Raw genomic sequence first — 115,343 nt, forward strand, 5'->3', positions numbered from 1 at the left:
TAACGCCATAAACATAATAAATGTTTTGACTAGGGGTTTTATAGGAGATGGAGGAAGATCTATGGAAGGTAATGAATTACAAAGAGGGCTGAGCTCTCGTCAGATCCAAATGATTGCACTAGGAGGCACTATAGGTGTCGGATTATTTATGGGAGCTTCAAGTACGATAGCTTGGACGGGGCCGTCAGTTATATTTGCGTATTTAGTAGCGGGTCTATTTTTATTTTTAATTATGCGCGCAATGGGTGAAATGGTGTATTTATATCCAACAACGGGTTCGTTTGCAAATTATGCAACCGATTATCTTCATCCAGTCGCAGGATATATAACGGCTTGGGCAAATATATTCCAATGGATTGTCGTTGGGATGGCCGAAGTTATAGCTGTTGGAGAATACATGAAATATTGGTGGCCAGAGTTACCATCATGGATTCCGGGGATTTTCGTGATTCTTATTTTAACAGCTGCAAACGCTGTATCTGTTAAAGCATTTGGAGAGTTTGAATTCTGGTTTGCAATGATCAAAATTGTCACAATTATCTTAATGATTGTAGCAGGATTTGGATTGATTTTCTTCGGATTAGGGAACGGAGGAAATCCAATAGGACTGAGTAATTTAACAGAACATGGCGGTTTTATGCCAAATGGTTGGCTAGGGTTTTTCTTTGCATTGTCCATTGTTATTGGTTCTTATCAAGGGGTTGAATTGATAGGGATTACAGCTGGGGAAACTAAAAACCCGCAACACAATATTAAAAAGGCAGTAAACGGCGTTATCTGGCGTATTCTTATTTTCTATATTGGTGCGATTTTCGTTATTGTAACAGTTTATCCATGGGATGGTCTACAAGAATTAGGTAGCCCATTCGTAGCTACTTTTGCGAAAGTTGGGATTACAATTGCAGCAGGTTTAATTAACTTTGTTGTGATTACAGCAGCGATGTCTGGTTGTAATTCAGGTATCTTTAGCTCAAGTCGAATGATTTATACGCTTGCACAAAACGGGCAGTTACCTAAGATTTTTACAAAAGTCATGAAAAATGGTGTACCATTCTACACAGTATTGGCAGTTTCAACCGGTATTTTTATAGGTGTTATTTTAAACATCGTATTACCTATGATTATCGAAGGATCAGAAAGTATTTTCGTATATGTGTATAGTGCTTCAATTTTACCAGGGATGATTCCGTGGTTTATGATTTTATTCAGTCACATTCAGTTTAGACGTAAGTTCCCTGAAAAAGTGGAAGGACACCCATTTAAAATGCCGCTTGCACCATTCACAAACTATATGACAATTCTATTTTTAATCATTGTATTATTAGGAATGTTAATTAATGGCGAGACGCGCGTTTCAGTAATTATTGGATTTTTATTCTTAGGATTTATGGGCGTATTTTTCTTTATGCGTGGTTACCACAAACGAAACAAAGAAGATTTAAAATTATAAAACACCTAAAAAACAGCGAGCAGTCTAATCAGATTGTTCGCTGCTTTTTTATTAAAATAATGATCAATGAGGAAGTTGAATCATCGTGTTTTGATTGCGTAAAGAGAGAGTTGATGTTGCGCTATCATAATAACATCAATATAGCCTTGATTCACTAAAGATTGGTTACCAAAATCTACGCGAATTAAAGGAGAACGCATGAGATTGTCTAAGCAATCATAATAGGCATTGTAGGCAGGAAAAGGTATAGTCGATAAAGTATCTGGATTTGGGAGATCTTTATAAAAAATAGAGACTTGTGTTTGAAGTTTGTCTAAATATGTCTCACTTTCAGCCTTATCAATGCGGTAGTGAAGGTCAAAGGCAGTAGCGTATTGAAGTAATTCATTTAAATGTTTGACGGCTTGAGTCTGAGTAGGAAATTTGTGCTGATTCATTGTTGTCATCCTTTCAGTAAATATAATATATTATATTATAGCACAGATTTTCAAATGGAATTCATCACTTTAGCCATGAATATGGAATCGTTTTAGTCTGATAATGCTATTGCGAAAACAACTATAGAAAGGAATCGAATGAAAATGACGCAATACAGATGGAAAGATATCGCATGGAGAGATTTATGGTTAATCCCCATTTTTATTATCTCTCAACTCATATTAGGAATGTTAGTACCTGTGATTTACTTTTTTATGACAGGATCAATTGAGGTGTTTACTGATGAAGGTTTAGTGTTTAATGATACGATAACCTATCTTATCGAAATCGTTAGCCTTGTGAGTTATATCATTGTAGTGATTAGTTTTTGGTTATTACACTTCAAATCAATGAAACAGCGCTTTAAATTAGGTATACAAGGGATAAAAGATTATTGGAAATGGATTGTAGTTGCTTATTTGATTGCTATGGCCGCTAGTCAAGCATACGGATGGATTAAAGAATTTTTACCTGAGAAGTTCCAGTATGGGACTCCACAAAATGAAATGTTAGTCAGTGAAATGATTCATAATTTAGCATTATTACCAGTAAGCTTTTTATTTATTGCCGTATTTGCACCAATAGTTGAAGAAATCATTTTTAGACATATTTTGATTGGGGAATTAGGGAAAAAGCTGAACTTTAAAGTAATGGCTGTGATTTCTGTAATAATATTTGCGGCATTTCATGTTACGAATGCGAGTTCACCTTTTGAGATTGTGGACTATCTTATTATCGCGATACCACTTGTGTGGCTCTATCTTAAAAGTAACCGTAATCTTGGTGTTACAATTGGATTTCACATCTTAAATAACTTTTTAGCGTTTGTGCTGGAGTTACTCTTATAAATGAGTCAAAATATATAATGTATTATGAAAAGAAAAGACAGTGACCAAAGGGGTTCCGCGTTTGGTTACTGTCTTTTCATATGTCATAAACTTGATTCCGCAAAACTACTTTTTTAAGTAGTGCGTAAAATTATCCAATGTAATATCAGTTGTGTTAATAGATTTATGAAATGAATAAGAGATATCTTCTATTGATGCAATATCAATATAACTTGTAAAGCCGCCACCAATGTGGAATACGACAGCTTGCCAGTGGTTATTTTCACAAATGATGCCTATAAATACAATATTTGCAAATGTAGTTTGGCCATTATTTAATTGGTAGTCAATGCCCATTACTTTTCGTTCTTGACAATAAATGAATATATCTTCAAAGAATTTCGGCAGTGTGGGAGTCGTATTAGGTTGAATTTTAATATAATCGTTTTGCTGTTTTAATCGACGCTTTAATGTAGAACTAGGTTGACGCGATAGCTTAAGTTGAATGGCTTTCAGTTCTTCTTGATACGGGAGAGCTGAAAGGGATTGTCGCTCTTTCAAGATAAGATAGAGTGCTTGTGCTTCATGTTCAGATAAATCTAAATGAATCCTTTGGTTATCCGGTTGTAGTTCGTAACCGCCATTTTTGCCAGTGTGTGCTAAAATTCTTATCCCTTTATTTTCAAGCTCTTGGATATCACGCAATATTGTCCGTTTCGATACGTTAAGTTCATCTGAAAGTTCATGTGCTGTCAAATAATGATGCGCTTGAAGCATTTCGATTAACTTGCATTGACGTGTTTCTTTTTTCATAATTATCCACCTCAATATACAAGGAATATATAATTATTATAGCATATAGGCATAGTAAACATTGTATGATAACAGTTTGAGGATATGTATGCTCTATCAAAAGCGAGATATTTAGATGTTAATTGTCAGTATTATTTTAAAAGAAAAATCAAAAACTTTTAAGAAAGCGTTTACAAATAGAGAAAGTATGTGCTACAATGAATTTAGTTGCTAGAGGGGGATGGTACAATATCTATTCAAATGAGGGGTAGCTATCATTTTGGTAGTAATGTTTGGATCATGATCAGTTGTACTAGTTCTAGTTTTAACATCTTCAATATTTATGACTTACTTTCCTTTCTATACCGGTTGACTTTAGGTCAGCCGGTTTTTGTTTGGAATTTAGATTGTTGGCTTATGGGCTAATAGGTATAATGAAGTTAAGACTAAGTAAAGAGGTGAATAAGATGATATCAGAAGAGCAGTTACATACTATAGATAATCATATTCATGACTGGCTGAAAGGTTTAGATGAGTTAATGCCTTCACTGATTTCAGACTTAAAGACTGATACTAAAAGTAGTCGTTTTGATCTTGTCACTAATGTAGATGAAACGATAGAAGCGCGCTTTGAAACATTTCTTAAAACCCATTACCCAGATCATCAATTATACGGTGAAGAGTTTCACCATCAAACGGATACATTAAAAACTGGACACACATGGGTAATTGACCCAATTGATGGAACTGCAAACCTTGTGAAGCAACTGAATGACTTTTGCGTCATTTTAGGCTATTTTATTGATGGTCAGCCTGTGCTTTCATACATTTATGATTATGCGCGACAACATATTTATAAAGCGGTGCGCGGTTATGGTGCATTTGTCAATGGAGTGAAAATTGAACCAGCTGTATCTAAGCCGCTCAAGGATATGATTGTGTCTTTTAATAATAAAGTAATGAATGATCAAACGATTCATGCATTATTAGATCAATCATTTGGATATCGTCTAATTGGAGCATGTGGTTTAGACTCAATACGTGTCATTACTGGTCAATTTGGCGCGCATATCCATACCAATGCTAAACCATGGGATATTGGTGCACAATTTTTGTTTGCACATGAGCTTGGTTTGAAAATGACGAACTTTAAACGAGAAGGGATTGATTTTACTCAAGGAGGTCCCTTTATTATAAGTAATCCAGGATGCTATGACGAAATTTTAGATATTTTAAACAGTGATGGCGGATATCAAAAAGTGTAACTTGCGTCTAAAGACTGATTGAATCTATTAAAAATAGTAATACAATGAGTGTAATGTAAGTGGGGCCAATAGGTCATTAAAAAGAGTGTTAACTGATACAGCATAAGATTTACACGTGTTGGTATAGGGACGTTCAAGTAGAGCCTATATTTATTAATGAAGTCATCGATGTTCCATACTATTGGCTAGTAGTTACTTATAAAGACGAAGCGAATGCGTTATTTAAGCTTTATCTGAAACAGAACGGAGTGAAATATTTGGAATACAAAAGAATAAAGAAGCGTAGAAATCCGATTATGAAAGCTTTATTATGGATTGTCGGTATTTTATTTGTATTAGCGATAATTGCAGTTGCATATTTAGCTTTTAAAATATTTGCAGTAGGTGGTGCTATTCATAACCCTCTAAATCGTGAGCACTCTGAATTAAGATCGGGTCAAGTTGATTTAAATAAAGGAGAGCCGTTTTCAATTGCGTTATTCGGTATTGATTCCGATGCTAAGCGTCAAAGTGAAGGTGGCGGTGAACGAAGTGACACGATTATGTTACTATCAGTCAATCCTAAAAATAAAACAACTGAAATGATTAGTATTCCACGTGATACGCAAGCTGAAATAGTGGGACGTGGAACGACTGAAAAAATTAATCATGCCTATGCGTATGGCGGCCCTGAAATGGCAGTGAAGTCACTTGAAAAGTTGATGGATGTGCCCGTGGATCATTATGCTACAGTTGATATGGACGGACTAAAACAAACGATAGATACAGTTGGTGGTATCGACGTAGTCAGTAATGCAACGTTTACGGTTGATGGTCATCAATATACGCAAGGTCAACAGTCACATTTAGACGGCGAACAAGCAATGGCATTTATACGAAGTCGTAAAGAAGAAGGGGCAGGTGGCGATTTTGGTCGACAAGAGCGCCAACAACTCGTATTACAAGGTCTTGCTAATAAATTGACGAGTGTGTCCTCACTAACTAATTTTAATGCACTGATGAATCAATTAGGGGATAATGTCACAACAGATTTATCGTTAGGAGAGCTGAATACAGTACGTAGTCAGTATAAAGATGCCAATGATAATGTGCATCGTCACACGTTAGACGGTTCTGGTGGTATTCAAGAGGATGGACTGTACTACTTCATCCCAGACGAAGGTTATAAACAACAGTTAATTCAGATATACAAAGATAATCTTGAAATCTAAAAACGCATCATATGAAAATTCAATAGTAACAGCTATCAAAAAATAAGATTGCAAGTCAGTGTCACAACTCTTAGTAGAGTGAGTGGCACTTTTTTTGACTCTCAGTCAAATTGGACTGGTCGCATTAAATTAAGGTGTTATGCAATAATGGATTGCTTAACGCCTTTTTCGTTGTGTGATCATAAAGTCTTGAACATTAATGGCTCTTTTAATACGACATAAATCAGTAAAATTGAGTTGGTAAAACATACTTTATAACTTAGGGGTGTGAATAAATATAGCAAATTTGATTGATTCCTAAGCCGAGACTTCTGAGGCATCTTGCCGTAACCGAAAATCCATTTTAAGATTGGGTAAGTTCAATCTTAAAATGAGTTGAGGTGAGGCGCCAGAAAAGCGAGGCTTTATGGAACAATCAAATAAATGAAATTATTTATACACCAGTACGATTTACTATAGACCCCTTTTTTTGATAAAGTCATATTATTCTATCTCAGTGTGCACCATACAGTAGCCAAATCAATGACAAGATGAGTCCTCTGTAAAAATGATGTGATAAAGCAGATGAAAAGTTTGAAAATTTAAAGAAATTGCATACTTTTAATCAGAAATCATGTATGATATTTCACAAGGAGGGATAAATAATGGAATGGTTAAAACTCATAGGTATTATCATTATCATTTTAGGCTTTTATTTTAAATGGGATACGATCGGAACGGTGCTTATTGCAGCAGTAGTGACTGGGCTTGTATCCAATTTGAACCTTGTAGAGATACTTGAAACATTAGGAAAGGCATTTGTAGATAGTCGCATGGTTTCACTCTTTATATTAACGTTACCCATGGTGGGGTTAATTGAACGTTTTGGACTTAAAACACAGGCAACCCGACTTATCAATAAAATACAAGGAATCACATCTGGGAGTATTATGTCGCTCTATTTATTAATTCGTGAGTTAGCGGGTCTCGCTTCAATTCGCATAGGGGGTCATCCACAATTTGTCAGACCATTAATGAATCCGATGGTCCAAGCGGCTGCAAAAGCGAAATACAAACAAAAGTTAGACGCTAAAGATGAAGAAAAACTAAAAGCACATATCTCAGCAATGGAAAATTACGGGAACTTTTTTGGACAAAACTTATTTGTTGGCGCATCAGGTGTGTTATTGATTGTATCAACATTTGAATCATTGAATATGAATGTGACTGCTGTTCAGATTGCTTTATTTTCTGCACCAATAGCCATCATTACATTAGTGATAGGTGTGATTCGAAATGTGATATTTGATCGTAAGTTAGCGCGTAAATACGGTGTGAAAGAAGGTCGAAACAATGAGTGAGACAACCATTAATCAAATTTTAGAAGTATTTTACATATTGATTGGATTACAATTTTTTTATACTGCTTATCGTGTTTTAAAGTTTAAACAAAATGATAAGCGTGTAGGAACTGCATTGTTTTGGATGATTCTTGGTTTGATGTTCATCGTCGGACCGTATATCCCTAACTGGTTGAATGGCGTGTGTGTGCTGGCGATGGGATTATTGACGATTACCAAAAATGTTAAATTAGGAAAAGTATTAGAGGTAGATAAACAAACAGAAGAAGAAGGGGCTTCAAAGTACGGTGCAAAGCTTTTTATCCCCGCGGTAGTTTTAGCGGTAGCAGCCGTTATCATATCAACTTGGACACCTTTTGGAGGTGCGATAGGTATTGGAGCATCGTCTATTATTGCTTTAATTGCAGCATATATTGTTTTAAAACCAAAACCTAAAGTAGGGCTCTATGATAGTGATCGTCTCGTACAACAAATAGGCACAGTAGGGATATTACCACAATTTTTAGCAGCACTTGGAATATTATTTACTGTGAGTGGTGTCGGTGAAACGATATCAAAAGGGATTTCAGGTTTCTTACCTGAGGGCAACGCTTTAATCGGTTCAGCAGCTTATGTTTTAGGAATGGTCCTTTTCACAATGTTAATGGGTAATGCATTCGCAGCGTTTACAGTCATTACGGTGAGTATAGGTGTCCCATTTGTCATTGCAATTGGTGGAGACCCTGCTATTGCAGGTGCACTAGCCATGACGGGTGGATTTTGTGGTACATTATTGACACCTATGGCTGCAAATTTTAACGCATTGCCTGCAGCGCTATTGGAAATGAAAGATGAACTAGGTGTAATTAAAGCGCAAATCCCAATGGCATTGATGCTTATTATAGCTCATATTTTATTAATGTATGTATTAGCTTTTTAGTTTGAGGAGGTATTCAAATGAATATTTTAGTGACAGGTTTTGATCCGTTTGGAGGAGAGTCAGTGAACCCAGCACTTGAAGCGGTTAAACAATTACCATCAAATATTGGTGAACATCAAATTGATACGTTAGAGATTCCTACTGTATTTCATCAAAGTATCGAAGTGATTAAAATGCAATTAGCTCAAAAATACTATGATATCGTGATAGCAGTTGGTCAAGCAGGTGGACGTTCTGAAATAACACCTGAACGGGTGGCTATTAATATAGACGATGCACGTATTGCTGATAATCAAGGGCAACAACCTATTGATCAACCCATTCAACTAGAAGGAGCACCTGCGTATTTCACTCGATTACCTGTTAAGAGAATGGTAGAAGAGATGAAAAAGAATGGTATACCTGCTAGTTTATCTAATAGTGCGGGTACATTTGTATGCAATCATATTATGTATCAACTTGCTTACTTAGCAGATACAATCTATCCGACACTCAAAACAGGTTTTATACATGTTCCGTTTGCACCTGATCAAGTTGTCGATAAACCAGGAAAGCCGTCAATGTCTATTCCATTAATGACAAAAGGTTTAGAGATTGCGATTCAAACATGTATCGATCACGATACAGATATTCATGCAGCGCTAGGTACAACACACTAAATTGATAAGACTTATCACTCAGAAAAGTGGAAATTATTTTATGAAGAACTGTTAACTTATGAGGACCATATCAAAAGTTGATGGTTCTTTTTTTGATATGGTGCTTAATGTATAGATAGAGTCATCTCATTTTGAAAGTGAATCATTTAAGTTGGAAATATATTACAATATGATAATTTAGTTTCATAGGTTAACATTTTGTGTAAAAGAGTATAGAATGAAGATAACTAAGAATGCGGGGGCATCCTTAGGCATATAGAGATTATAGGGGGGATATTTATGCAGGAACATCTTGTAGTAACGTTAGATGGTAAAGATTACCTTGTTGAACCCGGCAAAAATTTATTGGCGTTTATTAAAGAGCAAAATACATTTGTACCTTCCATTTGTTATAACGATTCATTAGGCCCAATCCAAACGTGCGACACATGTGCCGTTGAAATTGACGGTCAAATTGCACGTGCTTGTGGTACAACGATCAATCGTTCAATGGTTGTCAATACTGAAGGTCAATCTGTCGAAACTTCGCAAAAAGAGGCTTTAGATCGTATATTAGAAAAGCATCAACTTTATTGTACGGTATGTGACTATAATAACGGTAATTGTGAAATTCACAATACAATGGATCAATGGGGACTTGAACATCAAACATATGAATATAAACCAAAACCTTATGACGTTGATTTTGGTCCGTTTTATCGTTATGATCCAAATCAATGTATCTTATGTGGACGATGTGTTGAAGTGTGTCAGGACGTTCAAGTCAATGAAACGTTGTCAATTGATTGGAGTCGTGAACACCCACGTGTGATTTGGGACAATGACGTATCTATTAATGACTCTTCATGTGTAGGGTGTGGACAATGTGCAACAGTTTGTCCATGTAATGCAATGATGGAAAACAACATGGTAGGTAATGCTGGATATATGACAGACATTGAACCAGGTTCTCTTGCATCAATGATTGATTTAACGAAAAAAGCTGAAACAGGATATGGCCCATTATTTGCTGTCTCAGATTCTGAAGCTGCAATGCGTGAAGAACGTATCAAAAAAACAAAAACGGTCTGTACATATTGCGGTGTGGGTTGTAGCTTTGAAGTCTGGACAAAAGATCGAGAAATATTAAAGGTTCAACCTTCTCATGATTCACCAGCGAATAAAATTTCATCATGTGTCAAAGGGAAATTCGGTTGGGATTATGTTAATTCTGAAGAACGTCTAACGAAGCCGTTGATTCGCCGTAATGGTCAATTTGAAGAAGTTGAATGGGATGAAGCAATTCCGTATGTAGCAAAACGTATGCAAGAGATTAAAGATCAATATGGCCCGAAAGCATTAACATTCATTTCGTCATCAAAAGCAACAAATGAAGAATCGTATTTAATGCAAAAATTAGCGCGCCAAGTTATTGGAACAAATAATATTGATAACTGCTCACGTTATTGTCAAGCACCAGCGACAAAAGGCTTATTCAGAACAGTTGGACATGGCGGAGACTCTGGTTCTATTGAGGATATCGGAAATGCAGAAATGGTGATTACGATTGGAACAAATACTGCAGAAGCGCATCCTGTTATTGCATCACGTATTAAACGCTCACATAAATTATTTGGTCAAAAATTGCATGTATTCGATATCCGTAAACATGAAATGGCTGATCGTGCAGATGTGTTTTACCAACCACTACCTGGTACGGATTTAGTATGGCTTTCGGCTGTGACGAAATATATCATCGACAAAGGATGGCATGCCAAATCATTTATTGATCAATGGGTGGATCATTTTGATGAATATTACCAATCACTTGAGCCTTATACAATGGAATTTGCTGAAGAGACGACAGGTATTCCGAAAGAACGCTTAATCCAATTAGCTAAAGAAATTGTCAGTGTCAATACTGTAGCAATTTGCTGGGCAATGGGAGTGACTCAGCAAGAGACAGGCTCTGATACAAGTACGGCAATCTCTAACTTATTACTTGCTACAGGAAACTATATGAAACCAGGAGCAGGATCATATCCATTACGTGGTCATAATAACGTTCAAGGCTGTTCGGATTTTGGTAGTATGCCTGATAAACTACCAGGATATTTAGGTGTACAAGATGATGAAGCTCGTGGTTGGTATGAAGAAGCATGGGGTGTTCAAATCCCTAAAGAACCAGGATATGACAATCATCAAATGATGGATCACATCCACGCTGGCGATGTGCATAGTATGTTTATTTTAGGTGAAGATACAGGGATAGTCGATTCAAATATAAACTATGTGCAAGCAGCATTAGAAAAAGTGGACTTCTTAGTTGTACAAGACGAATTTTTAACATTTACAGCGGAGTTTGCAGATGTAGTCTTACCGGCAAGTCCGTCTTTAGAGAAGGATGGCACTTTCACTAATACTGAACGTCGATTCCAGCGATTATATCAGGTATTAGAACCACTTGGCGACTCAAAACCAGACTGGCAAATCACTCAAATGATTGCTAAAGAAATGGGATATGACTGGGGCTATACACATCCATCAGAAATCATGGATGAAGCCGCTGATTTAACACCAATGTTTGCAGGTGTAAGGTATCATCGTTTGGAAGGGTATAATAGTCTACAATGGCCTGTCGATGCGGATGGAACGGATTCGCCATTATTATTTACAGAAGCATTTAACTTTGACAATGGAAAAGCGAAGTTTTATGCATTAGATTTTAATAACTTCTATAAAACAAATGAAGAGTATGACTTACATGTGAATAATGGACGTGTGCTCGAGCATTTCCATGAAGGGAATATGACGTACAAAGTGCCAGGGCTTCAATATAAAATGCCAACAGCTTTTGTGGAGATATCACCAGAACTTGCAAAAGAGCGCGGTATTCACGAAGGGGCAGCAGTGAAGTTAACTTCTGAAACAGGTGAAGCAACAGCACACGTACACATTACAGATCGAGTTAAAGGGAAGCAAATTTATCTTCCATTGAATGATAATAGTGAAGCTGCTGTAAACTATTTGACTAGTAGTGTAACGGATCCAGCTACGCATACTCCGGCATATAAATCAACATGTTGCCGTATGGAAGTACTCAGCAAACGTGGTAAATCACCACTCAATCCAACGAACTTCCGTAATCAAACACGCAATCCACAATATAGTGTAGAAGTTGAGAAAAAATGGGCAAGACGTGATTATGTCTTTCCAGGGGATCAGGTGATGAAATAATGGCTGAACGAATTTCTAAAATCAAAAAAATAGAAAAGACAGATGCACAGCTCAAAGCAGAAAGTCTCGATGAAGTCACAAGTGCAATTGCGGAAAATAAAGACAGCATTTTAAAAGCAATCGATTTAATTGGTATATTAGATGAAGCTAAAATACTTGATGCATTAAAAGGTGCGGTAAAACAACGGGGTGTCATAACAGAAAAAATCGTAACTGAACTCAATAAAGACCAATACTCAGGCATCTTGCATAATATGGGTCAAATGTTATTTTTATTAGGTTCACTTGATACAGACGAATTAAGCGTGTTATTGAACAAAGTTAATAAAGGACTTCGTGTAGCCAATCAGGCCAACCCTAATGCACGCTCGTCAGTTTCAGGATTGGTCAAAGTCTTAAAAGATGATGAAATCAATCAAAGTTTAACGTACTTCTTGAATATATTAAAAGGAATGTCACGTTAAAGCAGAATTTGAATAAACATAAGAGTAGGTATTCTAGTGAGAGAACTCACGGCAATACCTACTCTTTTTTTGGTGATTATCATTACTCAATTCAAACCTTTTGCTTTATATGATTGAGTTATGTAGAGGGATATTCAATAGTAGTTGAAGTGACATAGTGGATATAGGTGTCACCATACATGATTCATGATAGAATAATACAGGTATAAGGTGGGTGAAAAAATGAATCAAGCACAAATGAAAAAAGTTAAAACATTAGGGATTATATCTAATATCTTATTAGTTCTAGGTCTTATATTTTTATTTATTATCCCTATAGTAGCTTTATTATGTTTTATAGTTACGCTTAGTTTGAGTCTCGTTTTATTTAACATGATATTTAAAGGTAAACGGTTCATTCGAATCATTGTAAATATTTCATATGTCATTGTACTTATCTTAATTATTACAGTGATATATGGCTTAAGATAACCATATGAAGAGGAGTTTTAAATAAGATGCAATGGATTAAAGAAAAACCTATGCGTACGATAGTTATCCTTATAATAGTCATCTTTTTTGTCTTATTTATTGTTAATGAAACAGGACTATTTAAAAATGATATATCTTATACATTTGACGAAGCATTAGACAAACAAACGAGTGGAGACGCTCTGCATACAAAGTCAAATGAAGGTCACTTTGTTGAAGCATCAAAAGAAGACGTCTCTGAGGCGATGAAAGTTAAAAGAACAGACTCTGATTTGATGTATATGGATATATCAGAGCCTGTCCATATGTCTGTTGACGAAGTGAATGAGATGCTAAAAGGTAAAGGCATACTCGAAGGACATGGGCAAGATTTTCTTGATGCACAAGATCAATATCATGTCAATGTGGTTTACCTTGTTAGTCATGCGAGCCTCGAAACAGGAGATGGACGATCAGAGCTTGCGAAAGGAATCACGCAAGGGAAAGCACGTTTTTATAATTTTTTTGGCATAGGTGCATTTGATCGTGATGCACTAGAAACAGGATCAAGTTTTGCAAAACAAGCGAAATGGACGACACCTGAAAAGGCCATTGAAGGTGGCGCAAAGTTTATACGCAATCACTATTTTGAAAATGGCCAAATTACATTGTATCAAATGCGTTGGAATCCTAAAGAGCCAGCGACGCATCAATATGCTAGTGATGTGGATTGGGCTTCAAAAATTTCAGAGCGCATGTCCATATATTATGATCGATACGGTATTAAACAAGACGATATACGAAAGCAATTTTATAGATAAGATAAGAGTCATCAATCAAGCATAGTAAGTTGGTATTGGATTAAATGAGGTGAATAGAATGAAAATCGGTATTGTAGGTGCAGGAATAGGCGGATTAACCGCGGCTATCATGTTAGCAGAACAAGGGCACCGGATTGAGATATTCGATAAAGCTGATGCACTGCGTGAGGTCGGTGCAGGGATAGGCATTGGAGAAAATGTACTCAAAAAGTTAGGGCAGCATGATTTAGCAAAAGGTATTAAAAATGCAGGTCAAATTTTAGAAAAAATGCGTGTGTTTGATGAATATGGTGAGTCACTCACTGAAATGAAACTTTCTCAAAAATCAACCAATGTTGCGCTTTTACGTCAAGCATTACTTGATATTTTAGTAAGTTACATCCCCGCTGGAATCATTCATCTTCAACATGAAGTTATCAAAGCTGAAGTTCAAAATGACCATGTTTTATTACACTTTCATCATCAAGATTCCAAATCTTTTGACCTTGTGGTAGGTGCTGATGGTATCCATTCAAAAGTACGACAAGTTATCAACCCGAAATCAAAAGTGAAATATCAAGGATATACTTGTTTTAGAGGTGTTGTAGAAGGAATAGATGATTTATCTCAAATTGCTGATGAATACTGGGGCAAAAAAGGCCGATTTGGGATTGTGAGCTTGTTAAACGGTCAAGCATATTGGTTTGCAACGATGAATGCTAAAGAAAAAGATGCACAGTTCAGCGGATTTAATAAACCATACTTGCAAGCTTATTTTAACCATTATCCAGAGCCAGTTAGAAAAATATTAGACCTTCAACCAGAAACAGGAATTTTACATCATGATATTTATGATCTGAAACCATTAAACACATTTGTTTATCAGAATCGCATCGTTTTAATTGGAGATGCTGCACACGCAACAACACCGAATATGGGTCAAGGTGCTGGACAAGCGATGGAAGATGCTATTGTATTAGCAAATGTATTGCAAAAATATGAGAGTGTGGCAGAAGCATTGAAACGTTATGATCGTTTGCGTGTCAAACATACCGCAAAAGTCATTAAACGCTCTCGTAAAATAGGGAAGATAGCGCAAAAAGAGCATCGTCTCAGCATTCAATTACGTAATAGGGTGTTAAAACGTTTACCGAAATGGTTGGTCGCATTACAAACTTCATTTTTGTTCAAATCGAAAAGTGAATAATCTTGATGTAATGCCAAAAAGGATGAGGTTGAGACATAAATCTCGAAGTTTTCTTATAATAAGATGATTCATTCAATGATACGAAAGTGTCTTTTTTAAAGTATTTTAATGTAAAATGACATGTATATCACGTCGTATTGTTGGCGAGACGCATGAGGGAATAGGATGAGCGTCGAGACCGGGGCGCAACCCATTCCCCTAGGAAATGCGAGCCAAACAATACGAATGATTGATAAAAGAAAAGCGTAGAGGCGATTCAATCATGAATCATCTCTACGCTTGTATTTTGGGATTGATGTCCCGGCTCTTTTTTATGCATTAGTTGACAATATAGTCAGGTTGCTCGTCATTTGCTTTTTTGATGAGGTTGGTAGCAACAATATCAGCCATCATATCACGTGCTTCAAATGTTGCGTTACCAATATGAGGTGTGATAACAACGTTGTCTAATGATTTTAACCCTTCTGTAATTTCAGGCTCAAATTCATATACATCGAGTGCTGCTCCCTCAATTGTCTTGTTCTTTAAGGCTTCAAGTAAAGCTTTTTCATGAACAATAGGGCCACGAGATGCATTGACTAAATAAGCAGTCGGTTTCATTAACTCTAATTGTGGTGTGTCAATCATATGTTTCATATCCGGATTGTATGCTGCATTCAATGTGACAAAATCAGCTTCTTTTAATAGTGTATCAAGATCCACGTATTTCGCACCGATTTCTTTTTCTTTCTCTTCTTTGCGATGTGGTCCAGTATAAAGAATGTCCATGTCAAAAGCTTTTGCTCTTTTTGCAACTGCACTACCAATTTCACCAAGGCCTACGATACCGATTGTTTTTCCAGAAACTTCACGGCCTCGGAAAAATAAAGGAGCCCATCCATCAAAGCCTTCATGACGCATCAATTGGTCGCCTTCAGGTATGCGACGTGCAACAGCAAGTAAAATAGCGATAGTTAACTCTGCTGTCGCATTAGTTGAAGCTTTGGGTGTATTAGAAACATCAATACCTTTTGAACGTGCATAGTCGATATCAACATTATTAAAGCCAGCACCATAGTTAGCGATAAATTTGAGGTTTTCACCACTATCAATCACTTCTTGATCGACATTCGTAGATAATAGGCTAACAAGACCAAAAGCATCTTTGATTGAATTTTTAAGTGTGTCTTTATCGATAATGCCTTGACCGTCATACATGTCAACTTCAAAATGTTCTTTTAATTTTTTTAAACCTGTTTCAGGAATAGGACCTGCTACAAATACTTTTTTCATTGTTACACTCCCACCTTTCATTTTTAGTATATGAAAACCTTTTCTAAAAAACAAGGATGCAAGCTTAAGCTATTAATTTCAGACCAATTGCTGAAACAATAATCAAAAAGATAAAGAATAGTCGTGAAAAATGTTTCGATTCATGATATGCAATCATTCCGAGTAAAGTTCCTCCGACTGTACCTATCCCAGTCCAAACAGCATAAGCGGTTCCCATCGAGATTTCCTGCATAGATAGTGATAAGAATAGCAAACTTAAAGCAAATGTCACTGCTAATAGTACGATATAACGCTTTTGAATTTTGAGTGCATATTGATTGAGCCAAAACACACCGAGCACTTCAAATGACCCTGCTAATAATAACGACAACCAAGCCATTAGGATACACCTTCTTCCTTGGATGTCAGTTTTAATCCAATGACACCTATTAATAATGTCAATATAAAGATGATTTTTAATACACTTGCAGGTTCATTAAAGAATAGCATGCCGACAATGACAGTGCCTAAAGTGCCAATGCCAACAAATACAGCATAGACTGTGCCAACGGGTAAATGCTTCGAAGCAGATAACATCATCCAAAAACTAAAAATAATGCAAAGTAATGTGAAGCACCATTCATACAGATGTGTAGAATGTGTAATACCAATGACCCAAAAGACTTCAACAATACCTGCAGTGAAAACTTTTAACCATTGCATAGTGAAACAATGCCTCCTTTATCAAAAAAATGTAATGGTACTAGTATAAAACGAAAATGCTTATTTATAAACAAAAGATGATGCAATTGTTCTATATTTTGAGTCAAAAAAGAAGGGGCTAGCACATAAATATCTCGAAGTTTTCTTATAACGAGATGATTCATTCAATGATACGAAAGTGTCTTTTTTTAAAGTAAAATTACATGTATATCACGTCGTATTGTTGACGAGACGCCTGAGGGAATAGGATGAGCGTCGAGTAAAAGAATAGCGTAGAGGTGATTCAATCATGAATCATCTCTACGCTATTATTGTGGGATTGATGTCCTAACTTCTTTCAGTCATATTTAAATAGATTACTATTTTAAGTGGATGTAGTTGTATGAGCTTGCTTCAGCACTAGAAATAGTACGCTCATTGACACTGAAAGGGCCACCGTTATAGTTCATTTCAGAAACAGTTACTGAACCATCATCATTAACTGATTCAACATATGCTACGTGACCGAAAGGCCCCATGTCAGTTTGTAATATGGAACCAGCTTCAGGTGTTGTGTTCACTGTATATCCAGCAGCAGAAGCAGCGTCATCCCAATTATTAGCATTGCCCCATGTTGATCCGATTTTGCCACCTACTTTGTCATAAACGTACCATGTACATTGACCTGCTGTATATAAGTTACCTGCATGTATTGTTCCAGTGGATTGAGTAGAAGTCGTTGTTGTTGATGTGTAATTTTGATTTGAGTATGTTTGACTATTTTGAGATTGGTATGAATAGTCAGTATTTCCATTTGTATTTGTATTGTAATTATATTGATATGAATAGTTATATTGACCTTCTGCTGCATCAGCTTGGTGATGATCTAACCCTAATGAAGCAGCACCAAGACCTGCAGATACTGTAGTAACTGTAGCGATTTTTTTTAACATAAATAAGTCCTCCTATAGCATTAAAAAAATATTTAAACTTTCACAGTATGAAAGGTATTTGTGTTCATGTCTCTTTAACGACAAGAACAACAATATCAGAAATAAATGCCTTTGTGTGCAATGTTACGCTTTTGTAATAGAAATAAAAAAGCCATCTGACATATTGTAATCATATGACAGATAGCTTAATTGTATAGAGGTATTGATATAATCGGATTGAATAATAAATAAAAATAGATATCTTATTTGAAGTTGTTACATGAATTGTAATATAAAGTATTTACTTAAAAATTAAACATTAACGGAAAAAGCGAATAGATAAAGGAGGAAGGTAAACTTCACCTTTATAAGCTTTTACAAGACCAATAATATGAAAAACAATTGATAATATTAGTAGAATAGGCGTGGTTATTATTCCGACTAAAGCAAATATAAGTACTGACGAAATAGATACCCAAATAAAGTAAGATATATAAAAGTTTAAATAATTTTTACCTGTTATATCAATAAAAGGTGATTCGTCTCTTTTTAAAAGCCAAATAATGATAGGTGCGATAAGTGAAGTAAAAAATGATGTTACATAAATAAGTGTGGCCATATTTTTATCTTCAATTGTTGGGCCGTACTGTTGGTGTGTTTGATGATCATGCACGTGATTGACTTCTTCAGTCTTCATGCGATACTAACCTCCATTAAAATATAAAAGTAACTTAATTTTATTTAATCAAAGTTGTTAATAACTTTCAAGATAAAGCATTATTTTTTTACAGTTAGGGTAGACATAAAAAAACAAAGAATAAGGGTAAAAATACTGTTTTCAATTGATGATTGTTTTGTTAATATCTTCATGAGTCACAAATATAAATAGTAAGCAGAAAGAAGGGTTATAAATGAAAATTGCAGTTGTTGGATCTGGGAATGGTGCTGTTACAGCAGCGATAGACATGGTGGATCAAGGGCATGACGTGAAACTTTATTGCAGAAATCAATCTATAGACAAATTTGATAAAGCACTTGAGCTTGGGGGATTTCATTATATTAATGAAGGTCAAGAAAGCTTTGTCAACTTCACTAACATAAGCGATAGTATGGAAGAAGTGATTAAAGATGCTGAAATCATTATGCTTGTCATCCCTTCTTCATTTATTGAATACTATGCGGAATTGATGTCTTCTTATATTAATGAAGATCAAATTATTTTCTTTAATATGGCAGCTGCAATGGGGTCTGCACGTTTTATTAAAGTACTTAACGAATATAAAATTGCAACACGTCCTACTTTTGCAGAGGCAAATACTTTAACGTATGGGACACGTGTGGACTTTGCATCAGCAACAGTAGATTTATCTTTAAAAGTACGCAAAGTTTATTTTTCGACATTTGAAGAGAAAGATTTAATACCAGCATTTGATAAAGTAGAGCAAATTTATCCTTATATTGTTAAAGAGGAAAGCTTATGGCGTACCAATCTTGAAAATGGTAATCCTGAAGTACATCCAGGCCCAACGTTATTAAATGTAGGTCGCATTGACTATAGTCAAGATTTTGCACTATATAAAGAAGGAATCACAAAGCATACGGTTCGACTGCTACATGCTGTTGAAATGGAGCGTTTATCTTTAGGACGTAAATTAGGATTCGAGCTTGAAACAGCAAAAGAAGCACGTATTGAACGAGGCTATTTGGAAAGAGAAATGGAAGACGAGCCATTAAATAAAATTTTTAATCACAGTCCTGTATTTTCACGAATACCTGGACCTAATAAAGTAAACAATCGTTACCTAACTGAAGATATTGCATATGGATTAGTACTTTGGTCAAGCTTAGGTAGAGAGATTGGCGTGCCAACACCAAATATTGATGCCATTATTATGATTGCATCTACTATACTTGAGCGAGACTTCTTTAATGAAGGATTAACGATTGATTATTTAGGGCGTGAAAATGTCGGCCTTATTTCGTATTAAAGTGACTTGAGTCATAGGAAGCATCACTAAAAGGGGAGAGTGTTGTGTATGAAAAGAAAACCGACATTATTTGAGTCAATTTCGACAATTGTCGTAATGATGTGCGTCGTATGTATTGGATTTATTGTTTTGGAAATTCCAATTCAACCGCTACTTATTATATCAGCAGCATATGCATCATTTATTGCATGGCGTGTCGGATTAAGATGGAAAGATTTAGAAGAAGGTATCACAGATCGATTATCAACAGCAATGCCTGCCATTTTTATCATTTTAACTGTGGGTATTATTGTTGGATCTTGGATGTATTCAGGTACAGTACCAGCATTGATTTATTATGGTTTAAAATTTTTAAGTCCTAGCTATTTTTTAGTTTCGGCATTTATAATCGCTGCGATTTGTTCGGTGGCAACAGGGACAGCTTGGGGCTCTGCATCAACTGCAGGTATTGCATTAATGGCCATTGGTCTACAAATGGATATACCAGCAGGCATGGCAGCAGGTGCTATTATTTCAGGAGCAGTATTTGGAGATAAGATGTCGCCACTCTCTGATACGACAAATCTTGCTGCATTAGTCACACGTGTCAATATTTTTAGCCATATTAGGCATATGGTTTTAACAACTGTGCCTGCTTCTATCGTGGCACTCGTTGTGTGGCATTTTGCATCGCGTCAATTTGGTGCGAATGTGAGTACTCAAAATATTGATACAATGCTAAAAGATATTGAAGCGATGTATCAATTAGGTTTTTTCGTTTGGATACCCATGATTGTCATAGTGGGGTGTTTATTGATGAGAGTATCGACAGTGCCTGCGATGTTAGCCTCTAGTGTATCAGCCATATTAGTGGGATGGCTCAATAATGGCTTTCAACTAAAAGATGGGTTTATCGCAACTTTTAAAGGATTTCACCCTGATATGATTACGAGAAATATTGACGGCATTTCAGATAAAGCCTTATCTCTTATCGAACAAGGCGGTATGATGAGTATGACCCAAATTATTATTACAATATTTTGTGGCTATGCATTTGCTGGTATTGTTGAAAAAGCAGGCTGTTTAGATGTACTTTTACATCGTATTTCTAAAAATATTAATTCACGTGGACAATTAATTTTAGCGACTGTCATTGGTGGATTAATTATGGTTCTTGCTGCTGGTGTAGCATCAGTGGTCATCATTATGGTAGGTATCTTACTTATGGAAATGTATGACAAGATGAATTTAGATCGTGTGAATTTGTCAAGAACGTTAGAAGACTCAGGTACGATGGTCATTCCGCTTATTCCATGGGGGACATCGGGGATCTATTATACACAACAACTTGGCGTTGGAGTTGGTGAGTTTTTCATTTGGGCAATACCGTGTTATTTATGCTTAATCATTGCTATCTTTTATGGGTTTACAGGTATAGGCATTAAAGAAAAATCACCTTCATCAGAACAGAATTAACACTAAAAGTGAATACATGTGAATAGAAAGATTTACAATGTAAAAAAGAAAATGTTTAACTTATATATATACGGCTATATATATAACATAAATGTGGTGATACCGACTATGAGTTCTAAGTGTTTGTAGCGGTGCACTTAAATGATTCGGTTTTCATCAATTTATCATCACCAATGATAAAAATATTAAAAGTACTCCTTAGTTAAGGGTGCATTAGTGCTGTTTGTATTTTGTAGCGAGAATACTTAATAGCACTATTGCGCCTTGCTTTGTGGAATTTTTCGAATAAATGTAATGAATCAAAAACAAATTCGCATTCAGTTTGTACTTTGGTTCTATAGTAAATCGGACTGGTGTATAAATAATTTCATTTATTTGATTGTTCCATAAAGCCTCGCTTTTCTAGGCGCCTCAGAAGTCTCGGCTTAGGAATCAATCAAATTAGCTATATTTATTCACACCCCTAAGTTATAAAGTATGTTTTACCAACTCAATTTTACTGATTTATGTCGTATTAAAAGAGGCATTAATGTTCAAAACTTTATGATCACACAACGAAAAAGGCGTTAAGCAATCCATTATTGCATAACGCCTTAATTTAATGCGACCAGTCCAATTTGACCGAGAGCCTGTACTTTCTAAGACTTTTGAGACTGTGCGAGTAACATAAAAAACGAGTTGACTCAAAAATCAACTCGTTTTTTATGTTTATATGATTTCAAGAAATTAGTGAATAAAGTTATAGCTAGCAGCTTGTCCTGCTGAAATTGTACGTGAAGTTACAACGCCTGGTCCGTGACCGTAGTTCATTTCTGAAACTGTTACTGAACCATCGCCATTAACTGACTCAACGTAAGCAACGTGACCAAATGCGCCTTGTGTCGTTTGCATAATAGCACCAGCAGCTGGTTTGTTATTTACAGTATATCCTGAGCTAGCAGCAGCGTTTGCCCAATTGTTTGCATTGCCCCAAGTAGAGCCAATTCTACCACCAACACGGTCGAATACGTAATATGTACATTGACCTACAGTATATAAATTCACACCACTTGTACCGTTAGAAATTGAACGATAACCAGATGAAGTAGTTGTTGAAGTTGTATATTGTGGCGCAGATGTTCTAGGTGCTGCAGTATAAGAACTTGATGTCGTTGTAGTTGTGTAATTAGAATAACTAGAATAATTATAGTTTGAAGGTTGAGTTGTTGTATAACTTGATGGAGTTGAATAGTTAGTACCAGTATAGTAATTGCTTGTGCTACCACCATTGAATTGATCTGGAGACCAGTTACCTTGCCACTCGAAGTGGTAGTTACCAAATCGGTCAATTGTGTAAGTATAGCTATAAGATGTTGGATCTTGAGGGTTGTATCCAGTGTTTTCAGCAGCGTCCGCGTCATGACCTTGTGATAATGTTAAAGCAGCTAATCCAGCTGTAGCGAGTGAAGTTGTAGCGATGATTTTCTTCATAATTAAAAGTCCTCCTGAAAATAGATATTATTATATTTTAGTGTATTCAATGTGAAATAATAAAACTTGACTTGCATTTTTTAGTTTGTTTTTAACAACGAGTATTACTTTATCAAAAAGGTATCGTGTTGTATAGTGCTTTTTTGATTTGTAATGTTTAAGGGATTTAGATGACATTTTTGTTTCAAAGCTCGCTTTTGTAGAAATGTTGAATTTATCGCAATAGTTTCGTCTACAGGATATAAAGTGATGTAAATATTATTAAGTTTTGTTACAAAAATGTAATATTCATGAAAAGATTGAGAATTATTTTAAAGTCGTATTCTGAGAATGTTTAATAGGATTTTGGGGTAAAGGGGTATAATAGAATAAATATGATTCAGTTAGGAGAATGAGCATGATATTAGATAAAGTCAATCCTGATGATTTATTCCCAACAGAAAAACAAGGGCCTTCTGTATTGGGTATCATCGAATATGAAGTACAGGGACAAAGTGAATTCAAAGGAGCGTATGTTGCTACGAATGAACGATTAATTATGAATGTGGATATGAACGGACAATTTTATTACCGTAATATTCCTTATAATGAGATAAGTCATATTAAATATGAAGACAATCAAATATTAATGGGGTTTGAAGTAGGTCAAGTCGCAATGAAAGAGATTGAAAAAGGGGACATTGCGTCGTTTATTTCATATGTAGAAGCACAAATTCAATCATCATTTAAGCAATAGAAAGGTAAATTTACTAAAGCGATTATATGAATAGATATACTTTGAATTGTTGATATAGATGCAATGAGCTATCGTATTGACAACTCGGTAAAACGGAATTATAATATCGATATAAAATTTATACTTCAGAGAAAGAGGTGACAGTATGAAGGTTGAAATAGGATTAACTTCATTTGCTGATAACCATGAGATTCACACGCAAGACGGAGAGTTTCCAGCTATACCAAGTGATGAACGTATACGAAATATTGTTGAGGAAATCAAGTTAGCTGATGAGGTTGGATTGGATATTTACGGTTTAGGTGAGCACCATCGACCAGATTATGCTGTGTCTAGTCCAGCAACAGTACTTGCAGCAGCAGCGACACAAACTAAAAACATCAAATTATCGTCTGCAGTGACAGTATTATCTTCAGATGATCCGATACGTGTCTATCAACAATTTGCTACACTGGATGCACTTTCAAATGGAAGAGCAGAAATTATGGCTGGACGTGGCTCATTTATCGAGTCGTTTCCTTTATTTGGATACAATTTAAACGACTATGAACAACTATATGATGAAAAATTAGAATTATTAATGAAGATTAACAAGAATACGATTGTTAATTGGGAAGGTAGTTTAACGCCGAATATTGATGGTCGTGGCGTCTATCCTAGAGCTGTTCAAAAAGAATTACCTATTTGGCTTGCAACAGGTGGAACACCTGAATCATCATTAAAAGCAGGTTCATTAGGCTTACCTATCACGTATGCTATTATTGGTGGGGATCCAAAACGTTTTTCACGTAATGTAGCAATGTATCGAGCAGTCGCTGAGTCAAATGGCTATAAAGCTGAAGATTTAAAGGTAGCTTCACACTCTTGGGGATATGTTGCTGAAACAGATGAACAAGCACAACGCGAATATTTCCCATCAGCAAAAGCGCATCATAATATTATCGCTAAAGAACGAGGATGGCCTCCATTTACAGTTGAACATTTCCAACGTGAAGTCGGTCCTTCAGGTGCAATGTATGTGGGCAGTCCAGAAACTGTAGCGCAAAAAATAATTGATACAGTTGAAGCACTTGGTCTCAATCGATTTATGTTACATTTACCAGTTGGCTCTATGCCACATGAAGATGTCATGAATTCGATTAAACTCTTTGGTGAGCGGGTAAAACCAATAGTAGATGAATATTTTAAAAATAAATAATTTGAGGAGAGAACAGAAATGATTTTAAGTTATGTCACAAATTTAAAGGTTGCAAAAGAATTATTCAATGCAGCTAAACCAAAATTACAAAACTCACAAAATATGAAAGATGCTTTTGAAAGTTTTGACTTGCCTAAAGAGCTAGTGCCAGTGATTGGTGCAGCTGAAGCAGCAGCATCTCTATTCATGGTATTAAGTATTTTTAACAAACGTTTTGCACAAATCGCATCAGTGTTAACTTTAGGTATCATGATTGGTGCTATTTCAAGCCACCTTAAAGCAGGTCATGGTAAAAAAGGTGCTCAACATGCCATTGATGTCTTTACATTGGCTGGTTTAAGCTTAGCTGATACATTTACAACTAAAAAATAATTTAACAAGTACGTATGTAAGGAATTGGGATATAAATATCTCAGTAATTGAAAAACTTCGAGGTTTTCGTAAGAAATTACGAAAAATCTCGAAGTTTTTTCTTTAATTCAATGATACGAAAGGGTCTTTTTTAAAGTATTTTAATGTAAAATTACATGTATATCACGTCGTATTGTTGGCGAGACGCCTGAGAGAATAGGATGAGCGTCGAGACCGCGGCTCGACACATCTTTTAGGAAATGCGAGGCAAACAATACGCTTTTATTTTGGGATTTAAGTCCTATCCTTTTTTCTTTGTTTATGAGGATTAAATAGAAGATTATTTTTAATTGTCATCATAAAAATAAAATATTACATATAACAATATTTTGCCTGTCATTTAAGAAGATTTTAGTGAAATTAATAGATATCTAATTAATGAAGACAATATAATTACAGAGATAAAAAGTTATCTAAAATTTTATGTGAAAAGTATTTGAAATATAAAGGAATACAGTTTAAAATATGGTTAAAAATAAATTTAATTTCCAAGTTAATATAGTTGAGCGCTGAATAATAGTTTGAACTAGTCGTCTTGGATATGCAACATAGGGGTGTAATTATGGAAAAGTATATGATCAAAAACATGAAAGAATTTATTACAATCAGCTATACAACTAAAGCATTATATGCCAAAGTCAAAAAAGATTATGGATTAACTTATGAAGAATTGTTTATTTTGAATTTTATTCACGAACATCGACTATCATGCTATAACGTGAAAGATATTATAAGTGCATCTAGTTTTAAGCCGTATTATATCACTAAAGCAGTTCAAAAATTGAAAGACTTTAATTATTTATCAAAGCGACGTAATGAAAAAGACGAAAGAACAGTGATTATCGAAGTGTCAGATGAACAATACCAAAAAATCGATCAATTATTTTCTGAAATTGAAGCATTATTTTGATTCGCTCTTTTAAGGCAATGGCTTTATATGTTCCAGCTCCAAGACAACATTTATAAACGAGAGAGATACCGAAATGAGATGATGATGTTTCGGTATTTTTATATTAAAATATAGCGTTAGCATTCAACGGACTTCATAACTCCAAACGTTAGGTTTCTATACGGAAATATATTATAATTTTGAGTGAAGAACTAAGAAATTATGAACTTTGGGGGAATCATTATGAAATCCGCACTTATTCAATCCGATATCCAGCATACATGGGTTGAAAAACTCGAGCGTCAGCGTCATTTATTTGAATCTCATGCTGAATATAATGATCAAAATGCACGCTTTCCTTATGAAAATATTCAATGGTTAGTTGACTCGGGCTATACAAAGCTGACATTACCTAAGTCATTTGGTGGTGAAGGGGCAACTGTTGAGGATATGGTCGTATTGCAAAGTCTATTAGGTTCTATGGATGGAGCTACTGCCTTGTCAATAGGATGGCACGTCAGTTTAGTAGGAGAATTATTTCAAAAAAGAAACTGGCCGAAAGAGATATTGAATGAATTCGCAACTGATGTCCAAAATGGGGCATTAGTCAATAGAGCAGTGAGTGAAGCTGAAACAGGCAGTCCAACAAGAGGAGGACGACCGAGTACACATGCAAAATTAGAAGGAGATTTTTATATCATTAATGGCGTTAAGACATTTACTTCAATGAGTAAAGGATTGACGCATGTCGTTGTAGCTGCCTATATTAAATCTATAGATAAAGTGGGCTTTTTCTATATGCCGACTAATATAGAAGGATTGGAAATTGCAGATAATTGGGATATGCTCGGTATGCGAGCGACTGAGAGTCATGATTTGATTTTAAATAATGTACGCGTACATCAAAAGTATCTTGTTGAAATCAAAGGGGAAGGACCAGATTTTCAAAATGGATGGTTATTGCATATTCCTAGCACTTATTTAGGCATCGCCCAAGCTGCAAGAGACTATGCTATCGACTTTGCGAATGAATATAGTCCGAATAGTATTGATGGTACTATTGGTGAGTTGCCAGTTGTTCAACAAAATATTGGTAAAATGGAAACGAAACTTTTAACTGCACGACACATGCTTTGGAGTACAGCTAAAGCCTATCGAAGCCTAGGAGATGTAAGCATTATGAATGAAACGGCTGCGAGTAAAGTGATTGTGATGAATGAAGGATTAGATGTTGTTGATCTTGCCATGCGAATCGTTGGAGCTAAGAGTCTAGAGATGGCACGTCCTCTCCAACGTTATTACCGCGATATGAGAGCAGGACTTCATAACCCACCAATGGAGGACATGGCTTATACTACTATTGCGAAGCGTGTTAGTAGTGATAGAAAGATGTTGAAAGCATTTTAGCAAAATATTGAGCGTTAAGACATTTTACCTCTTAAATTGAGTACACTTCAACAGCAATATCATTAAATTAATACTAGATAAAAGGACGTTCTAGCACATGCGTTATATTTTAATCATAATCGGAGTACTCTTTACGTTGCTTGGGTTTTTAGGGGCAGTATTACCGCTATTACCCACGACGCCATTTTTGCTTGTGGCAGTTATATGTTTTGCCAAAAGTTCGAAGCGATTTCACGATAGGTTAATTCGAACTACGATTTATCGTGCTTATGTTGAAGATTTTTGCAAGTATAGGGGCTATACCATGCGCAAAAAGATTCAACTTCTTATCAGTTTATACATCGTGATTGGTTTTTCAATAGTGATGGTAGAGGTCTTATTGATTCGCATAGGGCTTGTCATCATGGTTATATTGCAAACGATTGTCTTATTTACGTGGGTACGCACACTCCCTAAAGAACACGATGTTAAAGGCAAGGATAATTGAATAGCTGAGGTTGGTACAGTATAAATGATGTGTTGATATGACAAGTGCTGTGTTGGAAGCACTGGAGTATATTTATAGTCATATGAACTATACTGGAGCTGATCTTAGCTTTTTTGTGTTGTTTAAACAGAATGTGACTTGTGCATGTAAATGTCACGTTATTAAATAAGCACCTTCAAAAAAATGATAGCTATCTAAAAGAGAATGTTATATAATAATGATAATCATTATCAATTGGAGGATGTTAAAATGAAAAATTTATGGCTAGTCATGATAGCTGTTGTACTTGTACTTGCAGCCTGTGGTCAAACATCAAATGATAAATCAAGTGACACGAAATCATTTGAATTAAAAACTGCAAAAGGTGAAAAAGAAGTACAAATACCTCAAAATCCAGAACGTATTGTTGTACTAGCACCAACATATGCAGGTGGATTAAAATATTTAGGTGCACACATTGTAGGTGTTTCTGATCAAATTGATCAAAGTACGATACTTGCACCAAAATTTAAAGATGTAGACAAATTAGGAGCAGAAGATGTTGAGAAAGTAGCGACACTCAAACCAGATTTAATTATTACGTATAATACAGACAAAAATGTGTCTAAGTTGGAGAAAATTGCACCGACATTAGCTTTTGATTATGCACAATACGACTATCTTGAGCAACAAGAAGCAATGGGTGAAATCCTTAACAAAGAAAAAGAAGTTAAAGAATGGAAAGCCAAATGGGAAAATCAAACAGAAAAAGATGGTAAAGACATTCAGAAAGTTATCGGTGAAGATGCCACAGTATCTATTTTTGAAGATTTCAACAAAAAAATCTATGCTTACGGCAAGAACTGGGGACGCGGAAGCGAAGTGATTTACCAAGCTTTTGACTTAGAAATGCCTGAAGCGCTTGAAAAAGCGACAGAAAAAGAAGGTTGGACGGAAGTATCAAAAGAAGCCGTTGGAAAATACGCTGGAGATTATATTGTAACAGCTAAAGCAAAAGATGCAGCACTTCCAGATTTCCAAAAAACGGATTTATGGCAAAATCTTGAAGCCGTGCAAAACAATCATACTTTTAATGTAGATGCTTCTATATATTGGTACAATGATCCATATTCGTTGGACTATATTCGAAAAGATTTGAAAGAAAAATTATTAAGTGAATCTTAAAATGAATCATCAATAAGCTAGATAATGATTAGAAAAAAGAGAGTCTGAGATATCTCAGCAATCGAAAAAACTTCGAGGCTTTCGTAAGAATTTACGAAAAATCTCGAAGTTTTTATTTAGTATTTTCTAGGCAATAATCAGTCTTTGACGAGTTATTTGGATTTAGGCTTGTAAGTTACTTTACCGTGTTTATCATATATAGTTAGACCAGAAATATGATGTTGAGGTGCGGGTATGATGAGACTTGCAATATAAGCTACAACGAATGCAATTGCAAATGCGATAATCGACGTATAGAATGGTGAACCTGCACCACCAACACCTTGTAAGAAATAACTCGTAATAACAGCAACTAAAATACCTACAATAACTCCTGTACCATGTGTTCTTTTTGTGAAGATACCAACTGCAAAGATACCCGCAATCGGTACTCCAAATAATCCAGTAATTAATAAGAATAAATCCCATACATCACTTGAATCAGCAGCAATTAAGTATAAAGAGACTAACATGCCGGTTAGACCGACTAAAACAGTAACAATACGTGCAAAACGCACTTCGGATTTTTCATCTTTTTTACCAAAAAAGCGTTGTTTAATATCAACAGAGATACACGCTGCAATTGAGTTGAGACTAGATGAAATTGTAGATTGAGCAGCTGCAAAAATAGCGGCAATCAAAAGGCCAGCTATAAATGGTGGCATCTCAGTTAAAATGAAATAAGGCACGATAGACGATGTATTGAAATCATTTGGCAATTGTGTGTGATGCGAATAGAAAACAAATAAGACCGTTCCCATTCCGTAGAAAAGAGGAGCCGAAATAAGTGCTAAAATCCCATTTGTCCAAATCGATTGAGATGTTTCTTTGATCGAATCAGATGCTTGATAACGTTGAACGACGTCTTGGCTCGCTGTATACTGTTGTAAGTTGTTAAAAACACTACCGATAAAGATAATAGGTATAGCAGCAGCAGCGGCATTGATTTTCCAGTTATCTGCACTAATCAGCTTTTGATTGGAAACAGCATCGTTGATAACTGTAGAGATACCACCATCAATGTGTGTTATCCCCATAATAATGATGACGAGTGCGCCTCCTAAAAGAATAATTCCTTGAATAAAATCACTCCAAACGACACCTTCAAATCCGCCTAAGAAAGTATAAATAATACATAAAAGGCCTACTAAGCTTGCTACTAAATACGGATTGATATCAGAAACTGCAGTAATTGCTAATGTAGGTAAATAAATCACAATGGCGACTCTTCCAATATGAAATAAAATAAACAATAATGAGCCAACAACACGTACGGCAGGATTAAAACGTGCTTCTAAATATTCATATGCTGACGTTACGTTTAATTTTTTGAAAAATGGAATGTAAAAGTAAATCAGCAAAGGGATAATTGCAACAATCGCAATATTTCCAGCAATATAAGACCAGTCCGTTAAGTATGATTTTTCCGGAGTAGACATAAATGTAATAGCACTTAATGTTGTAGCATAAATTGAAAAGCCAACGACCCATGAAGGAAGGCGACCGCCGCCTTTAAAGAAACTATCAGAGTCTCGGCCTGCACGTTTTGTAAAAAAGGCACCGACTCCTAACATTAATAATAAGTATAAAACTAAAGCCACCCAGTTCCATAAACCAAAGCCAATTGATTCCATAATAATACCCCTTTCATCGTTGAATAGTCCCAATAAGAAAACGCTTTCATAATATTGTGTCAATCACTTGAAGATAGCGAGAGACCATTGTCAATAACGATGAAAAAGTATGTTCCAACGGTTTTCCTATATCTTCAAGTACGGTGATGATTATAATTGATAGTTCTGAATTAATGATTTAAGTTCTTCGCGATAAATTTCGTTAAACGGATGGAATGGTGCTTTCGGCTGGCCAGTATCGATTCCTTTTTCCGATAGAATGGCTTTTAAAGTCGGGTAAAGCCCCATTCTTAGAACAGTTGCAATGATATCATTTGTTTCATGTTGCACTTTATAGGCCTGTGCGACATTATCGTTTTGGGCCGATTCAAAAATATCACGTGCACGTTGACCATTGATGTTGTATGTAGAACCGATTGCCCCATCTACCCCTGAAATGGCGGCTTGAACGAGCATTTCATCGAAGCCAGAGAAAATCAGCTTATCTGGGAATGCTTTTCTTAATCGCTCTAGTAAGAAAAAGTCTGGTGCAGTATATTTAACACCGATAATTTTATCGTTTTCAAATAATGTTTCGAATTGTTCAATTGAAATGTTTACGCCAGTTAGTCCTGGAATAGAGTAAATAATCATATTATTTTGAGTTGCTTCAATGATTCTGTTGTAATAGTCACGAATTTCTTCAAATGTAAATGGATAATAAAATGGTGTAACAGCTGATAAGCTATCATATCCTAATTCAGTCGCATATTGTCCAAGCTCTATAGCTTCATTTAAGTCCAATGATCCAACTTGAGCAATTAACTTAATGTCTGTTTTGGCTTCATCTTTAGTAATGCGAAAGACGGCTTTCTTTTGTTCGGTATTCATAAGGAAATTTTCACCAGAACTTCCATTTACGTACAAACCATCTAGTTTTTGCTCATCAATAGCATTGCGTATGATTTGTCGTAAGCTATTCTCCATAATGTGCCCTTGTTCATCAAAAGGAACAAGTAATGCTGCATATAATCCTTTTAAATCCTCTTTCACAAAATAACCTCCAGTCTATTGTAATATTGGTCAGACCAATTTATAATTTAATTGTAAGCGTTAACATCATAGTCGTCAATCTTTAATTTTTGTCTGTATTCAAAACTAAAGGCATTATTAATGTACAAAATATGTAGCGTATATGTTTCTTTATGATACACTTAAAGCAAAATTTTGAAGAAGGTTGTTATAAATTGAAGGATAAAAATGTTGATAAAACGATGAGTCTTAAACAAACCATAGTTGAGAAGATTAAACATTATATTTTAGATAATCGCTTAAAAGTAGGTGATAAGATTCCAACTGAACGAAAGCTTGCTGAAGCGTATAACGTCAGTCGATCAGTAATACGTGAAGCCTTGAGCTATCTTGAAAATACAGGTGTTACAGAGAGTGTTCAAGGTAAAGGCACCCTTGTCAAAGAACAAGATATTACACCTCTGATTGACGGATTTTTGTTTAGCTTTCAAGTATCACAAGGCGATATTAAAGATTTACTCATGTTGAGGCTTACTTTTGAACTTGCTGCCATTGACATGATTGAACAACAACAGCTATCGCTTGATACAATCGAAGCATCGTTAGTTAATGATGTGGGTCAATTTGATTCAAGCCAAGATCAAGCCTTTCATCAAAGTATATTGGAGTCTGTTAATTCAACATTATTTAAGCAAATGAGTGCGGTTGTTCAAGCTTATTTTTATCGACATTCTATTACGACGACTATAGAGGAAAATCGATTAAGTATTAAAGAGCATCATGCCATATATCAAGCACTATCTCAAAAAGATTATGCTAAAGCCAAAATGTTATTGACGCAACATCTCATGAAAGGGGTCAAACATAATGATTAAAGTCGCATTTGATATTGGAGGAACGTATATCAAATCTGCGGTTGTAACTGATGAACTTACAATTGAGCATTTTGAAAGGGTACGCACGCCAAAGAATATAGATCATGCTATTTTAAATATTGTCAAAGCACGATTAGAGGCTATCATTCACCAATATGAAAACCCAGAAGTGCGACTAGGTATTTCGACAGCAGGGGCTGTAGATCGAGACAATAAAACAATTGCATACGCTAATGAGAATATTTTAAATTATACAGGAACGAACTTTGAAGATTGTTTAAAACATATGGTGAGTCGCATTCAAGTTTATAACGATGTCGATGCTGCTTTACTCGGTGAACTCACACAAATGAACCAAAATGATAAGAATATATTCTGTCTTACATTGGGAACTGGTATTGGCGGTAGTTATTATCATAAAGACTTTGGGCTCATCACTGGTGCGCGCCACAGACCACATCAAATTGGAAATTTATTGTATGATACAGCTTCGAAAACTTATTACGAACAGCGTGCTTCTACACGCGCTTTGAAACGACAACTCAAGGCGTCAAATTATAATCATTGTGATATACCGCGACTATTTGATGAAGCGGAAGATGGCTATAAAGAAGCACAGCAGCAATTGTCAAATTGGGGTAGAGAAATAGCAAGAGGAATTGCTGAAGTACAAATCATGTATGATCCTGATGAAATAATCATTGGTGGAGGCGTATCAGCCCAACAACAGCGTTTACTGAAATATATTGTTCCACACGTACCTATGTTTTTGCCTAAGGACTACGGACATGCAAATATCAGATGCGCTCAGTTTGACAATTATGCAGCGCTTATTGGCGCGGTCTCAAGAATGTAAATAAATGTAGCTAAAAAGTTTACAAAGGTGGTATAATACGAAGAGGTTGAGGCGGATATACAGCGTTAAAACACGCTGTACCACTTTGTCTCAAACGTTATATAACGTACGATAGGGAGGATTTTATATTGAATACACGTTTTTTAGTATATACTGCCTTGATGACTGCTATTATCGCAGTGTTAGGGGTTATTCCTGCAATTCCACTGCCGTTTATACCGGTACCTATTGTGATTCAAAATGTAGGAATCTTTTTAGCAGGTATTTTATTAGGGCGTAAATATGGATTTTTAAGTGTAATTGTCTTTTTATTACTTGTTTTAATCGGTGCACCATTGTTATCAGGTGGTCGCGGTGGTTATGGCGTGTTTTTTGGACCAACAGCAGGCTTTTTAATTATGTATCCAATTGTTGCATTCCTTATCGGTTGGATGCGCGATCGTCAATTTGAGCGATTGAATTTAAAGCGCATTTTCATTATCATTTTAATTTTTGGTGTGATATTACTTGATGTTGTTGGTGCAATTGTAATGGGACTCATTATTAATATGCCAATACATAAAGCATTATGGTTATCGATGACATTCTTACCTGGAGATATTATTAAAGCGGTGATTGCGTCATTAATCGCGGTTGCTTTATTAAAAAATCCAGTCACAGCAAGAATTATGCGTGGTTTCACAGAATAAACAAGAGGAGGGGTTTGAGTGGTGTCAATGTGTGATATTTATACAGATGGAAACATAGCAGAAGTGACAGAGCGCATGGTTATTTACAATACGCCTTCTACCCCTTTGCATTATGATGCGAATAAGTGGATTTACCGACAAATGCCCGATATATTGACGTTTCAAAATGATATGCTGATACAGCAACGGGTACATGAAAATCAAGGATCAAATCATTTGCAATTTGAGTTCCCAGACAATGTTAAACCTCATGCTGAGATGCTACACTTTTTACGTTCGAAAGGGTTCCAGTTAGGATATGTCGAGCTTTACGTTATTGAAGGAAATAGTTTGCAAAATATATCTGATGAACCAATATCATTGAAAAAGGTGACAGCTGAAACAGTAAATGATTATTTCACTGTATTTAATCCGTTAAGTATCGAATTTGGTGAAGAATATGTTCGCGAATCAAATGCACGTATTTTAAAAAAGGTACAGCAAGTGAGTGCACCTATTCAATATTATGTTGCATACGATGCGGCAGAACCTGTAGGTATTGTGAATTTAATTGAAACGAAAAAAACAATTGAAATAGATGGTTTTGCTGTTCGGGCTGATATGCAAAAACAAGGTATTGGTAAACGAATGCAGGCGCAAATTGGTAAAATAGCGCGCGAGCGTTCCGTCATACTTGTGGCAGATGGCGAAGACACTGTTAAGGATATGTATGTGAAACAAGGTTATACATATATCAGTTTTAAATATAGTGCATTATTAGAAGAACTAAATAAACAAAAGGCGTAAGATATACTCAAAATGTAAATCTTGCGCCTTTTTTGGTTCTATAGTAAATCGGACTGGTGTATAAATAATTTCATTTATTTGATTGTTCCATAAAGCCTCGCTTTTCTAGGCGCCTCAGAAGTCTCGGCTTAGGAATCAATCAAATGTGCTATATTTATTCACATCCCTAAGTTATAAAGTATGTTTTACCAACTCAATTTTACTGATTTATGTCGTATTAAAAGAGACGTTAATGTTCAAGACTTTATGATTACACAACGAAAAAGGCGTTAAGCAATCCATTATTGCATAACGCCTTAATTTAATGCGACCAGTCCAATTTGACTGAGAGCCCTTTTGTTATGTTCGATTTTAAACGCTATGATGACGATGGGTTAACGATGCGTTCCGGATGACTATAAATATTAAAATGTTCTTCTCGAACAAACCCCACAGCAGTAATGTTTAAATCATGTGCGAGTTGAATGGCAAGTGTTGTAGGAGCAGACTTTGACACAATCATACCGACACCAATCTTTGCAGCTTTAATCAATATTTCTGAAGAGATGCGACCACTAAAAATAAGTATCTTATCTCGAACAGGTATATGATGTTGAATACAATAGCCAAACAGCTTATCTAATGCATTATGGCGTCCGATATCTTGACGATGAATGTAAAAGTCACCACCATCACTAATAGCAGCATTATGCAGACCGCCTGTAACATGAAATGTACGACTTTCATTTTGGAGTCGCGCCATCATCTTTAAGATTTGCTGAGGTGTCACTGATATGGTAGACATCGATGTCTTAGCAATGGCTGCATCATTTTGAAAATAGAACTCTCGACTTTTGCCACAACACGATGCTACTAAACGCTTAGTTGATAGTTGTATCCGTTGATTCAGTTGTGTTGTTAATGTGACATGAGCAAAGCCTCGACTATCATCAATGTTGCAATGTTTGAGTTCATCACGTTTTAAAATAACGCCCTCTGAAGCTAAAAAGCCGAATACCAATTCGTCAAGGTGATTTGGACTACAAATGACCGTTGCAAATTCGTCACCATTAACAGTGATTGTTAATGGAAATTCGGTAACATAGTTATCTGTTGTTTCAAACAACTGACCATTTTCATAGCGCATAATCGTTTGATCATAACGTATATCACGATTCATTCGCATATCCCCTCCTTGGCGCATAAGACATTTAAAAATCATATTTTGATGATCATTAAAATGATTATCTTTTATTTTAAATCTTTCATTTCTTTTTTGGAAGTGTTTGATTTTCTAATGTGTTAAGATTATACTAAACTTTAGTAAACAATAGTAAACTTAATAAGGAGTTGCATAACAGATGGCGAGTATTCGCGAAATAGCTAAGTATGCCAATGTAAGCCCAGGAACAGTGTCTAGGGTTCTCAATGAAGATCCATCATTATCTGTCAATCCTAAAACGAGAGAACGTGTACGTCGTGTTGCACAAGAATTGAATTACAATAAACAGTCGCGAGTATCTCGTCAGATACAAATCGTAACGCATGCTTCTAAAGAGAAGGAAATGGTTGATCCCTATTATAGAGAACTTCGATTGGCAATTGAAAAAGAAATCACACAATTAAATTTAACACTAAAAAAAACAATACGCACAGATGAATTAAAGCGATTAACTGAACTGAGTCAAGTTGAAAAAGCAGGAGGTGTGATTGTCATTGGACCATTCCAAGATGAAGTGATACAAAAATTGCAACAATATAATACAAATATTGTCTTGATCAATCAAATGAAACAACCTGCCTATATTGATGCGATTTCTTCTGATTTATATCAAGCAATGACTCACTTGTTAACGAATTTATGCCAACATGGCCTGTCTGATGTTTGTTATGTTGGAGGACAAACGAAAGTGAGAAACATTGGTAAACATCATCACCAAATGATAGATGATGACAGACAAAATGCTTATGTTGATTGGTGTGACAAGCAACACATACCCCCCCATTACTATAAAACAGAGTGGCGACGTGAAAGTGCGCAAGATGTTGTGAAAAAGATGATGAAACGAGCTGATATGCCGGATGTAATTATTGCAGGCAATGACATGTTAGCAGTAGGAATTGTCCAAGAACTTCAAAAAAATCAATATCATGTTCCTGGCGATGTTAAAGTAATAAGCTTTAATGATTCAGAAGTCGCACAATACGCTGTCCCAATGTTAACAAGCGTTCATATACCTATTGAAGAGTTTGGAAGACAGGCGGTACGTTTAATTCAAGATCGATTGAAAGGTCAACGTCAGGTTGCGATTCATATGACATTAGAAACAACGATTCAATATCGTGACAGCTTTCCAAACTTTGAGTAAGGAGCATTGACAAATACGTTTGATAAACAGTAAACTATTTATGATGTTTACTATAAATCACAATTGGGGTGGAAACGATGTCTAAGTTAAAACAAGTATTTCAATCACAGTTTCATAAAGAACCGACTTTATCCGCATTTGCACCTGGACGCATTAATTTAATCGGAGAACATACGGACTACAACGGTGGGTACGTCTTTCCGGCAGCTATTGAATTGGGAACATATGGCGTAGCGCGATTGCGTGAGGATCGTCAAATAAACTTATACTCATTGAACTTCGAAAAGACAGGGGTTATTTCATTTAGTTTAGATAATCTTGACTATAATGCTGATCATCAATGGGCAAACTATCCAAAAGGTATGATTCGTTACTTAGTTGAACAATATCCGGAAATTAACAAAGGTTTTGATATTGCTATTGAAGGAAATATTCCGAATGGTGCGAGCCTATCTTCATCTGCATCGATTGAATTGTTAACAGGTCATATTGTCACTGAACTGTTTCATATTGATATTGATCGATTAGATCTTGTGAAATTAGGACAACGTGTCGAAAATCAATTTATAGGTGTCAATTCAGGCATTATGGATCAATTTATTGTGGGGTTTGGCAAAAAAGACCATGCAATTTTGCTTGATACAAATACACTTGACTACCATTATGTGCCAACAGAGTTTGGTGAATACAAAATTTCAATTATGAATACGAACAAAAGACGTGAGTTAGCAGAATCTAAATATAATGAACGCCGTAGTGAATGTGAAGCAGCATTAGCGTTGTTGCAAAAGCGTTTGAATGTGCAGACATTAGGTGAAATTTCAGTAGAAGCGTTTGAAGCCAATCAAGATATTATTGAAGATGATGTGTTACTTCGTCGTGCTAAACATGCGATTACGGAAAATGCTCGTACGAAAGAAGCTTATGATGCACTTCAAAAACATGACTTTGAAACATTTGGTCAATTGCTAAATGCATCACATCAGTCTTTAAAAGAAGATTATGAAGTGACTGGTATTGAATTAGATACGTTAGCAGAATCTGCACAAGCAGTTGAGGGTGTACTAGGAGCGCGTATGACAGGCGCAGGGTTTGCAGGGTGTGCGATTGCACTTGTGCATCAAGATAAAATCAAAGATCTAGAGAAACAAGTCACTGAAAAGTATGTTGATACAGTTGGTTATGCACCGTCTTTCTATCATGTTGATATTGCAGATGGTGTGAGAACAATAACAGAACTAAAAGGAGTGTAAGGGCTATGACAATGTTAGTACTTGGCGGTGCTGGATATATCGGGAGTCACTGTGTTGATCAATTAGTGGATAAAGGACATGACGTGATTGTTATCGATAACCTCGTTAAAGGTCACAAAGAAGCAATACATCCTAAAGCAAAATTTTATCAAGGAGACGTTCGTGATCAAGCGTTTTTAACAGATGTCTTCAAAAAAGAAGATATCGATGGTGTCTTTCACTTCTGTGCCTACTCACTTGTTGGGGAGTCAGTCAATGTACCATTAGATTACTTTAATAACAATGTATATGGCTTACAAGTTTTGCTCGAAGTGATGTTAAAGTTCGATGTTAAAAATATAGTATTTAGTTCAACAGCAGCTGTATATGGTGAACCTAAAAGAGTGCCAATAACAGAAGACGATGACAAAGAGCCAACAAGCCCATATGGCGAAAGTAAATTAATGATGGAAAAAATGATGCATTGGTGTCATGAGGCCTATGGTATGAATTATGCAGCATTACGTTATTTCAATGTTGCAGGCGCTAAAGAAAATGGGGGCATTGGGGAGGATCACTATCCTGAAACACATTTAATTCCAGTTGTCTTACAAGTAGCGCTCGGTCAACGCGATGAATTAAAAATGTTCGGCGATGATTACGATACGCCAGATGGAACGCCTATTCGAGATTACCTACATGTGACAGACTTAATAGAAGCGCACATTTTAGCACTTAACTATCTTAAGGAAGGTGGGGAAAGCGGTGCGTTTAATCTAGGGACTAATCATGGGTATTCTGTTAAAGAAATCTTAGATGCGGCACGTAAAGTGACAGGTGAAGACATCAAAGCAACAGTAGCCCCAAGACGAGCTGGAGATCCTAGTAAATTGGTTGCATCTAGTGAAAAGGCGCAAACCGTATTAGGATGGAAACCTAAACATGATGATATTCATGAAATAATCCGTACAGCATGGGAGTGGCACAAGACGCATCCAAACGGATATGAGGATCAAGCGTAAGGAGGATATGGTATGGCGAATCAAAAGCATGTGAATCAATTTGCAGATTATGTGATTGCGTATGGAGATTACGAAATATTGGATCGTCAATATGTAGTGAACCGTATTTTACATTTAGTCAATGCGTCCGATATCACCTTATCCAATCAAGAGCCCGAAGAACAACCACGTACACCAATCGAAACGGCATGGATTTTAATTGAAGATGCAATTGCGCGTGGTGTTATAGAAGATGTACTTTATGAACGTGACCAACTTGAAGCAGCATTGATGGACTTATTAACACCTAAGCCATCTACTGTGAATCGTGAATTTTATAAGCGTTATCAACTATCACCTATAGAAGCTACGAAATACTTCTATGAATTGAGTCATCATAATCATTACATTAAAAGTGAAGCAATAGCTAAAAATATCGAATATAAAGTGCCGACTGAATACGGTGACTTTGAAATTACGATTAATTTGTCGAAGCCAGAAAAAGATGCAAAACAAATTGAAAGGGAGAAAAATGCACCTGCTTCTCATTATCCTAAATGTGCATTGTGCATGGAAAATGAAGGATATTTTGGAACGGCGACAAAAGCAGCAAGATCGAATCACCGTATTATTCAAATGAATATTAACAATCAAAATTGGGGATTTCAGTATTCGCCATATCTTTATTTTGATGAGCATAGTATATTATTATCTGAAGTACATGAACCGATGTATATTCATAAAGAAACATTTGAAAACTTAATTGATTTTGTGAAGCAGTTTCCACATTATACGATAGGGTCTAATGCGGACATACCTGTTGTAGGTGGATCTATATTATCGCATAATCACTATCAAGCAGGACGTCATGACTTTCCAATGGCTCTTGCACCAGTGGAGACGAGTTTTGTACTTGAGCAGTATCCTGAGGTTGAAGCGGGGATTGTGAATTGGCCAATGAGCGTAATTCGCCTCCGCTCAAGTAATGCGTCGCAGTTAATAGAAGCAAGTGAGCATATTCGTTTAACTTGGCATGAATATAGTGATGACTCGGTTGGGATTAAAGCGCATAGTGAAAATGGAGAACGTCATCATACAGTGACACCTATTGCTAGATTTAGAGATGATGCATATGAAATGGATATCGTATTAAGGGATAATCAAAGAACTGAAGCATTTCCAGATGGTGTGTTTCATCCACACCCTGATGTACAGCATATCAAAAAAGAAAATATTGGATTAATCGAAGTAATGGGAACGGCCATTTTGCCAGGTCGATTAAAACAAGAATTAAAAGCTGTGGAACAATATGTTCTAGGAGATGCATCTATAGATCTTGGTGTTCATGCGGACTGGGCCGAAGATATGAAATCGCGATATACGTTTAACTCAGAGAACGCAGAAACAATTATTCGAAAAGAAGTTGGATACAAATTTGAACGTGTTCTCCAAGATGCGGGTGTATTTAAACGTAATACAGAAGGACAGAAAGCATTTAAATTGTTCATTCAAGAATGTCAAACGACTTAAATATGTTAAATGGACTATTATCACTACCTCTAAGTTTGGTAAAATAACTTAGAGGTAGTTTATTTTTGTTGAAAGAAGGGTTTATAATGAATCGAAAGTTTTGGATTGTAATAGCTACACTTATGCTATTACTCACAGCATGTAGTCAAAATAATTCATCATCGGAACAAAGTGAAGTGAATACGATTACGGTTTCAGCAGCAGCAAGCTTAACTGATGTGACAAAAGCACTTGAGAAAGCATTTAAAAAAGATAACCCAAATACAAAGATAGAATTTAATTACGGTGGATCAGGCGCATTAAGGGAGCAAATTGAAAAAGGGGCACCAGTAGATGTGTTTATGTCAGCAAACACAAAAGATGTTGATGCCTTAAAAGACGATGGAAAAATTGAAAAAACATATGATTATGCACGAAACAAACTTGTATTAATTCAAAAAGAAGGGCAAAATATTACAAATGTGAATGACTTGTCACCTAACGATAAACTAGCAATCGGTGAAGTTGAATCAGTGCCTGCCGGTCGATATGCCAAAACGTATTTAGAAAGTCAGAATCAATGGCAAAATGTTCAGTCTCATATTGTTTATGCCAAAGATGTTCGTGAGGTACTTAACTATGTCAATAAAGGAAATGCTAAGCTCGGTTTTGTCTATAATACGGATTTATATGTAGGTCACAAAAAACATCAAGGGGTCGAAAAAGTAGCAGATGCGAAACTTGAATCACCGATTATTTACCGTATGGGAGTCATATCTGAACAAAAAGAAGCTCAAAAATGGCAAGACTTTATGAAGAGTAATCGTGCAAAAGAGATTTTAAAACAATATCATTTTGAAGTATAGGTGAAGAGAAATGCCGGATTTCACACCATTTTGGATATCGTTACGCGTAGCATTAATTAGTACGGTTATCGTTGTGATAGTGAGTATTATATGTGCTAAGCTGATGTATCGTCGCCATAGTAAATTGGCAAGGTTACTTGAAAGTATCGTCGTATTGCCTATCGTCTTACCGCCTACTGTAATGGGGTTTTTATTATTAATATTGTTTTCAGTCGATGGTTTAGTTGGGAGGTTTTTGACAAATACGTTAGGCATTCACATCGTATTTACATTAACAGGAGCTGTCCTTGCTTCTGTCATTGTCAGCTTTCCTTTAATGTATCAACATACTGTTCAAGGATTTCGCAACATTGATGAAAAAATGCTGAATACAGCGCGTACGATGGGGGCAAGTGAAAATAAAATATTTTTTAAAATCATGATACCCTTATCTAAACGTGCGATGATATCAGGGATGATGTTAGCTTTTGCTAGAGCTATCGGGGAGTTTGGTGCGACATTAATGGTAGCGGGATATATTCCTGGGAAGACAAATACATTACCGCTTGAGATTTATTTTTTAGTTCAACAAGGACGTGAAAGTCAAGCGTGGTTATGGGTCGTTGTGTTAGTTGCATTTTCCATTTCAATTATCGGTACAATGAATATGCTCAATAGTGATCGCTTTCGAGAGGTGAAATAAATGTTGCAAATCCAACTTAAGCACACAATAAATCATAAACATATCGCGATTGATATTCAATCACACACACCGCAAATCTATGCATTACAAGGGGCTTCAGGTATAGGTAAAACAACGTGTTTAAATATGATAGCGGGTATTAGACACCCTCAATCAGGGTATATCAAAATTAATGAACACGTGTTAACAGATACGAAAGAAAAAGTGCACGTTCCTATCCGTAAACGTCAAGTCGGATATCTGTTTCAAGATTATCAATTATTTCCGCATATGACTGTGAAGAACAATATCACATTCATGACCAAAGACAATACACATATTCAAACATTAATGAAAAAGTTAAAGATTGACCATTTAAAAGATATGTATCCGAACCGATGTTCAGGTGGTGAAAAGCAACGTATTGCACTTGCACGCGCACTTAGTACAAAACCTAAGATATTGTTGCTTGATGAACCTTTCTCTAGTTTAGATGATCAGTCTAAACAAGAAGGCATTGCATTAGTACAATCGATATTCAGCCAGTGGGAAATTCCGATTATTTTTGTAACACATTCACATAATGAAGCTCTACAACTCGCACATGAAATCATCACATTACAGTAGGATTTAAAACAGCATAGTCGCATTTAAAAAGATTGGAAAAGCGTTTAAACGGGCTATCATATTTAATCGTATGATGCACCAAGGACGACCTTAAAACACGAGTGTTACTTTAAGGCGATACGCTTATAGTCCAATCTTTTTTGATTTAAGCATAAAAGTAGGGAATTTCCATGACTCAATTAATGAAAAGACGGATTGTTTTTCAAATGGAAATGCGTTTCAATTAATTGAGTAGGTAACAACAAGTTTCGTATAATATATGGGAAGATTAAGTTAGAAAGGCGTATCATTATGACATATAATCGCTACTCTAGACAGACGTTATATCAAAATATTGGGGAAATAGGCCAAAGAAAGATCAACCAAAAATCTGCACTTATTATCGGAATGGGCGCATTAGGCACACACGTTTCAGAAGGGCTTGTGCGTGCGGGCATCCGCAAATTAGTCATCATCGATCGAGATTATATCGAACATTCTAATCTCCAAAGGCAAACATTGTTTACTGAACAGCAAGCGGATGAGAGTATACCCAAAGTGATAGCAGCAAAAGAAGCGCTAAAGGCTATACGAAGTGATGTTGACATTGAAGCCTATATCGATCACGTAGATGCTACATTTTTATCGGAACATATACCGAAAGTGGATGTCATCATTGATGCAACAGATAATTTTGAAACGCGCATGATGATTAACGATGCTGCATACTATTATAAAAAGCCTTGGATATACGGTGGTGTAGTCCAAAGTACATATGTTGAAGCGGCATTTATTCCAGGAGTGACACCTTGTTTTCAATGTTTAATTCCGCAGATTCCATCTATGAATTTAACATGTGATACGGCAGGTGTGATTCAACCTGCTGTCACTATGACAACGAGTTTGCAAATTAAAGACGCATTGAAAATTTTAACCGAGACAACCTTTGTGCCTAAATTGACATACGGCGATATATGGGAAGGGTCGCATTATAACTTTGGATTTAGCAAGCTCAAAAATAATCAATGTACAACTTGTGGTGAGATGCCTACTTTTTCGCACTTAACTGAAGATGCGCCACGATTTGCATCAATGTGTGGACGAGATAGTGTACAGTACCAGCATCCAGCACTCAGTCACGATCAGTTATTGAATTATTTAAAATCACGCCATATCCGATACCAATCGAACGGATACTTAATTCAATTTAATTTTGAAGGTTATCGCATCGTCGGATTTCAAAATGGACGCATTTTAATACATGGTCTTTCAGAGGTTTCAAAAGCGCAAACAATTATGCATAAGTTATTTGGTTAAATATTTGAGGAGGGTGCGATATGCATACGAATGTCAAATTAAATCGAGCAATTCGATGTGCAGTGCTAACAGTTTCAGACACGCGTACAAAAGAAACAGATAAAGGTGGACAATTAGTTCAACAGTTATTAGGGACAATCAATACGACGATTGAGCCATCGCATTATCGTATTGTGAAAGATGATCAAGTAGAGATTCAAACTGTATTAGAAGAGTGGCTTGCAGAAAATATTGATGTAGTGATTACAACAGGTGGAACAGGTATAGCGCCGAGAGATGTAACGATTGAAGTAGTAAAACCGCTATTAACAAAAGAAATAGAAGGATTCGGCGAGCTGTTCCGTTACTTAAGTTACGTTGAAGATGTCGGTACACGTGCGTTATTATCACGTGCTGTTGGAGGGACTATTGATAGAAAGTTGATTTTTTGTCTACCTGGATCAACAGGCGCTGTTAAGCTTGGACTCAATAAATTGATATTACCAGAACTCAATCACCTTGTTTATGAAATGAATAAATAACAATGATTTAACTTTGTGTTGTTTGAGGTTGGGACACCGTTTGTCATATTATCAAATGAAAATGCAATGTCCCAGTCTCAAAACACCATATCGAAGAAAAACAACGATTAACGCGTAAAATCAGACTTTCCACCTGTTTTTTGTACTAAATAGGTTTCGCCAATAACCATACTTTTATCAACTGCTTTACACATATCGTATACAGTGAGTGCTGTAGCAGAAGCAGCCGTGAGCGCTTCCATTTCAACACCTGTACGACCTGTTGTTGAAACAGTTGTTTGGATATTTAGCGTATAATCGGATTCGTGCTTGTGCCATTCGAATTGAACATCTACACCTGAAATGGGTAGGGGGTGACACATAGGTATGATTTGAGAGGTTTGCTTTGCAGCCATGATACCCGCAATTTGTGCGGTATTAAGTACATTGCCTTTTTGATTAGTATTGTTAGTAATTTGTTCATAAATAGTCACATTGACGGTAATACTTGAATGTGCGATAGCTGTTCGTTTCGTTATATCTTTATTTGAGACATCCACCATTTTGGCATGGCCTTGTCTATTAATATGTGTGAAATCTGACATACTATTCCTCCTTAAAACATTGCAAGGATAGTATAGCATGATTCTAAAAAATTGTGAGGAGTGAAACAATGACAGTTGAAAAGAGAAATCCAATCCCTGTGTCAGAAGCTATTCATCGCATTGTGTCGCAAAATATTAAAACAGAACCGATGCATGTCAATATATACGAAAGTGAAGGATATATATTAGCAGAAAATATTATCGCTACATATGATATTCCTCGGTTTAACAAGTCGCCTTATGATGGTTTTGCTATACGGAGTCAAGATACTGAAGGGGCAAGTGGAGATCACCGTGTTGAATTTCAAGTCATTGACCATATAGGTGCAGGATCTGTTTCTGATAAGACATTAGGGCCGAATGAAGCGGTGCGCATTATGACAGGTGCAGCGATACCTGAAGGTGCTGATGCAGTCGTCATGTTAGAACAGACGTCAGAAACAAAACAAGGGTTTACAATTCGCAAAACATTCGACCATTTAGAAAATATTGCTTTGAAAGGGGAAGAGACGTCAACAGGGGACACCGTTTTAAAAAAAGGACAATATGTGAATGCCGGAACTGTTGCTGTACTGGCTACGTTTGGTTATGTAGATGTTCCTGTGTATCGTAAACCATCTGTCGCAATTATCGCAACAGGCAGTGAATTATTAGATATTGATGAACCGTTAGAACCGGGAAAAATACGAAATTCAAATGGACCGATGATACAAGCGCTTTGCCGCAAAGAGGGCTTAGAGGTATCAGTGTATAAAATTCAAAAAGATGATTTTGATAGTAGCTTAGATGTAGTCAAAGACGCTATGAAACAACATGATATGATTATTACAACGGGTGGTGTATCAGTAGGCGATTTTGATTATTTACCTGATATATATCGCACATTAGACGCAGAGGTGTTATTTAATAAAGTAGCAATGCGACCAGGCAGTGTGACAACAGTTGCAGTTGTAAAGGGTCAATATTTATTTGGATTATCCGGCAACCCTTCAGCGTGCTATTCGGGATTTGAACTCTTTGTAAAACCGGCACTTTACCATATGATGGGGGCTGAAAAATATTATCCAGCAATGGTTCGTGCGACATTAATGGAAGACTTTAAAAAGCCTAATCCATTTACTCGCTTTATTAGGGCAGATGTGCATTTAACAGGTCGAGAATTGACGGTAGTACCATCAGGATTTAATAAATCTGGAGCAGTTGTTTCCATAGCCCACAGTAACGGTATGATTATATTACCAGGTGGAACGAGAGGTTTTTCAAAAGGACATCAAGTCAATGTTCTCTTAACAGCTACAGAATCACTTCAAAGGGAACTGTACTTATGATACTTCAAATCGTAGGTTATAAAAATAGTGGCAAAACAACTGTCATGATACGCGCTGTGCAATTATTGAAAGACTTAGGATACCACGTGACAACAATTAAACATCATGGGCATATGGGTGAAGACATTCAATTGCCTGATTCAAAGCTTGATCATATGAAACATTTTAACGCGGGTGCTGATCAAAGTATTGTACAAGGTCACGAATATGTTGAAACGATTAAAAGAGACAATGAAAGCGCATTAGAGACATTAATAGCAGATTATGTTAGGATGGATAACAACATTATTTTAGTTGAAGGCTACAAAAATGCACCTTATGAAAAGGTGATATTATATCGAAACACAGAAGACTACAATCAACTTATACAATTACAAAACGTAGTCTATACGATAGATCAAACGATACAAAATAATGATATATCAAGTTTTGAAAAATGGCTCAGAACTTGGGTGAATAAGCAAAAAGGATGATATGCGTTGAAACAATTTGAAGTAATCACAGCACCCATCGAACCAGAAAAATATCGGGCATGGACTCTTAATGAAAAGCAAGGTGCGGTTGTGGTGTTTACAGGGCATGTAAGGGAATGGACTAAAGGTATTCGAACAGAGTATCTAGAATATGAAGCTTATGTTCCAATGGCAGAAAAAAAATTAGCACAAATTGGTGATGAGATTCGTCAAAAGTGGCCAGGAACTGTCACTGCAATTGTACATCGAATTGGTGCTCTTGAAATTTCAGATATTGCTGTCTGTATTAGTGTTTCATCCCCGCACCGCAAAGATGCTTATCGCGCAAATGAATATGCGATTGAGCGAATCAAAGAGATTGTGCCAATATGGAAGAAAGAAATTTGGGAAGATGGTGCAAAGTGGCAAGGGCATCAACGTGGATATCATGATGATGCAGTAGGTAAGGGGGATTAAACAATGAAGATATTATACTTTGCAGAATTGAAAGAGTTGGTCAATCGGACTGAAGATGCTTTTTCATTTGATTATGAAATATCAGTAGAACAACTCAAACAACATCTATACAGTACGTATCCAGTCATACAAGGTAAAAAGTTTCAGGTGGCTGTCAATGAAGAGTTTGTTCGAGACAATGATACAGTGAAACCGAATGATATTGTCGCGCTCATTCCACCAGTTAGTGGAGGTTAATATCATATGAAAGCGATTATACTTGCAGGAGGACAATCTGAACGCTTTGGCTCATCTAAAGCGTTTGCTCAAGTTGAAGGGCAGTCATTTTATCAAAAACTGATTCATATGCTTGAAACGACAAATTTATTTAATGATATCATCATTAGTACAAATGAAAGCCTATCGACTCAATTTGATTATAAAAATGTAGTCATTGATATGAAAGAACACCAAAATAAAGGACCTTTAGCAGGCATTTATAGTGTCATGCAACAAGCGGAAGAAGCGGATAATGTCTATTTTGTGATATCAGTTGATACACCAATGGTCACACATAAGGCAGTCAGTCAACTTTATCAGTTTATGGTGGCTAATTTGATTGAAGAACAACTTGATATTGCGGGATTTCAATCAGAAGGCTACCCTATTCCAACAATTGCTTTTTATCATCAGCGTGTATTACCTGTCATTGAAACAGTACTCAATTCAGATGATTTAAGTATGAAGCATGTTTATCAACAAGTATCGGCCGATTGGTTAGATGTGACAACCATTCAGAGTCCTAGCTATTGGTATAGCAATGTGAATAAAGTAACGGACTTAAATCAACTTATAGCTGAAATTACAGACTAAGCAGTAAAAGGAGGGCGCATATGACACAACAAATTTTAGATAAATTAGGAAGACCTATACGTGATTTGCGCATTTCTGTAACAGATCGCTGTAATTTTCGGTGTGATTATTGTATGCCAAAAGAAATCTTTGGGGATGATTTTGTATTCCTTCCTAAAGATGAACTTCTAACATTTGAAGAAATCGTTCGTATTACACAAGTTTATGCTAAGTTAGGCGTAAAAAAAATAAGAATTACAGGTGGCGAACCCCTTTTACGCCGAGATTTACATCGACTCATTGCACAGATTAAGCAAATTGAAGGTATTGAAGATATCGGATTAACTACTAACGGTTTGCTGTTAAAAAAGCACGGCCAAAAGTTATATGATGCAGGGCTTAAACGTATTAATGTCAGTTTAGATGCAATTGACGATTACACTTTTCAATCTATTAATAATCGAAATATTAAAGCATCCACTGTGTTAGAACAAATTGATTATGCATTAGCGATAGGATTTCAAGTTAAAGTGAATGTGGTCGTGCAAAAAGGAGTGAATGACGATCAAATATTGCCTATGCTTGAATACTTCAAAGATAAGGATATTACGATACGTTTCATAGAATTTATGGATGTGGGCAATGATAATGGTTGGGACTTTACGAAAGTAGTGACAAAAGATGAAATGTTGACATTGATTGAAGAACATTTCGATATTGAAAAAGTACCACCAAAATATTACGGGGAAGTTGCAAAATACTATCGCTATGTTGGAGCACGGTCAAAATTTGGATTAATTACAAGTGTGTCGGACTCGTTTTGTCAAACATGTACGAGAGCGCGGCTTTCTTCGGATGGTAAATTTTATGGTTGCTTGTTTAGTACTGGCGATGGATTTGATGTGCGCCAGTTGTTAAGAAGTGGCGCTTCAGATGAAGAGATTGAAGCGGAATTAAAAGCGCTATGGCATATAAGGGAAGACCGCTATTCAGATGAGCGGACAGCTCAAACTGTTGCCAATCGACGTAAAAAGAAAATTAATATGAACTATATTGGTGGATAAATCATTAATTTATAATGAGGGTAAAACATTAATCCTAAAATAAATAGCGCTAAGATGATTTTTAATAAAAATGCGTCTTAGCGCTTTCTGTATATGTCTTAGCTTTATTTTCGTATACGATAAAAGTGCATCGTAATGGAATAGTCCTATGATTTAGCTCCTTTTTGCGGCCGTTTAAATATGATAACAAGGCCGATAATGATAAGAGGTAGACCTAAAATAATACCAAATATTGCAAAACGTTCCCCTGTTGTTGGGAGTTGATCATTATGTTTTTGAGCTGTGTCAATGGCTTTTTGAATGTCAGTAAAGGTATCTGCACTAGAGACTTCTGCTTTATACTTATTTTTTTCAGATTGTGGTAACTGTTTAAGGTTTTGAATCAAAAGTTGCCCGTCTGATTTTTTTTGGTCTATGACAGAAATAGTATTTGATGTATGTGTAGATGATGATGAATGCGCCGCCTTATATTGCTCGAAATCGATTTGGGCAAGCAACGGATCGTGGTCACTAGCACGTCCAGATAAATCTGTAAAGTCGCTATTAACGTGTATCATATCTAATTGTGTAAATGGTTTAAGCTTTTGGCTCACTAAAATATGGTCTAGTGTTTGACTATTGCCTTGATAGACATATGAGTAGCGTGAAGGCCCTTCTACAGCATTGACCATATTATAAAGGTTATGAGACTCGAGGTGTTTAACAGCATCAGACCACTGGAAGTCATTGTAATCACCTACTGAGACGACATGTGCATTAGGATTGTCCTCGTGAATTTCATTGACAAATTGTCCTACAAGTTGTGCAATTGATTTACGTTGTGTTTCGCTTTGATATTCAACAGGTTGTTTTTGACCAAATAATGGATCATCGCCACCTTTAGAGTTCCAGTGATTGACGATAGCGATAATTTGTTCGCCATTGAAGTCAAATTGAGCTGCTAAAGGTTTACGAGAGTGTTGAAACGCTTGAGCATTAGGTTCGATGCGACCTGGATTATGCGAGAGTTGACCATTTTTATAGTGTACAGCTGTCGTTGCATCGCCGTGTTGAATCGTATCATTGAAGGTCACTCGATTTGGATTATACAAGAAGCCAACACGTATATTTGCATTTGGCTGCCCACCATCTTCGTTTGGTTCTGGGTCAATATTGACATATCGATATGTAGGACCACCAGCAGCGACAACTGAACGAATTAAGCGCTGGTATGATTGATTAGCATCTGCGTTACCTTCATCTGGTCCATTATTATCTTGGACTTCAGTTACACCGATGATATCAGGTTTCTTCATGTGAGTTACGATGCCTTTTGCAATCTTTTGAGCCTTGTCATCGCTTGTTGAAGATGTATTATTCGAAAAGTTTTCTAGATTATAAGATGCGACTGTTAATTTGTTTTGGCTCGGTTCAATTGTGGTGCCTTTAGGAAAATGATGGCTGTCTTGATACGCTTTTTTCATATCTTGGGTATCAATGAGGACTTTATAATTTTGATAGCCATAGCCCACAACCCCAGTCAGAGGTCCTTTGAATGAGTCGCCCGTTTTGACATCGAAAGTTTCAGCTTTGTGATTGTTGTCAACTAATTTAAATGGGATGCGTTGTCCATTTTGTTGTGAGGGTTTGAGCATTAGTCCGCCATTATGTGTTTCGGACTTCGTGTTCTTTAATACTGTAAATATATCACCATGTTGCTCTGGTCCTACGCTACGCACATCATCCACTTGGACGCGCATCCCTTCAAGTGACTCCCAAAAGTCAATGGCGTATTGATTGCGATCGAATATATCAAAGTGCTGTTGAGATGCAATTTGTGTTGGAATGCGCTGGATTTTTATCGGTTTGGGTAATTTTTGGTTCGATGCCTTAATTGCAATATTTCCATTTTGAGATTTTCGTGCGTCAAGTTCAGTGATAGGTAAGTCTGTATCATGTCGATCAGCATAACCTTCAATAGCGTACTCACGAATGATACCAGAAACTTCAACGGCATCACCTACTTTAGCATCAGATTTATCTTTGCCAGTGTAAACAACTAGGGCTTCAGATGTGTTTGGATTATTGTCAACATCTTTATCGGCCGTTTGAATGTGCATATACTGTTGGCCACGATGATGATATTGATACGTCACGATACCTCGGACATTGTGAACATATTGATCTTTTTGATTAGATTGATGGTGCGTGCCTTGTATATCATGGATTTTTATACTTGAAGAAGCAAGTATAGAATGATGAAAAATGGGCGTCAAACTTGAGCCGCCAAGCAAAATAAAAAGTATCGTTAAAATCAAAAATGCTTTCAGTTTCAAAGTAGATCCTCCTATATTTAAATATGTCTACAATAAGTGTTGTTAAAAAAGAGTGTTCGATATATAATTTATGGCTTTTCCAATCAAAAATGCGCATAGCTTACCTCACGGAATATAATGATGAAATCATGATTTAATCATCAGATTCTAGTGAATGTAATTGATGATATAACCTTTCTAAAATTCGGTTGGTTTGTTCGAGTTGATCTTGTGGGATATCTAGTGTTTTAAGGATGTCATATTGTAATTGTTCTATATTCTTTTTGAGATTATAGTGTACATATTTTCCTGTATTTGTAAGGTCTAGTAGCTTTTCACGTTTATCTTCTCCTTGTGTTATTTTAAGCCAACCTCGTTTATCAATGGCTTTCAAAATTTTTCGTGTTGTTGGCTTTTCAATTGAACGACGCTTAGAAATTTGAACGAGTGTTGTTTGTGGATGTTTAGCAATATCTTTGATAATTAGCCACTGCGCTGGATGCACTTTGTACTCATCTAATAAAGGTTGTGTTATTTTAATGTAAGGTCGATACAATTGTGTAAAGTGATCAAAGAAATCAGATGTGTGCATGTTCGACTCCTTTCGTCAATATTGCGATGAATATGTATTATTTTTGAAAAAGTGATATATACAGATAGTGTTAAATGAGCGAAGTTGCATCATTTATGATAGCACATATTTTTTAATGAATAGGCGGGTATGTATGCAATGTTTAAATTGTTTTAAAGTGCAATCAGTTTATAAAAAGAAAGCAGTTATAACAAACTCCGCCGAGATTTCATAGAGAATATTTGATAAAATAAAGATAAGGTTTTTGAGCGAGGAAGGAGATTTTATGGTAGATATTCAATTTGATCATATCATTCATTATATTGACGGATTAACACATTTTGAATTTCCTGGGCAATATTTGAACATTCAAAACGGTGGTCGTCATGAGAAGTTAGGGACATTTAACCGATTAATACACATTGATTTAAGTTATATTGAACTTCTAGACCAGTTTAATAAAGATAGGTTAAAACAACAGTCTAAATCCAATGTAGGAAAAGTTTCATTTGCATCATCCATTTTAGAAAATGATCATAAACAAGGTTTTAAAAAGGTGTGTTTTCGAACGAACGATATCGAAGGGCTCCAAAAAGACTTGAATGCTCGAGGTGTTGAAACAGTTGGGCCCATAGACATGACACGTCAAAATAAAAAAGGTCAAACTGTTGAATGGCAATTACTCTATATTAAAAGCCCAATTAGCCCGTTACTATCACCGTTTTTTATACAATGGCGTCAATCTGATGAGGCACGACAAGAAGAACTCGAGTCATTTTTCCAAAGTCATCTCAAAATCGATATGATAGCATTTCGTACGTATCAACATCAAGCAATGGTCAAGTATTGGCAACAATGGTTTGGAATGGACATATTGGAATCGTCAACCCAGTCCACAACTTTGCAGTGCCCCAATCAAAGCGTCAAATTTAAAATCACAGAAGGCAAAGATGATATGATTGAAACAGTGACAATGATTGACCAAACGATTACAGCGCCAGTTTTAATTCGTATAAAAGGTGCCAATTATCAATTTATACCACCAGTTAAGGATAAAGTGTAGTATAAATGGTACGAATAATCATGATGATATGAAATAAACTTAAGGCAAGGCTAATGATTGCCAACCATAATTGTACACGTGTACGATAAAGTAAAATAAGATAAGCTGAAATAATGGATGAAAATGCTACAAGCAGTATACGCAAGCTTAAGTAATCAATCCCTACTTGATAAAATTGTGTCATTAATATCACGACAATGTTAGAAAAAGTTAATAAGATTAAAATGATATTTCGCATTTGATCCTCTCCCCCATAGCTTTGATTATAGCATATACATTCGGGGGAATGGATGAATTACGATAAGCGAAGATAATAAAGGAGTATTGAGATATTATGAAGTTAATGAATATTACGGATCAAGAGCATGATGCTTTTGTGAAAGGACATCCAAATGGTGATTTGCTCCAACTTACAAAATGGGGCGAAACAAAAAAATTAACAGGATGGTATGCTAAACGTATTGCAGTTGGTGACAAGGGTGACGTTAAAGGAGTAGGCCAACTGTTATTCAAAAAGGTTCCACGCACACCTTTTACATTGTGTTATGTATCACGTGGATTTGTGGTGGATTATACGGATTTGAAGGCTGTTCGCTTATTGTTAGCAGAAACAATTAAGATAGCGAAGCAAGAAAAGGCTTATACAATTAAAATTGACCCGGATATTGAAGTAGATAAAGGTATGACCATTGTCCAAGACTTAAAACAACTCGGTTTTCGTCATAAAGGTTTTAAAGAAGGTTTAGCCAAGGACTATATTCAACCTCGTATGACAATGGTAACACCGATTGACAAGACGGATGATGAAATTATGAAAAGTTTCGAAAACCGTAATCGCTCGAAAGTTCGATTAGCATTAAAGCGAGGAACGGTTGTTGAGAGAAAATCACGTGAGGACCTTAAAATATTTGCACAGCTCATGCAAGAAACGGGAGAACGAGATGGCTTTTTAACACGTGATGTGTCCTACTTTGAAACGATTTATGACGCACTTCATCCTGATGGTGATGCAGAACTCTTTTTAGTGAAGTTAGATCCTCTGCCAGTGCTACAATCTTTTAAGCAAGAGAGAGAGGCATTGATCAAAGAAAAAGAAAAGTTAAGTCAAAAAGAGACAACCAATAAAAAAATTCAAAATAAATTGAAAGACGTTGAGACGAAACAAAGCAAAAATGAAGAGTTAATCGAAAAACTGGAGACATTGAAAGTAGAGCACCCAGAAGGTATTTATTTGTCAGGGGCTTTATTAATGTTTGCAGGTCATAAATCCTATTATTTATATGGTGCTTCATCAGATCATTATCGCGACTTTCTACCTAATCATCATATGCAATTTGCAATGATGCAATTTGCGCGTGACAAAGGGGCCAAGACTTATGATTTTGGTGGGACAGATAACCAGCCAAGCAAAGAATCGAGTCATTACGGATTATGGGCTTTCAAAAAAGCATGGGGCACGCATTTAAGTGAAAAAATTGGAGAATTTGATTACGTATTAAATCCCATTGTCTATAAAGCCGTTGAACAGTTTAAACCACAATTAACAAAACTTAAAATTAAAGTAGTGCGTCAATTAAAATCTATTAAAAGCTAAAATAAGAAAATCAAATAAAAGTATGGTTAACGGGGTGGGACTTTAGGCAAAGTGATTGAAGTCTCGCTCCGGATTTTTATCAAGTGAAAGTAATGATAAGTATTATGTTGAAAAATTGTGATTCATACAAATATGGCTCATTTCTAATGTTAAAGGTATTGGGGGAGATTAAACGATGATTAAAAAGTTGATAGATTTTTCTCTATCAAATCAATTCGCAGTGGTGCTTATGGTTATCTTAGTTATTATCGGTGGGGTCTATTCAAGCTTTAAGATGCGATTAGAATTACTACCTGATGTGGAACCACCAATGATGACAATTACAACTGCGATGCCAGGGGCGACAGCTGAAACTGTGATGAATAAAGTAAGCGATCCGATTGATAATCAAATACGAGGAATGGCCGATGTGGAAAGCGTGCAAACTGAATCGCTTTCAAATGTATCGATGGTGACGGTCAATTTTGATGAGCGAACGGATTTAGATCGTGCAGAACAACAAATTCAAAAAACACTGGACAAAATGGATTTTGAGGAGGGAATTGAAGCACCAGAAATACAGAGAAATGCAATGAATGCTTTTCCAGTAGTTGCCTACTCGATATTACAAAAAGAAAATGACGTCAAAGTTTCGACCTCAAAAGTTCAGAATCAATTAATTCCGAAGTTGCAAACTATAGATGGTGTCCAAAATGTTAATCTCAACGGCCAAACCAACCGCAAAGTCACGATTCAATTTGATAAGGACAAGTTGAAGGAAGTCGGATTAAACGAACAACAAGTCACTGACTATATTAAGGCGGCTACAAAAGAGTCTCCACTAGGTTTATTTCAATTTAAAGATACCGAAAAATCAGTAATTGTGGACGGCCAGTTTACTTCTGTAGCAGCATTAAAGAATATGAGTATCCCTGTTGAAGCGCTTAAACAAAGTGGGGGTACAGTGGATGGTGCAAAAACACCAGGACCATCAGCTACTGACATGCAATCTAGAGAGCGAACAATAAGTAGCAATATCTCCTTAAATGATCTAGCTAAAGTTCAATTATTAGACGAACGGGACTCTGTTTCGCGTACGAATGGCCAAGATGCAGTAGATGTTCAAATTATTAAAGCACAAGATGCAAACACAGTAGCAGTCGCCAATGAAGTGGACAAAGTTGTTGATGACTTTATCAATGGGAATAACGACTTGGATGCCGTTCAAATTATGGACACTGCCAAGCCAATTAAAGATTCATTAGATACAATGATTGAAAAGGCACTTTTAGGTTCAATGGTTGCAATCATTGTGATTATGCTGTTTTTAAGAAATATCCGTATGACGGCCATTTCACTTGTGTCGATACCTATGTCATTATTAATAGCGATGATTGCACTGAAACTGACGGACGTATCTCTTAATATTTTGACATTAGGTGCTTTAACGGTTGCGATTGGTCGCGTCATAGATGATTCTATTGTCGTTATCGAAAATATTTATAGACGGTTGAATCGAGCAGATGAAAAATTAACAGGAGATGCATTGATTGTATCAGCAACAAAAGAAGTATTTGTTCCTATTATGTCTTCAACATTTGTCACTATAGTTGTATTTGCGCCGCTCGCATTTGTGACTGGTTCAGTCGGGCAGATGTTTAGACCATTTGCTTATGCAGTGACATTTAGTTTGTTAGCCTCACTCCTTATCTCTATTACAATTGTACCTGTATTAGGATCAATCTTTTTTAGGAAAGGTTTAAAAAAGAAATCTCAAAAGCAACTTGGCGTTGTTGGAACACACTATCAAAAAGTGTTAAATTGGAGTTTAAATCATAAGTGGCTTGTTATTTTACTGAGTACATTACTTTTAATAGGAAGTATCTTTTTAGGTGCGATGAAGATTGGGACAAGCTTTATTTCAACTGGTGAAGATAAGTTTATGGCATTAACATATACCGCTAAACCGGGTGAGACAGAAGAGAATGTGTTAAAAAGTGCAGATCAAGTTCAAAAATACTTGCAAAAGAACCCGCATGTCAAAAATATACAATATTCTGTTGGTGGTCAATCACCTATTGATCCAACAGGAAGTACAAACAATATGGCACTCATGGTTGAATATGATTCTGACACACCTCACTTTGAGGAAGAACCTGAAAAAGTGCTTAATGATATTGAGAAGTATCATCATAAAGGGGAATGGAAACAACTAGACATGGGAACTGGCGGAACGACGAATACGCTTGAAGTTCAAGTGACTGGTCCGTCCACACAGGCAATAGAAAGTACTGTAAAAATGATTGAAAAAAGCATGAAAGATGTCAAAGGCTTAACAAACGTTAAATCGGATTTAACAGAAACATACGAAGAGTATCAAATTAAAGTGAATCCAGATCAAGCGAGTGAATACGGTGTTACGGCTAGTCAGCTTGCCATGTTACTCAATCAAAATGTGCCAGATACGACTGTTTCAGAAGTAAAAGCGCAAAAGCAAACGTATGATGTCGTAGTTAAACATGATAAATCAACAGACTGGACTCAGCAAAAGATGGAGAATACACAGATACCAACACCGCTCGGTAGCAATGTGACATTAGATGATATTGCTACAATTGAGAAAACAAAGACGCCGAATAAACTTGTTAAAGAAGGTGGAGATTACACTAGTACAGTATCTGCTCAAATTTCAGGGGATGATGTAGGTGCTATTTCTCAAAATGTGATGCAAAAATTAAAACATATAGAGACACCGAGTCATGTCAAAACGTCTCTTGGGGGTACGAATGAAGATATGCAAGCTGCATTTTCACAATTGATGATTGCTATGGTTGCTGCTGTGATTACCGTTTATTTAGTACTTGTATTAACATTTAAAGGTGCACTTGCGCCATTTACGATTTTATTTTCTCTACCATATATCGCTATTGGTGTAGTGATTGCTTTAATTTTGACAGGCGAAACGTTATCTGTGCCAAGCATGATTGGCGTGCTCATGCTTATTGGTATAGTCGTCACAAATGCAATTGTATTCATTGATCGCGTTACTCAAAATGAAAAACAAGGCATGCCAATGAAAGAAGCGTTATTAGAAGCAGGAGGCACAAGAATTAGACCCATTTTAATGACTGCAATTGCAACTATAGGAGCTTTGATTCCATTATTATTTGGTCAGGATAGTTCCATACTTATTTCTAAAGGGTTAGCTGCCACAGTTATTGGTGGGTTAATGTCTTCCACTATTTTGACACTGATTGTTGTACCTGTTATCTATGAAATTTTATTTACGATTAAACGTAAATTGATAAAATAGCATACTTTAGGGACTAAGATATTGAAAATTGAAGGGTTGGTCAAAAGGATAATGATACTGACCCTTAAAGGGGGTTCAATAATGCGTTATACAAATATTTTGAGTGAAATTCCAGACAGTTATTTTGGTAAAACGATGGGGAAAAAGGTTGAACACGGACCACTCTCTCTCATTAATTTAGCAGTGGGTATCCCTGATGCAGATACCCCTCAAGTTATCTTAGATGAATTGAGTCAAGCGATTTTAAAGCCTGAGAATCAGAAATATCTTGCGTTTCAAGGGAAAGAGGCATTCAAACAAGCGATTGTTGATTTTTACCAACGTCAGTTCGATGTTCATTTAGACCCAGAAAAAGAAGTGTGTCTATTATATGGAACGAAAAATGGGCTCGTCGCACTGCCTACTTGTGTCATTGAACCCAATGATGAAGTTTTATTACCTGATCCAGGGTATACAGATTATTTGGCTGGTGTCATCTTAGCAAAAGGTCAGCCCAAGCCACTCGAGTTAACTCAGGAGCGACATTATTTACCAGATTGGGATAGTGTAGACACATCAAACACAAAGCTCATTTATTTAACGTATCCTAATAATCCAACTGGTTCTGTTGCGAATACTGCATTCTTTCAAGATACGATTGACCGTTTTAAAGGGACAAAGACGAAGATTGTACATGACTTTGCTTATCAAGCTTTTGGCTTTGATCAATCGAACCCAAGTATTTTACAAGCAAAAGGTGCAAAAGATGTTGCAGTTGAAGTCTTTTCATTTTCAAAAGGATATAATATGTCAGGCTATCGTGTAGGGTTTGCGGTAGGTAATGCAAACATCATCCAAAATTTGCAGAAGTATCATACGCATACTCAAGCAGGTATGTATGGAGCCTTACAAGATGCCTGCACAGTTGCTTTAAATGAATGTGATGATGTATTGAAAGAACAAGCGCGGATTTTTGGTCAACGACGTGATTTAATTGAGGATGCACTGCAACAAGCACGAATCCCACATGAACCCGTTAAAGGAGGAATATTCTTATGGTTGCAGTGTCCACCCGGATTTTCGAGTGACGCATTTATAACGTATTTATTAAAAAAGCTATCAATTCTTGCAGCTCCAGGACATCCATTTGGTAAGCGTGGAGAAGGATATGTACGCTTATCATTTGCGATAGATGAGAGACAGCTTCGAGAAGCTTTAAATCGACTTATATCAATCAAAGGGCTGTATCATAATCATGAGTTGTGACCCTACTTTAATCATTTAGATAACAATCACATGTTCAAAAGGTTAAAACAAGATTCAGTAGTCATACAAATATAAAACCAAAAGAACACATCAGCGAATACACTAATATAAAACCACTACGCATATCGTTTACCCTAGAGAATTCATCTTAGGTAAGTGCTACATAGCGAAGTGGTTTTATTGCTTTTGTATAACTTTGCATGTTAAACAAAAACGATGGCCAATATGATATAAATGATAATAATAAATAAAGAGATGATATTTAAAATATGTACGCCTTTATGGTCGCCCTTAGCATGTTTGAAAGCTGTGATTTCAACATTTGCGATCAGTAATATAAGGACTACAAATAACCACCAAACCGAAACAGGATAATAGGCAAGTGAAGTTGCCACAACAATAATGAGTAGTACACCCATGAGTCCACGTAATATTTTAGGAAATCTCATGTTTATTTTGAAGATACTAATATAACCTACTATCAAATACATGAGAGGTAAAAGTATTAAATACAGTAACATGATTTACATCCTTTCTGGTCGATATCAATCTGAGAAATAGGTGTTCTATGATGATGGAAGACGCTATATTTGAATGGTTTTAACCTAATATGTGAAGGCCATTCAATATAGAAATCAAACATCAATGGAACCTATTAATATAAGGAGATGTATCTATTCTATACGCTTGTTATATTCACTTTGCATGTAGCTGTGTACGTATTTTTGAAATTTGATGTTCGATATCTTCAAGTTGCTTAATGAGAGGTTCGACTTGTTGTGATGTCGATTCGCGTTTCTCCAAATCATTTTGCAGTCGGACATAATCAAACTTTAACGATTCTAATTGTTGTTCTAATTTCATAAAATAGCCTCCCTTACTTTCAATAACGTTAATTATAGCATGTTGTCTATACATTTATAAAATATTATACAATCAAAAGGTGACTCTATAACAGCTTGAAAAATAGTAAAAGCGCTGATATTTGAGCCACCTTTTAAATAAGGGCTCTATAGTAAATCGGACTGGTGTATAAATAATTTCATTTATTTGATTGATCCATAAAGCCTCACTTTTCTAGGCGCCTCACCTCAACGCATTTTAAGATTGAACTTACCCAATCTTAAAATGGATTTTCGGTTACGGCAAGATGCCTCAGAAGTCTCGGCTTAGGAATCAATCAAATGTGCTATATTTATTCACACCCCTAAGTTATAAAATATGTTTTACCAACTCAATTTCACTGATTTATGTTGTATTAAAAGAGACATTAATGTTCAAGACTTTATGATCACACAACGAAAAAGGCGTTAAGCAATCCATTATTGCATAACGCCTTAATTTAATGTGACCAGTCCAATTTGACTGAGAGCCTAAATAAGTTAAGACGAAACGTATTTAAATTTTCGATATTCAGATGTAATGTTAAATCCTAATTCATGAAAACGTTCTACAAGACGATGGTTTTTACTACGGATTTTGAAGTATATGCGATCAAATTGATCTTGTTGCAAGACATGGTGAATAGCATGCTGTATAAGGTCAAATGCAATCCCTTTTAGTCGATAGTCTGAATGGGAGGAGAAATATTTAATTTCAGCATGTTGTTGATTTCGGTCATATATTAAATATAAGTAGCCTTTTAAGATGCCTTCTGCCATATATAAAAAGAGTTGGTGATCAGAATCAAGTGATTGTTCAATCTCTTCGGCTGTCATTTCATGATGAGTGAATGTGGATTCGTGTAATTTTTGAAACGAACGGAAATAGGCAGGTTGGTATTGAATAATGTGATGAAGATTTTCGGTTTCACCTAAATCACGCGATGTCTCAAGATAGTAATCTGTAAATGTATAAGATGCACCAATCGTTTTCATAAATGCTTTAATATGTTCATTTTCAGCTGCATAGGCAAAATAATAAATGGCATCACTATCAATGTGCTGTGTCATTTTATGGAATAATGCGTCGAATACTGAACCAGTGGGCGTGTATCCTTGCTTTGTGATTGGACCAATCACTTTAAAACGATTCTCAAAATAGGGGATACACATCATGACCATTTGGATGTCATTATTCTCTTTAACAACATAAATACCAGTAGTTTGAACAGCTTCTTTAAGAAATAACATTAATGCTTCATCATATTGTGTAGGTAGTTTATTTGTGTATGATTGAGTGGCATTAACGTTGGATTGGATAAACGTTGTGATTTCAGATGCGGATTGTACCCGAGTGATTTCCATCATGTTCCTCCTCTGCTAAATGCTTAATATTATTATAAGTCCTTTTATCATGAATTGAAAGAAAGGACACATGTTCAAAATGATATTGTAATGAAGGTCAGAAGGTGAACATGTTACAATAGTACTAATACAATATAAAGGAAGATTAATTATGAAATCATTAATTTTAGCAGAAAAGCCTTCTGTTGGTCGTGATATCGCTAAAGCTTTAAACGTAGACACAGCACGTAATGGCTTTTTTGAAAATAAACGCTATATCATCACTTGGGCACTTGGTCATCTTGTGACGAATGCAACGCCCGAGAAATATGATAAAAAATACCAAAAATGGTCGCTTGATGAGTTGCCTATTATCCCTAAGCATATGAAAACGGTTGTCATTGGTAAAACGAGAAAACAATTTAACACGGTACAACAATTGATGAAACGCAACGATGTCGATGAAATCATTATAGCAACTGATGCTGGACGAGAAGGTGAGTTAGTAGCACGCTTAATTATTGAGAAAGCACATATTCAAAAAAGGATTAAGCGCCTATGGATTAGTTCAGTTACTGAAAAGGCAATTCGATAAGGATTTAAACATTTGAAAGAAGGTCAACAATATCATCATTTATATCAAGCAGCACTAGCTCGAAGTGAAGCGGATTGGATTGTAGGGATTAATGCGACTCGTGCTTTAACAACGAAATACGATGCGCAACTTTCATTAGGGCGTGTACAAACTCCGACCATTCAGTTGGTAGCAACTCGTCAAAGAGAGATTAAGCAATTCAAGCCGCGAGAGTATTATACGCTAACCGTTGAATATAAAGGGGCATTATTTCAACATCAACATGAACAGCGTATTTACGAAAAAGAAAAGCTAGAAGCAATAGTTGAGAAAATCAAACAAACAGAAGCGCAAGTTGACAAAGTAATCGAAAAAACTAAGAAAAGTTATCCTGGATTATTGTTTAACTTAACTGATCTACAGCAAGCTGCTTATCAGCGCTATCGTTTAGGCGCAAAACAAACTTTGAATGCTTTACAGCAATTATATGAACGTCATAAGCTTGTGACATATCCTAGAACAGATTCTCATTACTTGACAACTGATATGGCTGATACATTAAAAGAACGTGTACAGGCAACAATGGCAACTGATTATCGTGAAGAGGCCAAACAATTAATGCAACAACACTTTTCGACTAAAGCCAAATATATTAATAACCAGAAAGTTTCAGACCACCATGCAATCATACCTACTGAAATCAGACCTAAATTAGACACGTTATCAGCGACTGAGAAAAACATTTATATGCTGATTGTTCAGCGATTTTTAGAAGTACTCTCACCACCATATCAGTATAAGGAAAAGAAAATCATCATTAAAGTTGCTGGAGAAACATTTCAATATCAAACTCAAGAGACGCTTTCACTTGGATTTAAAGCATTTCAAAAAGAAACGCATCATCAAAATATTAATCTGACAATACTTGAATCAGAACGTATCAAATTTCAAAATCCAACTATTCATACACAGCAAACGACACCGCCTCCATATTTTAATGAAGGGACTTTGTTAAAAGCGATGGAACGACCAGATCAATATTTGCGCATAAATGACAAACGTTCGGCTGAAACTTTAAAAACAACAGGAGGAATTGGTACAGTTGCGACGCGTGCTGATATCATTGATAAACTTTTCAATATGAATGCACTTGAAAGTCAAGATGGTAAAATTAAGGTCACTTCAAAAGGGCAACAAATTTTAGATTTAGCACCAGAAGCCCTTACGTCACCTCTGTTAACTGCACAATGGGAAGACAAATTAACTCAAATTGAAAAAGGTAAATATCAACGAAAGCAATTTATGAATGAAATGAAGCAGTTTACGTATGACATCATTGAAACAATTAAGACAAGTGAGCAAAAATATAAACATGACAACCTCACAACTGCCGAATGTCCAACTTGTGGTAAGTTTATGCTGAAAGTTAAAACTAAAAATGGCTCGATGCTCGTGTGCCAAGATCCATCTTGTAAAACGAAAAAAGATGTGAAGACTAAGACGAACGCTAGATGTCCTCAGTGTAAGAAGCGGTTGACTAAATTTGGCACAGGTAAAGGTGCAACATACAGATGTGTATGTGGGTACACCGAAACACAAGAACATATGGATAAGCGTTTTAAAAATAAAGGTAAAGATAAAGTTTCGAAACGAGATATGAAAAAATACATGAAAGATGAGGAGCTTGATCATAATCCGTTTAAAGATGCATTAAAAGGACTTAAACTGTAAGTAGTCTTGAAAATCGAACAAAATGATAATATTATCAAAAAAAGTTCGTATTCTGTGTTGAAATGAAACGCTAATCGTATTAAAATATGAAGGTATTTTAAAAAAGAGGAGAAAAGAACATTGAAACGATACTTCCGATTTGATGAGTACCAAACCAATTACAAGCGTGAAATATTTGGTGGACTCACGACTTTCTTATCTATGGCATATATTTTAGCAGTTAATCCGCAAATTTTAAGCTTAGCTGGTGTTGAAGGCATTTCACCTGATCAAAAAATGGATCAAGGTGCAATATTTGTTGCGACATGTCTAGCTGCTTTTGTAGGATGTTTATTTATGGGGCTTATCGCACGTTATCCGATTGCCCTTGCGCCCGGAATGGGACTGAATGCATTTTTTGCTTTTACAGTTATATTGAATATGGGGATACCTTGGCAAGTAGGGTTGACAGGTGTATTTTTCTCAGGCTTTATTTTTGCAATTTTAACTGCCACAGGTCTTAGAGAAACGATTATTAATGCAATTCCATTTGAGATGAAGATGGCTGTATCAGCAGGTATTGGTCTATTTATTACTTTTGTCGGCTTACAAAGTTCAGGCATTATCAAAAATCAAGATGCAACATTAGTGACGTTAGGAAGTATTACGGACCCTCCCGTATTATTAGCAGTATTCGGTATTATCGTTACAGTAGTGTTATATGCTAAACGTATACCGGGAGCAATCTTTATAGGGATGGTTATTACAGCACTAGTAGGTTTATTGACAGCGCAAATTGCACCACCTCATGCAATAGTAGGTAAAGTGCCGAGCATTGCACCGACATTTGGGGCTGCATTTGAAGCGTTTCAAGATCCGGCACAACTCTTTACGATCCAATTTTTAATCGTTATTTTAACATTTTTATTCATAGACTTTTTTGATACTGCAGGGACAATTGTTGCAGTGGCTTCACAAGCAGGATTTTTGAAAGATAATAAGTTGCCTAGAGCAGGACGTGCATTGTTTTCCGATTCTTTAGCAACGATGGTGGGTTCTGTTTTTGGAACGACAACAACAACATCTTATATTGAGTCAACTGCAGGAGTGGCAGTTGGAGCAAGAACTGGATTTGCAAGTATTATTACAGGGGTGTGTTTCTTGTTGGCGCTATTTTTTAGCCCATTGATGGCTGTCGTCACATCTGCAGTTACAACACCAGCACTTGTCGTTGTTGGCGTTTTAATGGCGTCTAACTTAGCTGAAATTAGTTGGAAGAAATTTGAAGTTGCAGTGCCTGCTTTTATCACGGTTATTATGATGCCGCTGTCATACTCAATCGCAACAGGTATTGCTTGTGGATTTATTTTCTATCCTATTACGATGTTACTGACAAAACGTCATAAAGAAGTTCATCCTATTATGTATGGTTTAATGATTATTTTTATTTTATATTTTGTATTTGTTCATGGTTAAAAAGGAATAAACAGGCTGGGGCATAATCCCAAAATAATAGCGTAGAGATGAGTGAATCACCTCTACGCTTTTCTTTTATCAATCATTCGTATTGTTTGGCTCGCATTTCCTAGGGGGATGGGTCGAGCCGCGGTCTCGACGCTCATCCTATTCCCTCAGGAGTCTCGCCAACAATACGACGTGATATACATGTAATTTTACATTGAAATACTTTTAAAAAAGACATTTTCGTATCATTGAATGAATCAACTCATTATAAGAAAACTTCGAGATATTTATATCCCAGCCTGTTTTTTCTATTGGAATTATTGATTTAAATGATCACGCTCGTAAATTACTTTGGCATTTTTACTTGGCAAATAGACAGGGGTAACGAATAATACAAATAAAAAGAAAATCATAAGTACAAACATTAACCAGTGTAATAACATACCAACAAATGGAACAATTGCTAATCCATTCGCAACAATGCCGATTAATGGGATAACGAGCATCGGTTTAATAGAATTTTGTCGATCAACCATCAATATTAATAGTATGACTAAATAGATAAAAGCATTAAATGCTAAAACTTGCCATCCTGATGATAAGATAACAATTCCTCCAATAAATGGGATACCTGAAATAAACTCGGAAATTAAAACAATAATACTTAATAAAATTAAAGCAGTTTTGGAATTACGTTTCATAGCTTTTCACCTTCATATTTAAATTAATGTTTAGGATAATGAATTCGATTATATTTACTATTATAATGAGAAAATATAAAAACAACAAAAACCCTGATTTTGAGCTAGAAAAATTTTGGATAAAAGGTTGAACTCAAGCGTAAATTAAAGTAAAATAGCATGGTATGCAAAAAGACAACAGAAACTTTTCCAAAAAGGTTGACTTACATAGGAGTTCTCATGTAAGATGTTTAATGTTGGACTTTTAATGCGATGAAGCGAAAGGTTACTGACACACCCGGCCGCTTTGCCATGGCGCTGTGTGAGATAGTTTTCGTGGAGAAGTCTATCACTTAATGAAGACGTATAAGGAGGGTAAATGATGGCAAAACAAAAAATCAGAATTAGATTAAAAGCTTACGATCACCGTGTTATTGATCAATCAGCTGAGAAAATTGTAGAAACTGCAAAGCGTTCTGGAGCGGATGTATCTGGTCCGATTCCATTACCAACAGAGAAATCTGTTTACACAATCATTCGTGCGGTTCACAAATACAAAGATTCTCGTGAGCAATTCGAACAACGTACACATAAACGTTTAATCGACATTGTTAACCCTACACCAAAAACAGTAGACGCTTTAATGGGTCTTAACTTACCATCTGGTGTAGACATCGAAATTAAATTATAATAGAAAATTTTAGGAGGTGGACTTTCGATGACCAAAGGAATCTTAGGAAGAAAAATTGGAATGACTCAAGTGTTTGGCGAAAATGGAGATTTAATTCCAGTAACAGTAGTAGAAGCAAAAGAAAATGTTGTATTGCAAAAGAAAACTGAAGAAATTGACGGTTATAACGCAATTCAAATCGGTTTTGAAAACAAAGAAGCATATAAAAAGAACAGCAAGACAAACAAATATGCTAATAAACCTGAAGAAGGTCACGCTAAAAAAGCAGACACAGCACCTAAGCGCTTCGTTCGTGAATTCAGAAACGTAAACGTTGATGATTACGAAGTAGGTCAAGAAGTCTCAGTAGATACATTTGAAGTAGGTGACGTTATTGACGTAACTGCAACTTCAAAAGGTAAAGGTTTCCAAGGTGCTATCAAGCGTCATAATCAAGCGCGTGGACCTATGTCACACGGTTCTCATTTCCACAGAGCACCAGGTTCTGTAGGGATGGCTTCAGACGCTTCTCGTGTATTCAAAGGACAAAAATTACCTGGCCGTATGGGCGGTAACACTGTAACTGTTCAAAACTTAGAAGTTGTTCAAGTTGATGCGGAAAACAACGTGATTTTAGTTAAAGGTAACGTACCTGGCCCTAAAAAAGGTTTTGTTCAAATCCAAACAGCAATTAAAGCTGATAAATAATCAGTAGTGAAAGGAGGAAATGCATAATGGCAAATTATGATGTATTAAAAGTTGATGGTTCAAAAGCTGGTACAGTTGAACTAAGCGATGCGGTCTTCGCAATCGAACCTAACAATGATGTATTATTCGAAGCGATCAATTTACAACGCGCTTCATTACGCCAAGGAACACACGCGGTTAAAAACCGTTCAGCAGTTCGTGGTGGTGGACGTAAACCATGGAGACAAAAAGGTACAGGACGTGCGCGTCAAGGTACTATCCGTGCTCCACAATGGCGCGGCGGTGGTGTTGTATTCGGTCCGACACCAAGAAGTTATGCTTACAAAATGCCTAAAAAAATGCGTCGTTTAGCATTGCGTTCAGCAATTTCTGCTAAAGTTCAAGAAAATGAACTTAAAATTGTTGATAACTTCAATTTAGACGCTCCAAAAACAAAAGAATTCAAAACAACATTAACTAACTTAGAATTACCTAAAAAAGTATTAGTTGTGACAAATGGTGAAGATCTTAACGTAGAATTATCTGCACGTAATATCCCAGGTGTTCAAATCTCAACACCAGAAGGTTTAAACGTATTAGATATCACAAACGCAACTAGTATCTTAATTACTGAAGAAGCAGCTAAAAAAGTTGAGGAGGTGCTCGGATAATGGAAGCTAGAGATATTCTAAAGCGCCCCGTAATTACTGAAAAATCATCTGAAGCAATGGCTGAGGATAAATATACTTTCGAAGTTGACGTTCGTGCGAACAAAACTGAAGTTAAAAAAGCAGTTGAAGAAATCTTTGAAGTTAAAGTTTCAAATGTAAACATCATTAACTATAAACCAAAGAAAAAGCGCATGGGTCGTTATCAAGGTTACACAAACAAACGTCGTAAAGCGATTGTGACTCTCAAAGAAGGTCAAATCGACTTATTTAACTAAAAATATAATACCAATAAGGAGGTAAGCGACAATGGCTCTTAAACATTATAAGCCAATTACTAATGGTCGTCGTAATATGACTACATTAGACTTCGCTGAAATTACTGAGTCTAAACCTGAAAAGTCATTATTACAGCCGCTACCGAAAAAAGCGGGTCGTAACAACCAAGGTAAATTGACAGTACGTCACCACGGTGGAGGACACAAACGTCAATACCGTGTTATTGATTTCAAACGTAATAAAGATGGAATTCAAGGTAAAGTTGATTCTATCCAATATGATCCAAACAGATCAGCAAATATCGCATTAATCGTATATGCAGACGGTGAAAAACGCTACATTATTGCACCTAAAGGATTAGAAGTAGGTCAATACGTAGAAAGTGGTTCAGAAGCAGATATCAAAGTAGGAAACGCTCTTCCGTTAAAAGATATTCCTGTAGGTACTACAATTCATAACATCGAATTAAAACCTGGACGCGGTGGACAAATCGCTCGTTCAGCTGGCGCTAGCGCACAAGTACTTGGTAAAGAAGGTAAATACGTATTAGTACGTCTTCGTTCAGGTGAAGTACGTATGATTCTTTCAACATGCCGTGCAACTATCGGTCAAGTTGGTAACCTTCAACACGAACTTGTAAACGTTGGTAAAGCTGGTAAATCTAGATGGTTAGGTAAAAGACCAACAGTTCGTGGTTCTGTAATGAACCCTAATGATCACCCACACGGTGGTGGTGAAGGTCGTGCACCTATCGGACGTCCATCTCCAATGTCACCATGGGGTAAACCAACTCTTGGTAAGAAAACTCGTCGTGGTAAAAAACGTTCTGACAAACTTATCGTACGTAGACGTAAGAGAAAATAAAAATAGCTTATTTGGGTGTGCGGCGTAATCGCTGCACGCACATAATAAGAAAGGAGGCGCCACTATGGCTCGTAGTATTAAAAAGGGACCTTTCGTCGATGATCACTTAATGAAAAAAGTGGAAGCACAAGGCGACAGCGAAAAGAAACAAGTAATTAAAACATGGTCACGTCGTTCAACGATTTTCCCAAATTTCATTGGACACACATTTGCAGTATATGATGGTCGTAAACATGTACCTGTATACGTAACTGAAGATATGGTTGGTCACAAATTAGGTGAATTTGCTCCAACACGTACTTTCAAAGGTCATGCAGCAGACGACAAAAAAACTAGAAGATAATAGATTCCGATAAGTAGAGGAGGAAATACGAATGGAAGCAAAAGCGGTTGCTAGAACTATCAGAATCGCACCTCGTAAAGTAAGATTAGTCTTAGACTTAATCAGAGGTAAAGATGTAAGAGAAGCAGTAGCTATCTTAAAAGTAACAGATAAAGCATCTTCTCCAGTCATTGAAAAATTATTAATGTCCGCTTTAGCTAATGCAGAACATAACTATGGTATGAATACTGACGAATTAGTTGTGAAAGAAGCATATGCTAACGAAGGACCAACATTAAAACGTTTCCGTCCACGTGCTCAAGGACGCGCAAGCGCAATTAATAAAAGAACAAGCCACATTACAATTGTTGTAAGTGATGGTAAAGAAGAAGCTCAAGAAGCTTAATCAAATATTAAGGAGGGAATACCGTGGGTCAAAAAATTAATCCAATCGGACTTCGTGTTGGCGTAATCCGTGACTGGGAAGCAAAATGGTACGCAGAAAAAGACTTCGCATCACTTTTACACGAAGATTTAAAAATTCGTAAATTTATTGATAATGCATTGAAAGACGCTTCAGTATCTCACGTTGAAATTGAGCGTGCTGCAAATCGCATTAATATCGCAATTCACACTGGTAAACCAGGTATGGTAATTGGTAAAGGCGGATCTGAAATCGAAAAGCTTCGTAACAAATTAAACCAATTAACTGACAAAAAAGTACACATTAACGTTGTTGAAATCAAAAAAGTTGATTTAGATGCACGTTTAGTTGCTGAAAATATTGCACGTCAATTAGAAAACCGTGCTTCATTCCGTCGTGTGCAAAAACAAGCTATCGGCAGAGCAATGAAATTAGGTGCTAAAGGTATCAAAACTCAAGTATCAGGTCGTTTAGGAGGCGCAGACATCGCGCGTGCTGAACAATACTCAGAAGGAACTGTACCACTTCATACTTTACGTGCAGACATCGATTATGCACATGCTGAAGCAGACACAACTTATGGTAAGTTAGGTGTTAAAGTATGGATTTATCGTGGAGAAGTTCTTCCTACTAAGACAAATAGTGAAGGAGGAAAATAATTATGTTACTACCAAAGCGTGTAAAATATCGTCGTCAACATCGTCCTGACACAAAAGGTCGCTCAAAAGGCGGTAACTTTGTAACATTTGGTGAGTTTGGTTTACAAGCAACTACAACTTCTTGGATCACATCTCGTCAAATCGAATCAGCGCGTATTGCAATGACTCGTTACATGAAACGTGGCGGGAAAGTTTGGATTAAAATCTTCCCTCACACACCATATACTAAAAAACCTTTAGAAGTACGTATGGGTGCTGGTAAAGGTGCAGTAGAAGGCTGGATTGCAGTCGTAAAACCAGGTAGAATTTTATTTGAAGTTGCTGGTGTATCTGAAGAAGTAGCGCGTGAAGCATTACGTTTAGCTAGCCACAAACTTCCAGTGAAAACGAAGTTTGTAAAACGTGAAGAATTGGGTGGTGAAACAAATGAAAGCTAAGGAAATTAGAGACTTAACCACTTCAGAAATCGAAGAACAAATCAAATCTTCAAAAGAAGAGCTTTTTAACCTACGCTTTCAATTAGCTACAGGTCAATTAGAAGAGACTGCTCGCATTAAAACTGTTAGAAAAACGATTGCACGTCTTAAAACTGTTGCACGTGAAAGAGAATTAGAACAAGGAAAAGCGAACCAATAATTTTTTAATTGAAAGAGGAGGTTACTAAAGTGAGCGAAAGAAATAATCGTAAAGTTTACGTTGGTAAAGTTGTTTCAGACAAAATGGACAAAACAATCACTGTTTTAGTTGAAACTTACAAAACGCATAAACTGTATGGTAAACGTGTTAAATACTCTAAAAAATACAAAACGCATGATGAAAACAATTCAGCTAAACTAGGAGATATCGTTAAAATCCAAGAAACGCGTCCTTTATCAGCGACAAAACGTTTCCGTTTAGTAGAAGTTGTCGAAGAATCAGTAATTATTTAATGACTATTAAAAGATAAAGGAGGTTCAATCATGATCCAACAAGAAACACGTTTAAAAGTAGCAGACAACTCTGGTGCTCGTGAAGTACTTACGATCAAAGTATTAGGTGGATCTGGCCGTAAAACAGCTAACATTGGTGACATCATTGTAGCAACTGTTAAAAATGCTACACCTGGAGGCGTTGTTAAGAAAGGCGATGTTGTTAAAGCTGTAGTTGTACGTACGAAGTCTGGTGTACGTCGTAAAGACGGTTCATACATCAAATTTGATGAAAATGCATGTGTTGTTATTCGTGACGACAAAGGACCACGCGGAACACGTATTTTCGGTCCAGTAGCTCGTGAATTACGTGAAGGGAACTTTATGAAAATCGTTTCTCTTGCACCAGAAGTACTATAATTCATTCCTAAAAATAAATCACAAATTCAAGGAGGTGCCCACATGCATATCAAAAAAGGTGACAACGTAATCGTTATCGCAGGTAAAGACAAAGGTAAGACAGGTAAAGTTGTAGCAACTCAACCTAAAAATGACCGTGTCGTTGTGGAAGGTGTGAACATGATCAAAAAACACCAAAAACCAACTCAATTTAATCCTGAAGGTGGAATCTTAGAAACTGAAGCAGCTATTCATGTTTCTAACGTACAATTATTAGACCCTAAAACAAACAAACCTACACGAGTAGGCTACAAGTTCGTTGATGGTAAAAAAGTAAGAATCGCTAAAAAATCAGGCGAAGAAATTAAATCTAATAAATAATATTAGTTGAAAGGAGGATCCACTTTGAACCGTTTAAAAGAAAAATTCAATTCAGAAGTTACAGAGAACTTAGTTAAAAAATTCAACTACAGTTCAGTAATGGAAGTACCAAAAATCGACAAAATCGTTGTAAACATGGGTGTTGGTGATGCAGTACAAAACTCTAAAGTATTAGACACTGCTGTTGAGGAGTTAACTGCAATCACTGGTCAAAAACCGCTTATCACGAAAGCTAAAAAATCAGTTGCGACTTTCCGTCTACGTGAAGGTATGCCAATTGGTGCGAAAGTAACTTTACGTGGTGAAAGAATGTATGAATTCTTAGACAAATTAATCTCAGTATCATTACCTCGTGTACGTGACTTCCGTGGTGTTTCTAAAAATGCATTTGATGGTCGCGGTAACTACACATTAGGTGTTAAAGAACAACTTATTTTCCCTGAGATTGACTATGATAAAGTATCAAAAGTACGTGGAATGGATATCGTTATCGTAACGACTGCTAACACTGACGAGGAAGCTCGTGAATTGTTAACGCAATTCGGTATGCCATTTCAAAAATAATCTCTGAAGGAGGCTAATTAAGTGGCTAAAAAATCAATGGTTGCTAAGCAACAAGGAAAACAAAAGTTCCAAGTCCGTGAATATACTCGCTGTGAACGTTGTGGACGTCCACATTCTGTATTCCGTAAATTCAAGCTTTGCCGTATATGTTTCCGTGAACTAGCTTACAAAGGTCAAATTCCTGGCGTACGTAAAGCTAGCTGGTAAAATTTAATTCTCGAAAGGAGGCAACAAACTATGACATTGTCAGATCCAATTGCAGATATGCTTACTCGTGTAAGAAACGCAAACATGGTGCGTCACGAAAAGTTAGAATTACCTGCATCAAATATTAAAAAAGAAATTGCTGAAATCCTTAAAAATGAAGGTTTCATCAAAAATGTAGAATATATCGAAGATGATAAACAAGGTGTTATCCGTTTATTCTTAAAATATGGTTCAAACAACGAACGTGTTATTACAGGTTTAAAACGTATTTCTAAACCAGGTTTACGTGTTTATGCTAAAGCAAACGAAGTACCTAAAGTATTAAACGGTTTAGGTATTGCATTAGTATCTACTTCAGAAGGTGTTATCACTGATAAAGAAGCTAGAAAACGCAACGTTGGTGGAGAAGTACTAGCATACATTTGGTAATATTAAATAAGGAGGTGCCATAACATGAGCCGTGTCGGTAAAAAAATAATTGAAATTCCTAGCGACGTAACTGTAACTATCGATGGTAATACAGTTTCTGTTAAAGGACCTAAAGGTGAATTATCACAAACTTTAAATGAAGAAATGACTTACAAGCAAGAAGAAAACACACTTGAAGTTGTTAGACCATCAGATTCTAAAGAACACAGAACTGTTCATGGTACAACTCGTGCGTTAATCAATAATATGGTACAAGGTGTATCTAAAGGATACGAAAAAACACTTGAACTTGTTGGTGTCGGTTACCGTGCCCAACTTCAAGGTAAAAACCTTGTATTAAACGTTGGATATTCACATCCAGTTGAAATCGAAGCTGCTGAAGGTATTACTTTCTCTGTAGAGAAAAACACAACAGTTAAGGTTGAAGGAATTGACAAAGAGTTAGTTGGTGCAACTGCATCAAAAATTCGTGATGTTCGTCCACCAGAACCTTATAAAGGTAAAGGTATTCGTTACCAAGGTGAATATGTTCGTCGTAAAGAAGGTAAAACTGGTAAATAATAAATAAACTCTACAGAAAGGAGTATTAAGATGATTAGCAAAATTGATAAAAACAAAGTGCGTTTAAAAAGACATGCTCGCGTACGTACGAAGTTGTCAGGTACTAGCGAAAAGCCACGTTTAAACGTATACCGTTCAAATAAACACATTTACGCACAAATCATTGACGATACTAAAGGTGTAACTTTAGCTCAAGCATCTACTAAAGATAGCGGCGTTGAAGCTACATCAACTAAAGTTGAACAAGCAACAAAAGTCGGCGAAGCAATCGCTAAAGCTGCATCAGAAAAAGGTATCACAGCTGTTGTTTTTGATCGTGGTGGATACTTATTCCATGGTCGTGTAAAAGCATTAGCAGATGCTGCTCGTGAAAATGGACTTCAATTTTAATTTAAAAGGAGGGACAAATTAAATGGCTCGTAGAGAAGAACAAGTTAAAGAATTCGAAGAACGCGTAGTAACTATTAATCGTGTTGCTAAAGTTGTTAAAGGTGGTCGTAATTTCCGATTCACTGCACTTGTAGTTGTAGGAGACAAAAATGGTCGCGTTGGTTTCGGTACTGGTAAAGCACAAGAGGTACCTGAAGCTATCAAAAAAGCAGTAGAAGCTGCTAAAAAAGAACTTATCACGATTCCTCGTGTAAATGGTACAACACCACACACAATCACTGGACGTTTCGGTTCAGGAAGTGTTTTAATGAAACCAGCTGCTCCTGGTACAGGGGTTATCGCAGGTGGACCAGTTCGTGCCGTATTAGAACTTGCAGGTATCACTGATATCTTAAGTAAATCATTAGGATCAAACACACCAATCAACATGGTTCGTGCAACGATTGATGGTTTACAAAATCTTAAAAATGCTGAAGATGTTGCACGCTTACGTGGAAAATCAGTAGAAGAATTATATAATTAAGGAGGGACATATTTAAATGGCTAAATTAGAAATCACCCTCACTCGAAGCGTTATCGGTCGTCCAGAAACACAACGCAAAACAGTTAAAGCTTTAGGTCTTAAAAAAGTGAATTCAACTGTTGTTGTTGAGGACAACCCAGCAATTCGTGGACAAATCAATAAAGTAAGTCACTTAGTATCAGTAGAAGAAAAATAATTAAGGAGGTGCCCAAATGAAGTTACATGAGTTAAAACCATCAGAAGGTTCACGTCACGTACGTAACCGTGTAGGTCGTGGAGCGGCAACAGGTAATGGTAAAACAAGTGGTCGCGGTCAAAAAGGTCAAAAAGCACGTTCAGGTGGTAAAGTAAGACCAGGATTTGAAGGTGGACAATTACCATTATTCCGTCGTATTCCAAAGCGTGGTTTCACTAACATTAACCGCAAAGAATATGCTATTGTTAATTTAGACCAACTTAACAAATTCGAAGATGGTACTGAAGTAACACCTGAATTATTAATTGAAACAGGCGTTGTTAAAAGTGAAAAATCTGGCATTAAAGTATTAGGTAATGGTTCTTTAGAGAAAAAATTAACAATTAAAGCACACAAATTCTCAGCTTCAGCTCAAGATGCTATTGAAGCGAAAGGCGGAGCATTCGAGGTGATCTAATGTTTCACACAGTTATGAATTTCTTTAAAACAAAAGAAGTTCGAAACAAGATACTCTTTACTCTTGCAATGTTAGTCATTTTCAAAATTGGTACGTATATTCCAGCACCTGGTGTAAACCCATCAGCTTTTGATAATCAACAAGGTTCTCAAGGCGTCACTGATTTACTTAACACTTTCGGTGGAGGTGCCTTGAAGAACTTCTCCATATTTGCTATGGGGATTATGCCTTATATTACTGCTTCGATCGTTATGCAGTTACTGCAAATGGATATTGTTCCAAAATTTACTGAATGGGCAAAGCAAGGTGAAACTGGACGTAAAAAACTAAATACGTTTACACGTTATTTCACAATTGTTCTTGCATTTATTCAGTCTATTGGTATGTCGTTTCAATTTAATACGTACCTTGACGGTGCATTGATAAAAAATCAATCGGCATGGACATATTTATTAATCGCAGTTGTATTAACAACAGGGACTGCATTTTTAATGTGGTTAGGTGAACAAATTACGCAATATGGTGTTGGTAATGGTATTTCAATTATCATTTTTGCAGGTATTTTATCAACGCTACCATCATCACTCATTCAATTTTATCAACAAGAGTTTATTGGGCAAGATGATGTAACTCTAGCGTGGTTAAAAGTGGCAGGCCTTATTATCGGTATGATTCTTTTAACTGTCGGTGCAGTGTTTGTATTACAAGCCATCCGTAAAATACCAATTCAATATGCTAAGAAACAAGCCAATATGCGACTTGGTTCACAAGCAACTTACCTACCATTAAAAGTGAACTCTGCAGGGGTAATTCCTGTCATCTTTGCAATGGCGTTCTTCTTATTACCAAGAACGTTAACTCTATTTTTCCCTAAAGCAGACTGGGCTCAAAAAATAGGACAATATGCTGATCCTTCTAATAATATTGGAATGATTGTCTATGTTATCTTGATTATCGCATTTGCTTATTTCTATGCATTTGTGCAAGTTAACCCTGAAAAGATGTCAGAGAATCTGAAGAAGCAAGGTAGTTATGTTCCAGGGATTCGTCCAGGTGAACAAACTAAAAAATATATCACTAAAGTTTTATACCGTTTGACATTTGTTGGTTCTATTTTCTTAGCGGTTATTGCTATATTACCGATTTTAGCAACTAAATTGATGAACTTACCACAAGCGATTCAAGTCGGTGGTACAAGTTTATTAATCGTTATCGGTGTAGCGATTGAAACGATGAAGAGCTTAGAAGCACAAGTGAATGAAAAAGAGTATAAAGGCTTTGGTCGACGCTAATTCATAGGAGGGCGTTTATGAATATTATCTTAATGGGTCTACCTGGTGCTGGTAAAGGGACTCAAGCGAGTGAGATTGTTAAAAAATACCCAATTCCTCATATTTCTACAGGTGATATGTTTAGAAAAGCTATCAAAGAAGAAACAGAATTGGGGAAAGTTGCAAAATCTTACACAGATCGCGGTGAGTTAGTACCAGATGAAGTGACAGTAGGGATTGTCAAAGAACGTATTTCTGAAGACGATGCAAAAAAAGGTTTTCTATTAGATGGATTTCCTCGCACAATAGAGCAAGCCAAAGCACTTGACACTATTTTAAGTGAGCTTGATCGATCAATTGATGCTGTTGTGAATATTGAGGTTCCAGAAGAAGAGCTTATGAATCGCCTAACAGGTCGTCGTATTTGTGGGACTTGTGGCACAACGTATCATCTTGTTTTCAATCCTCCAAAGGTTGAAGGTGTTTGTGATATTGACGGTGGTAAACTTTACCAACGTAAAGATGACAACCCAGAAACAGTTGCGAATCGTTTAGAAGTAAACGTTAAGCAATCTAAGCCGATTTTAGATTTTTATAACGAACAAGGTATTTTGAAAAATATTGACGGCTCTAAACATATTGATGAAGTTACAGAAGACGTTATTAATATTTTAGAATCTATTAAATAGTTGCGACTTGGGGAGTATCACTTTTAAAGTCGTTAACCTTGAAGTAATGCATTAATGATTGTGACAAGTTATTTAACGATATCCTTTAGAAGTAATTCATCCAAGCCACTATTATCGAGTTGATATTCAATGATCCTTACAACTGAAAAGGAGGAGTTAATTAATGGCGAAACAAGATGTAATTGAACTTGAAGGTACAGTGCTAGACACTTTACCAAATGCAATGTTTAAAGTAGAATTAGAAAATGGTCATGAAATCTTAGCGCACGTGAGTGGTAAGATTCGTATGAACTATATTCGTATTTTACCTGGCGATAAAGTAACAGTAGAAATGTCTCCGTATGATTTAACACGCGGTAGAATCACATATCGTTATAAATAATTGTCACTCCATCACTGAAGGAGGTATAAAAATGAAAGTAAGACCATCAGTAAAACCAATTTGCGAAAAATGTAAAGTCATTAAACGTAAAGGTAAAGTCATGGTAATTTGTGAAAACCCTAAACACAAACAAAAACAAGGTTAATTAAAAGAGAGGTGTAAATAATATGGCTCGTATAGCAGGAATTGATATCCCACGTGACAAGCGTGTCGTGATCTCATTAACTTATATTTACGGTATCGGTAAAAGCACAGCACAAGAAATCATCGAAGCAGCTAACGTTTCAGCTGACACACGTGTAAAAGATTTAACTGATGATGAGTTAGGTCGTATTCGTGAAGTTGTAGACGGTTATAAAGTTGAAGGTGACTTACGTCGTGAAACAAACTTAAACATCAAACGTTTAATGGAAATTTCATCATACCGTGGTATCCGTCACCGTCGTGGTTTACCAGTTAATGGTCAAAAAACGAAAAACAACGCGCGTACTCGTAAAGGCCCAGTTAAAACTGTAGCTAACAAGAAAAAATAATAGGTAAAGGAGGCACATTAAACTATGGCACGTAAACAAGTATCTCGTAAACGTAGAGTTAAAAAGAATATTGAAAATGGTGTTGCACACATCCGTTCAACATTCAACAACACAATTGTAACTATTACTGATGAATTTGGTAATGCATTATCTTGGTCATCAGCAGGTGCACTTGGATTTAAAGGTTCTAAAAAATCTACGCCATTCGCAGCTCAAATGGCTTCAGAAACAGCTTCAAAATCTGCTATGGAACATGGCTTAAAATCAGTTGAAGTAACTGTAAAAGGACCTGGTCCTGGACGTGAGTCAGCAATCCGTGCATTACAATCAGCAGGTTTAGAAGTAACAGCGATTAAAGACGTTACTCCAGTACCACACAACGGTTGTCGTCCACCGAAACGTCGTCGCGTATAATTTAAGTTTTCAATATGTCACTAAACACCGAAATTATAGTTTATGCAAGTCGACGTTCTTAAGGAGGATAAATAAATGATTGAAATTGAGAAACCTAGAATTGAAACAATTGAAGTTAGTGATGATGCTAAATTCGGTAAGTTCGTTGTTGAACCATTAGAACGCGGTTATGGTACTACACTAGGAAACTCCTTACGTCGTATCCTACTATCATCATTACCAGGTGCGGCTGTGAAATATATCGAAATTGAAGGTGTTTTACACGAATTCTCAGCGATTGATAACGTTGTAGAAGATGTGTCGACAATCATTATGAATATTAAAAAGTTAGCGCTTAAAATATATTCAGAAGAAGAAAAAACACTTGAAATTGACGTTAAAGAAGAAGGCGAAGTTACTGCGAAAGATATCACACATGACAGTGATGTAGAGATCTTAAATCCTGACTTAAAAATCGCAACAGTCTCTCAAGGTGGACACCTTAAATTGCGTCTTGTTGCAAACAAAGGTCGTGGATATGCTTTAGCTGATCAAAATAACTCAAGCGATATGCCAATTGGTGTGATTCCAGTTGATTCACTGTATTCACCAGTTGAACGTGTGAATTATACAGTTGAAAATACACGTGTGGGTCAAAGTTCAGACTTTGACAAATTAACATTAGATGTATGGACTGATGGATCAATTACACCACAAGAATCAGTATCCCTTGCAGCTAAAATTATGACTGAGCATTTAAACATCTTCGTTGGATTAACTGATGAAGCACAAAATGCTGAAATCATGATCGAAAAAGAAGAAGATCAAAAAGAAAAAGTGCTTGAAATGTCTATTGAAGAATTAGACTTATCAGTACGTTCATACAACTGTCTTAAACGTGCAGGTATCAACTCAGTACAAGAACTCGCTGACAAATCAGAGGCTGATATGATGAAAGTTCGTAACTTAGGTCGTAAGTCTCTTGAAGAAGTAAAATACAAATTAGAAGACTTAGGTTTAGGTCTAAGAAAAGAAGATTGATAAAGGAGGTTAACTCATGGGTTACAGAAAATTAGGTCGTACTTCAGATCACCGTAAAGCAATGTTACGTAACTTAGCGACATCTTTAATCGTTAGTGAGCGTATCGAAACAACAGAAGCACGTGCAAAAGAATTACGCAGTGTTGTTGAAAAATTGATCACTTTAGGTAAAAAAGGTGACTTAGCATCTCGTCGTCAAGCTGCAAAAACTTTGCAAAATGTTGAAATCTTAAATGAAGATGAAACAACGCAAACAGCTTTACAAAAATTATTTGGTGAGATTGCTGATCGTTATCAAGAGCGCCAAGGTGGTTACACACGTATTCTTAAAGTAGCGCCACGTCATGGTGACGGTGCACTTAAAGTAATTATTGAATTAGTTTAATTTAAATACACACTACTACATTTAAAGCAAATGAGTGCAACGATAATGTTTGCCACATACAGATATTGTCTAGCTCAGAGTACCCCATCTAACTGAATATTGACGACAAAGCGTGAACTCAATAAGATGGGGTGCGCGCTTTTTTATTGAGTTGTATTTTTATCATTTGAATAGCATCATTACTAATATAGACCTGCCTTTGTGTAGGTCTAGTTTTATACATAGCGAAAAGTTAAATACATAGATAGCTTAGATGATGGAAGATATCACACTAGGCAGAGTTGAATACAATTTATTAATGGATATGAATCATGTAGAATAGAGTTAAGGCATTGAAAGGAGCGTTACAGATGACCCAACACCCATTGTTACAATTTAAAAATGTATCATTTCAATATGACGAACACGGTCCAACAGTTTTAAAAGATGTTCATTTTGAGGTGGAAGCAGGACAATGGGTATCCATTGTTGGGCATAACGGTTCAGGCAAATCCACCATTGCTAAATTGATTGCGGGCATAGAAGGGAATTTTGATGGGGATATTGTAATCAATCAATCATCAATCAAGCATACTGAATTGTCAGCATTTCGTAACCATATAGGTATTGTTTTCCAAAATCCTGACAATCAATTTGTGGGATCAACGGTGAAATATGACGTGGCATTTGGATTGGAAAATAAGGCAGTGCCCACACACGAAATGCATGATATCGTCAAACGTGTACTCAAAGATGTCGACATGTATGACAAGCAAAACCATGAGCCAGTTGCGCTATCTGGTGGGCAAAAGCAACGTGTTGCAATCGCAGGTGTTTTAGCATTACAGCCTCAAATTATTATTTTAGATGAAGCGACTGCAATGTTGGACCCTGAAGGAAAACGAGAGATACTTGAAATGATTCAAAAGCTGAATCACATTCATCATGTGACAGTCATATCGATTACACACGATCTCTCAGAAGTCGTTGCATCGGACAAAGTGATTGTGATGAATCAAGGTGAAGTGGCAATGTCTGGCACAGTGGAATCCATTTTTGAACAGGCACCACAGCTATTAGAGATGGGACTTGATTTGCCCTTCGAAATGCGAATGGCACAAAAGCTGAATTTAGGCCATAACTATTTGAACTACGACGAATTATTGGAGAGTCTAACATGATTAAATTTGATGACGTTTCATATATTTATCAAAAGAAGACACCCTATGAATATTTAGCACTGAATCAAATTACAACTGAATTTGTAGAAGGGCGTTATTATGCAATTATAGGTAAAACAGGTTCAGGCAAGTCGACTATGATTCAACATTTAAATGGGTTACTTAAGGCAACACGTGGCACAATGTATTTCAATGAGATGGCAATTGACCATAAAACGAAAGATAAGCAACTAAAGTCAGTTCGTAAAACAGTAGGGATGGTTTTTCAATTTCCAGAATCTCAATTATTTGAGGAAACTGTCGAAAAGGAAGTGTTATTTGGCCCTAAGAATTACGGACAAGATTTAGATGAAGCACGTCATAAAGCCATTGAAATGCTGACGAGACTCGGATTTAATGCTGAGCAAGTTATGCAACAGTCTCCATTCTTATTATCAGGGGGACAGATGCGTAAAGTAGCACTCGTTGCCATATTAGCGATGAATCCAGATATTCTCGTTCTTGATGAACCGACAGCAGGACTTGATCCTAAGAGTAAGCGTCAATTGATGAATCTTTTCAAGCGATTGCAAATAGAAGAAGGGAAAACAATTATTCTTGTTACCCATGATATGAATGATGTAGCAGAATACGCAGAGTATGTCAAAGTCATGCAAAAAGGAACAATGAGTTGTGAAATGACACCATCAGAATTATTCTGTCAAAGCGAATATGTCCGTCGTTTGCATTTAGACATTCCTGATATCGTTAAGCTCCAAAAGGACATAGAACAGCGTTTAAATATACAATTTGATCATCTTGCACTAACAGAAGATGATTTTGTACAAATGTATCAGGATTGGAGGGCGCAAAATGAAAGATAAACTCATTATTGGTCGCTTTCTACCACTTGATTCCATCATTCATCAACTTGATCCACGTGCAAAATTTATATTTGTCTTTTGTTTTATTATCGTTATTTTTATGAGTCATGATTGGCTATCTTATATTTGGCTAGCGATTGTATTATTCACGATATTGCGTTTCTCTCGTATTCCAATAGGATTCTTACTTAAAGGATTAATCCCCATTTTTATCTTTTTAGGTTTTACCTTTATCATGCATCTCTTTTTAACCAAAGGAGGTACACGACTTGTTGAATGGGGCTTCATCAGTATTGATACGAATGGGATTAATGAAGGGGCATTAATTGTTTTGAGACTTTCATTTATTATGATTGTTTCAACGATTTTGACGTTGACGACGAGTCCGCTTGATTTAACAGATGCGTTTGATCGTTTGTTCAAGCCGCTGAACTATCTCAAAATACCTGTATCGGCATTAAGTATGATGATGTCAATCGCATTAAGATTTATCCCAACATTGATGGAAGAGTTAGACAAAATTATATTGTCTCAAAAATCGCGTGGGTCAGATATTAGCTCTGGATCATTAGCCAAACGCATTAAAGCATTTGTACCACTTCTTATCCCACTGTTTATATCCGCTTTTCAACGTGCAGAAGAGCTTGCAGTCGCAATGGAAGTGAGAGGATATGACGCCAAAAGTGTCAGAACGAGCTACCGCACATTGAAGTGGCAGGTTAAAGATACAATAACCGTATTAGCCATCATTCCGATAGGTGTGATTTCACTAATGATTAAACATATTTTTTAGAAAGGACATCAATCATGCAAAGAGTGCTAGTCAAAATAAGTTACCATGGTGGACAATTTTTAGGATTTCAAATTCAAAATCAAGGTCGCACAGTACAAGGCTATTTCGAAAAGATATTAAAGCGTATGCATCAACAACCTGTACGTATTCATCCATCTAGCCGAACTGATCGAGGTGTCCATGCCAAAGTCCAATATTTTCACTTTGATACAGACTTGAATATCGCACCTGAACAGTGGCAATATGCGATGAACCGCGCATTACCAGATGATATTTATGTCCATGAAGTAACATTTGTTTCAGAAGATTTTCATTGCCGTTATGACTGTGTCGGAAAAACATATCGATACGCCATATACCAATCAACGCATCGTGACCCATTTCAAGCACAACTTAAAACTTTCGTCTCAGATAGACTTGATGTCGAAGCGATGCAACAAGCAGCAGTACAATTTATGGGAACACATGACTTTACATCATTTTGTTCACAAAAAACAGAAGTGCATAGTAAAGAGCGCACAATATATGAAAGCCGTATAGAAGTGACGGCAGAAGGATTAGATTTTGTCATTACAGGATCTGGCTTTTTATACAATATGGTACGTGTCATTATGGCATTTTTGATAGAAGTCGGTAAAGGCAAACGCCGTGCAGATGAGGTAGCAGAACTTTTAGAAGTGAAAGATCGCAATCGTGTACCACATACAGCACCAGCAGAAGGACTGTACCTTGAGAAGGTCTATCTATCAGAAGATAAGTTGAAGGAAGATTTCGGTTCAAATATCCGAATTCATTATAAAAAATCACTACAAAATTCATCGAAACACATTGACAATTTGCGGTAAAAATTATATCATAGTTAACGGTATTGTTTTATATCACCCCACGATAAGCCCCGGAAACTTATTGTGTTACAAGATATAGAAGCAGGACAGAGCAACAGTTAACGGAATAAATTAACTCGTTTAAAATTGTTAATGCAACACATTTCGAAACTCAGTATTATTTATTCACTAGGAGGACAATATTATGCGTCAAACATTTATGGCTAACGAATCAAACATTGAACGCAAATGGTACGTTGTTGACGCTGAAGGGCAAACATTAGGCCGTTTATCTTCAGAAGTCGCATCTATCTTACGCGGTAAAAATAAAGTGACTTACACACCACACGTTGATACAGGTGACTACGTAATCATCATCAACGCATCTAAAATCGAATTCACTGGTAACAAAGAGCAAGACAAAATTTACTACCGTCACTCAAATCACCCAGGTGGTTTAAAATCAATCACTGCTGGTGAATTAAAACGCACGAACCCAGAACGTTTACTTGAAACTTCTATCAAAGGTATGCTACCAAGTTCACGTTTAGGCGAAAAACAAGGTAAAAAATTATTCGTTTATGGTGGCGCTGAACATCCACACGCTGCACAACAACCAGAAAACTACGAGTTACGTGGTTAATTAGAAGGAGGAAATTACATTGGCACAAGTTGAATATAAAGGCACAGGCCGTCGTAAAAACTCAGTAGCACGTGTACGTTTAGTACCAGGTGAAGGTAACATTAAAGTTAACAATCGTGACGTACGTGACTACTTACCATTCGAATCATTAATCTTAGACTTAAACCAACCATTTGATGTCACTGAAACTAAAGGAAACTATGACGTATTAGTTAACGTACACGGTGGTGGATTCACAGGACAAGCTCAAGCAATCCGTCACGGTATTGCACGTGCATTATTAGAAGCAGATCCTGAATACAGAGGTTCTTTAAAACGCGCTGGATTACTTACTCGTGACCCACGTATGAAAGAACGTAAAAAACCAGGTCTTAAAAAAGCACGTCGTTCACCACAATTCTCAAAACGTTAATATTGAGATATTATATTTCAACACTCTTCAGCATTGCTGGAGGGTGTTTTTTAATTCTATTATTTTCTGAATATTAAATATATAATTATATGTAAATAAAATGGAATTAATATTTGTAATATGCAGTTGAATATTGAATTAATGAAAAATAAAAGTAAAGATCAAGTAGCAGAATACACAAGGGATTTATCAATCTTATGATGCAACAGAAGACATAGAAGGTTATGAAGAGTTACTATCTCCTAAACAACGGGGAGATAAATACTTTGAAGTTTTAGAATCTAATCAATTAATAGGGTATTTTGTAATTGATAATTCAGTTCCGGGTATTATTGATTACGGTTTAGATATGAAACCTGATTTAAATGGAAAAGGCAATGGAAGTAGTTTTATTGAAAAGACTTTAAAATATATTGTTAAAAATTATAAAGTTAATAAAATAACATTATCAGTTGCTAAATTTAATGAATGTGCAATGAAGTGTTACGAAAAACTAGAAGTTATTAAATAAAATTAATTTGTATGTATAAAAATCTATAGAATTAAAAAGGAGGTTAATTAAGAAGGTGAATATTTTGCACAATCAACAAAAGGTGTTTGATTTAATTACTGATATAGCAAAAAAAGATAAAAGAATTGAAGCGGTTTTATTAAATGGATCGAGAGCTAATCCGAATAGTTTGAAAGACCAATTTCAAGATTACGATATTATTTTTGCAACTAAATATATTGATCAAATTATTAAAGATAAAGAATGGCACAAACAATTTGGTGATATATTAATTATGCAGGAGCCTGATTTTGAACCTGATAAGAAACAATACGATGTGTATGGGTACCTCATGCAATTTCAAGATATGACAAGAATTGACTTGAGATTGATACGTCCCGGCAGAATCTTAGAAAATATAGATGATGCTTACTCTAAAGTTTTATTAGATAAGACAGGGAATTATCAATCATTTAATTTTAATAAAGAAGAAGAGATGTACGTTACAAAAGTAGCCAAACAATATGAATTTGATAAGATAGTCAATGAAATATATTGGGTTAGCACCTATGTCATTAAAGGGATTGCTAGAAAAGACTATATGTATGCGGAATATATGTTATCTAATCCAGTAAAAACTGCTTATATTAAATTGATAAAACAGTATATTTTATCGGAAAGCTATTTAGAAGAATATAACTTTGGAAAAGTGAATCAACATATTTTAGAAAATGAAGAAATAAATGATAGTTTAATAAAAATCAGTTGTAATGATAGTCTAGAATCTATAAATGAAAATATCAAACATATTGTTGAACAAACAAATGAACTCGCAACTAAAATATCTATGAGACATGATATTAAATATAACAAAGCAGAATATGAAGCCGTAAAGTTTTATATGGCAAATGTCTTATAGCCCATACTGGAATACAAATGAGTAGGGGCTATATTTTGAATAAAAGTAAACTATGCGCTATGTGTATAGTTCCGGAAAGGTTTTACCGTTATATTAAAATAGGCTCCTCAACATGCTAGAAATCTGTTGACATACCATAATGATTTTTGATAGACATGGACATTTGAAATATATATATGTAAATAGAAAGTTTTGGTGCAAAGGTTTTTATGTAGATACAGTTGGAAGAAATAAAAAGGTAATAGAAGAATATATACGAAATCAATTACAAGAGGATATCGTAGCAGAACAAATCACAATGATGGAATGCATAAATCCATTTACAGGGGAAGAGAATAAAAAGTTGAGGAAAAAATAAAACCCTTTTAAGGGTCGCTGAGAAAGTAGTACGGTTGGCTGATTTTCTCAGTAGCCTTAAAAGGGCTGGTCAGTAACAGTGGTTTCATCCTCAGAACAAACCACCCGTTCACATGGGTGGTTTTGATTGCGTTTTATTGATAGATTTAGTTACCCCTAGGAGGAACTATTTTGTTTGAATACTGTTTGAAATTCAATTATATGCATCTGTAGGAAACCATATGAAATGACCTGATTTTTCTTTGGGATTCGTACGACAAGCAGATAGAGGTTATAATGATATTCGATAGATATCTTATTGAATGTTATAATAAAGTCAATAAGATACGTGATTGCGAGGTTTATATATGACTAGTAGTAAGTATATTGAATATTTGCAAACTGAGGTTGAAGGACAACTTCTAGATCGAAAGAGGGCGTCTATAAATCCTAAAGATGTTGCTCAACACATTAGTGCGTTTGCAAATGCTGAAGGCGGCAAACTGGTAATCGGTATTGAAGATAATGGGGAAATTTCAGGATTTAATCATTCAAAAGCAAAAAAGAAAGAAGTTTATATTGAGGCACCTTTCGAACATTTATATAGAATACCTAAATACACTCATGAAGTAATAGAAGTGAAGAAACTTGATGGTACTATGGATGAAATTCTTATTTTTGATATTGAACCTAGTTATGATGCCATAATTACCTTGAAAGATGATTCTGGTATGTCAACAGATTTCTAGACAGTTTTTATAGAAACTATCTTTGTACGCTTTCGGCGTCAGATAATTTAATGCACTATGAGGTCGAATGTTGTTATACCAATTAACATAATCAAACAATTCGAGTTTTAAGTGATTAATAGATTTAAAATCATACTGTTTAATGAATTCAGTTTTTAACGCTTTAAATGTACTTTCAGCTACTGCGTTGTCATATGGACATCCTTTCATGCTTAAAGATCTTTTGATACCAAAGGTATCTAGTACATCATCAATCATGTGATTATCAAACTCTTTTCCTCTGTCAGTGTGAAACATTTGTACGTCTCTTAAATCGTGTCTAATGCTACTAAGTGCCTTGGATACAAGCGTGCTATCTTTCTTTGAGCCTGCGCTATGCCCAACAATCTCACGGTTAAAAAGATCAATAAATAAACATATGTAATGCCATTTTCCAGCCACTTTTACATATGTCAAATCACTGACAAGAACTTCCAATGGTTCTTTTCTATTGAAACTTTGATTTAATTCATTATTGATTTCGCGTTCACTTGAGCGAGAAGGAAATGATTTATACTTCGATGTCGTATAAGAAGATACTAATTTATTTGCTTTCATAATGCGTCCTATACGTCGTCTTGAGACATTTAAACCATTTTTGATAAGTTCATTTTTAATCCTTCTTGTTCCAAAACATTTGCGATTAGAATTGAAAATCTCGATAATTTTATCGCTAATTTCCTTATCTCGATCATCTTTTTCAACGTTGGGTGATTTGTTAATTTCGTAATAGTAACTACTTCTAGAGATTTGCAGGACTTTGCACATTGCTGATACTGAATATTTATTGGCATTCTTTCGAATGACATCTATTTTCGTCCCATGATCAGCGCTGCTTGCTTTAAAATATCATTTTCCATTTTCAATTGTTGATTTTCTTTACGTAATTTTCTTAGTTCTTTTTCTTCATTAGTTAAGTTATCTTGATGGTTAAATGAACCAGTATTTTGATGTTGCTTAATCCATTTCCCTAACGCCGAAGGTGTTAAATCATATTCACGAGCAATTTCATTTCTAGGCTTACCATTTTCATAAAGCTTTACCATTTGTAATTTAAATTCAGGACTAAAAGTTCTTCTTTCTCTTGTCATAAAAATCGCCTACTTTCTTAATTTAACAATATCTATTCTCATAGAATTTGTCCAACTAAGTGTAGACGATTCAATTCAGTATATTTGAGGGTTAACGATAAAAGTAGAAAGCTGACACACAATCAAATTACAAATCTAGAATACGACCGTGGTTCACGTAGATACGAAGAAGAATTAGTGGAGTATTCTAGTATTGAAGATGTGGATGAAGAACTAGTTGGTGAGTTTAAGCAATTGCTTAATACAAATGTAGATAATGAAAAATTATTAAAAGCTAGAGGATTTATGCGTGAAGGTAAATTGACAGTTGCAGGTTTGTTATTGTTTAGTAATAACATCAATGTTTATCTACCAGGCGCTAGAATTCGATTTATGAGGTATGAAGGTACAAAAGAAACATACTAAGATTAGCTGTGAAGAAATTTATGACGATAGATTTCTTCACAGCTATTTTTTATAGTTGTAGAGAGAAGTAGATCGAGCAGATTCTTGGATCTTTGAATCCGCAATATAAACTGATCAGCTTTACTCTCCTTTTGAAATTCGTTTGAAGTATGTTGGGTTCTTGAAACCGTGTATAGGAAAATGAGATGAAAAAGGCTAAGTAAAGTTCTCACTTCTCAATTCTTTAAAGGAGGCTATATTTATCAATTATTTAGGTGTTGATATTAGTAAAAGAAGTAGTGTCGTAGCTCATTATCATAACGATCAATTTCAAAGAGAATTTACCATTCAAAATAATAAAAATGGTTATAATTATTTATTAAAGTATACGAATGATTTGATTTCAATAGCACAAAATAGCTTCTCTACAGTTAAACAATCTTCATTTCTCGTAGAGAAATTAATACATCTATGTGATAAATTACTTAAATCTATGCATGAAAAAGATTTGTTTGATAAAGAGATGATTAAATTAGCTAAGACAACTGATGCGTTTGAAAATATCATTTCTATTCCTGGGTTAGGAGAATTAACCACTGCTTTACTGATTGGAGAGCTTGGAGATATAACACATTTTGAAACAAACAACTCAATGCGTATGTCGGAATTGATATAAAGCGTTATCAATCAGGTAATTCTATGAGCAGAGATACAATTAATAAAAGAGGTAATAAGAAAGCTAGACGTTTATTGTTTCTAATCATTATGAATATCATTAGAGGACGAAATCGTTATAAAAATCATGTTGCAGACTATTACTACAAATTAAGAAAGCAGCCAAATGAGAAACCTCATAAGACTGCAGTCATAGCTAGTGTGAATCGTTTGTTAAAAACCATTCATTATCTTATTACTAACAATCAATTATATGATTATCAAAAAGCACCACACTAATGTAACCATATAATCATATACATCATAACACCTTATTCAAAAAATAGAAATTGAACGGTTTAGTTCAATGATGTTAATTTTAGCGCCCAAGTACTTGACTAATCGTAGGAAGAATCTGGGACAAGACTTAACGTTGTAAAAGATATTACTTTTGATAAAGCTTTGCCAGTAGCAATAAGAGAAGCGAGAGCTTTTATCAATACACAATTACGTGAATATACTTTTTTAGGCAAAGAGGGGAGATTTGTAACTTTGCCAGAATATCCGGAATTTGCTTGGTTTGAGGGAATGATAAATGCTATTGTACATCGCAGATATGATAACCAAGGAGATCATATAAGAATAAAAATGTTTGACGACAGATTAGAAATTAGTAGCCCGGGTGCACTGCCTGCTTCTGTTACGTTAGAGAATATTAAAGAAGAAAGATATTCAAGGAATCCAAAATTAGCTGCAGCATTAACTCAATATAAATGGGTGAGAGAATCAAATGAGGGCGTGGGACGTATATTTGACGAAATGAAGGATTATTTTTTAGATGATCCTGTTTATTCAGAGCCTAATAATAGTTCAGTACAACTAACTTTGAAGAATAACATCGTAGCTAGAAAAGAAAGAGAAACAGGTAGAGTGAGTAATATAATAACACCTAAATTATTTGAAAGTTTAAATGAGCAACAAGAATTAATTGTGAGACATTTATATAATCAAGGCGAACTAACAGCATCTAAAATTGCTAATATTATTCAAAGGTCTGTTCCTACTGCTAGAAAAAGATTGAAAGAATTAGAGGAAATGAATATTATATCGACACATGGATCAAGTAAAAATGATCCAAAGAGAACATATTATTTACTCGGATTCGAGTAAAGAGAAAAATTTTCGAGTAACTCAAAAGAAAAATATTAAAAAATCATGGGAAACCAATGATATCAAGTGTTTTGTGAGCTTTCGAGTAAAGAGAAAAATTTTCGAGTAACTCAAAAGAAAAATACTAAAAAATCATGGGAAACCAATGATATCAAGTGTTTTGTGAGCTTTCAAGTAAAGAGGAAAATTTTCGAGTATTATTATTTAATAAGAATTAAAAGTTAAATAAAATACCTACTAATCAGAAATTATAGAATTTCTATCAGATGGTAATTTAGCAAGTAGGCTAGAAATTCAAGAAACAATGGGACTTCAAAAAAGTTATACATCTGAATTAATTACTGAACTTAAAAAATTAGAGATTATTGGTTCGGAAGGTAGGGGGCCAGGTACTAGATATTATTTAATTAAAGAATGATAAAATTATCAGATGATAACCGGACGATAAAAAAAGTACACACCATCGACTAGCAGATTTTTATTCTTGATTAATATCCTGGAGTTAAATTAGAGGCTATTCTAGGAAATTGAAAAAATCAATTTATATCAAGTTATACGATCTCCTATACAAATATGTGAAGCTTTTAATATTTATTGAATGTAAAAACACGTCGTTCATCTTAATTTTCAAAACGTTAATATTATCCAAATTGTTGAAAACTTGTTCGTTTACAAATTTGTGTTCAATAGAAATGTAAAACACTCTTCAGCATTGCTGAAGAGTGCTTATGGTATGCTTATCCATTGTCCAAGATGTGTATGTGAAATTAAAATGTTATTACTTAAACAAATTTGAATATTACTCTTGTAACTTAGCTCTTTTTTTCAAATCATTACCTATAGTACTAAGAGTATTATCAACTGTATAAAGAGAACCTAAAGGCCCATTAAAAAATTTTCCTATTGGAAGATTATGTTGTCCACCTTTCCCAACATGAATACCTACTAATTCTCCTTGTAAATTAAATATGCCTGATCCTGAATTACCTGGCTCAGTATAACCAAAATAAGCGCCTGATTCTAGATCGAATATTTCAATTTCACTTCTATACAAAGTATGTGTTGAGTAATTATATGGGTACCCTAATAAGTTAATTTTATCACCAGATTGTAGGTCTATATTGTCTGGAATCTTAGCTGGTGGAACTAAATCCCCTGCTGATTCTCCATTTTTATTAGTTTTTAATTTAATAATTGCCAAATCTGTACCTTGTCCATAAGGGGACTCATTAATATCTTCAGCTTCAAACTGACCATAAGGAGTTTTCACCTCAACAGATCCTTCGTCACGTGTTGATCCTGGTGTGAAAATAATATTTGAAGGATTTTTATTAGCTAACCTAGCTATATGATAGTTTGTAATTACTGTATTTTTACCAATTAACACTCCGGATGCTAAAGTTTGTCCCTTGACAAAAACTGTTCCAACAGAGCTATAAGGGCTTTTGGTAGTATCATCAACTTTTGAGAAAAGTTCTGAATCGGAAGGTGGGACTTTGAAGGCTTCTTGTTTTTGCATAATTTCTGATTCATTATAGTCCTTTGCATAGGAGTAACTTTCAAAAATTCCAACAGTAGATACTAAAATTGTGAAGATAGATGATGCGGCAATTAATTTATTTAAAAAATTAACTCTCATTTTAAAACACTCCTTTTTATTTTTATAATTTACATATATTATAAACTGAATAAAAAGTGGTTTTATTAATTTTTAATTAAAAAACTCTTAAATAAACTAATTTGTTTTTATTCTGTAGGATATTATACACTAGAAAACCATGCAAATGATGATTTAGAAAAGCTATTAATAAGGTTGAGCTCGCAAGGAACTATATAAAAATAGGTATTGTGAAATGATATAAAATATGTGAAACTCTAAGAATTTATTGCACGTAAAAAACACGTTGTTTATCATAATTCTCAATAAGTTAATATTTCGATATTATAAGTTAACACTCTTCAGTATTGATGGAGGGTGTTCTTTTTATACCCTTTTTCGATTGTGAAGCTATATATAATTATTATGTTTTTACAAAAATATCTTTATTTTAAGGGGTGGCCTTATTATACATATGGATGATGCTCAAGCAATTCTTTAATTAATTTTTACAATCCACTTGAGTATCACGTTACGTTATCCTTTATCTTTAATGTGTGGAGGGATAAACATGTATAATATAAAAATAATTAGGTCAGATAAAGTGTATTTGGATTTGCTAGAACAAGAATATGATAATAAGTCACAATATTTTAAGGACAACTTATTAACATATTTTAAAGAAAAATTTGAAGTTCAAAAAATACCTTATGAAAGTAATAGTTTTGGATTTGATGTATTAAAATTTTTAAATCAATCGCATGTATCGCCAGAAGAATTTAATTCTAAACATATTAGTGAAGTGAAACGTTTGGATGATGATTTTTGGAGTAATTGTAGGAAGTATATAGAAAATGCTATAAAACAATTTGAATTAAATGGAATTCAACCACTAATTGACAAATATATATTTACTGTACTATTAGGGGACAGTGAAAAGCCTACAATGTATCTTAATAATAATTATGGTGGAGATGGAGGTGTACCAGGTTATGTATTCTTGTCAATAGTACCTAATACATATACATTAGATCGTGTAAAAAGTGCTATTGCTCACGAAATGAATCACAATATTAGATATCAATATCTAAAATGGGATGGTGGATCTCTTGCTGAATTAATAATTTCGGAGGGTTTAGCAGAAAATTTTGTGGAAAAAATGTATGGAAATCAATACTTAGGACCTTGGGTAACTACTATTGATTGGAAAAAGCAACAAAATGGAATAAAAAAGAAAATAAAGGAAAATATTGATATTGATAATATGCTCGAAGCGATGCCGTATCTTTATGGTGATGAAATAACAAAACTATTTGGTGGTGTACCTGTCGGATTACCTCATGCTGCAGGATATACGTGTGGCTATTATCTCATAAAATATTATTTGGAAAAAACGCAATGTACAATAGAAGAAGCAACAATTAAATCATCAGATGAAATTTTAAGAGAGGTGAATGACTTCTGGAGTACCAATATAGTATAAAAGATATGATGGAAATAACAGGTGTAACAAAAAGAACATTGCACTACTATGATGAAATTGGTTTATTGTCATCTAGCAAAAATAAAAATAACTATAGAGTATATAATCAAAATGATTTAGTCAAACTACAAAAAATATTATTATTAAAATCTATGGATTTCGATATTAAATCAATTTCTAAGCTACTGGATTTAGATAACGAAATGTTTATTGAATGTATTAGAAAACAATCAAAAATTTTGGATGACAAAATCAAAAGATTAAAAACAACAAAAATTGCTATAGATAAATTTATTAATGGGATTCCTATCATCGAGATAGAAGAATTAAATCATAATATTAACAAGCAATATCAAAAAGAAGCGGATATGAGATATGGAAAGACTAGAATTAATAAAGAATTTAAAACGAATCTATTTGAAGATAAGAAGATCAAAAATGAATTTGAATCAATAGTATATGAATTTTGCAGTGTAACGGATTATAGTGTGGAAGATAGCAAGGTATTTAAAGTTGTTTTAAAATGGAAAGGTTTTATGAATCAACTTTTCGATTTTGATGATGAGATGCTTTGTTTGATTGCTAATGTGTATCATAATGACAAAAGATTTAATAATTATTTCGAGAAATTTAATACAACAGGTATTGCTCATTTTATTTCTAAAGCAGTAAATTATCACTTGAGTTCGGAATAAAAGTAATTTTTAATCAATTGAAACGTTAAAAACATCCTTCAATACAATACTGAAGGATGTTTTTATTTACAATAATATATAACTTGTCTACTAATAAAATACAAATCAATAATACTTTTATAAATTTTACTTTTTATTTATGGCTATTTAATATGGTGCTGCTATTCTGTATGTGTAATCACTATTGATTGCAAATATCGTTTAGGGGGCGCATTTGATGAAACAATTAAGTATGCAAGAGTTGAAAGAAGTAAATGGCGGAAATAGAATTTCAGATGCTTGGAATGCAACAAAAAGCTGGTTTGGTGATGTTAAACGTGGTATGGATGAAGCGCATGAAGATAATGGTTGGAGATAATAATTAGGAGGGTCATAAAATGAAAACTTTAGATAAAAAAATGTTGAAAAATATTAATGGTGGACGAAATGTTGCTGAAAATATCGGATATGCAATTGGTAAAGGTGCTGATGGAGTTAAGAGTTTTGTTCGCGGTGTAGCAGAAGCACTTAAATAATTATTGATAGGAAGGATTTATTAAAATGAAAAAATTATCTAATAAAGAACTGAAAAAAATAAATGGTGGAGACTTCTGGGAAGACCTTGGAACGATTACTGGAAATGTAATAAATAAAATACCAAGACTAGGAAAAGGAAAAAAATAGACTCAATAGATATAGACAGTGGCTTGAAAATAAACCCTATTTTTAAGTCACTGTTTCATTAAATCAAAATATTTTTTAATACTATTATCAACATATTGATTTATTAACTAGATATATGTTTGATAACTAAAATATGCGGTAGATTATGTTTGATTAATAGGAGTTATATATGAAAAAAGTTAAGTTTATTCAACAATATGATGAAAAAGATTGTGGACCTACTTGTCTAGCAATGATTTCACAATATTATGGTAAGCGTGTTTCTGTACCGCATTTAAGAGAGTTAGCTAAAACTGACAAGTTGGGAACTAATTTACTCGGTTTAACAAAAGCAGCTGAGGTGATAGGGCTTCAATTAACAGGTGTCCAAGTTGATAGTATAAATGAGTTGAAAAGTGTTTCTTTTCCTATTATTGCACATGTTATTAATGAACAAGGTTATGAGCATTTTGTTATTGTCGAAAATATCCAAAATCATAAATTACATATTGTTGATCCAGCTAAAGGAAAGTATGTTTTATCAGAAAATAAATTTAGAAAAATATGGACAAATATAGCTGTTTTAATTGAGAAAAAGGATAACTTTTCTGAGAAGACAAGAGCTCCTTCTTATATGGTGTTGTTTTACGATATTTTGAAAGAAAATAAAATGAAAATTATTATTTTGACACTCTTATCTTTATTTATAAATCTTATAGGTATTTTAGGAGCGGTGTTTTTAAAGTATTTAACTGATTATATTATACCATCTCAATTGAGTTATACATTACATTGGTTAGGATTAAGTATTCTATTAATATATTTATTAAATACAATGATAACTTACATCAGATATCAGATGAATTTAAAATTAAGTCTGACTATTGATATGCAATTAATGAAACGCTACTTCTATCATGTGTTGTATTTACCTAGTCATTTTTTTGATACACGTAAAAGTGGAGAGATTTTACAAAGATTTATGGATACCTCAAAAATTAGAGAAGCTTTATCATCATCAACGTTGACATTAATAGTTGACACATTGATGATTGTTATTGGCGCTGTTTTACTTTATCTACAAAGTGGTTTGCTATTATTGGTTACTGTTATTTTTATACCTTTTTTTATCATAGGTGTATATACATTAAAAAAACCTTATGAACGCTACAATCAAAAAGTAGCTGAAAATGATGCTGAATTAAGCTCATATTTAATAGAATCATTTGATGGTTATCAAACGATAAAGAGTTATCAATCTGAAGAGGATAATTATCAAAAAGGCGTATATAAGTTTAACGATTTAATTGATAACCTATTAAAATTAGGTCGATTTTCAAATATACAATTATCATTTAATCATTTTCTAAAAGTAGTCATGAGTATCATTATTTTATGGGTAGGAGGAGCCCAAGTGATAAAGGGGGAAATGTCTTTAGGAAGTTTATTAGCTTTCAATGCTTTAACTATATATTATTTAGAGCCTATAGAGCGACTTATTAATGTTCAGCCAACGCTTCAGTCTTCATTTGTTGCAGCAAGGCGTATTTCTGAAATAATCGGTTTAGAGCGCGAAGAAAGCGCATTATTGCCAACACAACCGTATGAATTTAAAAAAGAAATTGAAATTAAGAATATTACGTTTCAGTATGGATTTAGAAATATAACTTTGGACAATGTAAGCTTAACCATTAAGAAAGGTCAAAAAGTTGCGATAGTCGGTGAAAGTGGAAGCGGTAAAACAACGATTGGAAAACTATTGACGCGCTTTTATAAAGTTGATGAAGGGAGTATATGTATAGATCAAACTCCGATAACACATATCCCTATTGAGGCATTCAGGCAAAATGTTGGGTATGTTACACAAGAAACATTTTTATTTGCAGATACAATACGAAATAATTTATTATACGGTACGAATCAAAATAAAGATGATGATGAGATGATTAATGCTTGTCATTTATCTAATGCACTAAATTTTATTGAGAAATTACCTAACCAGTTTAATACAATGTTAGAAAAGGGCGCATCTAATCTTTCAGGGGGTCAAGTACAAAGACTATCTTTAGCAAGAACACTTTTAAAGAATCCTGAAATCCTAATTTTAGATGAGGCCACGAGTGCATTAGATAGTATTACAGAAAGTAGAATCATGAAAAATATTGATCGTTTAATTCAATATGAAGGAAAGACTGCGATAATTATTTCTCACAAATTATCCACGGTTAAAAATGCAGACGTCATTTATGTTTTAAAAGATGGTAAAATCGTCGAGTATGGTAGACATGATGACTTAATTAAACAACAGCAAGCATATTACCAACTATGGTGCTTACAAAAAATATAATTCGAGTCGCAACACATCATTTGCGCTCTTGAACGTGATTATCCAATTACGATAATATGTACAAGTGGGATGTATGAAAAAAGTATATACCGTTTCACAAGTGTTTACAGTGATGTAAAACATAATGGGTGGAGGTGAAGCGATATGTTTAAAAAAATAGCTAATACGATACAGGCTCAAGTGATAGCACTCATCATAGCTCTAGCCTTTATTATATTATCTCTTGTTAATATTTTTTCAGTGACAACGGATATTAAAGTGGTTTTGAGTGTTTTCCCTTTAATCGTTTTTTCAATTATAAGCGTGTTATGCTTGTATAATATTCAAAAAATTAAGCAGAAGAAATAGTTATTCTATTATCTTGCTATCAACTAATATTGAATATCCGTTAAAAGAACTCGGTACTATGACTGTATCGAGTCTTTTTTTGGATTAACTGTAAAAAGATTCGTACATAAAATAATATGACTATGTAAATTAATAAAATTTCTATAATCAAAAGAGACCTCTATGTCAGTTTTATTTTTTTGACACTAGCGTTGTCGTATCCATCTAAACTTATATCTAATGCATCAACATTTTCTTTAATAAAAGGGATATCTTTTTTGTTAATCAACAAACCATTTGTCATAATAACAAGATTACCGTCATAGTACTTTCTTATATAACTAATTATGTTGAATAAATCTTTACGAATAAATGGTTCTCCTCCTGATATTATTAATGAGGTGGGCGATACTAAAAGAACTCTATCAATAATTGTTTTTATTTGATAAGTACTTAAGACATTAGATGAGTCGGGTGAAGAAGAAAGTACGCAGTGATTACAAGTTAAATTACATTTATGTGTAAATGTAATTGTGACATGCAACGAATCTTTTGGATAGCTATGTTCTAAAGAAACATAGTAGTCGATATGTAGTAATTGTTTAAATAATTCTTTTAAATTGTTAAGTGCTTGATTATCTAAGTTATTAAATTCTAATATCGAATGGTTTCCGGAACTAATAATTTTATCAAGAGTCTTAAAATACTTTACTGATGATCTTACCCAATGTCCATTATTCATATTTATTAGTAGTACTTTATTTCTGAAATATATATCCTTAGAGTTTCTACTTTTTATGTACATCTAATCACCTCATTACGAAATTTATCTAATAAACATCAATTTTTTATCAATTAAAATCCAATTTTAATAAAGTTTTCACAATAGACAAATATGTATAATTTGTGACCTTCAAAATATTGATAAATAGTTGATATGTTTTTGATATCTTTAGAACAAAGGAGGCGTACAGATGAATAGAATAGATATTAGTAATGTAAGTAAAACATATGATAAAAAAAAGAAGGCATTAAATGATGTTAGTTTAGTTATTGAAAATGGTATGTTTGGTATTCTTGGTCGAAATGGTTCAGGGAAATCTACATTGATGAAGATTATTGCAACTATACTTCAAAAAAACAAAGGAACAGTTGAAATTAATGGTATTCCATTAGGGGAGACTGAAAAAATACGAGGGTTGATAGGTTATTTGCCACAAGATTTTGATTTTTACCCAAATATGAAGCTTGAAGAGTGTCTATACTACTTAGGCATATTGTCAGGGATGGATAAAAATATATTAGATAGTAAGATACAAGAAGTGTTAAAAAAAGTAAACTTATTCGATCATAAGTCTAGGAAAGTAAAAGGTTTATCAGGTGGAATGAAAAAAAGGTTAGGAATTGCACAAGCAATCATACACGATCCATCAGTAATCATAGTAGATGAACCAACTGCTGGTTTAGACCCTGAGGAAAGAGTTCGCTTACGAAATTTATTATCAGGGTTAGCTGAAGATAAGATAGTTATTATATCTACACATATAGTGAGTGATATTGAATCTATATGTAAAGATATAGCGATATTAGATAAAGGCAAAATTGAATATACAGGGAGCATAACGAGTTTGGTTAAAAGTGCGCATAATAAAGTTTATGACATTATTATCTCAAATAATGAATTAACCTCGTTTAGAAAAGAAAATATTTTTATTACTAAAATAAATGAATTCCAAGGATATTTAAAAATTCGCTTTGTATCTGATGAAAAGATACAAGGTGCTGAGATAGCGGGTCATGATTTTGAAGATGCATATATGTACTTTCTACAAAAAATAGATAGAGGTGAGGATGTATGAAGCTTCTATGGGTGGAAATGAAAAAAATAATGATTAGTAAATCATATATTTTTTATACACTATTAATCTTAATTTTTGGATTTTTAAACTGTCAACAGATAATAGAATTTAATCTTAATTCTGAGATTTACAAAGATGGCGAAATAGTTATGAACACAAATAATAAAAATATTATCCGAAATAATATTATTGAGGAATTGGAAAAAGAGATTGGAAATAATGAATTTAAGACATATCAGTTCGGATTTTTAAAGGTGAAAAACTTAAATAAAAAAGAACTAAGTAAAGTAAAAGGTACATTTCTTAAAATGAAAAGTACTAAAGACTATAATACGTTTAATAAATATAAAAAGTCTATATCAGAATATATAGGTAGAGGTTCAAGTTATTCGGATGAAAATCTACATTTATTTTCGAAGAAAGCGATGAATAAAGAAGAATTACGATTAGAGAAGCAATCAATAAAAAATAAAGACCTTTATTTTGGTTCTTATAGTCGTTATTATTCAGATGTGATGGGAATAGTGTTAGGGATTTTACCTTTCTTTCTAGGAGCATATACTTTTTTATTAGATAGTAAGAGTAAAGCTTTTGAATGTATTTACGTTAAAAAAATATCATCTTTAAAATTAATAAGCATAAGGTTTATCATTATAATTCTATTATCATTTCTACCAGTATTATTATTTTCGATATATTTTGTTTTAAATCTTGCAAGTATTCATGCAATTTCAATTCAATCTCTTTTTATATTTTATAAGATACTTATCATGTGGACTTTGCCTATCTTAATGTTTTCAAGTGCGATGGGTATGTTGCTGACTATTTTATTAAATTCATTTATAGGCTGTATTGTTCAAATTTTTATATGGTTTATTAATTTAAATATAGGTTCAAGAAATATAGAGGGTATTTATGATGTATTATATATTCCTAGACATAATACGCTATTTAACTCAATTTACTTTTATAATAATTTTATTGATTTTATTGTGAATAGATTAATCTATTTTATTGTAAGCGTAATCATATATATAATCACTATATATTTATATAGCATTAAAAGAAGGGGGATCATTTCAAGTGGGAAAATTATTCGGAATAGACTTAAAGAATAATCTATTAATTCTTTATATTGTTTGTTTCATTATAGTTATTTTTAGTATGTTTTTAAATGGCATATCTAATTTAAATCATAATCGTAGTGTTCAATATTTAGAATTATTTTTTAGTATTATCGGTATCATTCTGTTCCCATCTCTGTTCTCCATTGAAAAAAAACATGTCATCATAGAACTCATTAATACTAAAAGATTTGACTATAAGTACATTTTTCTTTTTAGGATTATTAGTACTTTGATTGTTACTTTTATATTCTCTGTGTTTACGTATATGATGCTGACCATATTTAATTCGCAAGTTAAACTGTCAGATATATATATTGCGTTTACGAGTACAATATTTGTTGGTTCAATATGTTTACTAATTACTGTTCTAAGTAATAATTTATTAAATGGATATATGTTTGGATTAGTATATTTCTTAGTTTGCTTAGGGTTTAGAAACTTAAGTTTTATATTCCTTTTTCCGGAAACATTTAACTTTCCATACTATTTCAAAGTAGTCCAATTACTCTTAAGTATCATCATACTAGCTAGTGTTGTTATTCTCTCTGATAAGTTTAAAAGAGAAGGGGATAATCATAGACTTTAGTATATTAAATGCATATAAAGCAGGCAGTAATTATTTTAAAAAGCTGTTATAGAATTTTTTATGACTTATCCCTGTGCTTAAACATTTGTGGATTAAGTATTATAATTTTTATAAGAGATTAAAAAATATTAAGAGTACATAAAAGAGGTATGACAATGACATATAATATTATGATTGTAGATGATGAAGAGAGCATTGTGTCATTTATTAAAGATAGTTTAAATTTAGAAGGATTCAATACAATTGTGGCATACAATGGAAGAGAAGCGATTGAAAAAATAGATGATAGTATTCACTTAATCGTATTAGATATCAAAATACCTTACATGGATGGGTTTTCAGTTGCAAAACACTTATCCTCAACACATATTCCTATTATTTTTTTAACAGCAAAAGATAGTTTAGAAACTAGATTAAAGTGTTTTTCACTAGGTGCCAAAGATTATTTATCAAAGCCTTTCTATATGGAAGAGCTAATCATTAGAATCAAAAATATACTCAATCAACAAAACGACAATAATTATATTCAAAATATTAGAACATTTAAAGATTTAACAATTGACTATGATGCTTTTAAAATTACTATAAATGGAAATCCAATAAACCTAACAAGAAAAGAATTTGAAATCATTAAGTTATTGTCCTTGAATTCTAATTATTATTTTAGTAAAGATCAAATTTATGATTTAGTAAATTTAAATAAACAAGGAAATACACAAGTCATTTCAGAACATATTAGAAAAATTAGAAAGAAATTGAGTGAATATAGTGATGATGAGTATATTGATACAAAGTGGGGTGTTGGATATAGATGGCTAGTGTAGATAGTATTAAGAGGAAAATTCTTAAATTAAATCTTTTGATTATATTCGTAAGTGTAGCATCAATATTTATATTACAAATTATATTAAATAGATTAGAATTTTCAAAGATAGGTCACTATCTGTATCCAGATTTTTGGAATGACCCCCATTACATATTTAAAGTAAGCAGTGTTGCTATCAATATAGCTGTTCCTTTATTGTGTATATATTTTTTTACAAGGCACTTTTACAAAAAAGAGATACTAAATAATATAAAAAATTTAAATACTATGATTCAGAGCTTAAAAAATAAAGATTTAGATCATAAAATAGAGAGAACTAATATCAAAGAATTTAATGATATTATAAATGAAATTGAAGCTATCAAAAAGTTTTTACGTAATAACATCAAAATGCAATTGACTGTACAAAATAATTTCAAAAGAAAGCTAGAAATATTTGAGCATGATTTAAAAACACCTTTAACAGTCTTGCAGGGGCATGCAGAGCTATTAAAGAAAATAAATGTATCTAATTTATCTCAAGAGGAAAAAACTAATAAAATTAACTTAGAAAGTGATATTCTTTTGAAATCTATAGATAGGATTAACAATCAAATTAATATGCATATTAACAATGTAAAGTTATTACCAAAAGATTCGGATCGAGTAAGCATCAAAGAAGTTGTTGAAGTCATAAACAATAATTATAAACATAATTTCATGATTAAAGATAAAAAATTTGAAATACTTGCTGATGCGTCATTATTAAACAAGGATTATTTTATAAGTAATCAGATTTTGTATCATGTAATGGACAATTTGATAAATAATGCTGTGAAATACTCGGAAAATCAAATTATTATAAAACTTAATTTGATTGGTACACATCGACTTAACTTCCAAGTTATTAATGATGGCAAATTATTTACAAAAGAAGATTTGGCACATGCTAAGGAATGGGGCATAAAAGGAGAAGTTTCAAAAGGATCAGGAATCGGCTTATACTTTGCTAGTGAGGTTTTACAACAATTTAATAGTGATATTATGCTGGAAAATATAAAGGAAAAAGCTTCTGCAAGTTTTACAATTGATATCGAATTAGAATAGAACTTTAAACTCCAAATTCAATAAATATTTTACAGTTCACATTTAACAATATTTAATGGTGCTTACAAAAAATATAATTCGAGTCGCAACACATCATTTGTGCCCTTGAACGTGATCATCCAATTACGATAATATGTACAAGTGGGATGTATGAAAAAGTATATACCGTTTCACAAGTGTTTACAGTGATGTAAAACATAATGGTGGAGGTGAAGCGATATGTTTAAAAAAATAGCTAATACGATACAGGCTCAAATCATAGCACTCATCATAGCTCTAGCCTTTATTATATTATCTCTTGTTAATATTTTTTCAGTGACCACGAATATTAAAGTGGTTTTGAGTGTTTTTCCTTTAATCGTTTTTTCAATTATAAGCGTGTTATGCTTGTATAATATTCAAAAAATTAAGCAGAAGAAATAGTTATTCTATTAGTTTTGATATCTAATACTATTGAATATCCGTTAAAAGAACTCGGTACTATGACTGTATCGAGTCTTTTTTGGCAATCAATTTGTATATTCCGACAAAAAAATGTTGGATTTTGTTTGATTGAAAGAAGCTTTTTTGTTTGAATTTGACTAAAGGTGTAGTAAGTTAATAATATTACATATTGAATCAATAATACTTTTCAGATTCAAAACATCAAAAAGATAATTTTATAAAAAGGTGTGAAGCATTTGAATAAATATGAACGTTTGGATGAGATTGCACGTCGTGTTAATGAAAAGGGAACGATTCGGATTACTGATATAGTTGAGGATTTAAATGTATCTGATATGACGGTAAGACGTGATTTGGTGGAGCTAGAGGAACAAGGGATATTGACCAAGATTCATGGTGGAGCTCGGAGTAATGCTGCTTTTCAATATAAAGAAATGTCTCATCATGAAAAGCATACTAAGAAAAGTAAAGAAAAGTATGAAATTGCTAAAAAAGCAGCAGATCTCATTGAAGATGGAAATATCATCTTTTTAGGCCCAGGTACAACGGTTGAAATGTTAGCCAAAGAAATTGAAAATAAGCGTTTATCAGTTGTGACGAATTGTTTACCGGTATTTCAAATTTTACAACATAAACGATCAGAGCACTTTTCAGTGTATCTTATTGGAGGATCACAACGTAAGTTAACAGAATCATTTGTTGGTGAAATGGCAAACACATTACTAGAAAAAATGCGATTTTCAAAAATCTTCTTTAGTGCGAATGGAATTAAAGGGAATGAAGTGATGACGTCTTCATACGAAGAAGCCTATACTCAAAAATTAGCGATTTCACATTCGAATGAAAAATATATATTGGCAGATGACTCAAAGATTGGCAAAGAAGATTTCGTATCATTTTGTGAGTTAAAGGATTTAACTGCTATCGTAACAAATTCATTAACGGAAGAACAGCTGACCTCTATTCAACAATATATTGAAATCATATAAATATAAAGACTAGGACCCAAAAGTGTCTTAGTCTTTTTTGTTTGAATTTGAGTATTATGAATAATAATAAACAAAAATAAACTGAAATATGTTGAATTGATGTTTGTTTTGGTCTATAATTCAATTGTAAACAAATGAAAGCGCTTATATATGTGTGAGTCAACAACTGATTGGGAGGATGATAAGGATGAAAGTGATTATAGGTGCAGATCAACATGGACTAAGTTTAAAAACACATATTCAAACATATTTACTTGATCGCGGTTATGATGTTGTCGATGTGACGAGTGATAGTTTAAAAGATTTTGTGGATGTCACTGTTGCAGTGGCCAAAGAGGTGCAACAAGCTGACGATAACTTAGGGATTGTGATTGATGAGTACGGTGCAGGAAGTTTTATGGTTGCGACTAAGATTAAAGGCATGATTGCTGCAGAAGTATCTGATGAGCGCTCTGCTTATATGACGCGTAGTCACAATAACGCCAAAATGATTACGCTGGGTTCAGCGTTAGTTGGTGAAACATTAGCAGAAAATATCGTTAAAGGATTTGTTGAAGGTGCATACGATGGAGGGCGTCATCAAATTCGCGTAGATATGTTAAATAAAATGGGTTAATAGGAGGTTTATCGAATGAAAATAGCAATTGGTTCGGATCATATTGTTACGGATACAAAAATGGAAGTTTCACAATTTTTGAAATCACTCGGACATGAGGTGATTGACTGTGGAACATATGACTTTACGCGTACGCATTACCCAATCTATGGCAAAAAAGTGGGCGAAGCGGTGACGAGTGGCGACGCAGATTTAGGTGTGTGTATTTGTGGAACAGGTGTTGGTATTAACAATGCTGTCAATAAAGTGCCTGGTGTACGTTCAGCTTTAGTACGAGATATGTCGTCAGCTCTTTATGCGAAAGAAGAGCTTAATGCCAATGTGATTGGTTTTGGCGGGAAAATTGTTGGAGAATTATTACTTTGTGATATTGTCGAAGCTTTTATTAATGCTGAATATAAACCAACAGAAGAGAATAAAAAATTAATTGATAAGATTTCAAAAGTAGAGTCTATCCATCAACAGCAAAATAATGAAGACTTCTTCAATGAATTTTTAGAAAAATGGGATAAAGGTGAATATCACGACTAATTAGCCCCGATTAATCAATGTAAATGAACTTTGATAAAAGTGACATAAATCCAAAATGAGAGGTGTATGTGATGAGTACAAAACAAGAATTATTAGCACAAGTGAGTAATGGTAAGGGTATTATCTCGGCTTTAGCTTTTGATCAACGTGGTGCATTAAAACGTATGATGGCACAATTTCAAGAAGGTGAGCCAAAAGTTTCAGATATAGAAACACTCAAAAAATTAGTGTCTGAGGAGTTAACACCCTATGCATCATCTATTCTTTTAGATCCTGAATATGGTTTACCTGCTACACAAGTTAGACACGCTGATGCAGGCCTTTTATTAGCCTATGAAAAAACAGGATATGATGTGAATGCAAAAGGACGCTTACCAGATTGTCTTGTAGATTGGTCAGCCAAACGCATTAAAGAAGCAGGTGCTCAAGCGGTGAAGTTCTTATTGTATTACGACATTGATGATGAAGATGCGATTAACAATCAAAAAGAGGCCTATATTGAGCGTATTGGCTCTGAATGTAAGGCGGAAGATATTCCATTTTTCTTAGAGATTTTAGCATATGATGATTCGATTGCTGATAATAAAGGCCCTGAGTATGCGAAAGTGAAACCTCGAAAAGTCATCGAAGCAATGCGTGTCTTCTCTAAAGAACGCTTCGGTGTCGACGTCTTAAAGGTTGAAGTACCTGTAGATATGAACTATGTTGAGGGGTTTGGAATAGGTGAGTCTGTCTACACGCGTGATGAAGCTGCACAATATTTCAAACAACAAGATGAAGCGACACATTTACCATACATCTATTTAAGCGCAGGTGTATCAGCAAAGTTATTCCAAGACACTTTACGCTTTGCACATGAAGCGGGGGCAAAATTTAATGGTGTACTTTGTGGACGTGCTACATGGTCTGGTGCTGTTAAAGCCTATATTGAAAAAGGTGAAAGTGCAGCAAGAGAGTGGTTAAGTACTGAAGGCCATGCCAACATTAGTGAATTAAACAAAGTGCTAGAAGAGACAGCTGTTTCATATCAAGAAAATGTATAAGTCATTCAATGACGATCGGAGGGGATTTTTATGAATAGAGAAGAAGTGACAATGTTAGGGTTTGAAATCGTAGCCTATGCAGGAGATGCACGCTCTAAATATTTAGAAGCATTAACAGCAGCACAAGAAGGTCTTTATGACAAGGCAGAGCAACTGATAGAAGAGGGAAACCAATGTATTGTTGATGCACATAATGCACAAACGTCTTTATTACAAAAAGAAGCATCTGGTGATGATATTGCATATAGCGTGACAATGATGCATGGACAAGATCATTTGATGACAACGATTTTATTAAAGGATATGTTAAAGCACATCATTGAGTTATACAAAAGAGGGAGTTGACAACTATGAACAAACTGATTGGATTCATTGAAAAGGGAAAGCCATTTTTTGAAAAGCTCTCGCGTAACATTTATTTAAGAGCGATTCGAGATGGATTCATTTCGGCTATGCCTGTGATCTTATTTTCCAGTATTTTCTTATTGATTGCATATGTTCCGAATATTTTTGGGTTCACTTGGAGCAAAGAAGCAGAAGCAATGATTATGAAGCCATATGGTTACACGATGGGGATTGTAGGTTTACTTGTAGCTGGTACAACGGCCAAAGCTTTAACGGATGCGTACAATCGTAAGTTAGAAAGTACAAACCAAATTAACTTTATTTCGACAATGCTCGCGTCAATTTGTGGTTTCTTGTTTTTAGCTTCAAATCCACTTGAAGCAGGTGGATTTGCGAATGCATTTATGGGGACTAAAGGATTGCTCACTGCATTTTTATCCGCATTTATCACAGTCATTATCTATAATATCTGTGTAAAAAACAATGTCACAATTAAAATGCCGAAAGAAGTGCCACCGAATATTTCGCAAGTGTTTAAAGACTTAATTCCGTTTAGTTTAGTGATTTTAGTGTTATACGGTTTAGATCTTTTGGCACGAGCATTAGTGAATACAAATGTAGCAGAAGCGATTGTGAAGTTTTTCGAACCTTTATTCACGGCTGCTGACGGTTGGGTTGGTATTACGATTATTTTTGGTGCTTTTGCTTTATTCTGGTTTGTCGGTATCCATGGACCGTCTATTGTCGAACCAGCGATTGCGGCAATTACGTATGCTAATATCGAAACAAACTTTAACTTATTACAATCTGGGGAACATGCAGATAAGATTTTAACACCAGGTACGCAAATGTTTATTGTTACGATGGGTGGTACGGGTGCTACATTAATTCTTCCTTTTGTATTTATGTGGCTATCAAAATCTAAACGTAACAAAGCAATTGGTCGTGCATCAGTTGTGCCAACTTTCTTTGGAGTGAACGAACCAATTCTTTTTGGTGCACCAATTGTATTAAATCCAGTATTCTTTATTCCTTTTATTTTGGCACCAATTGTGAACGTGTGGATTTTTAAATTCTTTGTTGATGTTATAGGGATGAATAGTTTCAGTGTTGTATTACCATGGACAACACCTGGTCCTTTAGGCATTATTATGGGAACTGGCTTTGAAGTTTGGGCATTTGTTTTAGCGATTACACTCATCGTAGTCGATGTGCTCATTTACTATCCATTCTTCAAAGTGTATGACAAACAAATCTTGGAAGACGAGTTAAAAGGTATCGATAACTCGGAAGCATTACGTTCGAAAGTGGCTGACAACTTTGATACGAGAAAAGCAGATGCAGTGATTGCTTCATCTGTTGGTAACTCGACAGCTCAAGAAGTTGAGTCTAAAGATAATGAATCAATTACAGGTACGACAACGCACGCCAATGATAATGTTATGCCTGAACCAACAAATGTCCTTGTCCTTTGTGCGGGTGGAGGAACAAGTGGATTGTTAGCAAATGCTTTGAACACAGCTGCAAAAGAGCATCATCAGCCTGTTAAGGCAGCAGCAGGTGGTTACGGTGCACACATGGATATTATGAAAGAATATGACTTAATCATCTTAGCACCTCAAGTTGCTTCAAACTATGAAGATATTAAACAAGATACAGATCGTCTCGGCATCAAACTTGCTAAAACACAAGGTGCAGAATATATCAAACTCACTCGTGACGGTGAAGGTGCATTGCAATTTGTAAGAGATCAATTTAAATAAAAAGGAGCCTGACTCAATATGAAAAAATTACCAAAAGACTTTATTTTCGGTGGTGCTACAGCAGCCTATCAAGCTGAAGGTGCAACGAACACTGATGGTAAGGGGCGAGTAGCATGGGATACGTATTTAGAAGAGAACTATTGGTATACAGCAGAACCGGCAAGTGATTTTTATAATCGTTATCCTGTTGACTTAGAGTTGAGTGAACAGTTTGGTGTAAATGGGATTCGCATTTCGATAGCGTGGTCACGCATTTTTCCAACGGGTTACGGAGAAGTGAATCAAAAAGGAGTCGATTATTACCACCGTCTCTTTAAAGAATGTTTAAAGCGTCATGTCGAACCATTTGTGACACTCCATCATTTTGACACACCCGAAACATTACATTCGAATGGTGATTTTTTGAACAGGGACAATATCGAACACTTTGTTGATTATGCAGCATTTTGTTTTAAAGAGTTTGATGAAGTCAAATATTGGACGACATTTAACGAGATAGGGCCGATTGGGGACGGACAGTATCTCGTAGGTAAATTTCCACCTGGTATACAATATGATTTTGAAAAAGTATTCCAATCGCATCATAATATGATGGTTGCACACGCGAAAGCTGTAAAATTATACAAAGATCACGGATATCCTGGTGAAATTGGTGTTGTACACGCTTTACCTACTAAATATCCATATGACAAAAGCAATCCAGAAGATGTACGTGCGGCTGAACTAGAAGATATTATTCACAACAAATTTATTTTAGATGCGACATATTTAGGTCGTTATTCAGAAGCGACAATGGAAGGTGTGAACCATATCTTAAATGTGAATGGTGGCGCCTTAGATCTTAGAGATAAAGATTTTGAAGCACTTGAAGCGGCTAAAGACTTAAATGATTTCTTAGGTATTAATTATTACATGAGCGATTGGATGCGTGGGTTTGAAGGAGAGAGTGAAATCACACATAATTCAAAAGGGAATAAAGGTGGATCTAAATATCAATTAAAAGGTGTAGGTCAGCGTGAATTTGATATCGACGTACCACGTACAGATTGGGATTGGATGATTTTCCCACAAGGATTATATGATCAAATCATGCGCGTCAAAAATGACTACCCGAACTACAAAAAAATCTATATCACTGAAAATGGCCTAGGGTATAAAGATGAATTTGTAGACAATACAGTATATGATGACGCTCGTATAGATTATGTTAAAAAGCACTTAGAAGTCATTGCCGATGCAATTGAAGACGGTGCCAATGTAAAAGGGTATTTCATCTGGTCGTTAATGGATGTTTTCTCTTGGTCAAATGGCTATGAAAAGCGCTATGGATTATTTTATGTTGACTTTGAAACACAAGAGCGTTATCCGAAGAAAAGTGCTTATTGGTACAAAAAACTTGCAGAAACACAAACAATTGAATAAAACAATGAAACCACGGCTTGAACGGAGTCGTGGTTTTTGGTGTGATATGCTAAATTATATAAGTAAAGGATGAATCCAAAGTTAAAAGATGTGTCAAAGAACTTTTGATAAAGGAGTATTTATTATGACAGAAATATTGATTATAGAAGACGATATTGAAATTGCACATGTGCTGTCTTTGATGTTAGCGAAAAAAGAGATACGTTCAACGATTGCGTATAGTGGATAAGAGGGTATTTCATTACTTGAAAATAAACAGTTTGATATTGTTTTGTTGGATTTAATGTTACCTCAAATGAATGGTCTTGAAGTGCTTCAAAAAATACGTGATAAATACAAATCAAAAGTGATTGTCATTTCTGCCAAACACGATGTGAAAGAAAAGGTCATGTTATTAGAAGAGGGGGCAGATGATTATATTACTAAGCCATTTGATCAAGAAGAGGTGACCGCAAGAATACTCGTTCAATTACGAAATTTATCAGGTCAGGATAATTGTGTTGTGAAAACATGGAAGGCGCTTAAAATAGATAAGTCCAAACGCGAGGTTACACTTGAAAATCAATTATTAAAATTAACTAATGCAGAATATGAAATCCTCAATTATTTTATGGATTATCCAGAAAGGCCAATTACTAAGCAACAAATCTATGAAAATATCTGGTCGGGCCCGTATTTAGGGGATGATAATACTGTTAGCATGCATATGTCTAATATTAGGAAAAAATTTTCTGAAGTTACAGAAACCGCATATTTTAAAACTATTTGGGGCATTGGTTTTATGCTCATATAAACTTTATGATTTCTTTATACTTTACTTAAAGTTTCTTTGAACACGCATCAGTACAATAAAGATAAATTAAGTAAAGGAGAGGATATCATGGATAGTGTGATAGAGACGACACAGTTATCAAAAAAGTACGCAACTTCCGAAGCTTTAAGTCATTTCGATTTTAAAGTGACAAAGGGTGAAATCTGTGCGGTTATTGGAAAGAATGGTGCAGGAAAATCAACATTATTTAAACTATTATCGAATGAATTGTTGATGACAGGTGGCAAGATTGAATTATTTGGACACCACTATAAATCATCAAATGAGGTTAAAAAGAGAATAGGTTTTTTAATAGAAAGGCCAAAGTTTTATGAAAATCTCACAGCTTATCAAAATTTAAAATATTTAGCTAAACTCCGAGGCATTACGCATACAAATCGACTGGATGAGGTTTTAAAATTAGTAGGTTTATATGAGGTGAAAAAGCATAAAGTTGAAACATTTTCAATAGGAATGAAACAGCGTCTGGGTATTGCACAAGCTATATTACATCATCCAGATTGTCTTATTTTAGATGAACCTACGAATGGTCTGGATGTAGAAGGTATTGCGAATATTAGACATTTGATTTTAAAGCTTAATAAAGAATACGGCGTTACGATTTTGATTTCAAGTCATATTTTATCTGAATTAAAAATGGTTGCGGAGCGATTTATCTTTATTCGAGATGGCCGTCTCATTCACGACATTACAAAAGCGGAACTAGAAGAAAAGTCTAAAAAGTATTTATTACTTCAAGTGGATAACGTTCCAGAAGCAGTAAGGTTACTTGAAACATATTTTAAAGCAATACAATATACAGTTCTCCCTAATCAGGTCATTCAAATTCATAATTATATGGAGGAAGCGCATCAAATCAATAAAGTTTTAGTTGAACATCATATATTGATTAAAGAATTTAGAATTGATCAAAAAGAATTAGAAACATATTTCTTAGAATTAGAGGAGGCTGAAAGTAATGTTTAATTTAATGACTGCGGAAAGTTATCGATTAAGACATAAGAGAGCGTTACATCTTGTTATGAGTATAAGTGCTATTTTAATAGTGTTAGCTGCGATTGTCATTGCATATTTTGGACATACAGATAAAAGTTTCCCATATTTTCGTATGGATTTTTACTTTATGAGCGCAGTGGGTATTAATATTGCTACGGTTTTAGTCATTTACTTTTTTGGTGTATCACTCCTTACAACGACAGATTATCAAATGATTTCTCACGCTATTGCTTTTGGTCAGTCGCGAGAAAATATATTTATGAGCAAGTTAGCTATTTCTTTATTTTACTTTGTGTTATTTTGTATTGTAAGCATGATTGAAATGTTCTTTGTAAGTGCGATTATTTTTCCAGATTTTGATGAAACTTGGCTAGTTACTTTAAAAGCAATCTTTAATATAATGCCAATCTTTTTAGCGATCTTTTGTGTGTCATTTTCGTTAGCAATATTGAGAATCAATTATCTCATTACTATTATAGTGCTAATGTTTTTATTTTTACTATCTGAAAAACTCACATATATGTTAAGTAAAACATCAGAGATATTTGAGTACATACATCAATATACTCCAGGTCAACTGTATTTGAATAATTTAGCAGGATACTATAATCGTGATTTAACAATCGACTTTTCCTATTGGCTCGTGGGAGGGATATGTGTATGTTTATTTTTAATCGTAAGCTTTATCAAATTTAAGAAAAAAGAGTTTTAAATTAATGAGGTTATCATATGTGGATTATAGTTATTATTTGTTTAATAGCCATCCTTTATTTAGCTATTCGATTTGTCTTGGTTAAGATGGAAATAAAATATGTGCGTAATCAATTGATGAATATTAAAAAAGGTGCTTCAAGTAATCAATTAATACAAGCGACAATGGGAAAAAGTTGTTCACATCTTATTAATGATATAAATGAGATGCTATTATTGCAGATTGAGGAAAGAAGAAAATATCGATTAAGAGATCAAGCGATTAAAGAAGAACTCGCTAATATCTCACATGATTTTAGAACCCCTTTAACAGCGATAAAGGGATATTCACAGATACTGAGCCAAGACTATAATTTAGACTATAATCAAAAAGAATATTTAACCATTATGATTCGTAAAATCAACTTGTTAGAGAGACAAGTTGAGAAATTTTATGATTTAACATTAATTGAATCTCAAGATTATCCAGTACATCTAGCTTTTCAACCACTTAAAAATCTTATGGATAATGTACTAATGACTTATTATAAAGAAATGGAAGCAAACAATATCATTCTTAAAAGGTACGAATTGACAAAGGATGATGTTCTCATGGATGAAGACATTACAAAACGTATATTAAATAATCTTTTGTCGAATGTCTTAAAACATGGTGAAAAACAGATGAGCATATATACACAAGTGCAAGACGATACATTAGTACTTTCAATTATGAATCATATTCAACAAAATCATGTAGTTCCTACAGAAAAAATATTTGAACGCACGTATACAACGCAATCGAATCGTAAGGATGGTGTTGGTTTGGGTTTGTATATTGTACGTTCATTAGTACGACTGCAAAAAGGAACAGTAGAAGCCAAGCAAGAAAACGATACATTTACAATATTGGTTACTTTTAAACTTAAATCATTTGAGCTCTATTTATAAAAATGAATATAAATGAACGTCAAAGACTGAGACACAACTGTCTATATGGAATCCCAAGACATGATGTTGTCTTAGTCTTATTTTTAACAAATAAAAAAACCCACTGACACAGTGAGTTGTTAATGTAACATTACGTTGACGCTTTAAGCTTGTTTTAACTTAACTATGATTATTTAGAATGAAGTAAAACTTCTTTTGTATCATAACATGGGTATTCACAATTGTCAAAATATTTGAGATAATGTTTTTAAAAAGAAATAAATGGGGGTAAATATAGTGATGCAAAGGCCATATATTTTAAGCTTAGATATTGGGACAGGCAGTGTGGGATATGCTTGTATGGATGAATCTTTTAACATTCTAAAATACCATCATAAAGATGCAATTGGTGTATATCTATTCGACGGAGCTGATACTGCTGAAGAAAGAAGATTATTTCGATCATCTAGAAGAAGAAACAATCGTCGTATTAAACGTCTAGGGCTATTACAAGAGATTTTAGCACCCCTTGTACAAAATCCTAACTTTTATCAATTTGAAAGACAGCATACTTGGAAAAACAACAATGTCGATTTTAAAAATAAAAGTTTATCTGAGGTATTAAAATTTTTAGGATATAACCCTAAAAAATATCCAACGATTTACCATTTACAAGAAGAACTGTTGTATAAAGATCAAAAGGCAGCACCTGAACTGATATACATAGCCTTATATCATTTGGTTAAATATAGAGGTCACTTCTTATTTAATCATTTAAATGTAGAGAATTTA

General features: G+C 34.8%; 126 protein-coding genes and 7 pseudogenes (1 of these 133 running past the window's edge). 111 read left to right on the plus strand and 22 right to left on the minus strand.

Annotated elements, in window-relative coordinates:
* Positions 1-61 precede the first annotated feature (61 nt).
* Positions 62-1,450, plus strand: a complete 1,389-nt coding sequence (locus C7J90_RS05535) for an amino acid permease (RefSeq protein WP_103209326.1) — start codon at positions 62-64, stop codon at positions 1,448-1,450.
* Between the two features lie 80 nt (positions 1,451-1,530).
* On the opposite strand, the gene C7J90_RS05540 is transcribed toward C7J90_RS05535, so the two are convergent.
* Positions 1,531-1,887, minus strand: a complete 357-nt coding sequence (locus C7J90_RS05540) for a hypothetical protein (RefSeq protein WP_103209324.1) — start codon at positions 1,885-1,887, stop codon at positions 1,531-1,533.
* A gap of 144 nt (positions 1,888-2,031) precedes the next feature.
* On the opposite strand from C7J90_RS05540, the gene C7J90_RS05545 reads away from it, so the two are divergent.
* The gene (locus C7J90_RS05545; RefSeq protein WP_103209323.1) at positions 2,032-2,775 is read left to right on the plus strand and encodes a CPBP family intramembrane glutamic endopeptidase; all 744 of its coding nucleotides are present in this window, start codon (positions 2,032-2,034) and stop codon (positions 2,773-2,775) included.
* 105 nt (positions 2,776-2,880) lie between these two features.
* Here C7J90_RS05545 and C7J90_RS05550 read toward each other — a convergent pair whose 3' ends face one another.
* Positions 2,881-3,567 carry a helix-turn-helix transcriptional regulator gene (locus C7J90_RS05550; RefSeq protein WP_103209321.1) on the minus strand — a complete coding sequence of 229 codons (687 nt, stop codon included), beginning with the start codon at positions 3,565-3,567 and terminating at the stop codon, positions 2,881-2,883.
* Between the two features lie 446 nt (positions 3,568-4,013).
* Between C7J90_RS05550 and C7J90_RS05555 the strand changes: the two genes are divergently transcribed.
* The 10 genes from C7J90_RS05555 (at position 4,014) to C7J90_RS05600 (ending at position 15,077) form a co-directional block, all read left to right on the plus strand.
* Entirely contained in the window at positions 4,014-4,811 is a 798-nt protein-coding gene (locus C7J90_RS05555) for an inositol monophosphatase family protein (protein WP_103209320.1), read from the plus strand.
* Between the two features lie 296 nt (positions 4,812-5,107).
* Entirely contained in the window at positions 5,108-6,022 is a 915-nt protein-coding gene (locus C7J90_RS05560) for an LCP family glycopolymer transferase (protein ID WP_167388989.1), read from the plus strand.
* Between the two features lie 644 nt (positions 6,023-6,666).
* A complete protein-coding gene (locus C7J90_RS05565; RefSeq protein ID WP_103209316.1) occupies positions 6,667-7,362 on the plus strand; it encodes a DUF969 domain-containing protein in 696 nt (231 codons plus the stop codon).
* Positions 7,355-8,281, plus strand: coding sequence for a DUF979 domain-containing protein (locus tag C7J90_RS05570; RefSeq protein ID WP_103209314.1), 927 nt, complete (start codon positions 7,355-7,357; stop codon positions 8,279-8,281). Before C7J90_RS05565 ends, C7J90_RS05570 begins: the two co-directional genes overlap by 8 nt.
* Before the next feature lie 17 nt (positions 8,282-8,298).
* Positions 8,299-8,940 carry a pyroglutamyl-peptidase I gene (gene pcp / locus C7J90_RS05575; RefSeq protein ID WP_103209312.1) on the plus strand — a complete coding sequence of 214 codons (642 nt, stop codon included), beginning with the start codon at positions 8,299-8,301 and terminating at the stop codon, positions 8,938-8,940.
* A 279-nt stretch (positions 8,941-9,219) separates the two neighbouring features.
* Positions 9,220-12,156, plus strand: coding sequence for a formate dehydrogenase subunit alpha (gene fdhF, locus C7J90_RS05580; RefSeq protein ID WP_103209309.1), 2,937 nt, complete (start codon positions 9,220-9,222; stop codon positions 12,154-12,156).
* Positions 12,156-12,620 (plus strand): helical membrane plugin domain-containing protein, encoded by a 465-nt coding sequence (locus C7J90_RS05585; protein ID WP_103209306.1) that lies wholly within the window; start codon positions 12,156-12,158, stop codon positions 12,618-12,620. The genes fdhF and C7J90_RS05585 overlap by 1 nt, the downstream gene beginning before the upstream one ends.
* 222 nt (positions 12,621-12,842) lie before the next feature.
* Entirely contained in the window at positions 12,843-13,091 is a 249-nt protein-coding gene (locus tag C7J90_RS05590; protein ID WP_232332130.1) for a hypothetical protein, read from the plus strand.
* A 26-nt stretch (positions 13,092-13,117) separates the two neighbouring features.
* Complete coding sequence (locus C7J90_RS05595) at positions 13,118-13,891, plus strand: N-acetylglucosaminidase (protein ID WP_232618863.1); 774 nt, start codon at positions 13,118-13,120, stop codon at positions 13,889-13,891.
* A gap of 58 nt (positions 13,892-13,949) precedes the next feature.
* Complete coding sequence (locus C7J90_RS05600) at positions 13,950-15,077, plus strand: FAD-dependent monooxygenase (RefSeq protein WP_103209304.1); 1,128 nt, start codon at positions 13,950-13,952, stop codon at positions 15,075-15,077.
* Between the two features lie 318 nt (positions 15,078-15,395).
* On the opposite strand, the gene C7J90_RS05605 is transcribed toward C7J90_RS05600, so the two are convergent.
* From C7J90_RS05605 to C7J90_RS05625, 5 genes are all read right to left on the minus strand, one after another.
* On the minus strand, positions 15,396-16,349 hold the full coding sequence (locus C7J90_RS05605; RefSeq protein ID WP_103209302.1) for a 2-hydroxyacid dehydrogenase family protein: 954 nt from the start codon (positions 16,347-16,349) through the stop codon (positions 15,396-15,398).
* A 64-nt stretch (positions 16,350-16,413) separates the two neighbouring features.
* Positions 16,414-16,728 carry a DMT family transporter gene (locus C7J90_RS05610; RefSeq protein WP_103209300.1) on the minus strand — a complete coding sequence of 105 codons (315 nt, stop codon included), beginning with the start codon at positions 16,726-16,728 and terminating at the stop codon, positions 16,414-16,416.
* Positions 16,728-17,051 (minus strand): DMT family transporter, encoded by a 324-nt coding sequence (locus tag C7J90_RS05615; RefSeq protein WP_103209298.1) that lies wholly within the window; start codon positions 17,049-17,051, stop codon positions 16,728-16,730. The genes C7J90_RS05610 and C7J90_RS05615 overlap by 1 nt, the downstream gene beginning before the upstream one ends.
* Positions 17,052-17,410: 359 nt before the next feature.
* On the minus strand, positions 17,411-17,983 hold the full coding sequence (locus tag C7J90_RS05620) for a CHAP domain-containing protein (RefSeq protein ID WP_103209297.1): 573 nt from the start codon (positions 17,981-17,983) through the stop codon (positions 17,411-17,413).
* 298 nt (positions 17,984-18,281) lie between these two features.
* Positions 18,282-18,659 (minus strand): DUF4870 domain-containing protein, encoded by a 378-nt coding sequence (locus C7J90_RS05625; protein WP_103210406.1) that lies wholly within the window; start codon positions 18,657-18,659, stop codon positions 18,282-18,284.
* A 214-nt stretch (positions 18,660-18,873) separates the two neighbouring features.
* Between C7J90_RS05625 and C7J90_RS05630 the strand changes: the two genes are divergently transcribed.
* Positions 18,874-19,950, plus strand: coding sequence for an NAD/NADP-dependent octopine/nopaline dehydrogenase family protein (locus C7J90_RS05630; RefSeq protein WP_103210404.1), 1,077 nt, complete (start codon positions 18,874-18,876; stop codon positions 19,948-19,950).
* Positions 19,951-19,998: 48 nt separating this feature from the next.
* A complete protein-coding gene (gene nhaC / locus C7J90_RS05635; protein WP_103210402.1) occupies positions 19,999-21,405 on the plus strand; it encodes a Na+/H+ antiporter NhaC in 1,407 nt (468 codons plus the stop codon).
* A 726-nt stretch (positions 21,406-22,131) separates the two neighbouring features.
* On the opposite strand, the gene C7J90_RS05640 is transcribed toward nhaC, so the two are convergent.
* The gene (locus C7J90_RS05640; RefSeq protein WP_103210400.1) at positions 22,132-22,875 is read right to left on the minus strand and encodes a CHAP domain-containing protein; all 744 of its coding nucleotides are present in this window, start codon (positions 22,873-22,875) and stop codon (positions 22,132-22,134) included.
* A 397-nt stretch (positions 22,876-23,272) separates the two neighbouring features.
* Between C7J90_RS05640 and C7J90_RS05645 the strand changes: the two genes are divergently transcribed.
* From C7J90_RS05645 to C7J90_RS05675, 7 genes are all read left to right on the plus strand, one after another.
* Positions 23,273-23,611 (plus strand): PH domain-containing protein, encoded by a 339-nt coding sequence (locus C7J90_RS05645; RefSeq protein WP_103210398.1) that lies wholly within the window; start codon positions 23,273-23,275, stop codon positions 23,609-23,611.
* A 145-nt stretch (positions 23,612-23,756) separates the two neighbouring features.
* Positions 23,757-24,809 carry an LLM class flavin-dependent oxidoreductase gene (locus C7J90_RS05650; protein WP_103210397.1) on the plus strand — a complete coding sequence of 351 codons (1,053 nt, stop codon included), beginning with the start codon at positions 23,757-23,759 and terminating at the stop codon, positions 24,807-24,809.
* Between the two features lie 18 nt (positions 24,810-24,827).
* Complete coding sequence (locus C7J90_RS05655) at positions 24,828-25,181, plus strand: DoxX family protein (protein ID WP_103210395.1); 354 nt, start codon at positions 24,828-24,830, stop codon at positions 25,179-25,181.
* A gap of 601 nt (positions 25,182-25,782) precedes the next feature.
* Entirely contained in the window at positions 25,783-26,130 is a 348-nt protein-coding gene (locus C7J90_RS05660; protein WP_103207970.1) for a transcriptional regulator, SarA/Rot family, read from the plus strand.
* 222 nt (positions 26,131-26,352) lie between these two features.
* The gene (locus tag C7J90_RS05665; RefSeq protein ID WP_167388990.1) at positions 26,353-27,516 is read left to right on the plus strand and encodes an acyl-CoA dehydrogenase family protein; all 1,164 of its coding nucleotides are present in this window, start codon (positions 26,353-26,355) and stop codon (positions 27,514-27,516) included.
* 97 nt (positions 27,517-27,613) lie between these two features.
* Positions 27,614-28,003, plus strand: a complete 390-nt coding sequence (locus tag C7J90_RS05670) for a YbaN family protein (RefSeq protein WP_103207972.1) — start codon at positions 27,614-27,616, stop codon at positions 28,001-28,003.
* Between the two features lie 249 nt (positions 28,004-28,252).
* The gene (locus tag C7J90_RS05675) at positions 28,253-29,167 is read left to right on the plus strand and encodes an ABC transporter substrate-binding protein (RefSeq protein WP_103207973.1); all 915 of its coding nucleotides are present in this window, start codon (positions 28,253-28,255) and stop codon (positions 29,165-29,167) included.
* A gap of 152 nt (positions 29,168-29,319) precedes the next feature.
* Here the strand turns inward: C7J90_RS05675 and C7J90_RS05680 are convergent, their stop codons facing one another.
* Together C7J90_RS05680 and C7J90_RS05685 are read right to left on the minus strand one after the other, a co-directional pair.
* The gene (locus tag C7J90_RS05680) at positions 29,320-30,840 is read right to left on the minus strand and encodes a sodium:solute symporter family protein (protein WP_103207975.1); all 1,521 of its coding nucleotides are present in this window, start codon (positions 30,838-30,840) and stop codon (positions 29,320-29,322) included.
* A gap of 150 nt (positions 30,841-30,990) precedes the next feature.
* Entirely contained in the window at positions 30,991-31,872 is an 882-nt protein-coding gene (locus C7J90_RS05685) for an N-acetylneuraminate lyase (RefSeq protein ID WP_103207977.1), read from the minus strand.
* A gap of 152 nt (positions 31,873-32,024) precedes the next feature.
* Here C7J90_RS05685 and C7J90_RS05690 point away from each other — a divergent pair, with 152 nt between their 5' ends.
* The 4 genes from C7J90_RS05690 to C7J90_RS05705 all read left to right on the plus strand — a co-directional run bounded on the left by C7J90_RS05690 (position 32,025) and on the right by C7J90_RS05705 (position 35,057).
* On the plus strand, positions 32,025-32,726 hold the full coding sequence (locus tag C7J90_RS05690; protein ID WP_232332101.1) for a FadR/GntR family transcriptional regulator: 702 nt from the start codon (positions 32,025-32,027) through the stop codon (positions 32,724-32,726).
* On the plus strand, positions 32,719-33,582 hold the full coding sequence (locus tag C7J90_RS05695) for an ROK family protein (protein WP_103207979.1): 864 nt from the start codon (positions 32,719-32,721) through the stop codon (positions 33,580-33,582). The genes C7J90_RS05690 and C7J90_RS05695 overlap by 8 nt, the downstream gene beginning before the upstream one ends.
* A gap of 128 nt (positions 33,583-33,710) precedes the next feature.
* Positions 33,711-34,271, plus strand: a complete 561-nt coding sequence (locus tag C7J90_RS05700) for a biotin transporter BioY (protein WP_103207980.1) — start codon at positions 33,711-33,713, stop codon at positions 34,269-34,271.
* A gap of 27 nt (positions 34,272-34,298) precedes the next feature.
* Positions 34,299-35,057 (plus strand): GNAT family N-acetyltransferase, encoded by a 759-nt coding sequence (locus C7J90_RS05705; RefSeq protein WP_103208077.1) that lies wholly within the window; start codon positions 34,299-34,301, stop codon positions 35,055-35,057.
* Positions 35,058-35,415: 358 nt separating this feature from the next.
* Here C7J90_RS05705 and fdhD read toward each other — a convergent pair whose 3' ends face one another.
* Positions 35,416-36,216, minus strand: a complete 801-nt coding sequence (gene fdhD / locus C7J90_RS05710) for a formate dehydrogenase accessory sulfurtransferase FdhD (protein ID WP_103207982.1) — start codon at positions 36,214-36,216, stop codon at positions 35,416-35,418.
* A gap of 181 nt (positions 36,217-36,397) precedes the next feature.
* Here fdhD and C7J90_RS05715 point away from each other — a divergent pair, with 181 nt between their 5' ends.
* The 9 genes from C7J90_RS05715 to C7J90_RS05755 all read left to right on the plus strand — a co-directional run bounded on the left by C7J90_RS05715 (position 36,398) and on the right by C7J90_RS05755 (position 45,118).
* On the plus strand, positions 36,398-37,405 hold the full coding sequence (locus C7J90_RS05715; protein ID WP_103207983.1) for a LacI family DNA-binding transcriptional regulator: 1,008 nt from the start codon (positions 36,398-36,400) through the stop codon (positions 37,403-37,405).
* 77 nt (positions 37,406-37,482) lie between these two features.
* The gene (locus tag C7J90_RS05720) at positions 37,483-38,658 is read left to right on the plus strand and encodes a galactokinase (RefSeq protein WP_103207985.1); all 1,176 of its coding nucleotides are present in this window, start codon (positions 37,483-37,485) and stop codon (positions 38,656-38,658) included.
* Positions 38,659-38,663: 5 nt separating this feature from the next.
* Positions 38,664-39,659, plus strand: coding sequence for a UDP-glucose 4-epimerase GalE (gene galE, locus C7J90_RS05725; protein ID WP_103207987.1), 996 nt, complete (start codon positions 38,664-38,666; stop codon positions 39,657-39,659).
* Positions 39,660-39,671: 12 nt separating this feature from the next.
* Positions 39,672-41,168, plus strand: coding sequence for a UDP-glucose--hexose-1-phosphate uridylyltransferase (galT, locus tag C7J90_RS05730; RefSeq protein WP_103207989.1), 1,497 nt, complete (start codon positions 39,672-39,674; stop codon positions 41,166-41,168).
* Between the two features lie 86 nt (positions 41,169-41,254).
* Positions 41,255-42,013 (plus strand): molybdate ABC transporter substrate-binding protein, encoded by a 759-nt coding sequence (gene modA / locus C7J90_RS05735; RefSeq protein WP_103207991.1) that lies wholly within the window; start codon positions 41,255-41,257, stop codon positions 42,011-42,013.
* 10 nt (positions 42,014-42,023) lie between these two features.
* Positions 42,024-42,695: a molybdate ABC transporter permease subunit gene (gene modB / locus C7J90_RS05740; RefSeq protein WP_103207993.1), complete on the plus strand. Its 672-nt coding sequence runs from the start codon at positions 42,024-42,026 to the stop codon at positions 42,693-42,695.
* A complete protein-coding gene (locus C7J90_RS05745; RefSeq protein WP_103207995.1) occupies positions 42,696-43,301 on the plus strand; it encodes an ATP-binding cassette domain-containing protein in 606 nt (201 codons plus the stop codon).
* A gap of 291 nt (positions 43,302-43,592) precedes the next feature.
* The gene (locus tag C7J90_RS05750) at positions 43,593-44,597 is read left to right on the plus strand and encodes a ThiF family adenylyltransferase (protein WP_103207997.1); all 1,005 of its coding nucleotides are present in this window, start codon (positions 43,593-43,595) and stop codon (positions 44,595-44,597) included.
* Positions 44,598-44,617: 20 nt separating this feature from the next.
* On the plus strand, positions 44,618-45,118 hold the full coding sequence (locus C7J90_RS05755) for a MogA/MoaB family molybdenum cofactor biosynthesis protein (protein ID WP_103207999.1): 501 nt from the start codon (positions 44,618-44,620) through the stop codon (positions 45,116-45,118).
* A 107-nt stretch (positions 45,119-45,225) separates the two neighbouring features.
* On the opposite strand, the gene moaC is transcribed toward C7J90_RS05755, so the two are convergent.
* On the minus strand, positions 45,226-45,702 hold the full coding sequence (gene moaC, locus C7J90_RS05760) for a cyclic pyranopterin monophosphate synthase MoaC (protein WP_103208000.1): 477 nt from the start codon (positions 45,700-45,702) through the stop codon (positions 45,226-45,228).
* Positions 45,703-45,770: 68 nt separating this feature from the next.
* Between moaC and C7J90_RS05765 the strand changes: the two genes are divergently transcribed.
* The 6 genes from C7J90_RS05765 to moaA are packed head-to-tail and all read left to right on the plus strand — an operon-like array spanning position 45,771 to position 49,854.
* Positions 45,771-47,030: a molybdopterin molybdotransferase MoeA gene (locus C7J90_RS05765; protein WP_103208002.1), complete on the plus strand. Its 1,260-nt coding sequence runs from the start codon at positions 45,771-45,773 to the stop codon at positions 47,028-47,030.
* Positions 47,027-47,503 carry a molybdopterin-guanine dinucleotide biosynthesis protein B gene (gene mobB, locus C7J90_RS05770; RefSeq protein ID WP_103208003.1) on the plus strand — a complete coding sequence of 159 codons (477 nt, stop codon included), beginning with the start codon at positions 47,027-47,029 and terminating at the stop codon, positions 47,501-47,503. Before C7J90_RS05765 ends, mobB begins: the two co-directional genes overlap by 4 nt.
* Positions 47,504-47,509: 6 nt before the next feature.
* The gene (locus tag C7J90_RS05775) at positions 47,510-47,959 is read left to right on the plus strand and encodes a molybdenum cofactor biosynthesis protein MoaE (protein WP_103208005.1); all 450 of its coding nucleotides are present in this window, start codon (positions 47,510-47,512) and stop codon (positions 47,957-47,959) included.
* 3 nt (positions 47,960-47,962) lie between these two features.
* Entirely contained in the window at positions 47,963-48,196 is a 234-nt protein-coding gene (gene moaD, locus C7J90_RS05780; RefSeq protein ID WP_103208006.1) for a molybdopterin converting factor subunit 1, read from the plus strand.
* Between the two features lie 6 nt (positions 48,197-48,202).
* On the plus strand, positions 48,203-48,811 hold the full coding sequence (gene mobA / locus C7J90_RS05785) for a molybdenum cofactor guanylyltransferase MobA (protein WP_103208008.1): 609 nt from the start codon (positions 48,203-48,205) through the stop codon (positions 48,809-48,811).
* Positions 48,812-48,831: 20 nt separating this feature from the next.
* Positions 48,832-49,854, plus strand: a complete 1,023-nt coding sequence (gene moaA, locus C7J90_RS05790) for a GTP 3',8-cyclase MoaA (protein ID WP_103208009.1) — start codon at positions 48,832-48,834, stop codon at positions 49,852-49,854.
* A 146-nt stretch (positions 49,855-50,000) separates the two neighbouring features.
* On the opposite strand, the gene C7J90_RS05795 is transcribed toward moaA, so the two are convergent.
* Positions 50,001-52,163: a DUF8508 domain-containing protein gene (locus C7J90_RS05795; RefSeq protein ID WP_158701932.1), complete on the minus strand. Its 2,163-nt coding sequence runs from the start codon at positions 52,161-52,163 to the stop codon at positions 50,001-50,003.
* A 139-nt stretch (positions 52,164-52,302) separates the two neighbouring features.
* Positions 52,303-52,740, minus strand: a complete 438-nt coding sequence (locus tag C7J90_RS05800) for a MarR family winged helix-turn-helix transcriptional regulator (protein ID WP_103208011.1) — start codon at positions 52,738-52,740, stop codon at positions 52,303-52,305.
* Between the two features lie 265 nt (positions 52,741-53,005).
* On the opposite strand from C7J90_RS05800, the gene C7J90_RS05805 reads away from it, so the two are divergent.
* Positions 53,006-53,782: a VOC family protein gene (locus C7J90_RS05805; RefSeq protein ID WP_103208012.1), complete on the plus strand. Its 777-nt coding sequence runs from the start codon at positions 53,006-53,008 to the stop codon at positions 53,780-53,782.
* Here the strand turns inward: C7J90_RS05805 and C7J90_RS05810 are convergent.
* On the minus strand, positions 53,766-54,020 hold the full coding sequence (locus C7J90_RS05810; protein WP_103208014.1) for a hypothetical protein: 255 nt from the start codon (positions 54,018-54,020) through the stop codon (positions 53,766-53,768). The genes C7J90_RS05805 and C7J90_RS05810 overlap by 17 nt on opposite strands.
* A gap of 96 nt (positions 54,021-54,116) precedes the next feature.
* Here C7J90_RS05810 and C7J90_RS05815 point away from each other — a divergent pair, with 96 nt between their 5' ends.
* The 3 genes from C7J90_RS05815 (at position 54,117) to C7J90_RS05825 (ending at position 59,913) form a co-directional block, all read left to right on the plus strand.
* Positions 54,117-55,376 carry a lipid II:glycine glycyltransferase FemX gene (locus C7J90_RS05815; RefSeq protein WP_103208016.1) on the plus strand — a complete coding sequence of 420 codons (1,260 nt, stop codon included), beginning with the start codon at positions 54,117-54,119 and terminating at the stop codon, positions 55,374-55,376.
* 175 nt (positions 55,377-55,551) lie between these two features.
* Positions 55,552-58,668 (plus strand): efflux RND transporter permease subunit, encoded by a 3,117-nt coding sequence (locus tag C7J90_RS05820; RefSeq protein WP_103208018.1) that lies wholly within the window; start codon positions 55,552-55,554, stop codon positions 58,666-58,668.
* A gap of 81 nt (positions 58,669-58,749) precedes the next feature.
* Positions 58,750-59,913, plus strand: a complete 1,164-nt coding sequence (locus C7J90_RS05825) for an aminotransferase class I/II-fold pyridoxal phosphate-dependent enzyme (RefSeq protein ID WP_103208020.1) — start codon at positions 58,750-58,752, stop codon at positions 59,911-59,913.
* 203 nt (positions 59,914-60,116) lie between these two features.
* On the opposite strand, the gene mspA is transcribed toward C7J90_RS05825, so the two are convergent.
* From mspA to C7J90_RS05835, 3 genes are all read right to left on the minus strand, one after another.
* Positions 60,117-60,434, minus strand: coding sequence for a membrane stabilizing protein MspA (gene mspA, locus C7J90_RS05830; protein WP_103208021.1), 318 nt, complete (start codon positions 60,432-60,434; stop codon positions 60,117-60,119).
* A gap of 175 nt (positions 60,435-60,609) precedes the next feature.
* Positions 60,610-60,777 carry an SE1832 family protein gene (locus C7J90_RS11980; RefSeq protein ID WP_167388991.1) on the minus strand — a complete coding sequence of 56 codons (168 nt, stop codon included), beginning with the start codon at positions 60,775-60,777 and terminating at the stop codon, positions 60,610-60,612.
* Positions 60,778-61,295: 518 nt separating this feature from the next.
* On the minus strand, positions 61,296-62,159 hold the full coding sequence (locus tag C7J90_RS05835; protein WP_103208023.1) for a GNAT family N-acetyltransferase: 864 nt from the start codon (positions 62,157-62,159) through the stop codon (positions 61,296-61,298).
* A gap of 151 nt (positions 62,160-62,310) precedes the next feature.
* Here C7J90_RS05835 and C7J90_RS05840 point away from each other — a divergent pair.
* A pseudogene (locus C7J90_RS05840) lies at positions 62,311-64,443 on the plus strand (DNA topoisomerase III).
* Between the two features lie 120 nt (positions 64,444-64,563).
* Positions 64,564-65,898, plus strand: coding sequence for an NCS2 family permease (locus C7J90_RS05845; protein ID WP_103208024.1), 1,335 nt, complete (start codon positions 64,564-64,566; stop codon positions 65,896-65,898).
* Positions 65,899-66,203: 305 nt separating this feature from the next.
* On the opposite strand, the gene C7J90_RS05850 is transcribed toward C7J90_RS05845, so the two are convergent.
* Positions 66,204-66,587, minus strand: a complete 384-nt coding sequence (locus C7J90_RS05850) for a hypothetical protein (RefSeq protein WP_103208026.1) — start codon at positions 66,585-66,587, stop codon at positions 66,204-66,206.
* 361 nt (positions 66,588-66,948) lie between these two features.
* Here C7J90_RS05850 and rpsJ point away from each other — a divergent pair, with 361 nt between their 5' ends.
* The 39 genes and pseudogenes from rpsJ to C7J90_RS06045 all read left to right on the plus strand — a co-directional run.
* Positions 66,949-67,257 carry a 30S ribosomal protein S10 gene (rpsJ, locus tag C7J90_RS05855; RefSeq protein WP_001118667.1) on the plus strand — a complete coding sequence of 103 codons (309 nt, stop codon included), beginning with the start codon at positions 66,949-66,951 and terminating at the stop codon, positions 67,255-67,257.
* A 27-nt stretch (positions 67,258-67,284) separates the two neighbouring features.
* Positions 67,285-67,944 carry a 50S ribosomal protein L3 gene (gene rplC / locus C7J90_RS05860; protein ID WP_103208027.1) on the plus strand — a complete coding sequence of 220 codons (660 nt, stop codon included), beginning with the start codon at positions 67,285-67,287 and terminating at the stop codon, positions 67,942-67,944.
* A gap of 26 nt (positions 67,945-67,970) precedes the next feature.
* The gene (rplD, locus tag C7J90_RS05865; protein WP_103208029.1) at positions 67,971-68,594 is read left to right on the plus strand and encodes a 50S ribosomal protein L4; all 624 of its coding nucleotides are present in this window, start codon (positions 67,971-67,973) and stop codon (positions 68,592-68,594) included.
* On the plus strand, positions 68,594-68,869 hold the full coding sequence (rplW, locus tag C7J90_RS05870; protein ID WP_103208030.1) for a 50S ribosomal protein L23: 276 nt from the start codon (positions 68,594-68,596) through the stop codon (positions 68,867-68,869). Before rplD ends, rplW begins: the two co-directional genes overlap by 1 nt.
* 31 nt (positions 68,870-68,900) lie before the next feature.
* A complete protein-coding gene (gene rplB / locus C7J90_RS05875) occupies positions 68,901-69,734 on the plus strand; it encodes a 50S ribosomal protein L2 (protein ID WP_103208032.1) in 834 nt (277 codons plus the stop codon).
* Between the two features lie 64 nt (positions 69,735-69,798).
* Entirely contained in the window at positions 69,799-70,077 is a 279-nt protein-coding gene (gene rpsS / locus C7J90_RS05880) for a 30S ribosomal protein S19 (protein ID WP_014613216.1), read from the plus strand.
* Positions 70,078-70,108: 31 nt separating this feature from the next.
* Entirely contained in the window at positions 70,109-70,462 is a 354-nt protein-coding gene (rplV, locus tag C7J90_RS05885; RefSeq protein WP_103208033.1) for a 50S ribosomal protein L22, read from the plus strand.
* 23 nt (positions 70,463-70,485) lie between these two features.
* Positions 70,486-71,139, plus strand: coding sequence for a 30S ribosomal protein S3 (gene rpsC / locus C7J90_RS05890; protein ID WP_103208035.1), 654 nt, complete (start codon positions 70,486-70,488; stop codon positions 71,137-71,139).
* A gap of 2 nt (positions 71,140-71,141) precedes the next feature.
* Complete coding sequence (rplP, locus tag C7J90_RS05895) at positions 71,142-71,576, plus strand: 50S ribosomal protein L16 (protein ID WP_103208036.1); 435 nt, start codon at positions 71,142-71,144, stop codon at positions 71,574-71,576.
* Complete coding sequence (gene rpmC / locus C7J90_RS05900; protein WP_014613220.1) at positions 71,566-71,775, plus strand: 50S ribosomal protein L29; 210 nt, start codon at positions 71,566-71,568, stop codon at positions 71,773-71,775. Before rplP ends, rpmC begins: the two co-directional genes overlap by 11 nt.
* A gap of 29 nt (positions 71,776-71,804) precedes the next feature.
* Positions 71,805-72,068 carry a 30S ribosomal protein S17 gene (gene rpsQ / locus C7J90_RS05905; protein WP_103208038.1) on the plus strand — a complete coding sequence of 88 codons (264 nt, stop codon included), beginning with the start codon at positions 71,805-71,807 and terminating at the stop codon, positions 72,066-72,068.
* Between the two features lie 30 nt (positions 72,069-72,098).
* Entirely contained in the window at positions 72,099-72,467 is a 369-nt protein-coding gene (rplN, locus tag C7J90_RS05910; RefSeq protein ID WP_103208040.1) for a 50S ribosomal protein L14, read from the plus strand.
* Between the two features lie 42 nt (positions 72,468-72,509).
* Positions 72,510-72,827 carry a 50S ribosomal protein L24 gene (rplX, locus tag C7J90_RS05915; RefSeq protein WP_103208041.1) on the plus strand — a complete coding sequence of 106 codons (318 nt, stop codon included), beginning with the start codon at positions 72,510-72,512 and terminating at the stop codon, positions 72,825-72,827.
* A 24-nt stretch (positions 72,828-72,851) separates the two neighbouring features.
* A complete protein-coding gene (gene rplE / locus C7J90_RS05920) occupies positions 72,852-73,391 on the plus strand; it encodes a 50S ribosomal protein L5 (protein ID WP_103208043.1) in 540 nt (179 codons plus the stop codon).
* Between the two features lie 21 nt (positions 73,392-73,412).
* A complete protein-coding gene (locus C7J90_RS05925) occupies positions 73,413-73,598 on the plus strand; it encodes a type Z 30S ribosomal protein S14 (protein WP_103208044.1) in 186 nt (61 codons plus the stop codon).
* Between the two features lie 30 nt (positions 73,599-73,628).
* Complete coding sequence (rpsH, locus tag C7J90_RS05930) at positions 73,629-74,027, plus strand: 30S ribosomal protein S8 (protein ID WP_014613226.1); 399 nt, start codon at positions 73,629-73,631, stop codon at positions 74,025-74,027.
* Positions 74,028-74,051: 24 nt separating this feature from the next.
* On the plus strand, positions 74,052-74,588 hold the full coding sequence (gene rplF / locus C7J90_RS05935) for a 50S ribosomal protein L6 (RefSeq protein ID WP_103208046.1): 537 nt from the start codon (positions 74,052-74,054) through the stop codon (positions 74,586-74,588).
* Positions 74,589-74,618: 30 nt separating this feature from the next.
* Positions 74,619-74,978 carry a 50S ribosomal protein L18 gene (gene rplR, locus C7J90_RS05940; protein WP_103208047.1) on the plus strand — a complete coding sequence of 120 codons (360 nt, stop codon included), beginning with the start codon at positions 74,619-74,621 and terminating at the stop codon, positions 74,976-74,978.
* Positions 74,979-75,000: 22 nt separating this feature from the next.
* On the plus strand, positions 75,001-75,501 hold the full coding sequence (gene rpsE / locus C7J90_RS05945) for a 30S ribosomal protein S5 (RefSeq protein WP_103208049.1): 501 nt from the start codon (positions 75,001-75,003) through the stop codon (positions 75,499-75,501).
* Between the two features lie 16 nt (positions 75,502-75,517).
* A complete protein-coding gene (gene rpmD, locus C7J90_RS05950; protein WP_103208050.1) occupies positions 75,518-75,697 on the plus strand; it encodes a 50S ribosomal protein L30 in 180 nt (59 codons plus the stop codon).
* A 16-nt stretch (positions 75,698-75,713) separates the two neighbouring features.
* Positions 75,714-76,154, plus strand: coding sequence for a 50S ribosomal protein L15 (rplO, locus tag C7J90_RS05955; RefSeq protein ID WP_103208052.1), 441 nt, complete (start codon positions 75,714-75,716; stop codon positions 76,152-76,154).
* A complete protein-coding gene (gene secY, locus C7J90_RS05960; RefSeq protein WP_103208053.1) occupies positions 76,154-77,446 on the plus strand; it encodes a preprotein translocase subunit SecY in 1,293 nt (430 codons plus the stop codon). Before rplO ends, secY begins: the two co-directional genes overlap by 1 nt.
* Before the next feature lie 17 nt (positions 77,447-77,463).
* Positions 77,464-78,114, plus strand: coding sequence for an adenylate kinase (locus C7J90_RS05965; RefSeq protein ID WP_103208055.1), 651 nt, complete (start codon positions 77,464-77,466; stop codon positions 78,112-78,114).
* Between the two features lie 163 nt (positions 78,115-78,277).
* Positions 78,278-78,496: a translation initiation factor IF-1 gene (gene infA, locus C7J90_RS05970; protein ID WP_001118443.1), complete on the plus strand. Its 219-nt coding sequence runs from the start codon at positions 78,278-78,280 to the stop codon at positions 78,494-78,496.
* Positions 78,497-78,527: 31 nt separating this feature from the next.
* Positions 78,528-78,641 (plus strand): 50S ribosomal protein L36, encoded by a 114-nt coding sequence (gene rpmJ / locus C7J90_RS05975; protein ID WP_002509257.1) that lies wholly within the window; start codon positions 78,528-78,530, stop codon positions 78,639-78,641.
* 22 nt (positions 78,642-78,663) lie between these two features.
* Positions 78,664-79,029: a 30S ribosomal protein S13 gene (gene rpsM, locus C7J90_RS05980; protein ID WP_103208056.1), complete on the plus strand. Its 366-nt coding sequence runs from the start codon at positions 78,664-78,666 to the stop codon at positions 79,027-79,029.
* A gap of 24 nt (positions 79,030-79,053) precedes the next feature.
* The gene (gene rpsK, locus C7J90_RS05985; RefSeq protein WP_103208058.1) at positions 79,054-79,443 is read left to right on the plus strand and encodes a 30S ribosomal protein S11; all 390 of its coding nucleotides are present in this window, start codon (positions 79,054-79,056) and stop codon (positions 79,441-79,443) included.
* Positions 79,444-79,518: 75 nt separating this feature from the next.
* Entirely contained in the window at positions 79,519-80,463 is a 945-nt protein-coding gene (locus C7J90_RS05990) for a DNA-directed RNA polymerase subunit alpha (protein WP_103208059.1), read from the plus strand.
* A 16-nt stretch (positions 80,464-80,479) separates the two neighbouring features.
* On the plus strand, positions 80,480-80,848 hold the full coding sequence (gene rplQ / locus C7J90_RS05995) for a 50S ribosomal protein L17 (protein WP_103208061.1): 369 nt from the start codon (positions 80,480-80,482) through the stop codon (positions 80,846-80,848).
* Between the two features lie 350 nt (positions 80,849-81,198).
* Positions 81,199-82,008, plus strand: a complete 810-nt coding sequence (locus C7J90_RS06000; protein WP_103208062.1) for an energy-coupling factor transporter ATPase — start codon at positions 81,199-81,201, stop codon at positions 82,006-82,008.
* Positions 82,005-82,871, plus strand: a complete 867-nt coding sequence (locus C7J90_RS06005; RefSeq protein WP_103208064.1) for an energy-coupling factor transporter ATPase — start codon at positions 82,005-82,007, stop codon at positions 82,869-82,871. The genes C7J90_RS06000 and C7J90_RS06005 overlap by 4 nt, the downstream gene beginning before the upstream one ends.
* On the plus strand, positions 82,861-83,664 hold the full coding sequence (locus tag C7J90_RS06010; protein ID WP_103208065.1) for an energy-coupling factor transporter transmembrane component T family protein: 804 nt from the start codon (positions 82,861-82,863) through the stop codon (positions 83,662-83,664). The genes C7J90_RS06005 and C7J90_RS06010 overlap by 11 nt, the downstream gene beginning before the upstream one ends.
* 14 nt (positions 83,665-83,678) lie before the next feature.
* Positions 83,679-84,509 carry a tRNA pseudouridine(38-40) synthase TruA gene (gene truA / locus C7J90_RS06015; protein ID WP_103208067.1) on the plus strand — a complete coding sequence of 277 codons (831 nt, stop codon included), beginning with the start codon at positions 83,679-83,681 and terminating at the stop codon, positions 84,507-84,509.
* 184 nt (positions 84,510-84,693) lie between these two features.
* Positions 84,694-85,131 carry a 50S ribosomal protein L13 gene (gene rplM, locus C7J90_RS06020; RefSeq protein ID WP_103208069.1) on the plus strand — a complete coding sequence of 146 codons (438 nt, stop codon included), beginning with the start codon at positions 84,694-84,696 and terminating at the stop codon, positions 85,129-85,131.
* A 19-nt stretch (positions 85,132-85,150) separates the two neighbouring features.
* Positions 85,151-85,543 carry a 30S ribosomal protein S9 gene (gene rpsI / locus C7J90_RS06025; RefSeq protein ID WP_002450501.1) on the plus strand — a complete coding sequence of 131 codons (393 nt, stop codon included), beginning with the start codon at positions 85,151-85,153 and terminating at the stop codon, positions 85,541-85,543.
* Between the two features lie 214 nt (positions 85,544-85,757).
* On the plus strand, positions 85,758-86,054 hold the full coding sequence (locus tag C7J90_RS12325; protein ID WP_274541252.1) for a GNAT family N-acetyltransferase: 297 nt from the start codon (positions 85,758-85,760) through the stop codon (positions 86,052-86,054).
* A 55-nt stretch (positions 86,055-86,109) separates the two neighbouring features.
* Positions 86,110-86,952 carry an aminoglycoside 6-adenylyltransferase gene (locus C7J90_RS06035; protein WP_198456230.1) on the plus strand — a complete coding sequence of 281 codons (843 nt, stop codon included), beginning with the start codon at positions 86,110-86,112 and terminating at the stop codon, positions 86,950-86,952.
* A gap of 133 nt (positions 86,953-87,085) precedes the next feature.
* A pseudogene (locus tag C7J90_RS06040) lies at positions 87,086-87,310 on the plus strand (transposase); the annotation flags it as partial.
* A gap of 346 nt (positions 87,311-87,656) precedes the next feature.
* Positions 87,657-88,016, plus strand: a pseudogene (locus C7J90_RS06045) (AlbA family DNA-binding domain-containing protein); the annotation flags it as partial.
* A gap of 6 nt (positions 88,017-88,022) precedes the next feature.
* Here the strand turns inward: C7J90_RS06045 and C7J90_RS06050 are convergent.
* Positions 88,023-89,167, minus strand: a protein-coding gene (locus tag C7J90_RS06050; RefSeq protein ID WP_103209691.1) for an IS3 family transposase whose coding sequence is annotated in 2 segments (ribosomal slippage) — positions 88,023-88,921 and positions 88,921-89,167 — 1,146 coding nt in all. Because the reading frame shifts where the segments join, the coding sequence is not laid out codon by codon here.
* A 72-nt stretch (positions 89,168-89,239) separates the two neighbouring features.
* On the opposite strand from C7J90_RS06050, the pseudogene C7J90_RS06055 reads away from it, so the two are divergent.
* The 3 pseudogenes from C7J90_RS06055 to C7J90_RS06065 form a co-directional block, all read left to right on the plus strand.
* Positions 89,240-89,563 (plus strand): annotated as a pseudogene (locus tag C7J90_RS06055) (ATP-binding protein); the annotation flags it as partial.
* Positions 89,564-89,933: 370 nt separating this feature from the next.
* Positions 89,934-90,505: pseudogene (locus C7J90_RS06060) on the plus strand (transposase); the annotation flags it as partial.
* Between the two features lie 108 nt (positions 90,506-90,613).
* Positions 90,614-91,375: pseudogene (locus C7J90_RS06065) on the plus strand (ATP-binding protein); the annotation flags it as partial.
* A gap of 799 nt (positions 91,376-92,174) precedes the next feature.
* Here the strand turns inward: C7J90_RS06065 and C7J90_RS06070 are convergent.
* Positions 92,175-93,014, minus strand: coding sequence for a trypsin-like serine peptidase (locus C7J90_RS06070; RefSeq protein WP_103209705.1), 840 nt, complete (start codon positions 93,012-93,014; stop codon positions 92,175-92,177).
* A gap of 529 nt (positions 93,015-93,543) precedes the next feature.
* Between C7J90_RS06070 and C7J90_RS06075 the strand changes: the two genes are divergently transcribed.
* The 7 genes from C7J90_RS06075 to C7J90_RS06100 all read left to right on the plus strand — a co-directional run bounded on the left by C7J90_RS06075 (position 93,544) and on the right by C7J90_RS06100 (position 98,487).
* Complete coding sequence (locus C7J90_RS06075) at positions 93,544-94,455, plus strand: DUF2268 domain-containing putative Zn-dependent protease (RefSeq protein ID WP_106465108.1); 912 nt, start codon at positions 93,544-93,546, stop codon at positions 94,453-94,455.
* A 5-nt stretch (positions 94,456-94,460) separates the two neighbouring features.
* Positions 94,461-95,150, plus strand: a complete 690-nt coding sequence (locus C7J90_RS06080; protein WP_232618860.1) for a MerR family transcriptional regulator — start codon at positions 94,461-94,463, stop codon at positions 95,148-95,150.
* A gap of 217 nt (positions 95,151-95,367) precedes the next feature.
* The gene (locus C7J90_RS11885; protein WP_158701913.1) at positions 95,368-95,508 is read left to right on the plus strand and encodes a hypothetical protein; all 141 of its coding nucleotides are present in this window, start codon (positions 95,368-95,370) and stop codon (positions 95,506-95,508) included.
* Between the two features lie 19 nt (positions 95,509-95,527).
* Complete coding sequence (locus C7J90_RS06085; protein ID WP_106465110.1) at positions 95,528-95,665, plus strand: bacteriocin; 138 nt, start codon at positions 95,528-95,530, stop codon at positions 95,663-95,665.
* A gap of 25 nt (positions 95,666-95,690) precedes the next feature.
* Entirely contained in the window at positions 95,691-95,813 is a 123-nt protein-coding gene (locus tag C7J90_RS06090) for a bacteriocin (RefSeq protein ID WP_103210469.1), read from the plus strand.
* 169 nt (positions 95,814-95,982) lie between these two features.
* Positions 95,983-98,139 (plus strand): peptidase domain-containing ABC transporter, encoded by a 2,157-nt coding sequence (locus C7J90_RS06095; protein WP_106465111.1) that lies wholly within the window; start codon positions 95,983-95,985, stop codon positions 98,137-98,139.
* Positions 98,140-98,283: 144 nt separating this feature from the next.
* Positions 98,284-98,487 carry a hypothetical protein gene (locus C7J90_RS06100; RefSeq protein WP_103210576.1) on the plus strand — a complete coding sequence of 68 codons (204 nt, stop codon included), beginning with the start codon at positions 98,284-98,286 and terminating at the stop codon, positions 98,485-98,487.
* Positions 98,488-98,647: 160 nt separating this feature from the next.
* Here the strand turns inward: C7J90_RS06100 and C7J90_RS06105 are convergent, their stop codons facing one another.
* Positions 98,648-99,208 carry a radical SAM protein gene (locus C7J90_RS06105; RefSeq protein ID WP_232618858.1) on the minus strand — a complete coding sequence of 187 codons (561 nt, stop codon included), beginning with the start codon at positions 99,206-99,208 and terminating at the stop codon, positions 98,648-98,650.
* Between the two features lie 232 nt (positions 99,209-99,440).
* On the opposite strand from C7J90_RS06105, the gene C7J90_RS06110 reads away from it, so the two are divergent.
* The 16 genes and pseudogenes from C7J90_RS06110 to cas9 all read left to right on the plus strand — a co-directional run.
* Positions 99,441-100,325, plus strand: a complete 885-nt coding sequence (locus C7J90_RS06110; protein WP_106465112.1) for an ABC transporter ATP-binding protein — start codon at positions 99,441-99,443, stop codon at positions 100,323-100,325.
* Positions 100,322-101,443: a hypothetical protein gene (locus tag C7J90_RS06115; protein ID WP_106465113.1), complete on the plus strand. Its 1,122-nt coding sequence runs from the start codon at positions 100,322-100,324 to the stop codon at positions 101,441-101,443. Before C7J90_RS06110 ends, C7J90_RS06115 begins: the two co-directional genes overlap by 4 nt.
* A gap of 765 nt (positions 101,444-102,208) precedes the next feature.
* Positions 102,209-102,862: a response regulator transcription factor gene (locus C7J90_RS06125; protein ID WP_167388992.1), complete on the plus strand. Its 654-nt coding sequence runs from the start codon at positions 102,209-102,211 to the stop codon at positions 102,860-102,862.
* Positions 102,850-103,950, plus strand: coding sequence for a sensor histidine kinase (locus tag C7J90_RS06130; protein WP_106465114.1), 1,101 nt, complete (start codon positions 102,850-102,852; stop codon positions 103,948-103,950). The genes C7J90_RS06125 and C7J90_RS06130 overlap by 13 nt, the downstream gene beginning before the upstream one ends.
* Positions 103,951-104,630: 680 nt before the next feature.
* Positions 104,631-105,383 carry a DeoR/GlpR family DNA-binding transcription regulator gene (locus C7J90_RS06140; protein ID WP_103209597.1) on the plus strand — a complete coding sequence of 251 codons (753 nt, stop codon included), beginning with the start codon at positions 104,631-104,633 and terminating at the stop codon, positions 105,381-105,383.
* A gap of 187 nt (positions 105,384-105,570) precedes the next feature.
* Positions 105,571-105,999 carry a galactose-6-phosphate isomerase subunit LacA gene (gene lacA, locus C7J90_RS06145; protein ID WP_103209598.1) on the plus strand — a complete coding sequence of 143 codons (429 nt, stop codon included), beginning with the start codon at positions 105,571-105,573 and terminating at the stop codon, positions 105,997-105,999.
* 15 nt (positions 106,000-106,014) lie between these two features.
* The gene (gene lacB, locus C7J90_RS06150) at positions 106,015-106,530 is read left to right on the plus strand and encodes a galactose-6-phosphate isomerase subunit LacB (protein ID WP_103209600.1); all 516 of its coding nucleotides are present in this window, start codon (positions 106,015-106,017) and stop codon (positions 106,528-106,530) included.
* A 71-nt stretch (positions 106,531-106,601) separates the two neighbouring features.
* Positions 106,602-107,573 carry a tagatose-bisphosphate aldolase gene (gene lacD / locus C7J90_RS06155; protein ID WP_103209602.1) on the plus strand — a complete coding sequence of 324 codons (972 nt, stop codon included), beginning with the start codon at positions 106,602-106,604 and terminating at the stop codon, positions 107,571-107,573.
* Positions 107,574-107,603: 30 nt separating this feature from the next.
* Positions 107,604-107,918, plus strand: coding sequence for a PTS lactose/cellobiose transporter subunit IIA (locus C7J90_RS06160; protein WP_103209603.1), 315 nt, complete (start codon positions 107,604-107,606; stop codon positions 107,916-107,918).
* A gap of 5 nt (positions 107,919-107,923) precedes the next feature.
* Positions 107,924-109,681: a lactose-specific PTS transporter subunit EIIC gene (locus C7J90_RS06165; protein ID WP_103209605.1), complete on the plus strand. Its 1,758-nt coding sequence runs from the start codon at positions 107,924-107,926 to the stop codon at positions 109,679-109,681.
* An 18-nt stretch (positions 109,682-109,699) separates the two neighbouring features.
* Positions 109,700-111,103: a 6-phospho-beta-galactosidase gene (gene lacG, locus C7J90_RS06170; protein ID WP_103209606.1), complete on the plus strand. Its 1,404-nt coding sequence runs from the start codon at positions 109,700-109,702 to the stop codon at positions 111,101-111,103.
* A gap of 124 nt (positions 111,104-111,227) precedes the next feature.
* Positions 111,228-111,896 (plus strand): annotated as a pseudogene (locus C7J90_RS06175) (response regulator transcription factor).
* An 87-nt stretch (positions 111,897-111,983) separates the two neighbouring features.
* On the plus strand, positions 111,984-112,901 hold the full coding sequence (locus tag C7J90_RS06180; protein ID WP_103209608.1) for an ABC transporter ATP-binding protein: 918 nt from the start codon (positions 111,984-111,986) through the stop codon (positions 112,899-112,901).
* Positions 112,894-113,643, plus strand: coding sequence for a hypothetical protein (locus C7J90_RS06185; protein ID WP_103209610.1), 750 nt, complete (start codon positions 112,894-112,896; stop codon positions 113,641-113,643). The genes C7J90_RS06180 and C7J90_RS06185 overlap by 8 nt, the downstream gene beginning before the upstream one ends.
* Before the next feature lie 17 nt (positions 113,644-113,660).
* Entirely contained in the window at positions 113,661-114,572 is a 912-nt protein-coding gene (locus tag C7J90_RS06190) for a sensor histidine kinase (RefSeq protein WP_103209611.1), read from the plus strand.
* Positions 114,573-114,851: 279 nt separating this feature from the next.
* Positions 114,852-115,343, plus strand: partial view of a type II CRISPR RNA-guided endonuclease Cas9 gene (gene cas9 / locus C7J90_RS06195; RefSeq protein WP_232618916.1) — the start only. 3,516 nt of this gene lie beyond the right edge of the window; only the first 492 of its 4,008 coding nucleotides appear in the window; the start codon lies at positions 114,852-114,854; the stop codon falls past the right edge of the window.

It is taken from the genome of Staphylococcus felis (genome assembly GCF_003012915.1).
Classification (GTDB): Bacteria; Bacillota; Bacilli; order Staphylococcales; family Staphylococcaceae; genus Staphylococcus; species Staphylococcus felis.

Coding starts and splice junctions, on each gene's coding strand:
- fdhD (WP_103207982.1), bottom strand. CDS start 36,216: ATGAATCGTGATATACGTTATGATCAAACGATTATGCGCTATGAAAAT.
- C7J90_RS05630 (WP_103210404.1), top strand. CDS start 18,874: ATGAAAATTGCAGTTGTTGGATCTGGGAATGGTGCTGTTACAGCAGCG.
- moaC (WP_103208000.1), bottom strand. CDS start 45,702: ATGTCAGATTTCACACATATTAATAGACAAGGCCATGCCAAAATGGTG.
- C7J90_RS05705 (WP_103208077.1), top strand. CDS start 34,299: ATGTGTGATATTTATACAGATGGAAACATAGCAGAAGTGACAGAGCGC.
- C7J90_RS06110 (WP_106465112.1), top strand. CDS start 99,441: ATGAATAGAATAGATATTAGTAATGTAAGTAAAACATATGATAAAAAA.
- C7J90_RS05690 (WP_232332101.1), top strand. CDS start 32,025: ATGATACACTTAAAGCAAAATTTTGAAGAAGGTTGTTATAAATTGAAG.
- C7J90_RS06105 (WP_232618858.1), bottom strand. CDS start 99,208: ATGAATAATGGACATTGGGTAAGATCATCAGTAAAGTATTTTAAGACT.
- C7J90_RS05625 (WP_103210406.1), bottom strand. CDS start 18,659: ATGAAGACTGAAGAAGTCAATCACGTGCATGATCATCAAACACACCAA.
- C7J90_RS06160 (WP_103209603.1), top strand. CDS start 107,604: ATGAATAGAGAAGAAGTGACAATGTTAGGGTTTGAAATCGTAGCCTAT.
- galE (WP_103207987.1), top strand. CDS start 38,664: ATGACAATGTTAGTACTTGGCGGTGCTGGATATATCGGGAGTCACTGT.
- rplC (WP_103208027.1), top strand. CDS start 67,285: ATGACCAAAGGAATCTTAGGAAGAAAAATTGGAATGACTCAAGTGTTT.
- C7J90_RS05540 (WP_103209324.1), bottom strand. CDS start 1,887: ATGAATCAGCACAAATTTCCTACTCAGACTCAAGCCGTCAAACATTTA.
- rpsS (WP_014613216.1), top strand. CDS start 69,799: ATGGCTCGTAGTATTAAAAAGGGACCTTTCGTCGATGATCACTTAATG.
- C7J90_RS05815 (WP_103208016.1), top strand. CDS start 54,117: ATGAAGTTAATGAATATTACGGATCAAGAGCATGATGCTTTTGTGAAA.
- modB (WP_103207993.1), top strand. CDS start 42,024: ATGCCGGATTTCACACCATTTTGGATATCGTTACGCGTAGCATTAATT.
- C7J90_RS06010 (WP_103208065.1), top strand. CDS start 82,861: ATGAAAGATAAACTCATTATTGGTCGCTTTCTACCACTTGATTCCATC.
- modA (WP_103207991.1), top strand. CDS start 41,255: ATGAATCGAAAGTTTTGGATTGTAATAGCTACACTTATGCTATTACTC.
- lacA (WP_103209598.1), top strand. CDS start 105,571: ATGAAAGTGATTATAGGTGCAGATCAACATGGACTAAGTTTAAAAACA.
- rplW (WP_103208030.1), top strand. CDS start 68,594: ATGGAAGCTAGAGATATTCTAAAGCGCCCCGTAATTACTGAAAAATCA.
- C7J90_RS06100 (WP_103210576.1), top strand. CDS start 98,284: ATGTTTAAAAAAATAGCTAATACGATACAGGCTCAAGTGATAGCACTC.
- C7J90_RS06085 (WP_106465110.1), top strand. CDS start 95,528: ATGAAAACTTTAGATAAAAAAATGTTGAAAAATATTAATGGTGGACGA.
- C7J90_RS06190 (WP_103209611.1), top strand. CDS start 113,661: ATGTGGATTATAGTTATTATTTGTTTAATAGCCATCCTTTATTTAGCT.
- C7J90_RS05550 (WP_103209321.1), bottom strand. CDS start 3,567: ATGAAAAAAGAAACACGTCAATGCAAGTTAATCGAAATGCTTCAAGCG.
- C7J90_RS05570 (WP_103209314.1), top strand. CDS start 7,355: ATGAGTGAGACAACCATTAATCAAATTTTAGAAGTATTTTACATATTG.
- C7J90_RS05965 (WP_103208055.1), top strand. CDS start 77,464: ATGAATATTATCTTAATGGGTCTACCTGGTGCTGGTAAAGGGACTCAA.
- C7J90_RS06075 (WP_106465108.1), top strand. CDS start 93,544: ATGTATAATATAAAAATAATTAGGTCAGATAAAGTGTATTTGGATTTG.
- rplV (WP_103208033.1), top strand. CDS start 70,109: ATGGAAGCAAAAGCGGTTGCTAGAACTATCAGAATCGCACCTCGTAAA.
- C7J90_RS05715 (WP_103207983.1), top strand. CDS start 36,398: ATGGCGAGTATTCGCGAAATAGCTAAGTATGCCAATGTAAGCCCAGGA.
- C7J90_RS05765 (WP_103208002.1), top strand. CDS start 45,771: ATGACAGTTGAAAAGAGAAATCCAATCCCTGTGTCAGAAGCTATTCAT.
- C7J90_RS05645 (WP_103210398.1), top strand. CDS start 23,273: ATGATATTAGATAAAGTCAATCCTGATGATTTATTCCCAACAGAAAAA.
- C7J90_RS05665 (WP_167388990.1), top strand. CDS start 26,353: ATGAAATCCGCACTTATTCAATCCGATATCCAGCATACATGGGTTGAA.
- C7J90_RS05555 (WP_103209320.1), top strand. CDS start 4,014: ATGATATCAGAAGAGCAGTTACATACTATAGATAATCATATTCATGAC.
- rplP (WP_103208036.1), top strand. CDS start 71,142: ATGTTACTACCAAAGCGTGTAAAATATCGTCGTCAACATCGTCCTGAC.
- fdhF (WP_103209309.1), top strand. CDS start 9,220: ATGCAGGAACATCTTGTAGTAACGTTAGATGGTAAAGATTACCTTGTT.
- C7J90_RS06185 (WP_103209610.1), top strand. CDS start 112,894: ATGTTTAATTTAATGACTGCGGAAAGTTATCGATTAAGACATAAGAGA.
- C7J90_RS05585 (WP_103209306.1), top strand. CDS start 12,156: ATGGCTGAACGAATTTCTAAAATCAAAAAAATAGAAAAGACAGATGCA.
- C7J90_RS05660 (WP_103207970.1), top strand. CDS start 25,783: ATGGAAAAGTATATGATCAAAAACATGAAAGAATTTATTACAATCAGC.
- rplM (WP_103208069.1), top strand. CDS start 84,694: ATGCGTCAAACATTTATGGCTAACGAATCAAACATTGAACGCAAATGG.
- C7J90_RS05650 (WP_103210397.1), top strand. CDS start 23,757: ATGAAGGTTGAAATAGGATTAACTTCATTTGCTGATAACCATGAGATT.
- C7J90_RS06000 (WP_103208062.1), top strand. CDS start 81,199: ATGACCCAACACCCATTGTTACAATTTAAAAATGTATCATTTCAATAT.
- moaA (WP_103208009.1), top strand. CDS start 48,832: ATGACACAACAAATTTTAGATAAATTAGGAAGACCTATACGTGATTTG.
- C7J90_RS05990 (WP_103208059.1), top strand. CDS start 79,519: ATGATTGAAATTGAGAAACCTAGAATTGAAACAATTGAAGTTAGTGAT.
- C7J90_RS05615 (WP_103209298.1), bottom strand. CDS start 17,051: ATGCAATGGTTAAAAGTTTTCACTGCAGGTATTGTTGAAGTCTTTTGG.
- C7J90_RS06090 (WP_103210469.1), top strand. CDS start 95,691: ATGAAAAAATTATCTAATAAAGAACTGAAAAAAATAAATGGTGGAGAC.
- rplX (WP_103208041.1), top strand. CDS start 72,510: ATGCATATCAAAAAAGGTGACAACGTAATCGTTATCGCAGGTAAAGAC.
- moaD (WP_103208006.1), top strand. CDS start 47,963: ATGAAGATATTATACTTTGCAGAATTGAAAGAGTTGGTCAATCGGACT.
- rpsH (WP_014613226.1), top strand. CDS start 73,629: ATGACATTGTCAGATCCAATTGCAGATATGCTTACTCGTGTAAGAAAC.
- C7J90_RS06165 (WP_103209605.1), top strand. CDS start 107,924: ATGAACAAACTGATTGGATTCATTGAAAAGGGAAAGCCATTTTTTGAA.
- rplO (WP_103208052.1), top strand. CDS start 75,714: ATGAAGTTACATGAGTTAAAACCATCAGAAGGTTCACGTCACGTACGT.
- C7J90_RS06070 (WP_103209705.1), bottom strand. CDS start 93,014: ATGAGAGTTAATTTTTTAAATAAATTAATTGCCGCATCATCTATCTTC.
- C7J90_RS05750 (WP_103207997.1), top strand. CDS start 43,593: ATGACATATAATCGCTACTCTAGACAGACGTTATATCAAAATATTGGG.
- galT (WP_103207989.1), top strand. CDS start 39,672: ATGGCGAATCAAAAGCATGTGAATCAATTTGCAGATTATGTGATTGCG.
- infA (WP_001118443.1), top strand. CDS start 78,278: ATGGCGAAACAAGATGTAATTGAACTTGAAGGTACAGTGCTAGACACT.
- lacB (WP_103209600.1), top strand. CDS start 106,015: ATGAAAATAGCAATTGGTTCGGATCATATTGTTACGGATACAAAAATG.
- mobB (WP_103208003.1), top strand. CDS start 47,027: ATGATACTTCAAATCGTAGGTTATAAAAATAGTGGCAAAACAACTGTC.
- mobA (WP_103208008.1), top strand. CDS start 48,203: ATGAAAGCGATTATACTTGCAGGAGGACAATCTGAACGCTTTGGCTCA.
- rpmC (WP_014613220.1), top strand. CDS start 71,566: ATGAAAGCTAAGGAAATTAGAGACTTAACCACTTCAGAAATCGAAGAA.
- pcp (WP_103209312.1), top strand. CDS start 8,299: ATGAATATTTTAGTGACAGGTTTTGATCCGTTTGGAGGAGAGTCAGTG.
- lacG (WP_103209606.1), top strand. CDS start 109,700: ATGAAAAAATTACCAAAAGACTTTATTTTCGGTGGTGCTACAGCAGCC.
- C7J90_RS06115 (WP_106465113.1), top strand. CDS start 100,322: ATGAAGCTTCTATGGGTGGAAATGAAAAAAATAATGATTAGTAAATCA.
- C7J90_RS06125 (WP_167388992.1), top strand. CDS start 102,209: ATGATTGTAGATGATGAAGAGAGCATTGTGTCATTTATTAAAGATAGT.
- rplQ (WP_103208061.1), top strand. CDS start 80,480: ATGGGTTACAGAAAATTAGGTCGTACTTCAGATCACCGTAAAGCAATG.
- nhaC (WP_103210402.1), top strand. CDS start 19,999: ATGAAAAGAAAACCGACATTATTTGAGTCAATTTCGACAATTGTCGTA.
- C7J90_RS05805 (WP_103208012.1), top strand. CDS start 53,006: ATGGTAGATATTCAATTTGATCATATCATTCATTATATTGACGGATTA.
- C7J90_RS06005 (WP_103208064.1), top strand. CDS start 82,005: ATGATTAAATTTGATGACGTTTCATATATTTATCAAAAGAAGACACCC.
- C7J90_RS05595 (WP_232618863.1), top strand. CDS start 13,118: ATGCAATGGATTAAAGAAAAACCTATGCGTACGATAGTTATCCTTATA.
- C7J90_RS11980 (WP_167388991.1), bottom strand. CDS start 60,777: ATGAAATTAGAACAACAATTAGAATCGTTAAAGTTTGATTATGTCCGA.
- rplR (WP_103208047.1), top strand. CDS start 74,619: ATGATTAGCAAAATTGATAAAAACAAAGTGCGTTTAAAAAGACATGCT.
- C7J90_RS06180 (WP_103209608.1), top strand. CDS start 111,984: ATGGATAGTGTGATAGAGACGACACAGTTATCAAAAAAGTACGCAACT.
- secY (WP_103208053.1), top strand. CDS start 76,154: ATGTTTCACACAGTTATGAATTTCTTTAAAACAAAAGAAGTTCGAAAC.
- C7J90_RS05590 (WP_232332130.1), top strand. CDS start 12,843: ATGAATCAAGCACAAATGAAAAAAGTTAAAACATTAGGGATTATATCT.
- C7J90_RS05560 (WP_167388989.1), top strand. CDS start 5,108: ATGAAAGCTTTATTATGGATTGTCGGTATTTTATTTGTATTAGCGATA.
- C7J90_RS05565 (WP_103209316.1), top strand. CDS start 6,667: ATGGAATGGTTAAAACTCATAGGTATTATCATTATCATTTTAGGCTTT.
- rpsJ (WP_001118667.1), top strand. CDS start 66,949: ATGGCAAAACAAAAAATCAGAATTAGATTAAAAGCTTACGATCACCGT.
- C7J90_RS05820 (WP_103208018.1), top strand. CDS start 55,552: ATGATTAAAAAGTTGATAGATTTTTCTCTATCAAATCAATTCGCAGTG.
- C7J90_RS05535 (WP_103209326.1), top strand. CDS start 62: ATGGAAGGTAATGAATTACAAAGAGGGCTGAGCTCTCGTCAGATCCAA.
- C7J90_RS05755 (WP_103207999.1), top strand. CDS start 44,618: ATGCATACGAATGTCAAATTAAATCGAGCAATTCGATGTGCAGTGCTA.
- C7J90_RS05545 (WP_103209323.1), top strand. CDS start 2,032: ATGACGCAATACAGATGGAAAGATATCGCATGGAGAGATTTATGGTTA.
- mspA (WP_103208021.1), bottom strand. CDS start 60,434: ATGTTACTGTATTTAATACTTTTACCTCTCATGTATTTGATAGTAGGT.
- C7J90_RS05680 (WP_103207975.1), bottom strand. CDS start 30,840: ATGGAATCAATTGGCTTTGGTTTATGGAACTGGGTGGCTTTAGTTTTA.
- rplF (WP_103208046.1), top strand. CDS start 74,052: ATGAGCCGTGTCGGTAAAAAAATAATTGAAATTCCTAGCGACGTAACT.
- rpsK (WP_103208058.1), top strand. CDS start 79,054: ATGGCACGTAAACAAGTATCTCGTAAACGTAGAGTTAAAAAGAATATT.
- C7J90_RS06130 (WP_106465114.1), top strand. CDS start 102,850: ATGGCTAGTGTAGATAGTATTAAGAGGAAAATTCTTAAATTAAATCTT.
- C7J90_RS05800 (WP_103208011.1), bottom strand. CDS start 52,740: ATGCACACATCTGATTTCTTTGATCACTTTACACAATTGTATCGACCT.
- rplD (WP_103208029.1), top strand. CDS start 67,971: ATGGCAAATTATGATGTATTAAAAGTTGATGGTTCAAAAGCTGGTACA.
- C7J90_RS05620 (WP_103209297.1), bottom strand. CDS start 17,983: ATGTTAAAAAAAATCGCTACAGTTACTACAGTATCTGCAGGTCTTGGT.
- C7J90_RS06080 (WP_232618860.1), top strand. CDS start 94,461: ATGATGGAAATAACAGGTGTAACAAAAAGAACATTGCACTACTATGAT.
- C7J90_RS05670 (WP_103207972.1), top strand. CDS start 27,614: ATGCGTTATATTTTAATCATAATCGGAGTACTCTTTACGTTGCTTGGG.
- rplB (WP_103208032.1), top strand. CDS start 68,901: ATGGCTCTTAAACATTATAAGCCAATTACTAATGGTCGTCGTAATATG.
- C7J90_RS05835 (WP_103208023.1), bottom strand. CDS start 62,159: ATGGAAATCACTCGGGTACAATCCGCATCTGAAATCACAACGTTTATC.
- C7J90_RS05610 (WP_103209300.1), bottom strand. CDS start 16,728: ATGGCTTGGTTGTCGTTATTATTAGCAGGGTCATTTGAAGTGCTCGGT.
- rpmD (WP_103208050.1), top strand. CDS start 75,518: ATGGCTAAATTAGAAATCACCCTCACTCGAAGCGTTATCGGTCGTCCA.
- C7J90_RS05745 (WP_103207995.1), top strand. CDS start 42,696: ATGTTGCAAATCCAACTTAAGCACACAATAAATCATAAACATATCGCG.
- rpmJ (WP_002509257.1), top strand. CDS start 78,528: ATGAAAGTAAGACCATCAGTAAAACCAATTTGCGAAAAATGTAAAGTC.
- C7J90_RS05655 (WP_103210395.1), top strand. CDS start 24,828: ATGATTTTAAGTTATGTCACAAATTTAAAGGTTGCAAAAGAATTATTC.
- C7J90_RS05695 (WP_103207979.1), top strand. CDS start 32,719: ATGATTAAAGTCGCATTTGATATTGGAGGAACGTATATCAAATCTGCG.
- truA (WP_103208067.1), top strand. CDS start 83,679: ATGCAAAGAGTGCTAGTCAAAATAAGTTACCATGGTGGACAATTTTTA.
- C7J90_RS05850 (WP_103208026.1), bottom strand. CDS start 66,587: ATGAAACGTAATTCCAAAACTGCTTTAATTTTATTAAGTATTATTGTT.
- C7J90_RS05825 (WP_103208020.1), top strand. CDS start 58,750: ATGCGTTATACAAATATTTTGAGTGAAATTCCAGACAGTTATTTTGGT.
- C7J90_RS05600 (WP_103209304.1), top strand. CDS start 13,950: ATGAAAATCGGTATTGTAGGTGCAGGAATAGGCGGATTAACCGCGGCT.
- C7J90_RS05720 (WP_103207985.1), top strand. CDS start 37,483: ATGTCTAAGTTAAAACAAGTATTTCAATCACAGTTTCATAAAGAACCG.
- rpsE (WP_103208049.1), top strand. CDS start 75,001: ATGGCTCGTAGAGAAGAACAAGTTAAAGAATTCGAAGAACGCGTAGTA.
- C7J90_RS06095 (WP_106465111.1), top strand. CDS start 95,983: ATGAAAAAAGTTAAGTTTATTCAACAATATGATGAAAAAGATTGTGGA.
- C7J90_RS05810 (WP_103208014.1), bottom strand. CDS start 54,020: ATGCGAAATATCATTTTAATCTTATTAACTTTTTCTAACATTGTCGTG.
- C7J90_RS05675 (WP_103207973.1), top strand. CDS start 28,253: ATGAAAAATTTATGGCTAGTCATGATAGCTGTTGTACTTGTACTTGCA.
- lacD (WP_103209602.1), top strand. CDS start 106,602: ATGAGTACAAAACAAGAATTATTAGCACAAGTGAGTAATGGTAAGGGT.
- rpsM (WP_103208056.1), top strand. CDS start 78,664: ATGGCTCGTATAGCAGGAATTGATATCCCACGTGACAAGCGTGTCGTG.
- C7J90_RS11885 (WP_158701913.1), top strand. CDS start 95,368: ATGAAACAATTAAGTATGCAAGAGTTGAAAGAAGTAAATGGCGGAAAT.
- C7J90_RS05640 (WP_103210400.1), bottom strand. CDS start 22,875: ATGAAGAAAATCATCGCTACAACTTCACTCGCTACAGCTGGATTAGCT.
- rplN (WP_103208040.1), top strand. CDS start 72,099: ATGATCCAACAAGAAACACGTTTAAAAGTAGCAGACAACTCTGGTGCT.
- C7J90_RS05605 (WP_103209302.1), bottom strand. CDS start 16,349: ATGAAAAAAGTATTTGTAGCAGGTCCTATTCCTGAAACAGGTTTAAAA.